Raw genomic sequence first — 112186 nt, forward strand, 5'->3', positions numbered from 1 at the left:
CGCGATGAAATCGGCGATGTGGCGGCTGCGCTGCGGTTCCTGTTCCGGCAGCGCCTCGCGCCAGCCGGATGCCAGCAGGCCCGGTTCCTGCGAATAGGCCGCGAACAGCCGGGCGATCACTTCGCGAGAGCGTTCCGCCGTGGCGATCTGTTCCGGGTGGTAATAGAGCCGCTGATACATGAATTTCTTCAGCCGCCGCTCCTCACCCGCCAGCGCGGGGGAGAAGGCAGCGAGTGCCCTGCCCGCTGCGCGGATATCGGCCACGGTCTCGATCCCGGCCAGATTGGCACGGGTCTGCTGCAGCAGGTCGTTCACCATCAGGCCGATCTGGGTGCGCACCAGCTCGCGCAATTGCCGGTCCCGCGGGGCGCCGGGGAAGCGCCGCTCCACCTCGCGCCACTGATCGGCCAGGAAATCCAGTTCCAGCAGATCGTCCAGCGTCAGGAACCCGGCGCGCAGGCCATCGTCGATATCGTGATTATCATAGGCGATATCGTCGGCCAGCGCGGCCACCTGCGCTTCCAACGAGGGCCAGGTCTGCAGATCGAGCGGATAGGCCGCGTCGATTTCCGCCATCGCCCAGCCGGGCGCGGTGATGGGGCCATTGTGCTTGGCCAGCCCTTCCAGCGTTTCCCAGGTAAGGTTCAGCCCCTCATGCCCGCAATAGGGGCTTTCCAGCCGCATCAGCGTGCGCAGGGACTGGGCATTGTGGTCGAACCCGCCATGGCGTTTCAATGCCGCATCCAGCGCATCCTCGCCCGCATGGCCGAAGGGCGGGTGGCCGATATCGTGAGCCAGGCACAGGGCCTCGGTCAGATCCTCGTCCAGGCCCAGCGCGCGGGCGATGACCCGGCCGATCTGGGCGACCTCCAGGCTGTGGGTCAGGCGAACCCGATAATGATCGCCATCGGGCGCGATGAACACCTGCGTCTTGTGGCGCAGGCGGCGGAAGGCGATCGAATGGATGATCCGGTCGCGGTCGCGCTGGAATTCGTTGCGGGGGCCCCGCGCACCGGCGCGTTCTTCCGCAAATTCACGCCCCCGCGAATCGAACGGGTCGCAGGCGTAGCTCGCGCGCTGAGGGGTGGTGCCGTGCATCTGCGCGCGGGTTAGGAAAGCAGCGGCCCGATGGCAAGCGGCGCCGCGCTTTACCTGAACCTTACCCCTCGCCCAGAATCCATTCCGCCGCTTTTTCCGCGTGGATCTTCAGGCTGTCATAGATCGGCAGAACATTGGCATCGATATCCACCACCATGTCCAGCTCGGTACAGGCGAGCACGATCGCGCGGGCCCCGGCCTGTTCCTTCACCGTGATCATGGTCTTGAGCTTGCGCTGGGCATCGCGCGTGACCTTGCCCAGCATCAACTCGTCATAAATGATCCGGTCGAGCTGTTCGACATAGTCCATGTCCGGTGGCAGCAGGTCCACCCCATGCGCGACAAGGCGCTTGCGATAGAAGCTCTCCGTCATCACGTTGCGAGTGCCGAACAGGGCGGCAGTGGTCACGCCATCGGCCTTCATCTTCTCGCCCACGCATTCGGCAATGTGGAAGATCGGGATGTCCACGGAAGCGGCCACTTCGTCATACACCTTGTGCATGGAATTGGCGCAGATCACCAAGGCGCCCGCACCGGCCTGTTCCAGCCGCTGCGCGGATGCCGTCACCACCTTTGCCGCTTCTTCCCAGCCCTGATCTTCCGTCACACGGTAGACGAGCGAGAAGTCCAGGCTCTCCAGTAACAGAGGCGCGCTGGCGGGTGCCGGCACGCGGGCCTGCACGTAACGATTGATCCGGTCATAATAGGTGCTGGTGGAAATCCAGCTCATCCCGCCGATTAGGCCGAGCTTGCGCACTAACGAATCCCTTGTTTGCGATACGCCCGAATAATTGCCGTCGATACAGGCGGCAACAGGGTTGGCTTATCCTTATGGGGATTGGTTAGCGCCAGCCTTTCGCGACAGGCCGAGTGCGATCAGAAATCCGTGGCTCCGCCATTATCGCCGATGCAGCGCTTCATGAAATTATAGGCATAGTCCTTGAACATGGCGCCGGATGTCTGCTGGATCTCGAAAGCGCCCGCTTTGCGGCCCCCGAATTCCACCGTGAAGGTCTTCCCGCCCTTCAGCGCGCTGAGCAGTTGCTTGCCCGCGCCCGCTTCGTCGTTCCAGCCCTGGATGCGATAGGTGATCCCGGCGACATATTCGCCGTGGTCGCTCGCAAAGGGCTTGCCCTTGTTGGGCGTGATGGAGATCGGCACATCCTGCCCTTCGCCCTCTTCCACCCATTCCGCCGGGATATTGGCCACCGTGATGTTCATGTTGGCGTCTTCTGCCCGGACGCTGATTTCCAGTTCCATCCCGTCATCGCGCGGCAAGTGGATGTAGCACACGCCGTTGCGTTCATTCGTGCCGACATCGATCGTGGCATTGATGGTCTCGGCAAAGGCCGGGGCAGCAGCTTGCACGGCAAGAGAGGCACCCGCGACAGCGAGGATCGGACGCACAGTCAGACGCATGGGCAGTTCCTTTCGGTCTCAGCAATAGGGATTGGAGGACACGCAGGCGGTGGTGTAGCCCTGCATGTAGTTGATATAGTTGTTCCAGTTGTGCTGGTTCTGGATGTTGGAAAGCGACTGCCAGCTGGCGCTCGAGGAAGACGAGCCGGACGAAGCGGCAGAGCTTGCCCAGGCTGAAACCGCGGCGTTGAAGCTCGCCCAGAAGTCGGTTTTTCGTGTTTCGGCCGCGCGGGCCATTTCCTGCGCGCGGCGGGCATTTTCCTGGCGAACCGGCTCCAGCTTCATCGAACGCCAGATCGCTTCGGCCATCGCGTCGCCGCGCCCGGCGGCATAGCCCATATAGCCCAGCGCCTTGTCCTGATCGACGCTGACCCCGTCGCCTTCCCAATAGGCCATGCCGACCCATTTGAGCGCCTCGACATGGCCCTGCCGCGCGGCATTCTCCATCAGGATGAAGCCATTGTGCCTGTCCGGCGTGTCGATCACTCCGGCATAGCCATAATAGAACCAGCCGCCGAGCAGCCATTCGGCATCGGCATTGGCTTCTTCCATCAGCCGGGCGACGGCTTCGAAGGCATCGTCGCCCTTGCCCGCCTTAGCCAGTTCGACGGCCTGTGCCAGTTGCACGTCAGTGGGGGCAGCCGGGTCGATGGCGGGCTTCGCGTTGCGGGCATTGGTGGCCATGCTGCCCATCTCTTCGATCTGGCCGCAGGCAGGCGCATCCCCCAGCGCGCAGGCCTTGTCATACAGGGCGACCGCGCGCTTCACGTTCACCTTGATGAGGCCGGACCCTTCGAAATAGAGCCGCGCCAGATTGGCGCAGGCGGCGGCATGGTCCAGATCGCACCCGTCGCGGAAAGACAGCGCCACTTCCCAGTCGGCAAAGCCGCTGCCCGGCGGATCGCGTTCGGCAAGCAGGCCCGCATCGTTGCAGGCCTCCGCGATCTTCGCGAGGCAGGCGCGGGTCAGCAGATTGCTGGCGCGCTTCACTTCTTCTGGATCGTCCGAATTCCCAAGGAACCGGGCATAGATCGCGCAGGCCAGTACCGTGTCGCCCTTTGCCTCAAGGCAGCCGGTGCGCCCGGCCGCAAAGGCCGCGTCCGCATCGCGCGACACGCCCACGCCGCTGGCAAGAGCCTCGGCATAGCCCGAGCAGCCCCAGCCCTGCTTGCGCTCGCACCCCGCGCGATAGAGCGCCACGGCCTCAGCCCGCGCGGTATCGTCGCCACTGTCGAAATAGAGCGCACCCGCCTTCATCCGGCAGGCTTCCTCATCCTTCGCGCCGCAGCCTGCGTCCCACAAAGCCGTCGCGCGTGCCCGGTCCTGCGGCGCGACATCGCCGCGATAGTAATGCAGCGCGGCGGAAGCACAGCTGGTAGTGTCCTTCAGCAGGCAGCCCTTCTCGGCCGTCTGCAGCGCCAGCAAGGGATTGGCGGGATAATTGGCCGCCCCCGCCTCGATTGCCTGCGCGGCCTTGCTGCAACCCGGCGCATGGCCCCGGTCACAGGCCATCAGCCAATAGCCCATGGCGGCGCGCGGTTCGATCAGCAGGTCCCCCTGCCCTTCGAACAGGGCATCGGCCAGGCGCTGGCACTGGGCCGCCTTACCCTTGCGGCAATCGCCCTCCCAATCGCGGGCAATGCCATAGAGCTTTACGGGATAGAGCTGCTTCCCGTCGAAGACATAGGCTTCCTTGTAGCCGTCCGAGGCCGAAGGAAACTTGCCGGCGCCCATGAGGAAGAGCGAACCCAGCAGCAGCGCAAACACAGGCAGAAACCGCATGAACACCCCCGTGGCGGATGGCGCGAAAATACGCGCCGCCCCGCCCGGGGCCTAATGACAAACCCTGTCAGGAACTGGTGCTGCTCCGCAAAACCGGCGGGTCAGAGCGCCTTGACGATCTCCTCGACCATCTTCTTGGCATCGCCCAGCAGCATCATGGTCTGGTCCATGTAGAACACGTCATTGTCCACGCCGGCGTAGCCCACGCCGCCCATGCTGCGCTTGATGAAGAAGATCGTCTTGGCCTTCTCCACATCGAACACCGGCATGCCGTAGATGGGGCTGCCCTTATCGCTCTTGGCCGCGGGGTTCACCACGTCATTGGCGCCGATGATGAAGGCGACGTCCGTCTGGGCGAATTCGCTGTTGATGTCCTCCAGCTCGAACACTTCGTCATAGGGAACGTTCGCCTCGGCCAGCAGCACGTTCATATGGCCGGGCATGCGGCCTGCCACCGGGTGGATGGCGTATTTCACCGTCACCCCATGTTCCTTCAGCAGGTCACCCATTTCGCGCAGCACGTGCTGGGCCTGTGCCACGGCCATGCCATAGCCGGGAATGATGATGACCTGCCCCGCTTCTTTGAGCAGGAAGGCTGCGTCTTCCGCGCTGCCGCGTTTCCACGGGCGATCCGTCTTGGCCGCCCCCGCATCGCCCCCGCCGCTTTCCGCGCCGAACCCGCCTGCGATCACGCTGATGAAGCTGCGGTTCATCGCCCGGCACATGATGTAACTGAGGATCGCGCCGGAGGAACCCACCAGCGCGCCGGTGACGATCATCGCGGTGTTATGCAGGGTGAAGCCCATCGCCGCAGCCGCCCAGCCCGAATAGGAGTTCAGCATGGAGACGACCACCGGCATGTCCGCCCCGCCGATGGGGATGATCAGCAGGAAGCCGATGGCGAAGCTCGCCGCCAGCAGCACCCAGAAGATCGGATGCTCGCCCGGTCCGGCATTGGCGGACATGGCAAAACCGGCCGTCATGGCCAGGATCGCCGCCAACGTGCCCAGATTGATCAGGTGCCGCCCCGGCAGCAGGATCGGCGAGCCGGACATATTGCCGTTCAGCTTGGCGAAGGCGATGACCGAGCCCGAGAAGGTGATCGCGCCAATCGCCGCGCCCAGCGCCATCTCGATCCGGCTAACGGTGAGGATATTGCCGTCTGCCCCGAGGATTCCGAAGGCATCGGGATTGAGGAAAGCCGCAACCGCCACCAGCACGGCCGCGAGGCCTACGAGGCTGTGGAAGGCGGCGACGAGCTGCGGCATCGCCGTCATGGCGATACGCCGCGCGATGACGAAGCCGGCAACACCCCCGATGGCGATAGCAGCAACGATCTCCGGCAGGCTGGCAATCTCATGCGTGACCAGCGTGGTCACCACCGCAATGAGCATACCCGCCATGCCATAGCGGTTCCCCGCCCGGCTGGTGGCGGGCGAACTCAGCCCCCGGAGGGCGAGAATGAAACACACGCCGGCGACGAGATAGGCCAGCGCCACCCAGGGGTTCACTGCATGCGTGACCGCTTCGGGCGGGAAAGCCTCGGCAGGAATCTCGATCGGGATTTCCAGAGGAGCGACCATCATTTGCGCTCCTTCTTCTTGTACATCGCCAGCATCCGCTCCGTCACCGCGAAGCCGCCGAAGATGTTCACGCTGGCAAGTACTACCGCGATCAGGCCCAGCCACTTGGCCCCCGCGCTGCCGCTCGCCGCAGCGGCGATCAGCGCACCGACGATGATGACCGAGGAAATGGCATTGGTCACCGCCATCAGCGGCGTGTGCAGCGCCGGAGTGACCGACCAGACCACGTAATAGCCCACGAAGCAGGCCAGAACGAAGATCGAGAGGATTGAAATGAAGTCCATCGTTGAGGTGGCTCCTTTACGATCCTCCCCCACCGGGGGAGGTGGCAGCCCGCAGGGCTGACGGTGGGGGTGCGGAATGGCAGGCCGCTAAGATCGCTTCGACCATGGCAGTGGGATCGCGAAACACTTCGACGGCAGGAATTCGAACCACTCGATACCCGCGGGCACGGAAGGCCGTGTCTCGCTTGAGGTCACTTTCCGGCTGGGTGCCCAGGTCGTGAGCAAGACCGTCAACTTCGATCACGGTTTTTGTCGCATCGCAGTAAAAATCTGCGACCAGATCTCCTATCGGATGCTGCTTGCGGAATTTCAGGCCGGTCGGTCTGCTCTTAAGCAATTGCCACAAGAGCACTTCGGGGAGCGTCATCTGCTTGCGCAAGCGCCTTGCGTTACGCAGTCCCGAAGGCGTGTGGTTGCGCACCAGCTAAACCCCCTCCACCGCGCTGCGCGCGGTCCCCCTCCCCCGATGGGGGAGGATCAAGAAGTGCCGCAACCTCACCCGACCTTCTGCGCGATCTCCACCGCGTTCCCTTCGGGATCGGTGTAATACATCACTTTCACGCCCAGCGGCGCGACCTCCGTGATGTCCAGCGCCGGGGTAAGGCCCTTGGCGGCCAGTGCCGCGCGGGTCGCCTCGATATCGGTGGTTGAAAGCGTGATCTGGGAAAAGCCCTGCACCGCCGCATGGCCCGGAGGGGCGGGCTTCTTCGGACCGGGCTGGGAATCCTTGATCTTCAGCAGTTCGATCCGCTCATTCCCGCTAACCAGCCAGCGCACCGGAATGCCGGGGCCGAAAGTGGTGTCCAGTTCCACCTTGAAGCCCAGCTTGTCGACATAAAAGGCGGTTTCCGCATCCATATCCGCAACCGAGATCGCCACCATCCAGTGGCCCAGTTCCGGCGCCTTTTCCGCCGCATGGGCGGGCACTGCCAAGGCCGAAGCCGCCATGGCCAGCGACGCGAAAATCACCTTCATCCCAAAAGCCTTTCATTCACTACTTTGCCGCCCTGCGTCAGCCGCACGGCATTGCCGATTTCCTCGTCGAGCACCGGCCTGCCCTGCTCCTTGTCCCAAAAGGCGGAGAGGAAGTTGAAGAGGTTGCGCGCATAGAGCGCGGAGGCGTCCGCCGGCAGATGGGCGGGCGTGTTGGAAAAGCCCATGATCTTCACCCCGTGCCGCTCGACCACCTGATCAGCCACGGAACCTTCGACATTGCCCCCCTGCGCCACGGCGAGATCGTAGATCACGCTGCCCGGCTTCATGCTGGCGATCTGGGCATCGCTGACCAGCCGCGGCGCTGCGCGGCCCGGGATCAGCGCGGTGGTGATGACGATGTCCTGCTTGGCGATATGGCTGGAAACCAGTTCGGCCTGTGCCTTCTGATATTCCTCGCTCATCTCCGTGGCATAGCCGCCCGCGCCTTCGCCTTCGATCCCGGCGACCTTGTCGACGAAGACCGGCTTGGCGCCGAGGCTTTCGATCTGTTCTTTCGTGGCGGAACGCACATCGGTGGCGGAAACCTGCGCGCCCAGGCGGCGCGCCGTGGCGATGGCCTGAAGTCCCGCAACGCCCACGCCCATCACGAATACGCGCGCAGCGGTAATCGTGCCCGCCGCCGTCATCATCATGGGGAAGGCGCGGCCATAGGTATCGGCAGCGGCGATCACCGCCTTGTAACCGGCAAGGTTGGACTGGCTGGAAAGCACGTCCATGCTCTGCGCGCGAGTGATGCGCGGCATGAATTCCATCGCCAGCGCCTCGATCCCGGCACTGGCGTAGGATTCCACCCGCGCCCGCTGCCCGAAGGGATCGAGCACGGCGGCCAGCCACACGCCCGGCTTCGCGCCCGCCAGCGCAGCAGGGTCAGGGCCCTGCACGCCCAGCACGATGTCGGCATCCTTCACCGCCTGCCCCTCTGGCAGCACTTCGGCCCCGGCTTCGACATAGGCCGCGTCGGAAATCGACGCAGAAACGCCCGCCCCGGCCTCGACCGAGAGCGTGGCGCCCAATGCAATGAATTTCTTGATCGTTTCGGGGGTGGCCGCGACGCGGGTTTCGCCAGCGGCTCGCTCCTTAAGAATTGCGATCCGCATGGCCCCCTCCCCCCTAGAACCTGATCAGCTTGCGATCAGGATTATGACCAGGGCCGTGATTGCGATCACCACCGGAGTGGAAAACTTCAGCAAGGTCAAAAAGCCTTCATAGGTCTTCTGTGCCGCCTGCATGTCGTTTGCCGAAGCCATGGATGTTCCCTCTGGAATTATGCTGTGACCACAAGGGCCGGATCTTGTCTCGGCAGAGGGTCTAGCGTCCAATGCGCCCGCGCTCAAGTGCCGCGCTGATCGACATCCCCCATGGCAATTGGGTCCGAAACGGAACGAGCCCAATTCCGTCGAATAGCCTTAATCAGGTCTTTACCCGGCGCGGCTACTTCGGTTTCCGTACCAGTTAGGGACAGTTGGGGAAAATGGCGGAGCCTGAACAGCGCCTCTTGATGCTTATCGACGACGAGCCTGCGCAGAGCAGGCTCATCTCGGCCCTTGCCGCGCGCGAGGGCTGGAGGACGCTCGTCGTCAAGGATTCGGAGACCGCGATCGCCACGCTCGGCACGCGCGAGGGCATGCAGCTTTCCGCCATCATCCTCGACCAATGGGTTCCTGGTGACGATGCCTGTTCGCTGATCGCCGAACTGAAGGACCGCCGCCCCGCCCTGCCGATCCTCATGCTCACGGCAAGCGCCTCGCCTCTGCTGGCGGTGGAGGCCATGCGCGCAGGGGCGACCGATTATCTGGTGAAGCCCGTCGCGCCCGACCGGCTGATGCTCGCCCTGCGCAGCGCGACCACGCGAGAGACGCCCAAGGACGAGTTGCAGCCGCTCACCGAGAAGATGCCCGCCTCGCTCGATTTCGATTCGATGATCGGCGCGGCCCCAACTTTCCGCGCGGCTCTGGCCAAGGCGGCCAAGGCGGCGCGCGGCCACGGCTTCGTGCTGATCGAGGGTGAAAGCGGCACCGGCAAGGAAATGCTGGTGCGCGCCATGCATGCGGCCAGCCCGCGCGCCAAGGCACCGTTCCGCATCGTGAATATCGGCGGCATTCCGGCCAATTCCATCGAATCCGTGTTGTTCGGCCATGAAAAGGGCGCCTTCCCCGGCGCCTTCGACCGCCAGATCGGCGCGCTGCAGCATTGCGACGGCGGCACTATCGTGCTGGACGAAGTGGACCGGCTTTCCTCCGCTTTGCAGGAACGACTGGCCGAGGCGATCACCGCCGGGTCGATCCGCCCGGTGGGCGCACGCCACAGTTTCCGCATCGACATCCGCCTGATCGCCGCAAGTAACTTCCCGCTGGCCGAACTGGTGGAGGCCGGCGCCTTCCGCCGCGATCTCTACGAGGCCTTGTCCGCGACCCGCATCGTCTTGCCGCCCCTGCGCGAGCGGGCGGGCGATATTCCGGGCCTAACCCGCTATTTCCTGGGCCGCATCGGCGAACAGCCAGGCCTGCGCCCGCTGGGCATCACCGACGGCGCGCTGGCGCTGCTGGCCGCCTATGACTGGCCGGGCAATGTTCGCCAGTTGCAGGCGGTGCTGTTCCGCGCGGCAGTGTTCTGCGACGGGGACGCCCTGACGTCGGAGGATTTCCCGCAGCTGCTCGAACTGATCGGCGAAGTGCGCGACATTCCGGACAAGCACGCGCATGAAAGCGCGGGCGTCCAGCTCTACACGGACGACGGCAATCTGCGCCCGCTGGAAGAGATCGAGGCCGACGTGATCCGCCTCGCCATCGGCCATTATCGCGGCCGCATGACCGAAGTGGCCCGCCGCCTGGGCATCGGGCGCTCCACTCTCTACCGCAAGCTCAGCGATCTGGGGATCGACAACGACGCGGCGTGATGCCGCGTCAGTCGCTCAGTTCGGCATCCTGCAGCGCATCGTAGAAGCTGCCCAAAGCCCGGTCCATCAGGACGAGATAGTCGCCGCGCGTGATCGGCACCTCTGCCTCCATCGGCTCGCCCTGAGAGTTTACCAGCGGCTGCGCTCCCTTGTCGGCCATGGGAAGGCAGCGCAGGGCCGTGCCCCAATCGAGCAATTCGGAATAGCCGAAATCCTGCGGTGATGCAGCCAGACCGCCGACTTCATAGGCCACCGCCAGCCGTTCCGCCGCCTGCCCCATCTGTGGGGTCGATGCAGATGCGGTGGACATATCCTCGTCCATCACACCGCAGCCCATTGTCGGAATATAACTGGCGGACAGCGTGTCGAACCGGGCGGCCATCGCCGCTGGCATGGAGCCATTATAGGAATCCTGCACGGTGAAGATCGCGGTGCGGGCAGTGTCCAATGCATTGGACAGCAAGACCGCAGCCTCCCCGCGCGTGATGGCCATGGCGGGCCGCACTTTGTTGTCGGCATAGGCCACGCCCACCAGCCCCCACCGTTCGAGCAGTGAAAGGACCGCGCGATATTCCGCATCGCGCCCCTTATCGAGGTCAGTGATCGTCCGCGCATCGTAGACCGGCCCGATGGCCAATTCCTGCGCGCAAACAGGCTGAGCCAACATGCAGGCCGCCATCGCCGCCGCCACAGAGAATTGCCGCACCTCTATCCCCTTTTTTGCAGGCTTTCGGGCTGGGCACCCAAATGCTGCACGCTTCCTGCAGCATTCCCCCCGCCATCGACAAGATGGGCAGGAGTGCCTAACCACCCCGCATGACAGCAAATTTCACAGGCATGACCGCGCTTGTAACCGGCGCGGCATCGGGGATCGGCGCGGCCTGCGCGCACTGGCTTGACGCGCAGGGGGTTGAGCGGCTGGTTCTGGTCGATCGCGACGCGGCAGGGCTCGACGCGCTGGAGCTTTCCTGCACAGCCGAACGCCATGCGGGCGACGTGTCCGATCCCGCCTTCTGGCAAGTGCTGGAACCGCGGATCGGCCGGCTGGACCACGCAGTGGTGAATGCCGGGATCGCGGCAGGCGCCCCCATTGCGGAAGAAAGCTTCGAGCAGTGGCGGCGCATCATGGCCGTCAATCTCGACGGCGCCTTCCTCACCCTGGCAACCGCGCTGCGCCTGATCGCCAAGGGCGAGAATGGCGGCAGCGTGGTGCTGCTTTCCTCCGTCACCGGGGTAAAGCCGATGGCCGGGACCGGCGCCTATGGTTCGAGCAAGGCCGCCCTTGCCCATCTGGCGAAGATCGCCGCGCTGGAGAATGCGGGCGCGGGCATCCGCGTCAATGCCATCGCTCCCGGCGGGGTCGATACGCCGATCTGGGACAGCGACGCCAATTTCCGCGCCATGGTCGCCGAGATCGGCCGCGACGCCGCCATCGCCGGTTTCGCCAGCGGTGCACCGCTCAAACGCTTCGCCACCCCTGACGAGATCGCCGCGACGATCGGCTTCCTCCTGTCAAAGGAGGCCGCGAACATCACGGGCGTGGTCCTGTCGAGCGACGGCGGACTGGCGCTGTAGGCGCAAGCGTCAGCCCGGCAGCGCGGAGAAATCGGTCAGCGCCGAATCGCGCATTCCGCGCCACACGTTCCTCGCCTGCACCGTTTCGGCAACATCGTGCACGCGCAGCAGGTGGATGCCCGCGTCCATGCCCTTGAGTGCCACGGTCAGCGATCCACCCAGCCGCTGATGGGCCGGTGCCTCATTTGAGAGCGCGCCGATCATCCGCTTGCGGCTCGCGCCGAGCAGCAGCGGCTGGCCGAGCGCGTGGAACAGAGGCAGGGCATTGAGCAGGGCAAGGTTCTCGGTCAGGCTCTTGCCAAAGCCGATCCCCGGATCGAGGACGATCAACTCGCGCGAAATGCCTGCGGCCATTGCCCGGTCGCGCGCATCGGCAAGCCAGTCGAACACGTCGAACACCACATTGGTGTATTTCCCGTCGACATGCAGGTCCTCGCCATTGCCCGGCGCATGCATCAGGATCACTGGCGCCTTGGAACTGGCTGCAAGGCCCAGGCTGCGCGGATCGTGGCGCAGGGCCGACACGTCATTGATGATATGCGCCCCCACATCCAGCGCGGCCTCCATCACTGCCGGGCGTCTTGTATCGATACTGATCGCACCGCCCATCAGCGACACGGCCTCGATTGCCGGGACAACGCGCTTGATCTCGTCCCCTTCCCAAACGGCAGCCGCGCCGGGGCGCGTGCTTTCCCCGCCAATGTCGATGATTGCCGCGCCGGCTTCAAGCATGGCCGCGGCGTGATCGCTGGCGACTGCCGGATCGTCGAGGAACTTGCCCCCGTCCGAGAAACTGTCAGGCGTGACGTTGAGGATGCCCATCACCTGCGGCTGTTCGAGCCGCACCACCCGTTCGCCGCACTGGATCGGCGAATGGACCTTGCGCAGGTTCTCCCACTGCACCGCGCCTTCCGCCTGCAGAGTGGCAGGCAGGGCTCCGAGTGCCTGCTCCATCCCGCGCGCGGTGGCCTGCTCGTTCGAGACCACCCGCCCACCATCGGTAACGATCAGCGAGAAGGCATGGGCATAGGCCAGGCTACCCGCCAGCCGGATCGCATCGCCTTCGACGCTCTGCGGAGAGGGCACCAGACCGGTGGGGCAGATGTAGAGCTTCTGGGTCATGGGCCGTGCCCTACCAGCCGCCCGCCATCAGGCCAATGCCACAATGGGACGAGCCGCCTTGCTGGTTCGCAGAGGCCGCTTGTGCATGTTGCAGTTTGATTACATAAGATCGCGATGACAACAGGCCAAAAGGCTCACCAGCCCGTCGCACGGATTCAGCAGAATGTTCTGGCCGTGTCCGAACGTCGGCTCCTCAACTGGATATGCGCGAGGCTGCCCGCGTGGGTTACGCCCGATATATTGACCGGGACCGGCGTTGTCGGGGCCTTCGCGATCTTTGCCGGATATGCCCTGAGCACCTTCGGCGTTTATTGGCTGTGGCTGGCGATCGCCGGTTACTTCATCCAGTGGTTCGGCGATTCACTCGACGGCAGCCTTGCCCGGTTCCGCAAGATCGAACGGCCGCGCTTCGGCTATTTCATCGATCACAGCTGCGACGGGTTGACCCTGCTGCTGATCCTCGCCGGCATCGGCCTCAGCCCCTATGTTTCCTTCAACGTCGCCATGGTGACGCTCGCAGGCTATCTCCTGCTGTCTATCCACGCCTTCCTTGCCACGCATGTGCTGGGCGAAATGCGCCTGTCCTATCTCGCGATGGGCCCCACGGAGCTTCGCTTCGTGTTGATCGGCACCACCTTCGTGATGATGGGCATGGGCTATGATCGGGACTGGTTCGCCAACGTATCGGGCTTTGACCTGACGTTTGGCGGGGCAGGCGCGCTGATGATCCTGCTGTTCGTGATCCAGACGCTGAAAACCGCGAAGCAACTGGCTGCGGAAGAGCGCCGGTAATCCGGCGCCCTTCCCGCGCGATCATCAGTCCTCAATAGTCAGCAGGTAGAGCTGGCGCAACGCGTCCAGCGGCTTCACTTCGCCCTGGTGTTCCATGTGCCAGAAGGTCCAGCCGTTGCAGCTGGGCGCGCCCTGCAAATTCTTGCCCACGCCGTGGATCGAGCCGGTTTCCGTACCCGAGATGACCGAGCCGTCTGCCCGCACCTGCGCGTGGAAGCGGCCCTTCTTGTCGAACAGGGCAGTGCCCGGCGCGATCAGCCCGGCTTCCACCAGCGCGCCGAAGGCTACGCGCGGCGCGTCCTTGCGGCTCTGCATCGTCTTCAAGGCGCTTTCATCGAGGGGCAGGGCCATCTCGATACGTTCCAGCGCGGCTTCACGATAAGTGCCTTCGCGCTCGCAGCCGATCCATTCGCGGCCAAGGCGCTTGGCGACCGCACCGGTGGTGCCCGTGCCGAAGAACGGGTCGAGCACGACGTCGCCCTTCTCCGTGGTGGCCAGCATCACGCGATAGAGCAGCGCTTCAGGCTTCTGGGTAGGGTGGACCTTTGACCCGGCCTTCTTCAGGCGTTCCTGCCCGCTGCAGATCGGGATCACCCAGTCACTGCGCATCTGAAGTTCGTCATTCAACGTCTTCATCGCGCGATAGTTGAAGTGATATTTCGCCTTCTCGCCCTGCGAGGCCCAGATCAGCGTCTCATGCGCATTGGTGAAACGCGTGCCCCGGAAATTGGGCATCGGGTTGGACTTGCGCCAGATGATGTCGTTCAGGATCCAGAAGCCCAGATCCTGCAGGATCGCGCCGACGCGGAAGATGTTGTGATAGGAACCGATCACCCACAGCGACCCGTCCGGCTTGAGCACGCGGCGCGCCTCGGTCAGCCAGTCGCGGGTGAAATCGTCATAGGCCTTGAAGCTGTCGAACCGGTCCCAATCGTCGGTCACCGCGTCAACATGGCTCCCGTCGGGACGATTGAGATCGCCCCCCAGCTGGAGGTTATAGGGCGGATCGGCGAAGACCATGTCCACGCTCGCCGCAGGCAGGCTACGCATGGCCTCGATGCAGTCGCCGGTCAGGATCGTGCTGAGCGGCAGTTCGGGCCTTGCGGCAATATCAGTCTTTCGCGCGGTAGTGCGCGGCCTTGTCAGGACTTGAACCATCAAAAAATACCCCTGTACTTGTCCACAAGGGTGAATCCTCGCGAGTCCCGCGTCAACCCACGAGTCGCTCGCCATGCGGCGAGCCGAGTCCATGCTCCGACGAGAACGAAAAGAGTCCCACACACCATGTTGAGTCCCGGCAGGCTGAGGGGACTCGATATGTAGGGGGTGTGGCCGCACGGACTCGAGTGCGGATTTTTTCATCCACCCTTGCGGTTTCGCCGCGCACGGGCACACTGCGCCCCTCGGGGATTTCCGACCGGACCGCCGGAGGGAGTGGGCTATGACATTGCAGGTAATCGGGGCCGGCCTCGGCCGCACGGGCACGTTTTCGCTGAAATTCGCGCTGGAACATCTGGGCTTCGGCCCCTGCTATCACATGTCGGAAGTGCTCGCCTCCGCGCGGCGCAGCGTGCCGCTCTGGCTCGATGCGGCACAAGGCAAGCCGGACTGGGATGCGATCTTCGACGGCTTCGTTTCGACCTGCGATTATCCCGGCTGCACCTATTGGCGCGAACTGGCGGCGCATTACCCGAAGGCGAAGATCATCCTCACCACCCGCGATGCCGATAGCTGGTTTGACTCAGTGAGCGCGACGATCTTCTCGGAGCCGCATCGCGCCACTTTCAGCGGCGGCCCGCTCGCCCCCTTCTTCGACGCAGCCGTTTATGCCGATTTCGGCGACCAGATCGGCGACAGGGCCTTCATGACCGACTATTTCCGCCGCTGGAACCAGCAGGTAATCGACGCCGTCCCGCCCGAACGGCTGCTGGTCTATTCCGCGCGCGAAGGCTGGGAACCGCTCTGCGCCTTTCTGGGCGCGCCCGTGCCGAACATGCCCTACCCCCGCGTGAACAGCCGCGAGGAACTGGCCCATGGGCGCGAGGAAGCTGGCCAACAGAGCGGCGAAAACCACTCCCCGCCCTCGCCCGAACAGCTGGAAGCCTTTGCCCGGTCCTACATCGACCAGCTCAAGGCGGAGGCCTTTGCGGGGTAGGAGTTGCGCGGCTCACTCTCAGGGAATGGTGCCCCCTTCACTCACCTCCGCCCGTCCTGAGCCTGTCGAAGGGCGCGCTAGACGGTAGTTCTTGGAAGAATGCCCAACGGGCCGCTTCACGCTTCGCTATGCCCCGGCTTAAATGCCAGCGCGCGCCCTTCGACAGGCTCAGGGCGAGCGGATGTTGGTAGAATCCGGAACCGGGATATCCGCAGGCCACGCACTTCGGGCACTTCCGCCCCTAGAACAGCTCCATCTGGGCCACCGGCGCGAAGCTCCTGCGGTGCAGCGGGCTTGGTCCATGGGCGCGCAAAGCGGCGAGATGTTCGGGCGTGCCGTAGCCCATGTTCTTCTCCCAGCCATAGTGCGGGTGCGCCTGTGCGGCTTCGCGCATCATGCGGTCGCGATATTCCTTGGCGATGATCGAGGCGGACGAGATCGCCGGCTCCAGCGCATCGCCGCCCACGATGGCGCGCGCGGGCCAGCGCCATTCCTCGCGCCTGCCGGCGGGCGTCATATTGCCGTCGATCAGCACCTGCACCGGTTCGGCATCGAGCACGCGGCAGAGATTGGCCACGGCGTGGCTCATCGCCAGCATGGTGGCCTGGAAGATATTGATCCGGTCGATCTCCTCCACCTCCACCACACCAATGCCCCAGGCACAGCGGGCGCGGATCTTGCCGTCCAGCACCGCGCGCTTGGCGGGGGACAACTTCTTGGAATCGTCCAGACCTTTGGGCCGGGGCTTGCACAGCACCACCGCAGCGGCCACAACCGGCCCGGCCAGCGGCCCGCGACCAGCCTCGTCCACACCGGCGAGAATGTTTTCCGCACCAAGCTCGGCACAAAAACGAGGATCGGGTGTTGAGCAGAGCATGAACAGGAATTTCCGGGCTTCTGCCCCGCTTCTTGCCCTTGCTGCGCTTGCCCTCGCAAGCTGTAACTCCGCCTATTCCGGGGATAGTTCGGCGCAATCCGTCGTAAATTCGACAGAGGACACGATCGGCCCCTTCGCCGTCACCCAGATGGGCGCCTTCAATGAGCCTTGGGCAATGGCGTTCGAGCCGGGCACCGGCAATCTGTTCATCACCGAGAAGAAGGGCGCGATCCAGTTCCTGACGCCCAGCGGCGCCATCGGCGAGGTGAGCGGCGCGCCGCAAGTGGCCTATGGCGGCCAGGGCGGGCTCGGCGATTTTGCCTTCGCGCCCGATTACACGACCAGTCACCGCATCTATCTGAGCTGGGCCGAACGCGCGGAAGAGCCCAATCCTGAGAACAAGCGCCGCGCCGTGGTCGGCATGGGCAAGCTCAACTGCTCCACCGATACGAAATGTGCGATTGAGGGGCTCAAGGTCATCTGGCGGCAGGAGCCTGCCATCGCCAGCTTCGGCCACTTCTCCCACCGCATCGCCTTCTCGCCTGACGGCAATCACCTGTTCGTCACCAGCGGAGAACGGATGCAGGGCGCCCCGGCGCAGGACCTGACGACCAATCTCGGCAAGGTCGTCCGCCTGCTGCCCGACGGCAGGCCAGCGCCCGGCAATCCCTATGCCTCCATGGGCGGCGTGTCCGCACAGATCTGGTCTTACGGCCACCGCAACCTGCTGGGCCTGAAGTTCGATGGCCAAGGCCGGCTGTGGGAGCTTGAGCACGGCCCGGCGGGCGGAGACGAACTGAACCTTGTCGAGCCCGGCAAGAATTACGGCTGGCCGCTGGTTTCGGAGGGTGACGATTATTCGGGCACTCCGATCCCCCGCAACGCCACTCGCCCCGATCTCGCCACTCCGGCGATCAGCTGGAACCCGGTTATCGCGCCGGGCGATTTCATCTTCTATTCGGGCGGCCTGTTCCCGCAATGGCGCGGAAATGCGCTGATCGCCGGGCTCAAGACCCAGGCGCTGGTGCGCGTGGCGATCGAAGGCGACAAGGCACGCGAGGTGGAGCGGATCAATCTCGGCATGCGTCTGCGCGATATCGTCCAGGGCCCGGATGGCGCCATCTGGGTGGTGGGCGATGGGCCGGGCGGCAAGCTGCTGAAGCTCACTCCGAAGGAATAGCGCGACGCGGGCAATGTGCCCGTTACCCCGCACCCTTTTGACGATAATCTCAACCAATGCACTTTTGATTGCGCCACACCGCGCTTGACCCTATCGCGCGCGGCCCATGGACGCTGCCGACTCTTCCCCCACCCTGATCCCGCTCGACGCGGTCGACCCCGCACTGGTCGAGGAATTGCTCGATCGTGCATTCGGGCCGGGCAGGTTCGGCCGTACCGCCTACAAGGTGCGCGAGGGGATGGACTGGCTTCCCGGCCTGAGCTTCGCCGCGCTGGACAGTGAAGGCCATCTGGTCGGCACGATCCAGACCTGGCCGGTCGCCCTCACCGATCCGGAAGGGCGCGCCCATCCGATGCTGATGGTCGGACCGGTCGCGGTCGTTCCCGAACGTCAGGGCGAAGGTTTCGGTCAGGCCCTGATGCTGGCGATGCTCGGCGCACTGGACGAGCGTGCGCCCCTGCCGCAGGTCCTGATCGGCGATGCCGACTATTACGGGCGCTTCTTCGGCTTCAGCGCCGCCCCCACCGGCGAGTGGAAAGTTCCCGGCCCTTACGAGCGCGACCGGCTGCTGGTGCGCGCGGCAAACCCTGCAGTGCTCCCCAGGGAAGGAACGCTCGGCCCTTGGCGGGGCTAGGCAGTTCTGGCAGGGCAAACTCATGAGCCCGCTATTCGACAGGCTTAAGACCATCTTCGATGAAGGCCATGGCATTCAGCTTCCCGGCCTGCGGACCGATGCGGCTTTTGCCCCGCCCGGCGAAGTGCGCCCGGCCGCAGTGATGATCGGTGTTACCGACCGGGCAGAACCGGGCGTGATCCTGACGCACCGCCCGCTAGGCATGCGCCAGCATGCCGGCCAGGTGGCGTTTCCCGGCGGCAAGCTCGATCCGGGCGAAGATGCGGTTGCGGCCGCTCTTCGCGAGACGCACGAGGAGCTTGGCATAAGTCCTTCCAATATCTCGATTATCGGGGCAACGGATCGCTTCATTACCGGCACCGGATATGACATTACACCGGTGATGGGCGTGCTGCCCCCCGACCTGCCGATCGTGCCCAATCCGCATGAGGTTTCCGACTGGTTCGAAGCGCCGCTGCACTTCGTGCTCGATCCGGCGAACCGGGTGCGCAAGCAGGCCGAATATCGCGGGCGCCTGCGCGAATATACAGAGATCGTGTGGGAGGGGCACCGCATCTGGGGCGTCACCGCTGCGATTATCGAGAACCTCTCGGAACGGCTCGCCTGGGAAGGACTCATTCGTGGCTGAATTCCTTCCCCCCGCTCATTGGACCCAGCGCGAAGACCTCGCCCGGATGGTGAGCGCGCTCGGCAATGGACCGGACGGCACCGCCCTTGCCCGCTGGGTCGGCGGCGCCGTGCGCGACAGCCTGCTGGGAGTTGAGCCCTTCGATATCGACGCAGCCACGCCTCTCAAGCCTCGCGACGTCATGGCGCGGCTGGAACGGGCCGGTATCCGCACTATCCCCACCGGGATCGATCACGGCACGGTCACGGCCCTGCTGACCGGAGGCAAGGTGGAGATCACCACCCTGCGCCGCGATGTTTCCACCGACGGGCGCCGGGCTACCGTGGAATATGCCAGCGAATGGCGCGACGATGCGGCACGACGGGATTTCACGATCAACGCGCTCTATGTCGATCCCCGCACACTGGAGATCTTCGACTATTTCGGCGGGATGGAAGACCTTGCCGCGCGGCGCGTGCGCTTCATCGGCGATGCCCGCCATCGCATCCGCGAGGATCACTTGCGCATCCTGCGCTATTACCGCTTCCAGGCCCGCTTCGGCTCCGGCCTCGATAGCGAGGCGGAGGAAGCCTGCGCGGAACTCGCCGCCACGCTCAAGGGCCTCAGCCGCGAGCGTGTGGCGATGGAACTGCTCAATCTGCTCGGCCTGCCCGATCCGACCGCGACATTGCTGCGGATGCATGCACGCGGCGTGCTGGGCGTTGTCCTGCCTGAGGCCACACACCATGCGATCGAAAGCCTGCCTGACCTGATCGCGGCGGAAAAGGCAGCGAACCTCTCCCCGCTGGCAATCCGCCGCATGGAGGCGCTGCTGCCGCCCCTCCCTGCGGTCGCGGAAGGCGTTGCGGCACGGCTGCGCCTGTCGAGGAACCAGCGCGAGCGCCTCTCCTGCGTCGCCGAACGCCAGGCCGATGATGGCGAGAACCCCCATGCCCTGGCCTATCGCTGCGGACTGGACTGCGCGGTGGACCGGCTGCTGCTCTGCGGGGCCGATCCCTCTTCACTGGCGGGCTGGAAAATTCCCGAACTGCCGCTCAAGGGCGGAGAAATCGTCCGGCGCGGAGTGAAGGCCGGGCCGGACGTGGCGCGCATCCTGCGGTCGGTCGAGGCGCGCTGGATCGCCGAAGGCTTCCCCGGCCGCGAGCGCGTGCTCGATTTGCTCGAGAGCGAACTACCCGCCTGAACGGGGGCCTTGGCCCTGCTTCAGCCCCACTTCATCCCGGACTTGCGACCTTTGGGCGTTGCCAATCCAGAGGATTGATGGATAAGACATCGATACATATTGCGAGCGGCGCTCGATATCCTTGGATATCAGTCCGACCCGTTTCGGTTGCGGCCATGGTTGCATCCCGAATCCACCCATCTGCGGTGTCGGTGGCTCGCTATCCGGTTCTTGCGTTCCATGCGCAGGGGTATTGCCCGGCTTGCGGGCGTTCGGTTCGGTTGAACTAAGACGGAGTAGGTTGATGAAATTCACGAAGTTGGTCGCGGCTTCCCTTCTTGCCGTGGCGAGCATCCCAGCGGCGGCGCAGAGCGATGTGGGCCTGGCCGTTGGGGCGACTGTCTACGGTTCGGACGCCGGCGAAGTGGGCAAGATCGTGGAAGTGGGTGACGGCTATGTCATCGTGGATACCGGCACGCATAAGGCAACCCTGCCCAATGAATCCTTCGGCAAGGGCGCCAAGGGCCCGCTGATCGGCCTCACCAAGGCCGGGCTCGACGAATTCGTGGCGAATGCCAATGCCGAAGCCGCCGCAAAGCTCGCCGAAGTGCTCAAGGCGGATGCCGGCATCGTGGGCGCGGCCGGCGGCGATCTCGGCAAGGTCAAGTCGATCGAGGCCGACGGCACGGTGGTGGTGACCTACAAGGGTGTCGACGCGGCTTTCCCGAAGGACCAGTTCTACGCCAACGAAGCAGGCCAGCTGGCCCTGCCCTACACAGCCGACCAGCTCGATCAGGCGCTTGCCCCGCAGTTCGAAGCGGCCGCGAAGGCCAAGGCCGCGCTTGATGCCGCGCTGACCGCGGGCAAGGCGGTCAAGACCTCCGACGGCGCCGAAGTCGGCAAGGTTCGCGAACTCGACGCCCAGGGCAATGTCGTGATCGACCGCACCGCCGGCCCGATCACCCTGCCGCGCAATCTCTTCACGGCCGATGCGGCGGGCAACCCCGCGCTGCTGATCGACAAGGCCGCGCTCGACGCCGCGACCGGCGGCTGACGCTTCAGCACATGACGACAGAAAAGGCCGGGTGCGAACAATCGCGCCCGGCCTTTTTCATTCAGCCAATCAGAACTTGTTATCGCGCGGGAAGCCTGTCGGCGGCAAACGCCCGGCAGCGCCGCGCGCCACTTTCCACATGCGGATGTCCTTCTCGGTACGAGTGCGCCCCGTATCGCCGCCCATGGTCCAGCTGAGGCCGTCCTCAAGCTTGAAGGTTACCGCATCGGACATGCCGCCATCGCGATAACGCTGCAGCTGCACACCCTGCCCGCGGCCCATTATGGGCACTTCCTGCAAGTGGAAGACGATAAGCTTGCGGTTCTCGCCCACCACGGCGACGTGATCGTCTTCCTCCGCGATGGGGCGCACGACGCTGAGCTTCACCTTATCCTTGACGTTTACCACCTGGCGGCCCTTGCGGGTCTCGGCCAGCAACTCGTCCATTTCTGCGGCGAAGCCCTTGCCGTTAGTGGCCGCGAGCAGCAGCTTGCCCTTGGGCTTGTAGGCCAGCGCCGAGACGATCGTGGCATCGGCTTCGATATCCACCATGGTGCGGATCGGCTCGCCGAAGCCGCGCGCGCCCGGCAGCTTGTCGGCACCCAGCGTGTAGAAGCGCCCATTGTCGGCGGCGATCAGCAGCTTGTCGGTCGTCTGGCAATGGAGCGCAAAGGCGGGCCCGTCACCTTCCTTGAACTTCCATTCCTGATCCAGCGGCACATGGCCCCTGGCCGCACGGATCCATCCCTTGGCCGAAAGGATCACCGTCACCGGCTCCTTCTCGATCATCGCGTCCATGCTGAATTCCACGGTCGGCGCGGCCTCGGCAATCGTGGTGCGGCGGCGGCCGAGCGCCGTGTCCTCGGCATAATCCTTGCGCAGGTTCCGGAGGTCGCGCTTTAGGCGCGTGCGCTGGCGGGCAGGCGAGGCGAGCAGTTCCTCCAGATCGGCACGCTCGGCCAGCAGGTCGTCGCGTTCCTGCCGCAGTTCCATTTCCTCCAGCTTGCGCAAGCTGCGCAGCCGCATGTTGAGGATCGCCTCGGCCTGCCGGTCGGTCAGGTTGAATTCGGCCATCATCACGGCCTTGGGCTCGTCCTCCGTCCGGATGATCTCGATGATCCGGTCCAGATTGAGGAAGGCGATGATATAGCCTTCGACCAGTTCCAGCCGCGCGGCGATCCGGTCCAGCCGGTGCTGCGCCCGGCGCTGGAGGATGTCGATCTGGCTGGCGATCCAGTTGCCCAGCAGTTCCTTAAGCCCCATCACCATCGGCGTGCGGGTGGCGTCCAGCACGTTGAGGTTGAGGCTGAAGCGGCTTTCCAGATCGGTCAGCTTGTAGAGCGATTCCTTGAGCAGCTCCGGATCGACATTGCGGCTCTTGGGCACCAGCACGATGCGGATCTGCTCGTCGCTCTCATCGCGGACGTCTTCCAGGATCGGCAGCTTGCGGTCGGCAATCAGCTGGGCGATCTGCTCGATCAGCTTGCCCTTTTGCACCATGTAGGGGATTTCGGAGATGACGAGCTGGTACTGCCCGCCGCCCAGCCGCTCGATCCCCGCATCGCGATCCGCCTCTTCCTTCGCCTCGGCCGCATGGAAGCGCCCGCGCACGCGGAAGGCGCCGCGCCCGGTCTCATAGGCATGGGAAATCGCCGCGGGGCTGTCCACGATCACGCCGCCGGTCGCGAAGTCAGGCCCGTGAAACAGCTCCATCAGCCGGGCATGTTCGACATGCGGATTGTCGACCAGTTCCAGCGTCGCGTCGATGATCTCGGCTACGTTGTGGCTGGGGATGGACGTTGCCATGCCCACGGCAATGCCGGTGGCGCCGTTCGCCAGCAGATTGGGGAAGAGACCCGGAAAGATTTCAGGCTCTTCCTCCTCATTATTGTAAGTCGGTATGAAGTTGACGGTGCCTTCGTCCAGCCCGTCCATCAACTGCATCGCCGTCTTGGTCAGGCGGGCTTCGGTGTAGCGATAGGCGGCGGCATTATCGCCGTCGATATTGCCGAAATTGCCCTGCCCCTCGACCAGCGGGTACCGCAGCGAGAAGTCCTGCGCGAGGCGAACCATCGCGTCATAGACGGCAACGTCGCCATGCGGGTGATATTTGCCGATCACGTCGCCAACCACGCGACTGGACTTCTTGAAGGCATTGGCCGGATCGAGCTTCAGCGCCCGCATCGCCCACAACAGGCGGCGGTGGACCGGCTTTAGCCCGTCGCGCAGATCGGGGAGCGAGCGGGCGGTAATGGTGGAGAGCGCATAAACGAGATAGCGCTCCGACAGGGCGGAATCGAACGGTGCATCGACGATCGCATCGAATGCGTCGTCGTCTTCGGTCGTGATGGCCATGGGACAGCCCTAACACCCCGAAGGCGGGCGCTCTAGCGAGCTTGTGCGGGAATCCACATTATCGACGGCAAATGTCGTCATTGCGAGCGGCAAGGCCGCGAAGCAATCCAAGGCCCGGCGCGCGACGTTCTGGATTGCCGCGTCGGCTTCGCCTCCTCGCAATGACCAATTCCCCTCAATACCCCTGCGCGTCCTTGCTTTCGCGGGGAATGCGCACGGTCAGCCCTTCGAGTTCCGGCTCCAGCACGATCTGGCAGGACAGGCGGCTGGTGCGTTCCACTGCCGCCGCAAGGTCGAGCATGTCTTCCTCGTCATCGCTGGCGGGCTTGAGGCGGGTGAACCATTCGGGATCGACGATCACGTGGCAGGTGGAACAGGCCATTTGCCCCTCGCACGTCCCCTCCAGCGGCATGCCAACGGCCTGCCCGGCCTCCAGCAGAGAAGTGCCCTCGGCGCCTTCGGTATCGACCCTGGTGCCATCGGTGGTGACGAACGTGACCTTGACCATTTCTATTCCTGCGCTGCGGCCGCCCGGTTGATCTTTGCGGCGGCTTCTTCGAGTTCTTCCATCGTCGTATAGCGCCCGAAGCCGATCCGGATCGAGCTTTTTGCCTGGGCATCCGCAAGGCCGAGCGCGCGCAGCACATGGCTGGGGCGGCCAGAACCGGAGGCACAGGCGGAGCCTGCCGAGAAACACACATCGCGCAAGTCCGACATCAGGCGGGCTACGTCCAGCCCGTCGCGGCGGAGATTGAGATTGCTCTTCCAGCGGGCATCCGCGCTCCCGTTCAGGGTCCAGCCTGCAAACAGTTCGCGCGCCCGGCTCCACAACAGTTCGACATGGGCGCCGTCCGCCCCCATCCGCGCCTTCGCCAGCTTCGCCGCCGCACCGAAACCGGCACAGAGCGCAGGACTGAGCGTGCCGGACCGCAAGCCCTGCTCCTGCCCGCCGCCGTGCATTTGCGGAACAAGTTCCACCCCGTCGCGCACCCAAAGCGCACCGACACCCTTGGGGCCGTAAAGCTTGTGGGAGGAAATCGCGATCAGATCGGCATTGGCAGGCGCGGCGAGCTTGCCAGCACCCTGCACCGCATCGCACAGCACCAGTGCGCCCGCCGCATGGGCAGCCTGCGCCAGAGCATTGACCGGCTGGATCGTGCCGATCTCATTATTGACCTGCATGAGCGCGAGGAGGCCCAGCCCCTGCGGCAAGGGGATATCGGTGCTTACCAACCCCTCGCGATCCACTGGGAGGATATGCACCGGATGGGTGCTCCGCATTGCCTCGGCGCAATCGAGCACCGCCGCATGTTCGATGGCGCTGACCGCAATCGCGCCGCCTCGCGAAGTGCCCTTGATTGCCAGATTGATCGCCTCGGTCGCGCCGGAAGTGAAGATCACGCGCCCGCCCGGCGGCAGCAGCGCCGCCACCTGGCCGCGCGCGACTTCCACTGCGGCAGCGGCCTGCCGGCCCATGCGGTGGGGGGAGTGCGGATTGCCGAAGCCCGTCGTGCCCGGCCCGCCCAGCCACGGGAGCATCTCGTCCCGCGCCTCTGGCGCGAGCGGCGTGGTCGCCTGATAGTCGAGATAGATCATGCAGGGTCCTTACCTCGTCATTGCGAGGAGGCGAAGCCGACGCGGCAATCCAGGCCCGGATATAACTGCCCTGGATTGCTTCGCCCTCCGGGCTCGCAATGACGAAGGAAATATCATCCAGCCGACCGCCCGGCGACAGCACGCCACTGGTCGATAAAGGCCAGAATATCCGCCTCGCTCGTCTCGCGCCCGATGCTCACGCGGATCACTTCGCCCGGATCGGCATAGCCCATGGCGGAAAGCACGTGACTGACCTTGAGGCTGCCGGAGGAACAAGCACTGCCTGCCGAAACCGCGAAGCCTGCCGCATCGAAGCGGATCAGCTGGGCGTTGGCCGAGGTCCCGGGCATGCGATAGGCGGCGATGGAAGGCACACGGGCAGTCTCGGCGCAGAGCAGTTCTCCGCCCGCCGCCGCAATCGCATCGTCCAGCAAGGCGCGCAGGCGCACCGCTTCATCCAGCCAGCCGCGATCCGCTTCCAGCGCCGCGACCATCGCCATGGCGCCGGGCAGATTCTCCGTCCCTCCGCGATAGCCCCGCTCCTGCCCGCCGGTTGGCTTGAGCAATGCCCAGTCGCGCACCAGCAGGGCGCCGATGCCGATAGGCCCGCCGAATTTGTGTGCCGAAAGCGCGATCAGATCCGCATCGGGCAAAGCCAGCTTGCCTACCCCTTGCGCGCAATCGGCCAGGAGCACCCCGCCCGCACTGCGCACCGCGTCCACCACGGCGTTGAGCGGCTGGAGCACGCCCGTCTCGCTATTGGCCTGCTGCACGGCGACCAGGCCGGGCAGAGCGCAATCGGCCGGGTTCACTAGGCCGAGCGCGTCCACCGGCAAGCGAACCGCATCGCCCGCATGGCGCAGCACGGATTCATGCTCCACTACGCTCACTGCCAGCAGCGGCGCCTGCGCCTGCTTGAGCGCAATGGCCAGTGCCTCGCTCGCGCCGGAAGTGAAGATCACTTCCCCATCCCAGCCCAGAGCCGCCTTCATTCGGGCGCGCGCATCCTCCAGCGCAGCGCGGGCCTTGCGTCCTTCCGCATGGGGGCTGGAGGGGTTGGCCCAGATGCCAAACCCCTCGCGCATGGCCTCCCCCGCCTCGGGCAAAAGGGGAGTGGTCGCAGCAAAATCGAGATAGATTCTTTGGGGCATCAAGGGCTTTTGCAGGCTTTCGGCGCTGGGCAATTGCGAAAATCGCACTCGACACTATATAGCCAGCAACTCACCGCGCGCCAGCCGCGCACTCACCCGTTATTTCGAGAGCCGACCATGCCTGCTGTCATTTTTCCCGGCCCCGAAGGCCGTCTTGAAGGTCGTTTCCAGCCCGCCCCGCGCCCGCGCGCGCCGGTGGCGATGATCCTGCACCCGCATGCCCAGGCAGGCGGGACGATGAACGACCGCATCACGCAGCGTCTCTACAAGACCTTCGTCGATCGCGGCTTTGCCACCCTGCGCTTCAATTTCCGCGGCGTGGGCCGCAGCCAGGGCAGCTTCGACAATGGCGTGGGCGAACTCAGCGACGCGGCCGCCGCGCTCGACTGGGTGCAGTCCATCCATCCCGAAGCGCAGACCACCTGGATCGGCGGCGTCAGCTTCGGCGCGCTTATCGGCATGCAGTTGCTGATGCGCCGCCCGGAGATTCGCGGCTTCATCTCGGTCGCTCCGCCGGCCAATATGTATGACTTCTCGTTCCTGGCCCCCTGCCCGGCCAGCGGTCTGATCGTTCAGGGCGCGGCCGACACGGTGGTGCAGCCGCAGGCGGTGCAGAAGCTGGTCGACAAGCTGCGCACGCAGAAGCACATCACCATCCATCACGAGGAAATCCCCCGCGCAAACCACTTCTTCGAACATGAGATCGAAGATCTGATGGGCTCGGTGGACAAATATCTCGACTTCCGCCTCTCGCCGGATTGTCCGATCCGCTAAGGCGCGCAAAACCAGCAAAATTGGGGGGCGGGTGCGCTTGGGCGTGCCCGCCCCTTCGTATTTCCGCTTAGCCGCCGATAGCCCCTTGCCGACTCTATCCCGCAATTGTAATGTTATAACATTATAGGCGGTCGCCCGCTTTCCTGAGCACCCAGAACATAATGGGCGGCCGAAACAAAGGAGAGCATGCAATGGCCTATGTCGACCGTCAGAGTGGCGCCAGCAAAGCCACTTCGATCGCCACGGTAGCGATCGTCCACGCGGCTCTCGGAGCCGTATTGATCTATGGGCTGGCGACGGAATTCGTGAAAGCACCGACAGATACACATCTGAAGGTAAACAAGTTCCCGCTTCCCAAGACCCCACCGCCCACAGAAACGCCCAGTGCGACGCCTTCCAGCACGATCACCACGGTTAACCCGCCGCTCGACACCAAACAGAACGACGAGGTGAAGGTCGAACCGCGCCCCTTCCCGACATCGTCCGAAGTGTTCGCCGATCCCACGCCCCACCCCACCATCGCGCCGACCGTTCCGGTAACCCCGACACCGCCGCCGCTCTTTACGCCGAAGAACCCCAGCCCCGCCAATGACCGTTCCGGCTGGGTGACGACGGCGGACTACCCGACGCGCGACCTGCGGCTGGGCCATACCGGCACCGCGAAATATCGCGTGGTCATCAGCAGTTCGGGCAAGGTGCAGAGCTGCGAGATCACCGGCACCAGCGGCTTTGCCGGGCTGGACGAGGCGACCTGCAAATATGTCTCACGCCGCGCCCGGTTCGATCCGGCCAGCAATTCCAATGGCGAGAAAGTGGTGGGAACCTGGTCCGGCTCGGTGAGCTGGCGGATTCCGGACTGAAGGCAGATTATTGAGCGAGCGTGTCGGCCTTCTGGGCCGGCGCCTCGCCGCTTTCGTCGGGGATCGTCCAGATCAGCACATTGCCGATCATCACGATGGCCAGCACCACCATCAGCGAAACCTGCTTGAGCGGCCCGCCTTTGCGCCACAGCACAAAAGCGCCGACCAGCATGGCGAGCGAGGCGAGCATGAGAATGGAAAGCACCGTGTCCATCCCCCTCCCCTAGCGAGCAAGTCCGGCGCTGAAAAGCACGCCATTTGACAGGGCTGGCGGTTCATTCCACACACCGCCCATGCAAAACCCGGTTCAGATGAAACTAACCCGCCGCCAGACCCTCGCCGGGCTTGGCGCGGGCATCTCCTCCCTCGCCCTTGCGGGCTGCATGGGCAAAGCAGGCCTCGCCGGCGCGCCCGCGCCGCAGGAATCCGCCACTGCGCTGCTTGACCGGATCGCGTGGGACCTGATCGAACTGGAACCCGGCACGGCCACCGGCCTTGGGATCGATACGGGCGAAAAGGCCTATCTGCGTTCGCGCATGGCCGACACGACGCCGGAAGGCATGGTCCATTATGCAGGCAATCTGCGCGACGGGCTCGCCAAGGTCCGCGCCTTCGACAAGGCGGGGCTGGACCCGGCGACGCTCACCAGCCTCGAAGTGGTCGAAAGCGCCTATGGCACGGCGCTGGAAGGCTTCGCCCTGCCCTATGGCGACGTAGCGACGGGCGGCTGGCGCAATGCGCCTTACGTGGTGATCCAGAATGTCGGCGCCTATCTCGACGTGCCGCGCTTCCTCGATTCCGACCATCCCGTGCGGGACAAGGCGGATGCCGAAGCCTATATCGCGCGGCTGGAAGCCTATCCGGCCATGCTGGACGGCGAGACGGCGCGGATGCAGGCAGCCACTCGCCTTGGGGTGATCCCGCCCGCCTTCCTGCTCGACAAGGCCATCGCACAGATGGAAAGCTCGCTCGCGGACGCCCGGCTGGGCAGCGGGCTGGTCTCTTCGCTCACCGCGCGCACGAAGGATATTCCCGGCGATTGGGAAAATGCCGCCAGCCGGATCGTGACCGGCAAGGTCGGCCCGGCACTGGAACGCCAGCTCGCCGAGTTGCGCCTCCAGCGGTATCAGGCCACTCAGGATGCCGGCATGTGGGCGCGGCCCAATGGCGAGGAATGGTATCGCTGGGCCCTGAAGGCCAGCACCACCACCACGCTGGGGCCGGACGAAATCCACGAGATGGGCCTGACCCAGCTGAGCGAAATCCACGGCCGGATGGACGCGATCCTCAAGGACATCGGCTATAAAGACGGGCCGGTGGGCCAGCGCATGCGCCAGCTGGCGGAAGACAAGCGCTTCCAGTTTCCCGAAGGCGATCCCGGCCGGGCCGAGATCATGGCCTTCATCCAGCAGCGCATCGACTGGATCAGGGCGCAGATGCCGCGTGCCTTCCGCACGCAGGTCCGTGCCAATCTGGAAGTGCGCCGCCTGCCCCTGTCGGAAGAACCGGGCGCGCCCACGGCCTATGGCGGTGCGGGCTCCATCGACGGGGCGATCCCGGGCAAGATGTGGATCAACCTGCTGACCACCGATCTGCACCGGCAATATACCCTGCCCACGCTGGTCCATCACGAAACCATCCCCGGCCATGTCTGGCAGGGCGAATATGCCAACCAGATGCCGCTGATCCGTTCCCGTCTGGCGTTCAATGCCTATTCGGAAGGCTGGGCGCTCTATGCCGAGCAACTGGCGGACGAGCTGGGTGCCTATGCCGATCATCCCGCATGGCGGCTGGGCTATCTGCAGGATCAGGCCTTCCGCGCCTGCCGCCTGGTGGTCGATACGGGCCTGCACCACAAGCGCTGGACGCGCGAGGAGGGCGTCGCCTTCTTCGTGGAGCGCAATGGCGACAATCCCAAGGAAGTGGCGAGCGAGGTCGATCGCTATTGCAGCTGGCCGGGCCAGGCATGCGGCTACAAGGTCGGCCACACCGAGATCGTGCGCCAGCGCGGCCTGGCGCAAGCAGCGCTGGGCAGCCGCTTCGACCTGCGGGACTTCGACGATGCCGTGGTCAAGGGCGGCAATGTCCCGCTCGATGTGCTGGCGAAGAACGTCGCCCGCTATGTCGCTGGGGCGAAGGGGTAAGTCTCGATCGGTTCGCGCAGAGAGCGCAAAGGCCGCTGAGGGGGCGTGCCCAACCCAACCTTCGTCATCCCGGACTTGTTCCGGGATCCCGCTTCTCCTTCACGCCAGACAGCTGGACCCCGGAATAAATCCGGGGTGACAGTTGGGTGAAGTGGCGCATTTGGCGTTTTCACTTGACTTCACGAACCGTTTCGGTTATATGCCCCGCACCTTGCTGCGATAGCAAGTCGCAAGGTTCAATCCGGAGGGCGGCATGTCGACTGCTCATCCTCCCTTGTTCGCTTCGAACAACGCGGCCGGTGCGGGTGCGTGCCTTGGGGGCGTTACCCCTTGGCAAAGCCTCTTGCGCCAGATGCGGTTACCGGATGCGCGGCTTCACCGGCTCCCTCACGATCCCGGCCCTACGTGGGCAGGCTTTCCCGGGATGTTCGCGATGAACCACGAATGGCGCGGGATTATCACCCGCAAGGAAAGGATGCCCGGCTGCGAGCCCGCGGGCGCCTTTCCCGGCCGGTTTCCGATTGGGCAGAGCCAGGCGCACGGTGGAAGTGCCCGGCCTTTCGCTATCCTCTGCCCGCCTCCTGCACGCGCCAATCCTGACGCCGTGCCGGCCGCGCGATTGGCTTTCCAACACTGGCGTAAAGGTCCGGGTTCGCCGCCGGATGGATATTTGCACCCACTCGCCCACACCCGCCCATCCTGAGCTTGTCGAAGGACACGTGGAACATTTGCCCCATTGCAATGGTTGAGAGCACCCAGCCCAAAACTCGGCGCGTGTCCTTCGACAAGCTCAGGATGAACGGAGGTTAGAAGGTTGGGCTGGATAGTGCCCGCAAGGTTCTCACCCCACCCCCTCACCAACTCCCATTTGCCTCCCGCGCCGAAACGTGAAAAAGGCCCAGCCGAGAAAAGGAGAGTTCCATGCCCGGTCTGCGTCCCGAAATCGATCCCGACGGTTTGCTTGAATTCTCGGTGGTGTTCACCGACCGTTCGCTCAATCACATGAGCCAGGCCTTCCAGGGCGTGATGCGCGATATTCACGAGACCCTGTGCGAGGTCTATCACGCCAAGCGCGCCGTCGTGGTGCCGGGCGGCGGCACTTACGGGATGGAAGCGGTCGCCCGCCAGTTCGCTACCGGCCAGAAGGCGATGGTGATCCGCAACGGGTTCTTCTCCTATCGCTGGACGCAGATCTTCGAGGCAGGCTCGATCCCGGCCGAGGAAATCGTGCTCAAGGCCCGTCGCACCGGCAATGGCGGGGCAGATGCGCCCTTCGCTCCGGTGCCGATCGAGGAAGCAGTCGCCGCGATCAAGGCGGAAAAGCCCGCCGTACTGTTCGCGCCCCATGTGGAAACCGCATCGGGTATCATCCTGCCGGAAGATTATATCGCCGCGCTGGCCGATGCGGTCCATTCGGTGGGCGGGCTGTTCGTGCTCGATTGCATCGCCTCCGGCTGCGCATGGGTGGATATGGAAGCCACCGGCGTGGACGTGCTGATCTCTGCCCCGCAAAAGGGCTGGTCCGCCCCGCCCTCGGCCGGCCTGGTGATGATGCGCGATGCCGCGCTGGAACGCTGCCGCGAAACGAAGTCCACCAGCTTCGCCGCCGATCTCGGCAAGTGGAACACGATCATGGAAGCCTATCTCAACGGCGGCCATGCCTATCACGCCACCATGCCGACCGACGCGCTGCGCGTGTTCCGCGATGCCATGCTGGAAACCAGGAAGATCGGCTTCGACAAGCTCTGCGCCGCTCAGTGGGAACAGGGCAACAAGGTGCGCGAGATGTTCGCCGCGCGCGGCATCAAGTCCGTGGCGGCCGAAGGCTTCGGCGCGCCGGGCGTGGTGGTGTGCTACACCGACGATCCGGAACTTCAGACCGGCAAGAAATTCGCTGCCCTCGGCCTGCAGATCGCGGCGGGCGTGCCGCTGATGGTGGATGAAGGCCCAGACTACAAGAGCTTCCGCATCGGCCTGTTCGGGCTCGACAAGCTGAAAGATGTGCCGGCCAGCCTCGCCCGTCTGGAAGCTGCCTTCGATCAGGTTTTTCCGTCCTGAAACAAGGGGTTCACGGCGCCCTGATCCTCGTGCGAAGGGCGCCGAAACCTGTGGAAAATCGCGCTTTTCCGCACCTCCTTTAACGGGGTGTTAGGGATACTCCGCTAGTCGCGGGGAATGGGCAGGAAACACGCGACAGATCAGCGTGCGAAGGTGGAGGCGGGCTTTTCGGAGCGCCGTAGTCCGGCATTTCGCGTTACGCCGAACCAGGCGTGGGTCATCGTGCTCCTCGGCACCCTGCTGACCGCGCTGGTGGATTACGCCACCGGCAGGGATATCTGGGTCGGCCCGCTTTACATGACCTTTATCGGCATTGCCGCCTGGTCGATCGGCTGGCGGCAGGCGCTGGCGGTATTCGGCTTTTGCGTCATCGCCAGCGGCTGGGTGAACAGCGACGACCTGTATCCCTATCATGGGCAATTGACGGTTCTGGACGTCCTGCTGCGGATCCCTCCGGTGCTGGCGATCATCGCCCTCCTCACCCATGCGCGCCACACCTGCGAAGTCGAATGGCGGCTTGCCCGCACCGATCCGCTGACCGGCGCGCTGAACCGCAAGGCCTTTTTCGAAATGGCCGGCACGATCGAGGAAACCACCGGCTGGCACGTGCTGGCCTATGCCGATCTCGACGGGCTGAAGGCCCTGAACGACCTTCACGGCCATGCGCGCGGCGATGCCAGCCTCAAGGCCTTTTCCGAACATGTGCGGCGCGCGATCCGCAAGGACGACATCTTCGCCCGCATCGGCGGGGACGAGTTCCTGGTCTACATGGCCGTGCGCGATGCACAGGCCGGCCTGACCGTGGCAAACCGCCTGCATGTGGCGATGAACACCGCGACCAACGAATTTGCCGACGGGTTGCGCTGCAGCGTTGGCGCGCTGATCCTGGCACCCGGACGCCGCTCCATCGACCGCGAGCTGCGCCTGGCGGACGAGTTGATGTATGAGGCGAAGCAGAGCGGCGCTGCACTGACCGTCGCCACGGCCCGCCTGCGCGGCGAGGAATTCGCTTCCGAAGGGCGCTGGATGTCCACCCCGGCCATGGCACAGGCAGTGGCTACGGCAGGCCAGGAATTCAGGCAGGCACCACGTACGGAAAGCGGGGCGAACCCGTCATCGGAAAAGCCCGGCCCGCTGCCGCCCCGCAAGGCGGCCTGACCGATCCTCTTCTGCCCAAGGGCGCCCCCATGAGGCGCCCCGCCCTGGGCTTCATTCCTTGCCGAACAGACCCTTGGCCATGCCGGCAATATCGTCGAGCGGATTGCCGTCGCCATCCCGGTCGATGATGTTGGCGAACTCCATCAGCGAGCCTTCGCCGCCGATCTGTTCCACGATCTGCTTCAGAGTGCCGGTAGGCAGCCCGGTCTTGGCTGCGGCGGCTTCCACCGTATCGCCTTCCAGCTGGTGCGCGTGGCCCAGCGCGGCAATCGCCTTTTCCGCCATTGCCGGGTCAATGCCCACTTTCGCGGCCAGATTGGCCACGTCATCGGGCGAACCCGCAATGCTCTTGAGGATGGAATCGAATACGCTCATGCCATGTACTCCCTGAGCTGGCCGATCGAACTGGCTCACTTCCAAGGACATGATGCGCCCCTTGCACGCCGGTGCAAGTCAAAATTCTTCCGGTTGCAAAAGTGCCGGAAATGAACGGGATAGGGACCGGAATCAGAAAAGGGGGCCCTTGCGGCACCCCCTTTTCCTCCTCTCCAACTCGTGTGCGGAGCTGGCCGCGCCTTAAGCTACCGGCGCCGCCTGCTTCACGCTCTCGTCGACATGGTCTGCAAATTGCTCGAAATTGTCAACAAAGAGCTGGACGAGCTTCGCAGCAGTCGCGTCATACTCGTCCTTGTCCGCCCAGGTGGAACGCGGATCGAGGATCGAAGTATCGACCCCCGGCACGGCCACCGGCACATCGAAGCCGAAGTTGGGATCCTTGCGGAACTCGGCATTGTTCAGCGAACCGTCGAGCGCGGCATTCAGCAGCGCGCGGGTTTCCTTGATCGGCATGCGCTTGCCCACGCCATACTTGCCGCCCGTCCAGCCGGTGTTGACCAGCCAGCAGGACACGCCGCCCTTGGAGATGCGTTCCTTGAGCAGATTGCCGTAGACGCTGGGGTGGCGGGGCATGAAGGGCGCGCCGAAGCAGGTCGAGAAGGTCGCTTCCGGTTCGGTCACGCCGATTTCCGTGCCGGCCACCTTGGCGGTGTAACCCGACAGGAAGTGATACATGGCCTGATCCGGCGTGAGGCGCGAGATCGGGGGCAGCACGCCGAAGGCATCGGCAGTGAGCATGATCACGTTCGAGGGGACCGGGCCGAGATTTTCTTCCGAAGCGTTCGGAATGAAATCGATCGGATAGGCACCGCGGCTGTTTTCGGCGAGCGAGTTGTCGTCGAAATCCAGTTCGCGCGTCGCCTCGTCCATCACCACGTTTTCGAGCACGGTGCCGAACATGCGGCTGGTGGCGTAGATTTCCGGCTCGGCTTCTTCAGACAGGCGGATCATCTTGGCGTAGCAGCCGCCTTCGAAGTTGAAGACCGCCGTGTCCGACCAGCCATGCTCGTCATCGCCGATCAGCGTGCGGCTGGCATCGGCCGACAGGGTGGTCTTGCCGGTACCCGACAGGCCGAAGAACACGGCCGTCTTGCCGTCCGCGCCGATATTGGCGGAACAGTGCATCGGCATCACGCCTTTGACCGGCAGCAGGAAGTTGAGAATGCCGAACACGCTCTTCTTCATTTCGCCGGCATATTTGGTGCCGCCGATGAGGATCAGCTTTTCCGACAGGTTGACCGCAATCACCGTCTCGCTGCGGCAGCCGTGGCGCACCGGATCGGCAACGAAGCTGGGCAGGTCGATGATGGTGTATTCGGGCACGAAGCCGTCGAGGTCTTCCGCCGTCGGGCGCACCAGCAGGGTGCGGATGAACAGATTGTGCCAGGCCAGTTCGTTGATCACGCGCACATTCACGCGGTGATCGATCTGCGAACCGCCGAACAGGTCGGCCACATAGAGCTGGTTCTTTTCCGCCAGCGCCTTGAAGAAATCTTCCTTCAGCGCAGCGAAGTGTTCGGGGCTCATTTCGACATTGGTCTTGCCCCACCACACGGTGTGCTCGGTCACCCCGTCGCGGACGATGAACTTGTCCTTCGCCGAGCGGCCGGTGTGCTGGCCGGTTTCGACAACCAGCGGGCCATGGGCGGCAATGCGGCCTTCGCCGTTGCGCACGGCATGCTCCACCAGCGGAGCCGTACCAAGGTTCGCGTGGATCGTCGCGGACGTTGCAATACCCTGACGGTCGAGGGGGAAGGAAAGCGATGCAGTCAAGTTCGTCTCCAGACTTGGGGGGCCAGCAAATTCTGGGCCATCATGCGGAAAGTTCCGCCAACCGGAATCGGGTTGCGCATAGTCGCACAAGCACCCTTCGTCAAACCGCCACAAATAGGCCGAAAATATTGATTTAGCACAGGGTTTTACCGCACCTGCGTTGCAACAGGAATCGGTTGAAGCGTTGTCTATCTGCCGCGAAAACGTTAATCCCTGCCTTCAGATTCAGCAGGACAGCGCACCTTATGGCCCATCAGCCCGGCTCCAGCACCGCCAGCCCGGCCTCCCCCGTGGGCGAACCGCAGCAGGTGATCGCGCTGGTGGACGACGATCGCAACATCCTCGCCAGTGTTTCCATCGCGCTCCAGTCCGAAGGTTTCGCTACTCGCGTCTATACCGATGGCACGGCCGCGTTGAAGGCGCTGACGGAAAATCCGCCCGACCTTGCCGTGTTCGACATCAAGATGCCGCGCATGGACGGGATGGAATTGCTGCGCCGCCTGCGCGAGACTTCCACTCTCCCCGTGATCTTCCTGACCAGCAAGGATGACGAGCAGGATGAGGCAGCCGGCCTTGCCATGGGGGCCGACGATTACATCGCCAAGCCGTTCAGCCAGAAGCTGCTGATCGCCCGCATCCGCGCGATCCTGCGCCGCAGCGCCATTGCCCCGCAGACCAATGGCGAGCATGAGGACGCCGCGCCCGGCGGGGAGGAAATGCTGCGCGGCCGGCTGAGCATGGACCCCGCGCGACACAAGGTGCACTGGGATGGCAAGGACGTGTCCCTGACCGTGACCGAATTCCTCATTCTGGAAGCGCTGGCCGCCCGGCCGGGCGTCATCAAGAGCCGCAACCAATTGATGGACGCGGCCTATCCCGACGATGTCTTCGTGGACGATCGCACGGTGGACAGCCACATCAAGCGCATGCGGCGCAAGTTCCGTTCGGTCGATCCCGAATTCTCCTCCATCGAAACGCTGTACGGCGCAGGCTACAGTTTCTCCGATGGCTGAAAACGGCGAGCCCAGAAGGATTCCGCGCCGCTTCGAACGGCCGATCTTCACCCCCCGCGCATCGCTGACGATCCGCATCCTGACCTTCAACATCATTGCCCTGTCGATCCTGGCGGGCAGCTTCTTCTATCTCGACAATTTCCGGCGCCAGCTGATCGAGGAACGGTTTCGCCTTGCCCGCAGCGAGGCGCAGATCACGGCGGAGGCACTGCTGGGCGTGCGGCCCAATTTGCTCGATCCGCTGATGGTGCAGATCGGCGAGGAGCAGAAGCTGCGCCTGCGCCTCTATCGCCCGGACGGGAGCCTGGCGAAGGACAGCTTCGCCCTGGCCGAGCCTTCCTTCACCTTCGTCGATCCCGACCGCGAGCCCTGGTACCAGCACGCGGCCCGCTGGCTGGACCGGGGAATGGACGCGATCCTGGGGGCGGAGCCGGTGCCCGCCTATGCCGAGCCGCGCAATACTAACGCGAATTCCTGGCCGGAACTCTCCCGCGCGCGGGAACTGAGGCAGACGCAGGTATTCCTGCGCTATGCGCCCGACCGGACCCCGGTGATATCCGCCGCCGCGCCAGTGGGCCGCGACGGCACCATGCTGCTGACCACCCGCAACGCCATCGACATCACCAAGCGCGTGCGCGACGCGCGGCAGACGCTGGCGATCATCGTGGCGGCGGCGGTTCTGATCTCGATTCAGCTCTCGCTCTATCTGGCGCGGATTATCGTACGCCCGCTGCGCGTGCTGGTGCGCGCCGCGGTGCGAGTGCGGCTGGGGCGCGACCGCGAGGTGGTGGTGCCCCGCCTGCCCGAGCGGCGCGACGAGATCGGCATGCTTGCCCGCGCCATTTCCGACATGAGTTCCGCCCTGCGCCACCGGATCGACGCCGTGGAGAGCTTCGCGGCCGATGTGGCCCACGAACTCAAGAACCCGCTGGCCTCGCTGCGTAGCGCGCTGGAGGCCCTATCGAAGGTCGAGGACCCGGCCCTGCGGCGCCAGTTAACCGGCATCGCCATGCACGATGTCCAGCGGATCGACCGACTGGTAAGCGAGATTTCCGACGCCAGCAGGATCGATGCGGAACTTTCCCGTGCCACCTTCGAACCGGTCGATCTCTATGCCCTGATCTCCAATGCCGTGGGCGCGCGCGAACATCGGGCGGAAACCGAAGACCGCACGATCAAGCTCAAGCGCAAGGGCCGTGGGCCCTTCGTGGTCCTTGGCGTGCCCGCCCGGCTGGAGCGGGTGGTGGAGAACCTGCTGGACAACGCCGTCTCCTTCTCGCCGCCCAATGGCGAGATCACCGTGGAACTGCGCGCGCATGACGAACTGGTGGAAGTGACTATCCGCGACCAGGGCCCGGGCATTCCGGAAAGCGAGCGCGACAAAGTGTTCGAACGCTTCCATTCCGTGCGTCCGGAAGCCGAGGGCTTCGGCGGCCATAGCGGGCTTGGCCTGGCCATCGCCCGCACCATCGTGGAGGCGCATGACGGCACGCTGACGCTGGGCGAGCCCCCGGCGGGCAAGACCGGCGCCTGCTTCATCATCATCCTGCCAGCGATAGAGCCGAGATGAGCGCGCTGATCCATCAGGCGGGCTGCGTTGCCATCGAAGGCCGGGCGGTGCTGATCGAAGGGCAGCCGGGCAGCGGCAAGACCAGCCTCGCCCTCGCCCTGATCGACCGGGGCGCCGGGCTGGTGGGCGATGACGGAGTAACGCTGGAAGTGCGTAACGGACGGTTGTGGGCCTCGCCCCCGCCCAACATCGCGGGCAAGCTGGAAATCCGCAATGTCGGCATCGTCGATCTGCCGGTAGCGGAAGGCCCGGTGGCGCTGGTGCTGCGGCTCGACCCCATGGCCCCGCGCCATGTCGAACAGGCGGACCAGCTGGAGCTGGCGGGCATTGCCCTGCCCCTGATCCGCCTGTGGCCCGACAGCCCCGCCCTGCCCCTGCGTGCCGAATGGGCACTGAAGCTGCATGGACTGAGCTGATCGCTTGTTACGAGCGGAGCGATTGCGGACACTTGCGGTCTGCGACAATATGACGGCGGATGATAAGTCACCACCACAGAATGCAAGGAGCCTAGGGGGCATGACGCTATTACGAGGCTTCGCCATCACAGTCGTATCGGCCGTCGCAATCTCGCCCTTGGCGGTGTCTGCACAGGGGGAGGGTCAGGTGCTTCTCCAGCCCCTCGGTGAATGGGAAGCGCAGCGCCTGGACGATCGCTGCGTGATGCGACGGGCATTCGGAAACCCGGAAAGGCCCACAATTCTGGAACTCCGCCGGATCGACCCGTGGGATGGTGGCTTTCACGCAGCCATCACCAGCGGAGAGTTCGAATTCTCGCGGGTACCATTTAAAGTTGCTTGGCTGCCTGGAGGGCGCGAAAGCCTGATCGACGTACCGACATATGCGAATGACACCTCCGGACGCGAGTGGGTCGAATTTCAGCACGGGCTATGGGACGGCAAGCTCGACACTCTCAAGGGGGCGGCTCTGACAACATATTTCAGGGACGATGGACCCGCTCGCTTTCAGCAGAGCGTCGGGACGTATCAAATCACTGGCGCGTTCGGCAAAACCATCACCCTGCAGACCGGGCCGATGGCCAGTGTCGTCTCAGGTACGAAACTGTGCATGGAACAGATGCTGGCAGCGCGGGGGGTCGATCCACGCGACATGTCGCGAGACAATAGTCGCGTGGTGGCACGCCATGTCCCGTCAAAACAACGCATTGGGAAATTCCTGCCAGAAGCGATCGCCACCCGAGCGCGACCGTCGCTGGTCGTGTTCCTGCTCTATCTCAACGCCAACGCTCAGCCAACCTCATGTCGCCTCTCATCGGTGCCTTTCGATGAGAGGTTGGAAGCCGGAGGATGCGACCTGCTAATGAAGTACGCGAGCTTCGATTTCAAAGCGGGCGAGCAAGCCAGACAGACCTTCTATAACGTCAGCATAGAATATCGTTGACGATAGGTGTTCAGCTGATGCCTGCGCTGCCCCGCGCCATCAAGCCAGCCCCCCATCCGGCACAAAAGCGCGCGGAGCCTTCCCTTTCGCGCCGGACGGGGGCAAACCGCGCCGGATGACCGCCGAGCCTGCCCAATCCGCAGCTGATTCCCGCCAGCGCATCCTGCTCGTCACCGGCATGCTCGGTGCCGGCAAGACCACTGCCCTGCGCGAGCTGGAGGATCTGGGCTGGGAAGCGATCGACAATTTCCCCATCCGCCTGCTCGACCGGCTGATCGGCGCGGATGACGATTTGCGCGACGGGATCAAGGCCCCGCTGGCGATCGGCTTCGATTCCCGCACGCGCGGCTTCGATCCGGCCGACATCATCGAACGGGTGAAGCATCTTTCCGCGCGGGACGATCTGATCGTCACCACCATGTTCCTCGATTGCTCGGCCCAGGAACTGGAGCGCCGCTATAACGAAACCCGCCGCCGCCATCCGCTGGCGAGCGGCATTCCCGCCATGGACGGCATTGCGGCGGAGCGCGAACTCCTCGGCCCGCTGAGGCGCTGGGCGGATGTGGTGATGAACACCACGGCCTTTTCCACCAACCAGCTGCAGCAGGCGATCCGCGAGCAGTTCGGCATCCATACGGGCGAGGCGATGACGGTGACCGTCAGCAGCTTCGGCTTCTCGCGCGGCGTGCCGGTGGCCGATCTCGTCTTCGACATGCGCTATCTCGATAATCCGCACTGGGTGGCGGATCTGCGCGAGCTGACCGGGCTGGATGCCGCCGTGGGCGCGCATATCCGGAAGGACACTGCCTTCGAGAGCAGTTTCGCGAAGATTCGCGACCTGCTGCTGGAACTGCTGCCGCGCTATGCCGCGCAGGGCAAAAGCTACGTCAATATTGCCTTCGGCTGCACCGGAGGGCGGCACCGCTCCGTCTTCACGGCCGAGGAAATCGCGAAAACCTTGCGCGAAGCGGGATTTTCGCCCACTGTTCGCCACCGGAATCTCGGGTCACGCGCTGCCGAATTGATCGAAGGGCCGCATCAGCCGTGAACCCGAATGCACCTTCACGCCTGTTGGCGCCGATGGTACCCGTGCAACCCCTCGCGGCCGCATCGTTTGAAAGCTGTTTTCCTGCATGATCGGAATGATTCTTGTCACCCACGGCCGTCTGGCCGAGGAATTCGTGAAAGCGATGGAACATGTCGTCGGCCGCCAGGAAGCGGTCGAAACGGTGTGCATCGGCCCGAAGGATGACGTGGAAGCCCGCCGCGCCGAGATCGCCGAAGCGATCAAGAAGGTCGATAGCGGCCAGGGCGCGGTGATCCTAACCGACCTGTTCGGCGGCACTCCCTCCAATCTGGCGATTTCGCTGATGGAGGAAGGCAAGGTTGAGGTCGTCGCGGGAATCAACCTGCCCATGCTGATCCGGCTGGCCGGCGCGCGCGACAAGATGTCGATCATGGACGCCGTGGCGGCGGCCCGCGATGCCGGGCGCAATTACATCACGATCGCGTCCGAATTCCTTGGCCAGGACGCCTGACTCCGCACATAAACGACACGTTACCTTGGGAGGGGTGCACGGATGGATACAGCACGTAGAAGCGTGGAAATCATCAATCAGCGCGGCCTGCATGCACGGGCCAGCGCGAAATTCGTCGCCGCCGTCGCCAATCTGCCGGGCGGCGCGACAGTCACCGTCGCCAAGGACGGGATGGAAGCCGCGGGCGGTTCCATCCTCGGCCTGATGATGCTGGGTGCGGCCAAGGGCGATACAATCGAGGTCTGTGTGAAGGGCGACGACGCCGAAGCCCTGCTGACCAAGCTGGTCGGGCTCGTGATGGACGGCTTCGGCGAAGACTGATCGGCGCAAACCGCGCGGGCCGAGCTTGTCGAAGTCCGCGCGCCGACCTAAGCGGGCACTATGCGCCGCCAGATCACCGGTTTTTCCAACCCCACGGTCAAATATCTCCGCTCGCTGCGGGAGAAGAAGCACCGCAAGCGGGAAGGCAAGTTCCTCGCCGAGGGACTGCGCCTGCTCACCGATGCGCGCGAATCCGGCCGCGTGCCCGAAATGCTCGTCATGTCGACCGAGCGGGACGATCACCCCCTGCTCGCCGCGCTGGAACTGGCGGTGGACCATGCGGGCGGCGAGATCGTGGAATGCACGCCGGAAATTCTCGCCAAGATCACCGGCAAGGAAAACCCGCAGGCCGTGGCAGGCGTGTTCGCGGAATTCGACACATCGCTTGCCCATCTAGACCGGCATTCGGCGAAGATCTGGCTGGTGGCGCAGGCCCTGCGCGATCCGGGCAATCTGGGCACCATGCTGCGCACGGGCGATGCGGTGGGCGCGGGCGGGCTGATCCTGATCGACGATTGCGCCGACCCATTCTCGGTGGAAGCCGTGCGCGCCAGCATGGGCGCGATCTTCACGCAGGACGTTGCGCAAGCCAACTGGGCGGAGTTCATCGACTGGCTGCGCGAAGGAGACGGCCAGTTGGTCGCCGCTTCCTTGCGCGATGCCCAGCCCTATCGCGGCGCGGCCTATGCCGCGCCCTGCTTCCTGATGGTGGGCAATGAATCACGCGGCCTACCGGAAGAATACGAACTCGCCTGCGACCTCAGGGTCACCATGCCGATGCGCGGGCGGGCGGACAGCCTGAACGCCGCAGTGGCGGGCGCAGTGCTGGCCTATGAAGCCCTGGCCGCGCTCGATCCCTGACGCATTGCTGACGGCTCCATTCAGCCCGCTGTCAGCGCATCTCGTCCACAAGAGGACATGCGCCACGCAGTCTCTCTCCTGGCCCTGATTCTCCCGGCCCTCCCCCTCTCGGCCTGCGTGGCGCAAACCGCCCCTGCGCATGAACTGACCGGCAGCAACTGGCGCGTGATCGCCATCGACGGCGAAGCCGCCGCCGCGCCGGACAAGGCCCGCTTTTCCTTCGAAAGCGGCCGCCTGTCGGCCAATCTCGGCTGCAATTCGATGAGCGGCCCGTGGCGCATCGAAAAGACCCGCCTGATCGCCGGGCCGCTGATGCAGACGAAGATGTTCTGCGCCGGCCCCGTGGGCGAACAGGAGATGGCCGCCAGCGCGCTCTTGGTCGCCGGCCCCGCCGTGGAGCAGGATGGCAAGCGGCTCACCCTGCGCTCGAGCGGGCACAGTGTCGTACTTGAACGGATCGGGAGTCCGCAAGACGAGCACTGACATCTGCCGGACCGCTTCTGCCGCATGGACAGAGTCATCCGGGGAACCTATTGCCGCCAAAAGCGCTGTGAACGGAGCGCCGCGATCCGGCCCGCCCGCAGCCCGTTACAAGACTGGATATTGGGGAGAATTGAGCATGTTCCACCGCAAACCCGCCGCTTTCGGCCCTGCTGCCGCGATCGCCGCGCTGGCCCTGCTCACGATCCCTGCCGCAGCTGTCGGCCCCGAAATGTCCGCCCCGGGCTGGATCGTGGACCAATCCGCTTCGAAGCTGGGCTATGAAGGCGTCGGCAATAGCGAGAGCTTCGAGGGCAGCTTCGGCAAGTGGAGCGCGGAGATCAATTTCGACCCCGCCCATCTCGACCAGTCCATCGCCAAGGTGACCATCGACACCGGCAGCGCGAGCAGCGGCGATCCCTCGCGCGACGATCCCCTGCGCGAAGGCGAATGGTTCAATATCGGCGCCTTCCCCAACGCCACCTTCGCCACCAGTGGCATTACCTCGACCGGGCCGAATGCCTATGTGGCCGACGGTACGCTGACCATCCGCGGCATCAGCAAGCCGGTGAAGCTGCCCTTCACCCTGACCATCGAAGGCGACACGGCCAAGATGAAGGGCGAGGCCAAAATCGATCGCAAGGAATGGGGCCTTGGCGAAGGTTCCTGGCAGGACAAATCGGTCGACCCGAACGTGACCGTGAAAGTGGACATCACCGCCAAGCGCGCGGGCTGAGCCTTCCCTTCGTCATTGCGAGCGAGGGAAAGTTGCGCGGCCATCCGGGGCGCCAGATGCAAACGCCCCGGATCGTTTCGCTCGCGATGACGGCGACAGGCGGGTCAGTCTCCCGCCACGAAGGCGCTGATCGCCCAGCCCTCGTCGCGCTCTTCCACGATCAGGCGGTAATCCACCAGCGCGCGCAGTCTGTCCCACGCGATATAGCCTGACCCGCCCTCGCTATCGTCGACCTTGGCGAAGGGGCTCTGCTCGTCCGTGCTTTCCTGCAGTTCGACCATGTTCCAGTCGATGGTCTTCAGCACTTTCGCATCCGCGCGCGGCTCGGCCAGCAAAGGCACGCCCTGTCCGCGCACCAGCAGCAGCATGTAACTGTCCCGCTCGCCATAATCCTGCGCGAAATACCAGGGCATGGTGAAGCCGCCCTGCCGATTGACCGCGCAACCCAGCGGCAGGAGGTGCTCCAGCGCTTCCCACAGCCGGTAATCGGGATCGTCGAGCCGCCGGCGAAGCTCGGCCCTGCCCGCGCCTCCGCCGAAATCGAGCACCACGTCCGGAGCGGCCAGTGCCGCAAGCGCATCGGCATCGCGCTTCACCACCGCATCGGCCAGCCTGAGCCGGAATTCCTCCGCCGCACCGATCCCGCCGCACTGGTCCTGCGGGGCATAGGCCCCTTTCTGGCGGGGCGTAATCAACGAGGTGAGCAAAGTTTGCGCCGCATCCGACCCGGCCTGTGCGCTCTGCGCCGCTTTCGGCGCTGCCTCCGCCTTTTCGGACTTGCCGCAGGCGGCGAGCAGGCCGGTCAGGAGCAGCAGGGCGGCGGGGCGCAGCATTCCGGGCATTCGCGTCATTCCTCCTGTATGGCGGCCTCCCCGGCCTCCACAATGTCCGTGCCTTCCGCATCGGCCGCGACATAGCGAGGAGCCGCTTCGACCAGCGGCACGTCCTCGATCTCGCGCTTGCCGATCTCCACGCCCTTGTCCTTGAGACGGCGACCGGCGGACAAGACATTGCGCTCAAAGCTTCCCACAAACTTGTTGTAATTGCTTACCGCGCTGTCCAGACCTGACCCAACCCGCTTGAGATGCTCGGCTGCCACAGCCAGCCGGTCATAGAGTTCCGTGCCCATCCGGCCGATTTCCATAGCCTCGCGCGCCAGAGCGTCCTGCCGCCAGACCTGTGCCACCGTGCGCGCAATCGCCACCAGATTGGTGGGAGTTGCCAGCAGCACCTTGTTGCGAAAGGCGAAGTCCCACAATTCGGGGTCCTGCTCCAATGCGGCGGCCACGAAATGCTCGCCCGGCACGAACATCACCACGTAATCGGGCGCATCCTCGAACTGGCTCTGATAGCTCTTGGCACCGAGTTGCTGGACGTGGTTCTTCATGGCCCGCGCATGGGCGGCCAGCGCCAAATCGCGCCCTTCCTCCGTATCCGCCTCGAACGCCTCCTGATAGGCATTGAGCGAGACCTTGGCGTCGATCACCAGCTTCTTCTGGCCCGGCACATTCACGATCGCATCCGGCCGCAAGCGCCCGTCTTCCGTATTCACCGAATGCTCGGTGACGAAATCGGTGTGTTCGGAAAGGCCGCATTGCTCCAGCACATTGCGCAATTGCTGCTCGCCCCAGCGCCCGCGTGCCTTGGGGGCATTGCGCAGCGAATTGCCGAGCCGGGCAGCTTCTTGCCGCACCTGTTCCTGCCCTTCGCGCATCGACTGGATCAGTCCGGTAAGCTGGCCGAACGCGTCCACGCGCTTCGCTTCCAGCGTGGCGACCTGCTCCTCGTAACTCTTGAGCTTCTGGCCCACGGGTTCGAGCAAGGCGCGTATCTTCTGCTCGCCATTTTCCTCCGACTGGCGGAAACGCTCTTCCGCGCGCCTCAGGAACGCTTCCTGGGCCTCGCCCAGCACCTTGCTGCCGGCGTTCTGGAACTCCTTGAGCATATCCTCGCGCGCCTGGAGCAGCAGACGCTTCTGCTCTTCAAAGCCAGCCTCCCGCGCCTTGAGCACAGTGAGTTCCTCGCGCGCCCGGTCAAGCTGGCCCGCCAGCGTGTCAGCACGTGCCGCCCGCTCGCTCATCGTCGCGAGTTCCGGCGCCATCCGGGCGAGCTTTTCCGAAAGCTCCCGCCCTGCCGCTTCCGCTGCATCGAGCCGCCTCTTCAGTTCCGCTGCGGGTCGACCGCCGAAGAACCAGCCCAGACCCAGCCCGAAGGCAAGAGCCACAAGTGCAGCAATAACAAGGAACAGCGCGTCCATCCGACCAGCCTGAAATGAGAACGAAATGGGAACTTACCCAAGCCTGTCTGATGGCACAAGGCCCCCACCGCAACGATCCACCGCCGATTGCCACGAGAAGGCAAGAATCCGTCCCAAGAATCACCCTTGAGGATTCGCACAGGAAAATTGTATGAGCCGCTTACAAATTTCAGAATCACGAAATCTTCGTGAGTGCGAAATGGCGGATGGCCGGGCTCGCGCCTTGCCAGACGTACCCGGAAGTTCGAACTGCCCTTAAGACAACAAGGACGAGAAGCGATGCCTACTGATATCGAAATCGCACGCCAGGCCACGCTGGCCCCGATCACCGAAGTCGCCAAGAAGGCCGGCGTTCCCGATGAGGCGCTGATCCCTTACGGCAAGTACAAGGCCAAGATCGACCGTGACCTGCTGCCCCCCGCGCTGGCTCCGGGCAAGCTGATCCTCGTTACCGCCATCAACCCGACCCCGGCCGGCGAAGGCAAGACCACCACTTCGGTCGGTCTGTCGGACGCCCTGCACCGCATCGGCAAGAAGACCCTGCTCTGCCTGCGCGAACCCTCGCTGGGTCCGTGCTTCGGCGTGAAGGGTGGCGGCGCCGGCGGCGGCAAGAGCCAGGTCATGCCGATGGATGAAATCAACCTGCACTTCACGGGTGACTTCCACGCCATCACTTCGGCCCACAACCTGCTGTCGGCCATGATCGACAACCACATCTACTGGGGCAACGAACAGAACATCGACCTGCGCCGCGTGACCTGGCGCCGCGTTCTGGACATGAACGATCGCGCCCTGCGCCAGATCGTCGGCCCGCTGGGCGGCGTTTCGAACGGCTATCCGCGCGAAACCGGCTTCGACATCACCGTCGCTTCCGAAATCATGGCCATCCTGTGCCTCGCTTCGGACCTCAAGGACCTGCAGAAGCGCCTGGGCGACATCATCATCGGCTATCGCCGCGACAAGACCCCGGTCTTCTGCCGCGACGTGAAGGCCGACAGCTCGATGACCGTTCTGCTCAAGGACGCCATCCTGCCGAACCTGGTGCAGACGCTGGAAAACAACCCGGCCTTCCTGCACGGCGGCCCCTTCGCCAACATCGCCCATGGCTGTAACTCGGTGATCGCCACCAAGACCGCGCTGGTCATGGCCGATTACGTGGTGACCGAAGCCGGCTTCGGTGCCGACCTCGGCGCCGAGAAGTTCATGGACATCAAGTGCCGCCTCGCCGGCCTGAAGCCCGATGCCGTGGTGCTGGTCGCCACCGTGCGCGCGCTCAAGATGAATGGCGGCGTTTCCAAGGCCGACCTGACCAAGGGCGAGAACGTGGAAGCCGTGCGCAAGGGTTCGGTGAACCTGAAGCGTCACATCGAAAACGTGAAGAAGTTCGGCATCACGCCGACCATCGCGATCAACCACTTCTACCTCGATACCGATGCCGAACTGGCCGTGATCAAGGAAATGGCTGAAAGCTTCGGCGCCGAAGCCGTGATCTGCAAGCACTGGGCCGATGGTGGCGCGGGTGCGGAAGAACTGGCACACATCGTTGCTGCCAAGGCCGATGCCGGTGCGCCGGACTGGGCCCCGCTCTATCCCGACGAAATGCCGCTGGCCGAGAAGATCGAAACGGTCTGCAAGGAAATCTACCGCGCAGAAACCGTCACGATGTCGCCTGCGGTGAAGAGCCAGCTCAAGCAGTGGGAAGAAATGGGCTACGGCAACTTCCCCGTCTGCATGGCGAAGACGCAGTACAGCTTCTCGACCGATCCGACGCAGCTGGGCGCGCCCGAAGGCTTCGACGTAACGATCCGCGAAGTGCGCATTTCGGCCGGTGCCGGCTTCATTGTCGCCATTGCCGGCGACATCATGACCATGCCGGGCCTGCCCAAGGTTCCCTCGGCCGAGGCGATCTACCTCGACGAGAACGGCCAGATCGAAGGCCTGTTCTAAGCAACAGGTCCAGACGGACAAAGGAAAGGCCGCCCCTCACCGGGCGGCCTTTTCGTTTGGGCGTCGTCAGCGCCGGACTATGAAAGCGCGGGCCGCTTTTCCAGCAGAGCCGCAAGGCGGCGGATCGCCCAGGCGATGCGCTCGTAAGTGCTGGTGATCGCCAATATCTGGCTGCGTTCTTCCGGTGTGTGATGATGCGAGGCAGCGAGATAGGCCTTGCGCATCGCCTCCATCCGCTCCCCGCAATCGCGCGTCTTTTCCTCGATCAGGGGGAAGTCCGCCGGGTTGCTCGTCTTCATTGCATCGTCCGCCAGATCGAGCAGGGCATCGAGTTCTGCCAGAATGCGCGCGCGCATGTCATGCAGATGCGGATCGAGCACATGGGCGGCCTGCCACAATTCGAAACAGGCTTCGTCGAGCGTGTGGAGCAGATGTTGGCGCTTCTGCTGGCCCAGCAGCCATTCGGTATCCTCGCCCGACATTTCGCGCGCCATGAGATCGACCTGCACCCGCTCGATCACGCCGGAGACGAGATCGAAGGCTTCGCGATATTCCTCGGGGCTCGGTCCTTCCTCGTCCTCTCCCCGCAAGGCCGCGCCATAGGCAGGCAGGCGCTCGAACAGGCGCAATTGCTCCATCTCCGCCAGCAGCAGCACCGTATGCGGGCTCTCCGCACCGTCATTGTGGAGGTATTTCGGTTGCCCCAGTTCCTCGGCCGGGAGCGGCGGCGACAGGCGGGCGCACAGGTGGAGGTAAGGTCCTGCCAGCAGATTGAGCAGCAGCGGCGCCAACGCGTTCACGGCAATGGCGATACCCACTGCCAATGTGCCGGAATCCGCCCCACTCACGGCTCCCAGCCATGCAAGCCCTGCCCCACCCGCGAGCAGGCGGTCAGCCCCATAGGCGATGAGGAACAGCGAGACCGAAACGGCATTGTAGAGAATCTCAGCCAGCACCACCTGCCGCGCCTGGCCGTGGAAATTGAAGCCGGTGAACCAGGTGATGAGGCTCGACCCGGCATGGGCGCCGAACACCAGCATCAGCGTCTCGTCCGCACCGAAGATGCCCTGCTTGGCCATGGCGACGGCAATCAGCATGATCGCCATGTGCGACTGGGCGACGAAGGTCAGCACCAGTCCGAACAGGAAGGCCAGCGGCAGCGAGGCCTGAATGAATGTGATCGCGTCGGAGAACAGGCCCTGCTCGGTCAGCAGCAGGGCCGCCTGGCTCATCATCCTGAGGCCGAAGAGCATCAGGGCAAGACCGAAGATGGCCGACGCTCCTTTCAGCAGCGGCTTCGGCCGTTCGAAGGCGATGGCCGCGCCGGACAGGGCGAGCACGAACAGGGCCAGCAGGTGGATCGGAAAGACCGCCGCGATCACCACCAGTGTGCAGCCCAGATTCGACCACAGGGCCACGGGCAGTGCCCGGCGCGGCTCCAGCACCCCGGCATGGACGAAGCTGGCCATGATGAACGAGGTGGTCCGCCCGCTCTGCGACACGAAGCCCAGCGCCGTGCCCGCCGCCATGGCGGAAAGCGGCCGCCGCGTAACTCGCGTGATCGCCCCGCGCAGGCGGGACCCGGCAATCGCGCCCAGATTGCGCGTGACCATCTTGATACCGAAGAACAGGATGCCCAAGCCCGCGAGCGAGTTCATGAACAATTCGATCGCGCTCATCGGGCCCCCTGGCAATTACTGCGAGAGGCTTTCTTGCCGCGATGTGTGACGGTTGCGTGACCGTTACGTGAGCATAGACCGGATATGACAAGGGCCGCCCGTGAGGAGGCGCCCCTTTCGCTGTGACTCAATCCTCGCGATAGAGCGGCGGAAGGTTCCACATCCCCGCGTAATACAGCTCCAGACCAACGTCGTGATCCTCACAAAAGGCCCACTGATCGACCGTACGCATAGCAGCCTTGGCATGGGTCCGGATATCCCACCGAAACGGCAAGGCCTGCTGCATTGACGCCTCATCGGGAAAAAGCAGGTTAAACTGGCCTTTGAGACCCGGCTCGTTTCCCCAGTAGCTGCCGAAATAGACCTTGGGCGGTCTGGTACGAGGCACAAGCGAGATCACGATCTCGCTGAGGCGAGACTTGAGCATTTTGCCGAGCTGGTAAAAGGCCCTTTCTTCCCACGAGTGGACGAAAATAAAAGTCGTCTCCGACTGATATCCGGTTGTGAGGCCATACCGGGCGAACACGACATTCAACGCGCTTCGGATCGCGCCGGTTAACACCCAACCATCGTCCCAGTTCCCCCTGTCGTCCGAAATGCCGAGCGCGGCAAAATCGCGCGTGCGGCGCATCATCACCGTCAGAGCAGGGCAAGCGCGATGACCGCCCCCTGGGGCCGCCCGCCCACAGATCGAGTGTTGCGCGGTCTGGAAGCGCCAAGCAACCACGTCCAGACCGAAACCGGCGAGCATGGCGGAGACTTCGGCATGTGCCGGGGAACCCGGCGCGATGTCCGAATTCAGCCAATAAAGCCGCAAGTCCTCGTCCGGTGACAGCGGCTCGTGCCGCCAAGCTGGCGGCGGACGCAAACTCAGGCCGCCTTGCGCAGCTTTTCGAGTTTCTTGAGCGCCATCGAGCGCTTCAGGCGGCTGAGATGATCGATGAACAGGATGCCTTCGAGATGGTCCATCTCATGCTGGATGCAGGTCGCCAGCAGGCCCTCCATCGCTTCCTCATGCACGGTGCCGTCTACATCCTGATAGCGCACGCGGCAGGTGGCCGGGCGATCCACATCGGCGTAGATTTCCGGCACCGAGAGGCAGCCTTCCTGATAGGTCGAGAATTCGTCCGCCGGATCGAGGATTTCCGGATTGATGAAGACTCGCGGTTCCTTCTTGGTCGGCTGGTGCGTATGCGCCTCGCCGCCATGATGATGGCACACTTCCGGCTCGGCATCCGGATCGTCGGGCTGGAGATCGATCACCACCACGCGCAGGGGCACGCCCACCTGGATCGCGGCGAGGCCGATGCCGGGCGCATCGTACATCGTCTCGAACATGTCGGCGACGAGCGTCTTGAGCTCGTCATCGAAGGTCTCGACACGCGAGGAAATGGTCTTCAGCCGGGGGTCCGGCACTTCAAGGATTTCACGGATAGCCATAGGGCGCAGATAATCGCGCCTTTGGCCGGGCGCAAGAAGCGGCGCGCGGCGAATTTTCGATCAGACCGTGCAGAGCGCCACCGCGCTCAGCCAACCGGTCGCCTTGCGCGCAGCGCCTGGGCGAGCGTTCCCTCGTCCAGATAATCCAGTTCCCCGCCCACCGGCAGGCCATGAGCAAGCTGGGTGATGCGCACCGGGAAACCTTCAAGCCGCTCCGCGATGTAATGGGCGGTGGTCTGGCCTTCCAGCGTGGCGTTCATGGCCAGCACCACCTCGTCGATCCCGCCTGCCTCGACCCGCGCAATCAGCTTGCCGATGGTCAGGTCCTCCGGCCGCACGCCGTCCAGCGCGGAAAGCCGCCCGCCCAGCACGTGATATTTGCCGGTGAACAGCCGCGCCCGGTCAAGCGCCCACAGGTCAGCCACATCCTCCACCACGCAGAGTTGGCGCGCATCGCGGCGCGGATCGGCGCAGATGCCGCAAGGGTTCTGCGTGTCGACATTGCCGCAGGTGTCGCATTCCACCAGTGTCTCGCGCACGGCACCCAGTGCCTCAAGCAGTTGCACCAGTGCAGTTTCGCGCCGTTTGACCAGCCACAGCACGGCCCGCCGCGCGGAACGCGGGCCAAGCCCCGGCAGGCGTGCCAGGGCAGCGCTGAGTGCCTCGATCTCTTGCGATGCCATGGCCCCGGAGATAGGGCTTGCCGCTCTCGATAGGAAGGCCACGAACGCCCGCTATGCGCATCATTTTCATGGGAACGCCGGACTTTGCCGTCCCTGCCCTCCAGGCGCTGCATGACGCAGGGCACCAGATCGTTGCCGCCTATACCCAGCCTCCGCGCCCCGGCGGAAGGCGCGGCAAGGAACTGACGCCCACGCCGGTCCACAAGGCCGCCGAAGCGCTGGGCATTGAAGTGCGCCATCCCGTGACGCTGAAAGACGCGCAAGCGCAGGCGGACTTTGCCGCGCTGGACGCCGATGTGGCGGTGGTGGCCGCCTATGGCCTGATCCTGCCGCAAGCGGTGCTGGACATGCCGAAGCATGGCTGCCTCAACATCCATGCCTCGCTCCTCCCGCGCTGGCGCGGAGCCGCGCCGGTGCAGCGAGCGATCCTCGCCGGGGATGAGGAAACCGGCGTCACGATCATGCAGATGGCTGCCGGGCTGGATACCGGGGCGATGCTGGCGAAGGTCGCTACGCCGGTCGATCGCAAGACCACGGGCGAACTGACTTCCGAACTCGCGACGAGCGGCGCGCGGTTGATGGTGGACGTGCTGGCCAATCTATCCGCCTTCCCGCCCGAGGAGCAGGACGATGCCCTCGCCACCTACGCCGCCAAGATCGACAAGGCCGAGGCGCGGATCGATTTTGCGCAGGGTGCCTTGCAGGTGGACCGGCAGGTTCGCGCCTTCGCCCCGGCGCCGGGTGCGTGGTTCGAGGTGAATGGGGAGCGGGTGAAGGTGCTGCGCGCCGACATTCAATCCCGTCAGGAAGACCTATCGGTCTCTTTTCCGACCGAGCCGGGCCTTGTTCTGGACGACCAGCTGGCCATTGGCTGCGGTGATGGCGCCATTCGCCCCATCACCGTCCAGCGCGCGGGCAAGCCTGTGATGGACTTTACAGATCTGCTGCGCGGCTTCCCTATCCCGGCCGGGACGAGACTGGCATGAGCACAGTGTATGGCCTTCGACAGGCTCAGGCTGAGCGGATGTTGGCACGTGGCAGACATGCGTCTGAACCTGTTTCCCCAAGCGCGCTCAGCCTGAGCCTGTCGAAGGCCACTGGCCAAGGCCAGCCCGGATGACCCGCTACGCTCTCACCATCGAATTCGACGGGACGCCCTTCATGGGCCTGCAGCGGCAGGCGCATGGGCCCAGCGTTCAGCAGACGGTGGAAGAGGCGGTGCATGCCGTGACGGGAGAGACGGCCATCCTCCATTCCTCCGGCCGCACCGACGCAGGCGTGCACGCGCTCGCCATGCGCAGCCATGTGGACATAGAGAAACCCTTCACGCCCTTCCGCCTGATGGAAGCGCTCAACGCGCGGATGCGCCCTGCCCCGGTGGCCGTGATCGGCTGCGAAGTGGTGCCGGATGACTGGCATGCCCGCTTTTCCTGCATCGGCCGCTCCTACCTCTACCGCATCGTCAATCGCCGCGCGCCGCTGACGCTGGAGAAGAACCGCGCCTGGCATGTCAGTCGCCCGCTGGATGCCGAAGCAATGCACCGCGCCGCGCAGCATCTGGTCGGCAGGCATGATTTCACCACGTTCCGCTCGGTCCATTGCCAGGCGAAAGACCCGGTGAAGACACTCGACCGGCTGGCCGTGCGCCGCGAGGGCGATCTGGTGCTGATCGAGGCGGCCGCGCGCAGTTTCCTGCATCATCAGGTCCGTTCGATGGTAGGCACGCTGGCGCTGGTAGGCCTGGGCCAGTGGAGCGAGGATCAGGTGGCCGAAGCCCTGGCCGCGCGGGAGCGCAAGGCGCTGGGCCTCAATGCCCCGCCGGACGGCCTCTATTTCGTGCGCGCCTTCTATCCCGGCGAGGACTGAGCCTGCCCGCTAGGGCGATGGCGAGGGTGACGGCGAACTTCTTGGCGGGCTGCTGCCCGGCGTCACTGTCAGTCCGTTATTGTTGAGCCGCACATCCACCGGTGTGCCGCCCACTTGCGTGGAAAGCACAGCCTCGCCCTGCTGCACCCGCAAATTCGTGCCATCCGTGCCGATGGGAATATCGGCGGCATCCGGCACGTCGAGCGGCTGGATCGGGCCGGACGGATCGGGCTGCGGCGTCGCCTTGCGCTTTGCAGGCACCACCTTCGGGCCGAGCGCCTGGCTCATGAAGTCCTTCCAGATGCGCGCAGGCAGCCCGCCGCCATGAATACCGGCGAGCGGGGTGTTGTCGTCATTGCCGACCCACACGCCCACCACCAGATCGCCGGCATAGCCCACGAACAGCGCGTCGCGATTGTCCTGGCTGGTGCCGGTCTTGCCAAAATTGGCCACGTTCAGCATGGCCGCACGGCCGGTGCCGCGATTGACCGCAGCGCGCAGCATCTCCTCGATCCCCTCATGCTCGCGCGAGGAAAGGCTTTGCTGCGAATTCCACAGCCAGTCGAACCAGCCGGGCTCTTCAGCCTTCACCGCACGCGGCTTTACCGGAAAGGCATTACCCGCCACGCCGGCATAGGCGGAGGTCAGTTCCAGCAAGGTCATGCTGGAGGTCCCCAGCGCCAGACTGGGATCACCCTCTGCCAGCGGCGAGGTGACGCCGAAATCGCGTGCCGTCTCGATCACTTTCTCGCCGCCCACTTGCCCGAACAGACGCACGGCGGCGACATTGCTGGAACGCGCGAAGGCGTCTTTCAGCGTGATGCTGTCCGAATAGTTCCCGCTGGCATTGGCCGGGCGATAAGAACCGGTCTCGAAGGCCGAATTGTCGATCGTATCGTCAGGCGACATGCCATCGCGCAAGGCGGCGAGATAGACGAACAGCTTGAAAGTTGAACCCGGCTGGCGCCGCGCCTGAGTGGCGCGGTTGAAGGGGGAATCCTCGTAATCCTTGCCCCCGATCATGGCGACCACTTCGCCATTGGGCCGCATCGCCACCAGCGCCACCTGCGCCTTGCCCAGCCCCGCCCGGCTCACGGCACGGCGCGCGGCAGCCTGCAGCCGGGAATCGAGCGTGGTGGTGATCGTCTGCCCACCATAGCCAGCCTCGGTGAGCTTGCGCGCCTCGGGCAGCGCCCAGTCGGCGAAATAGGTGCCGGTCGGCAGATCATCGCCCCCGTCGCGCACATCGAGGCGCGGGGAACGCATGGCCTTGGCCTCTGCCTGCGTGAGATACCCTGCCTCCACCATGGTCTGGAGGACCACGCGCATGCGTTCTTCGGCGAGCTTGTAGTTCTTGGTCGGCGCATAGCGCGAGGGCGCCTGCAGCAGCCCGGCCAGCATGGCGGCCTGTTCGGGCTTCAGCTTTTCCGGCTGGCGGTGGAAATAGTGCAACGAGGCTGCGCGCAACCCGTACACATTGTCGCCAAAATAGGCGTTGGAGAGATAGCGCTCCAGGATTTCGTCCTTGGTCAGCCACGCCTCCAGCCAGAAGGCGATCAGGGCCTCGCGCGCCTTGCGGGTCAGGTTCTGCTCGGGCGTCAGGAACGTGAACTTGGCGAGCTGCTGAGTGATCGTGCTGCCGCCCTGCGTGCGGCCGGTGGTCAGATTGCCCCACGCCGCGCGAGCGATACCGCGCGGATCGACGCCCCAATGATTGTAGAAACGCCGATCCTCAATGGCGATGAAGGCCTGCGGCACGTGAGGCGGCAGGTCCGCCACCTTGACCGGCTTGTCCACCACCGCGCCATTGCGGGCAATGGGGGTGCCATCCGCCGCCAGCAGGGTGAGTTCGGGTGGCGCGATGGGCTGGAGCGACTTGGACAAAGGCGCCGTCACCATCAGCCAGCCGATCGTCAGCAGGAACAGGATGAAGAAGGCCGCGATGCCGCGCCTGATCCACCACCAGCGCGTGCGGGGCGCCTTTTGGAGAACGGCCCCGCCTTCGAGCGGCACCCCGCCCACGCCCAGCGCGCCGGGTGCGAAATCGTCGTCATCCCCATCCAGCCCGTAGAGCGGGGAATGCGGCATGTCCTCGTAATAGATATGCTGCACCGGACGCGGCTCGCGCGACCAGGGCCAGCGCCACCAGCGCCGCTTCACGCCCGGCTTACGGGAAAGCAGTTCCATCGGGCTGCTGTATTAACGAAACAACACAGCCTTGGCGAGCGGATTTGCACGAATGCCCTCAGCCGGCTGCGGCGGGCAGGCTTACGCCTTGCCCACCACGCTTTCCGGCAGATCGACGCCAAAGACGCGCTGGTAATATTCTGCCACCAGCATCCGTTCCGCCTCGTCGCACTTGTTGAGGAAGCTCAGGCGGAAGGCGAAGCCGACATCGTTGAAGATCGCGGCATTCTGCGCCCAGGTGATGACGGTGCGCGGGCTCATCACGGTGGAGATGTCGCCATTGATGAAGCCCTGGCGGGTCAGCCCGGCCACGCGGATCATCCTGGCGATCACGTCCTTGTCCATGTCCGGGTTCTTGGCCGAGACGATGTCCAGCTCTGTGCCTTCCGGCAGGTAGTTCAGCGCCACCACGATGTTCCAGCGGTCCATCTGGCCTTGGTTGATCGCCTGCGTGCCGTGATAGAGGCCGCTCGTATCGCCAAGGCCCACGGTGTTGGCCGTAGCAAACAGGCGGAAATAGGGGTTCGGGCGGATCACGCGGTTCTGGTCAAGCAGCGTCAGCTTGCCTTCGGTTTCCAGCACGCGCTGGATCACGAACATTACGTCGGGCCGGCCGGCGTCATATTCGTCGAACACCAGCGCCACGGGGTGCTGAAGTGCCCAGGGCAGCAGACCTTCGCGAAATTCGGTAACCTGCAATCCATCGCGCAGCACGATCGCGTCACGCCCGATCAGGTCGATACGGCTGATATGCGCGTCAAGGTTGATGCGGATGCACGGCCAGTTGAGGCGAGCCGCAACCTGTTCGATGTGAGTCGACTTGCCGGTGCCGTGATAGCCCTGCACCATCACGCGGCGGTTATAGGCAAAGCCCGCCAGGATCGCGAGAGTGGTATCCGGATCGAACACATAGGTGTCGTCACGATCGGGCACGCGCTCATCCGCCTCGCTGAAGGCGGGGCAGGTCATGTCCGTATCGATCCCGAAGACTTCGCGCACGCTGATGACCGTATCGGGTTCGGCGAGGCGGGTGGTTCCGGTGGGCTCTGAGTGCTTGTTCGTCATCTCGTTCATCGCGCCGGATCGACTAGACGGGCGCGCGCGCCGCTGCAACAAGCAATCCCCGCAAATGGCCAGATTCGGCCTTACGGGAGAGTGCATTCATGAAGATTTTCGGATTTCCCCTCTCGCCCTTCGTCCGCAAGGTGCTGGTGGCCACCAAGGAAAAGGGAATCGACGCGGAACTGATCCCGTCCAATCCCAACCAGCCCGATGAGGCGTTCCTGCAGGCCAGCCCCTTCCGCAAGATTCCCGCGATTCAGGACGGCGATTTCCGCCTGGCCGATTCGACCGCGATCGTCGCCTATCTGGACGCCAAATATCCCGACGCTCCGCTGCTCCCCGCCGAGCCGCAGACGCGCGGCAAGGCCGTGTGGTTCGACGAAGTGGCCGATACGATCCTGATCCCGGCGGGCGCGCCCATCGTGGTCAACCGGTTCCTCTATCCCAAGATCTTCGGCAAGGAAGGCGACGAGGCCGCAGCCGTGGCAGCGGAAGAAGCGATCCTGAAGCCGCTCGACTATCTGGAAGGCGTGCTGGGTAATGGCGGCTGGCTGGCCGGCGAATTTTCCGTGGGCGACATTGCAGTCGCATCTTCGGTCAAGACGCTGGGCTACACCGGCTGGCACCTCGACAATTCGCGCCATCCCGCGCTGGTCGACTGGTATGACCGCGTGAGCGCCCGCCACGCCTGGCAGGCTGCGGCCGAGCAGGAAGCAGCGGTATTCGCCTCGCTGGGCGGCTGATCCGCTTTATCCTTCGTCATTGCGAGCGAAGCGACACAATCCAGGGCCTTGCGCGCAACGCTCTGGATTGCGTCGCCACCTTCGGCACCTCGCAATGACGAATGGCCGAGTGAGAACGATCTACTGAGCGGGCGCCCCGATTTTCGGCGGCAGGGAGAACAACGCGACATAGCGTTTAGCCAGTTCCCTATCGCCTTCCACGACCAGCCCGGCTTCCGCCTCAAGCACTTCCATCGGTATTTTCGGATAAAGCAGCGCGGCCACCGCCATGGCATCCGGCGCGCGTAAAATCGCCTGTGCAGCGGAAGGGTCGGCACGGCGGATCGGCAATTGGCCGTCCTTCAATTCGGCGAGGAAAGTCTCCCCCGCTACATCGAAGCCGACTACGGCGTCGAACGCCTTCGCCCCTTCCCTGTCCAGCATCGTCCGCATCGAGATCATCAGCGACACGGCGGAAAGCGGCAGCATGGGATCGTGCAGCACCGATCGCGCAGCCCAGCGGCCCAGTTCCTGGATCGCGGGCTCGATCGTGTAACCCCATTCGGTCAGTTCGTAGATCTGGGCCGAAGCCGGTGGCGGCAGCTGGCGCTTTTCCAGCACCCCCGCCATCTCCAGCCCGGCCAGCCGCTCCGTCAGTACCTTGGCGCTGATACCGGGCAGAACCCGGCGCAAATCCGAAAAGCGTCGCCCGCCCAGCAGCAATTCCCGCACGATCAGCAGCGACCAGCGTTCACCCACCACTTCCATGGCGAAAGCAGTGCCGCACGCATCGCCATACCACCTGCCGTGGCCCTCGTGCGACGAATTGGTTTCCTTTAGTGACTTCATAGTTGCTTTTAGTAACTCATCAGGTGATGCTTGCGCAACAATGATTCGCCAAAGGGGAGAAGTGCAGTCATGAGCAAGATGATTTTCGTGAACCTGCCGGTGACGGACCTGCAAAGGTCGATGGCGTTCTATGAAGCGCTGGGCTTTGCCAACAACCCGCAGTTCACTGATGAGAACGCCGCCTGCATGGTCTGGTCCGAGGCGATCTTCGTCATGCTCCTCAGCCATGGCCACTGGCGCAAGTTCACTCAGCGCCCCTTCCCCGCCGCAGGCGCAAGCGAAGTGATGCTGGCCGTCAATCTCGACAGCACGGACGAAGTGAACCGCCTGGTTGACCTCTCCGGCGCGCAGGGCGGCACGGCCGACGTCAATCCGAAACAGGACCATGGCTTCATGGTCTCCCGCAGTTTTGCCGACCCTGACGGCCATGTGTGGGAGGCCTTCTGGATGGATCCGGCGGCGATGGGCGGCGGCGAGAGCTGAGCCATTACTTTGGGGGAGGACATGCAATGACTGCAAGACAGATGACCATGGCGGGCTGGGTGCTGACCGGGCTGTTCGCCCTGTTCATGCTCGGGGCGTCCATCGCGCCCAAGCTGCTGGGGATGGACGTGGCGGCCCAGATGCTGGCCGATCTTGGCTGGCCGCCGGGCTACGTGCTGCTGATCGGCGGGTTCGAACTCGCCTTCGTGCTGCTTTACCTCATCCCCCGCACCAGCGTGCTGGGCGCGGTACTGATTACGGCGCTGATCGGCGGAGCGATGGCCACCCATATGCGCGTGGGCAGCCCGCTGTTCAGCCACACGCTGTTCGGCATCTACCTCAGCCTGTTCATGTGGGGCGGGCTGTGGCTGCGCCTGCCGGAACTGCGCGCCTTGTTCCCCTTCGCTTCAAGGAAGGCCTGAACCATGAACGATTGCCCTACCCTGACCGCGTTCGACTGGGTTCCCGATTTCGCCCGCGGACTTGTGCGCGATCTGCGCGTGCGTTGGGCGCTGGAGGAAATCGGGCGCCCTTACGAAACGCAGCTTTACGGCGCGATGGCACCTCGTCCGGACGATTATCTGGCCTGGCAGCCATTCGACCAGGTTCCCGCCTTCGCGGATAAAGGCCTGAAATTCTTCGAAAGCGGCGCGATCCTGCTTTATCTCGGCGAACAGGACGAGCGCTTGCTGCCCGCTGCGCCGCAGGCCCGCTGGAACGCCATTTCCTGGCTTTTCGCCGCGCTCAACAGTGTCGAGCCCCACATCGGCAGACTGGTAAGCTACGACGTGTTCCACGCTGACAAGGACTGGGCAAAGGAAGCGCGCCAGCCCTGCGCCGCACTGGTCGAACGCAAGCTGATGCGGGTTTCGGACGCGCTGGGCGACAAGGACTGGCTGGCCGGCACCTTCTCCGTGGCGGACATCGCAATGGCGACTGTGTTCAGCAATCTGCGTCACACCGGGATGATCGACACTTATCCCAAACTGGCCCGCTATCTGGAACGAGCCTTCGCCCGGCCTGCCTATGCGCGCGCGCTGGACGCCCAGCTTGCGGATTTTTCCGACACACCCCCGCAAATGCAAGGAGCCTGAGCCATGCATATCGAAGGTTTCGTGATCCCGGTGCCCGACGCGAAGAAGCAAGCCTATCTCGAAATGGCCGAATGGTTCGATGCGGCCATGATGGAGCTTGGCGCGCTCCAGATTGTCGAAGCTTGGGAAAAGGACGTGCCCGACGGCAAGCGCACCGATTTCCGCAAGGCCGTGCAGGCAGAGGCGGGCGAGAAGGTCGTGTTCTCCTGGATTGTCTGGCCGGACAAGCAGACCGCCGAAGCCGCCCACGAGCGAATCCATGAAGACGAGAAGTTCAAGGCGTTGACCGACGTGCCGTTCGACGGCCGCCGCATGATCTTCGGATCGTTCGAGCCGCTACTGAGCCTGGGGAACGGAGCATGAGCGGCGGCCCGATCTGGTATGAGCTGATGACGCCGGATGCCTCCGCCGTCGCTCCGTTCTACAACGCCATCACCGGCTGGACCATTCCGGCAAGCGGCAATTCCATGCCCAACGGCGCGGAATACCGCATGATCGGCCGGCCCGATGGCGGCAACGCAGGCGGCTTGCTGACCCTGTCCCCCGCGATGATCGAAGGCGGAGCGCGGCCCATGTGGCTGCCCTACTTCCATAGCGCAGACATGGACGCAGCGCTGGCAAAGGCCGCGGAAATGGGCGCGCAGCTGTGGATGGATCAGACAGTGCCCGGCACCGGCCGCATGGCCATGCTGGCCGATCCGCAGGGCGCCCCCTTCTACATCATGGACCCGACCCCGCCGCCGGGCATGCCGGATGCGAAAAGCGATGTGTTCGATGCAGCAAAGCCCGGCCATTGCCGCTGGATGCAGCTCGACACTACCGACGCGCCCGCTGCCAATTCCTTCTACACGACCCTGTTCGACTGGAAGACGGACCAGACCATGCCGATGGGCCCGGCGGGCGATTATCGCTTCATCGAATTCGAGGGCGTTCAGATCGGCGCCTTCAATCCGATGATCGCCGAAGGGGCCACCCCTGCCTGGCTGCTGTTCTTCGGCGTGGAGGATATCGACGACGCCAGGGCAGCAGCACAGGCACAGGGTGGCGCGGTGACGCAGGACATCCATCAAGTCCCTTCGGGCGACTTCATCTTCATGGCCCGCGACCCGGCAGGAACGGCAGTCGCCTTTGTCGGCCCGCGCAAGGGAGAGCAGTGATGAGCAAGCAAGCCTATGTCTGCCTGTGGTTCGACCATACGGCGGAAGATGCCGCGCGTTTCTATGCCGAGACGATGCCCGGCGGCTGCCTTGGCAAAGTTCACCGCGCCTCGGTGGACAATCCCTCCACCAAAGCGGGCGACGTGCTGATGGTGGAATTCACTGTGGGCGGCATTCCCTGCCTCGGCCTCAATGGCGGCCCCGCCTTCCGGCAATCCGAAGCCTTTTCCTTCCAGATTCCCACGGACACCCAGGAAGAGACCGACCGTTTGTGGAACGCCATCACTGCCAACGGCGGTTCTGAAAGCATGTGCGGCTGGTGCAAGGACAAGTGGGGCGTATCGTGGCAGATCACCCCGCGCGTGCTGATGGACGCATTGTCTCACCCTGACGAAGCCGCCCGTGTGCGCGCCTTTCAGGCCATGATGAACATGAAGAAGATCGACATCGCGGCCATAGAGGCCGCCATAAAAGGCTGACAATCATGCTCGCACTCTATGGCCACCCTTTCTCTTCCTACACCTGGAAGGGGCTGATCCCGCTTTATGCCACCGGGGCCGAATTCGAATTCCGCGAAGTGGGGCCGGACAATCCGGACCACAGCGATTTCGTCGCCCGCTCGCACCCTGCGGGCAAGTTCCCGGTGCTGGTGGACGGCAATGCCACGGTGATCGAGGCGACGGCCATCGTGGAGCATCTGGCGCTGAAGTTTCCCGGCTCCGGCCTGATCCCCGCCGACCCGGCGGAAGCGGCCACCGCCCGCATGCTCGACCGGGTGTTCGACAATTACGTGATGGGCAATGGCCAGCGCGTGGTCAGCGCCTATCTCGCGAACATGGAGGCGCCCGATCCGGCGGAGGTCGAGGCGGGCAAGCAGGGCCTGCGCCGCGCCTATCGCTGGCTCGAACGATGGCTGGAGGGGAACGCCCTGCCCGCCCATGTCTCGCTGGTCAGCTGCGCTGCCGCGCCGTCGCTGTTCTATGGCGACTGGATCGAGCCGATCCCGGCCGACGCGCCGCGCCTTGCGGCCCTGCGTGCCGAATTGCTCGCCCTGCCGGAAGTCAGCCGCTGCGTGGAGGATGCCCGACCCTTCCGCCCATGGTTCCCGCCCGGCGCGCCCGACCGCGACTGACCGAAACCGAGAGAGGAAACCCCAACATGTCCAACGAACTCAAGGTCACCTGCTTCATCGCCGCCCCACCCGCGAAGGTGTGGGACGTGCTTGCCAACCGCATGGAGGAATGGTGGTGCCCCAAGCCGTGGCGCGTGGAGATCGACCAGCAGGATCGCCGCGCTGGCGGGCGCTGCGCCATGACCATGTATGGCCCCAATGGCGAAGTCATGCCCAATGAAGGCATTTTCCTCGCCTGGGACGAAGGCCGCCGCTTCGTCAGCACCGATGCCTTCACTGGCGAGGATTTCGATCCCGCAGGCCCCTTCATGGTCGGCTTCTGGGAAATCGAGCCCGAAGGCGACGGCACGCGCTACACCGCCCGCGCCAAGCATTGGAGCGAGGAAGCGCGCAAGAACCACGAGGAAATGGGCTTCATTCCGGGCTGGACCGCGGTGGCCGAGCAATTGAAGGAACTGTGCGAACAGGCTTGACTTTTTGCCATTTGTTCCATATATGTTCCAATGCTGCGGCGGGAGATTCGGGCATGGCTGACTTCACCTTTTTCACTAACCCCATGTCGCGCGGGCAGATGGCCCGCTGGGCCCTGCATGAGGCTGGGGCGAGCTATGACGAAGTGATAGTGGAGTGGAACGCCAAGCCCGCCGAACTGCTCGCGGTAAACCCGCTCGGCAAGGTTCCGACCGTGATCCATCACACGCCGAATGGGGACCGGGTGATTTCCGAGGCTGCCGCAATCTGCGCCTATCTCGCTGCCGGGGACCTTGCGCCCCGGGAAGAAGAGCGCGCGGATTATTTTCGCTGGCTGTTCTTCGTGGCTGGTCCGATCGAACAGGGCGTTACTGCACGCCATTACGGCTACGAACCGAAAGAGGCGCGCGAGCGTATCTCGGTTGGCTGGGGCGATATCGACGCAGCACTCGCGATGCTGGAAGGCCATCTAGCCACATGCGATTTCGTCTGCGGCAAGCGTTTCACCATGGCGGATGTCTACGTCGGCAGTCAGGTCGAGTGGGGCATGATGTTCGGGACTTTCCCGGAAAGGCCTGCCTTCACTGCCTATGTCGAACGGTTCCGCGCGCGTGACGCTTATAAGGCGGCAAAGGCAATCGACTACGCCCAGATTGCCGAACGACAGGCGCAGGGCTGACCCTTGTGCTCCCCCTCCTCTGAAGAGGAGGGAGGCAGAGGGCGTGGACAAATTTCAGCGTAAGCTTCCATAACTGCTTTTCAGAATTTTGGCCGAGAAGCTGTCGTTCCGAATACGATGACATTGCGGACATTTGGCGGCACGCTAGTCTACAAACATGGTCAAGCTAGTTCACCGCGTCCGTCAAATGATAGATAGAGAGTGGGCCCGGGTAGGCTGGGCTGGAATGCCGACGTTTCAGCACCAACTTATCGCATCGGCTCCCTTGGTGGCAGGTCTGGCCCTGGCAACTCTCGCGGAGCGTTATTCTTACCCGGCGGGCGCAATCATCGTCGTGGCAGGCATCTTACTCTACATCGCAATCATTACCTGGATACATCTACGTCGCATGGCTGGGGTGGGCTCATTCTCGACCGCGCGATCGGAGCGCTTCCTCAAGAGGGCGCGGCGACAAAGGGACAAGGCCTCGACAAAGTCCCCTTCGCCCGATGAGCCCACAAAGGGCAGTTGACCACCCCAAGGCTGCCAAATGCCGCCATTCCGAATACGACTACATTGCGGATGTTTTCAGGATCGTCATGCTGAACTTGTTTCAGCATCCATCCATCCTCACGAACCGCCGTGCGATCCGGAGAAATGGATCCTGAAACAAGTTCAGGATGACGGGTTAGGATGGTCCGCTTCCCACAACACTCCCGCCCAAAGCGGACTTTCCGGACACGACGCATCGCGGACATCCCCTACCTCCGCTCGTCCTGAGCTTGTCGAAGGACACGCGCCAGCGCTTGCCCAACAAGTGGATACGGGGCTGACGGTTTCCCGTGTCCTTCGACAAGCTCAGGACGAGCGGGCGTGGTGGCTGGGATAAGGATTCTACTCACCTACCTTCGTCATTCCCGCGAAGGCGGCAATCCAGATCAACGGTTGCCACTGGATTCCCGCCTTCGCGGGAACGACGAATTGGGGACTGGCAGTTCCCCACCCCGCTCCTGTCATTCAGGCCGCAGGCTGTACTCCCAGATATCAGACGCTCAATTCAGGTCCGAATTTGTCCACGCCGCCTAGACAAGCAGCGTCACGCCAGAGCGCTCGACTTCCTCAATATTTGATAGGCTTCCACCACCCTGCCCAGCCGCGCTTCCTGGCTACGATCGCCGCCATTGCGATCCGGGTGATATTTCCGCACCAGTTGTGAGTAACGCTTGCGCAGGTCCGCGCGGTCCGTATCCGGCTCCAGCCCCATCACGCCCAGCGCCTCGCGTTCGCGCGGAGTGAAGCGGGCCTTTGCCTGATCTTCGGCATGGCGCCCGGCGGCGCGGCGGCGAATATCCGCCGCTCGCATACCGATGGCTTCCAGCGGATCGTCGAAATCGGCCCAGCGCGGCACGGCGCCCACGCCGCCATCGGGTTGAAAGGCGCGGCTTTCCCGCCGCCAGCCGGCTACGGGGTGCTGCGCTTCAAGGATTTCCTCGGCGCTCATTCCCTCGAACCAGTCATAGCCGGAATTGAATTCGCGAACATGGTCCAGGCAGAACCAGCGCCATTGGCCAGGCCCGTCGAAACCCGAGGGGCGCGATCCCGGCGCACGGAATTCACCTGAGTCATCGCAACCCGGCGCCTCGCATTGGCGCCCCTGTGCTTCGTACCGCCCTTTGAATCTGTCGTGCTTCGTATCCTTCACATCTTTAGGATGGGCATTCATGGCCTATAAGGGAACCCCCTTTCACAGATGAAATCCAGCACAGGAGAATTCATGGCCGGCCCGCTTCAGCGCGAAATGGAACACCTGTTGGAGGCAGCATTCAGCCCGCTCCGACTGGAAGTCATCAACGATTCCGCCCGTCATCACGGCCACGCGGGCGACGACGGCAGCGGCGAATCTCACTTCACGGTGGTGATCGAAAGCGCGGCCTTCAGCGGCAAATCCCGCGTAGAATGCCAGCGCATGGTTAACCGCGCATTGGGTGACATTCCGGGCGAACGCGTCCATGCCCTGGCAATCAAGGCCAGCGCACCAGAGGACGCTTCATGAATGTGATCGACACCATCACGCCGATCTCCCACGATCTGGGCGATTTCGAGGTCCGCCGCGTGCTCCCCGCCAAGGAACGGCGCATGGTGGGGCCCTTCATCTTCGTCGACCAGTTCGGCCCCGCGCAGCTGGACATCGGCCGGGCAATGGATGTGCGGCCACACCCGCATATCAACCTCGCCACGGTCACCTGGCTGTTCGACGGCGAATATGCCGGCGCGATCGAACATCGCGACAGCCTGGGCAGCCATTCGATCATCCGGCCGGGGCAAGTGAACCTGATGACCGCCGGCAGCGGCATCGTCCATTCCGAGCGCAGCCCTGTGTCGGAGCGCGAGGCCGGCCCTCGCCTCTATGGCATGCAGACCTGGCTCGCCCTGCCCGATGGCAGGGAGGAGATTGCTCCTTCCTTCGAAGCGGTCAGCGAATTGCCGCTGATCGAAGACCAGTGCGTTACTGCCCGCGTCATCATGGGCGAGTTGTGGGGCGAGAGGGCGCCCACCACCACCTATGCCGAAACCATCTATGCCGAGATCCTCCTCGGCCCCAGTGGCGCGATCCCGATCGAGGCCGATGCGGATGAGCGCGCGGTGATGCTGGTGGGCGGCGAGGCCACTCTGGATGGCAAGCCGCTCAAGCTCTACGAACTGGCCGTGCTGCGCCCCGGCGCGGAAATGGTGCTCGATTCCCGCTCCGGCGGGCGGGTGATGCTGCTGGGCGGGGAAGCCTTCAGCACGAAGCGTCACGTGTGGTGGAACTTCGTAAGTTCCCGCCGCGAACGGATCGAGCAGGCAAAGCAGGACTGGAAGGAAGGCCGCTTCCCCAAGGTTCCGGGCGACGAGGTGGAATTCATCCCCCTGCCCGAACAGCCCCTGACGCGCAGCGAGTGAGACAGTGGCGGGGGAGGAACTGCAGGCCGTCGTTCTCGCTTCCGGCATCGAGCTTGCCATGTGGGACAGCGGCCCGCGCGATGCCCCGGCCCTGATCTTCCTCCACGGCTTTCCCGAAAGCCACCGCAGCTGGCGCCACCAGATCCGCCATTTCAACACGCGCTATCGCTGCATCGCGCCCGATCAGCGCGGTTATGGCGGATCGTCAAAACCGCAGGATGTGGCGAGCTATTCCGCGGACAAGCTGATCGGAGACATCTTCCAGCTGGCCGATGCGCTGGGCGTGGAGCGTTTCACGATCGTGGGCCATGATTGGGGCGGTGCGATCAGCTGGCCAATTGCCATGATCGGTCAGGCAAGTGGCCGGGTGAGCCGCGCGGTAATTGCCAATGCGCCCCATGCGGCCCTGTTCCAGCGCCTGCTCTACACCGATCCGGTCCAGCGCCGGGCGAGCCAGTATATGCGAGCCTTCCGCGATCCGGCGAATGACGCTCTGGTGCGCGAGCATGGGCTTGGCGCCCTGCTGCTCAAGGCCTTGCGCTGGCAACCCTCTGCTGCGCTTGAGCCGGAGGAGCGCGACTTCATGCTCGCCGGCTGGCAGGATCGCGATGCCTGTTTCGGCATGCTCAACTGGTATCGCGCCTCGGCCATCGAGGTTCCGGACGAGAACGCGCCTTATGCCCTGCCCGAAGGCTGGGCCCCGCCGCCTATGCCCAAGCTCATCATTCCCACGCTGGTGATCTGGGCGATGGACGATCTCGCCCTGCCGCCCGGCAATCTCGACGGGCTTGAAGACCTTGCCGAGAACCTCACTATCGAGCGCATTTCCGGATGCGGCCATTTCGTGCAATGGGAACGTCCGGCTGCAGTGATCGCGGCGATGGAGGGTTTCCTTGGCCGAACAGAAAATACCGCCACTGCCTAACTCGCTGCTGCGCAATCCGGTCGATGGCGAGGTCCGGGTCAGCTTTCTCGAGCTGTTCTTCGACCTCGTCTATGTCTTCGCCATCACGCAGATTTCCCATTTCCTGCTCGCCCATCACGGCGTGGCGGCTGTGGTCGAGGCGCTGGTGATCTTCGCGGCGATCTGGTGGGCTTGGGTCTACACGACATGGGCCGCGAACTGGCTCGATCCCGAACGGGTGCAGGTGCGCATCGCCCTGTTGCTCACCATGCTGGCCAGCCTGGTAATGGCCGTTTCCATTCCCAAGGCCTTTGCCGAACACGGCCTGATCTTCGCCTGCGCCTATCTGACCATCCAGATCGGGCGGTCCGCCTTCGTGGCCATCGTCATGCGCCGCAACAGCCACGAAGCGGCGCGAACGATGCAGCGGATCGTGCTCTACTTCGTGCTGAGTGGATGCCTCTGGGTCGCAGGCGCTCTGTCGCAGCACACGAAAGTCCGCCTGGCCTGCTGGCTGGTGGCACTGGCCATCGAATATTCGGGGCCGAGCACCGGATACCGCCTTCCCTTCGGCGGCAGCGTCATGCCCAGCGACTGGCGCATTTCCGGCGGCCACATGGCGGAACGCTGCGCCCTGTTCATCATCATCGCGCTGGGCGAAGGGATCATCGTGACCGGCGCGACCTTTGCCGGCAATGCCCTCACTTTCCTCAACAGCTCTGCCTTCCTCGCCGCCTTCACCGGCTCTGTCCTGATGTGGTGGATCTATTTCGATGTCGGGGCGAAGCGCGGCGCCGAACTGATCGAGCATCACCACGAGCCCGGACGGATCGCCCGCAGCGCCTACACCTATCTGCACATGCCCATCGTGCTGGGCATCATCGGCACTGCCGTAGCCGACGAATTGCTGCTGGCTCACCCACATGGCCACACCGGCCCGGCCCTGGTCCTTTCGCTATGCGGCGGCGGGGCGATCTACATTCTGGGCGTGGGCCTGTTCAAACGCTTCGCCAATCCGTTCCGCAACTTCCCCATGTCGCACCGCTTCGGCCTGATCGCCCTTGCCGGGCTGGCCCTGCTGGGAATGCTGCTGGAACCGCCAGCCCTGATCTTCGGATGGCTGTCCGTGGCGATCTTTGCCTCGGTGGTCATCTGGGAATGGACCAGCTTCCACGGTGGCTGGGTGGAACGGTTTGGCTACCGCCTCGGGCCTGTTGGCCGCTATCTCCGGCGTGCCGCCGTCCGGGCCGAGGCCAATCGGGAAGAACGTTTCGGCGGCAAGCCGGACTAATCCTTCCCGAACCACTCCACCCATGCACCATGCGGGTGGGCCTGCGACAGCAGCGTCCATTCCTGGCCACTGCCGGGCCAGTACTTCACGTTCAACTCATGAGCAAAGGTCTTGCGGTTGGTTTCCAGCCGCACCCATGCAAGTGGGCGTCCGGCCGTTGCGTTACCGCCAGCCTCTTCCATAGCCGCCGTGATCGCGGCGCGGGTTTCTTGCGGCAGATATTGCCACATGACCGAGTGATAGAGCACGCGTGTAACGCCCTCCTGTTGCGGCCGGGCGAGCATGTCCGCCACGAAATCGCCTGCGTCCATCCTCACCAGATCGGGCTTCCTGTGCCCCGCCAGCGCAATCGCCGCATCGATCCGCGCCATCCGCTCGGTCGCGTCGGGCCAGACGTAGGATTTGAGCCGCAACGCCTCTGCCGGATCGGACAGGTCTATCGGCGCAATATCGGACCCGCGAATGGCCACGATCTCGATCGCACCCGCAGGCGGCGGGGGCCCGCGCCATTCGGGCTTCAGCTGCATGGGCGAGCCTTCCGGCCCCACCGTCACCCCGCCCAGATCGAAATGATAGCGTTCCATCATTGTGTTGACGCCCGCGCTCGATCCGATCTCGTTCAGTTCCAATTTCGGGCCAAGCCTTTGCGCCAGCCACAGCAGCCCGGCCATCAGGCTGTTGGCGCGCCCAGCCTCGTTAGTCTGCGGCGGCCCGTCCAGCCACGGGGCGAGCCGCGCATCGAACTTCTCCACCAGCGCGCAGACGATCCGGTCGATCTCGGCCTGATCGGTCAGTTCGCCCGCATAGACCGGCCCAAGTTCCGGCGCGTCGCCCGTGAGATAGAGATTGTGGATGCCGCCCGCGATCCGCAGCGGCAGCGCGTCCTCCAGCGACAGGCCGGGCCAGTCATTCATCCGGCGGGCGACTTCGGTATCGGTGCGGAGCACGGCCCGCTCCGCCGCGATCACGCGTCCGGTGCAGGGCGCTTGGGCGCGGGTGGCGTGGTCTGCCTGCCATTGCAGCGCCTGTTCGACGCTCGCGATCTCCATGACCGCATTTTCCGCCGAGCCCGCTTCCGCCATTTCCATTGCCCTTTCCGCGCTGTGTCCCTAAGGCCCGCGCCATGTCGAAACCGCTTACCTTTGCCGTTCCCAAGGGCCGCATCCTGGAGGAAGCACTGCCCGTGATGGCACGCGCCGGCGTCGTGCCCGAAGCCGCGTTCAACGACAAGGACAACCGTGCGCTCAGCTTCGCCTGCGAAGCCACTGACATGCGGATCATCCGCGTGCGTGCGTTCGATGTCGCCACTTTCGTCGCCCATGGCGCGGCCCAGGCGGGCATTGTCGGTTCCGATGTGGTCGAGGAATTCGACTATCCCGATCTCTACGCGCCGGTCGATCTCGACATCGGCCATTGCCGCCTTTCGGTGGCCGAACCGGTGGATTCCGGGCTGGAGCCGCTGGGCAAGGTCAGCCACCTGCGAGTGGCCACCAAATATCCCAACCTCACCAGTCGTTTCTTCGAACGGCAGGGCATTCAGGCCGAATGCGTGAAGCTGAACGGCGCGATGGAACTCGCCCCCAGCCTTGGCCTGTCCCAGCGCATCGTGGACCTTGTTTCCACCGGTCGAACGCTGAAGGAAAACGGGCTGGTGGAAACCACCACCATCCTGCCTGTCTCTGCCCGCCTGATCGTCAATCGCGCCGCCTTGAAGACCGATCCCCGCCTTGGCGAGCTGGTCGAGGCGTTCCGCGCCGTGGCCGAGGGGCGCCGCTGATGCTCCGCCTCAAGACCTCCGATCCCGATTTCGAGCGGAAATTCACCCGCATCGTGGCCGACCGGCGCGAAAGCGGCGGCGACGTGGCGCAATCGGTGGCGACCATCCTCAACGAGGTCCGCGCGCGCGGGGACGAGGCGCTGGCGGAATATACCCAGCGGTTCGACGCTTTCTCGCTGCCGGAAGGCGAATGGCGGATCGCACCGGAAACCTGCAAGGCCGCGTTTGACGCGCTGGACAGCGATCTGCGCGAGGCGCTGGAACTCGCCGCGTCGCGCATCCGCGCCTATCACGAAGCGCAGCTGCCGCAGGATCGCGACTATACTGACGCGGCCGGCGTGCGGCTCGGCGCGAAGTGGTTCCCCGTCGATGCCGCCGGGCTCTATGTGCCGGGCGGGCGCGCATCCTACCCTTCTTCCCTGCTGATGAACGCCATTCCGGCCAAAGTCGCCGGAGTTCAGCGGCTGGTGGTCTGCACCCCCACGCCCAAGGGCGAGATCAACGAACTGGTACTCGCCGCCGCGCATCTTGCCGGTGTGGACGAAATCTGGCCGGTGGGCGGCGCACAGGCCATTGGCGCGCTGGCCTATGGCACCAAGCGGATCAAGCCGGTGGACGTCGTTACCGGGCCGGGCAATGCCTGGGTCGCGGAAGCCAAGCGCCAGCTTTATGGCGTTGTCGGGATCGACATGGTGGCTGGCCCCTCCGAAATCCTCGTGATCGCGGATGGCAAGAACGATCCTGACTGGATCGCGGCCGACCTGCTGAGCCAGGCCGAGCACGATCCCGCCGCGCAATCGATCCTGATTACCGACGATCCGGACTTCGCCGATCAGGTGGCGGACCGCGTCGACGTGCAGAGCGCCATGCTCTCCACAAAGAAGACCGCGCAGGCCAGCTGGGCCGCGCATGGCCTGATCGTGGAAGTGGCCGACCTTGCCGAGGCCCCCCGCCTCGCCAATGCGCTCGCCGCGGAACATATCGAACTGGCGGTGGACGATCCCGAAAGCCTGTTCGCTGGCATTCGCCATGCGGGCAGCGTGTTCCTTGGCCGGATGACCCCGGAAGCGGTGGGCGATTATGTCGCCGGGCCGAACCACGTGCTGCCCACCGGGCGGCGCGCGCGCTTTTCCTCCGGCCTTTCGGTGCTGGACTTCATGAAGCGCACCAGCTTCATCTCGCTGGACGATGCCGCCTTGGCGAAGATTGGCCCCGCAGCCGTGCGGCTGGCCCAGATGGAAGGGCTGCCTGCCCATGCCAAATCCGTGGAATTGAGACTGAAATGAGTGGCCGTTCCCAAGCCCGTTCCGCTGCGCGTCTGGCCGCCGTCCAGGCGCTGTACCAGCGCGAGATGGAAGACATCGCCCTGCCCCGCCTGCTGGACGAGTTCCACCAGCACCGGCTCGGCCGTGCGCAGGATGACGACGAGGAAGAACTGGCCGACGCCGAAGTCGCCTTCTTCGACGATATCGTCTCGGGCGTGATCGCCCGCCAGGAAGAGATCGACGCACTGGTCGAATCCCGCCTCGCCGATGGCTGGAAGCTCGACCGGCTGGACAAGACAATGCTGCAGATTCTGCGCGCCGGTGCTTACGAGCTGCTTGCCCGGCAGGACGTGCCGCTGGGCAGCGCGATCAGCGAATATGTCGATGTCGCCCACGCCTTCTTCGACGCTCGCGAGGCGAAATTCGTCAATGGAGTGCTTGATGGCGTGGCGAAGGCCGTGCGGAGCTAGAAGACTTCCCGCTGGCCACTCATCCGCTTTCGGTGAAACCGTTTTGCGAACGGCATCGTAGCAAGAGGGTGGCAGCGGACATGGAAAACTCGTGATGCTGAACCGGGTTCGGCATCCATCCTTCCCCATAGGCTACCGTTCGATCCGGCGAAATGGATCCTGGAAGCGGAGCTGTGCTTGCGCAAACAAGTTCAGGATGACAGCCGCGCAAACGTCCGCGAAGCTATCGCCCGGAAGGGCAGCTTCCAGGCAGCTCGATTGGCGTTCCGAACGGCGAGTGTGGGGTGGGAAGCTGCCAGTCCCCAATTCGTCATTCCCGCGAAGGCGGGAACCCAGCGGCAACCGTTGATCTGGATTCCCGCCTTCGCGGGAATGACGAAGGTAAGTGAGTAAAAGCCCAATCCCACTCACCACAACCGCTCATCCTGAGCCTGTCGAAGGACACGCGGCGGCACTTGCCCCGCCAACGGGATGTGGGTGTGGGTTTCCCGTGTCCTTCGACAAGCTCGAGACGAGCGGAGATTGGGGATGTCCGCAATGTTGCCGGGTCCGAAAAGTCCGCTTCCAGCCCAATTTCGCAATCAGCCGCCGAATTAATCCTCCCCGCCCAGCACCTTGTCCAGATAGGCCGCCAGACGCACGCCTGATTGTTCGAGCCGTTGTTCCATGGCAGGCGTCCATTGCCAGGCATATTGCCATGAGAGGCTGACGGGGGATTCCCGCGTAGCTTCGCCCAACTCGCCGCCCTTGGGCGGGTAGATGCGATCGCGCAGCGCAATGCTCTCGTCGATCCACACCGCCGGATCGCTGTTCCACCAGCCCGTTACTTCGGACGGCGTCATATGGCGCTCCAGCCGGTCGGCATATTCGCTGTAGCTGAGCTGGCGCTTGAGGATCAGCCCCTCGTCCCAAACCCAGTGCAGGTTCTGCGGCTCGTCGAACCATAGGACGTTGAACCAGTTGCCGCCGCGGTCTGTGTCGTTCCCCGCATGGAGCGGCTGATGCAGGTCCGCCACGATATGGACAATGAAGCGCAGTGCGCGCTGCCTGTCTTCACGGCTGGAACTGCGATCGCGCAGCACGGCGGCAAAGCGCTCCAGCGCGGTTGCGGCATCGCCCTCTGCCGGATGGACCAGTTCGGCAGCATGCTTGCCTTCGGGCAGGGTCACATAATGCCAGGGGGATGCTTCGCTCTGCCAGAAAGGATCGGGGTTGGACCGCTCGTCATCCGGCCAGGTCGATGCATCGGCCAGCGTTTCGGCGCCCATAATTCCGGCGATTTCCGCGCGGGTCTTCCCGCTGATGTTGCGCTCTGCAATCTCGGCGCTTACCCGATGGCCTATCGGCCCCCATGCAAAGGCGGGCGAAGCCGCCGCAAGCCCGGCGGTCGACACGGCGACGGACAGGACGAGTTTGGCAAGACGCATCATGGCTGGGGCATTTCCTCGAAAACGGGCAGACAGGCTGCCTAGCTTCTCCGCTGCCCGGGTGGCAACCGCATGACGCGGGAACTGGCCTTTATCGAACGATTGCGCGCACTAGCCACGCATCCTGCCGCGCGTGGCCTGGATGACGATTGCGCGGTGCTGCCGTTTGGCACCGAGACGCTGATCCTCACGCATGACATGCTGGTGGAGGGCATCCATTACCTGCCCGGCGCCGACATGGCCGATGTGGCATGGAAGCTGGTCGCCACGAACCTCTCCGATCTCGCCTCGAAAGGCGCTGAGCCGTTGGGGGTGTTGCTGGGCCACATGCTCGGCCCGGGAGACGGAGACTTCCTGCGCGGGCTGGAGGACGTCCTCCGCCATTATGGCGTGCCGCTGCTGGGCGGAGATACGACCTCGGGCCGTTCGCCGCGCGCGGATGGGCTGACGGCGCTTGGCAGGGCGAGTTGCCTTCCCGTTCCCTCACGCTCCGGCGCGCAGCCGGGGGATGCAGTCTATCTCACCGGCCCGGTGGGCGCCGCGATGATGGGCTTCGAGGCTCTGCGTGACAGCACCGGAGAAGACAGCACCGCCTATAGTCGCCCTATGGCCCGCCTTGCCGAGGGGCAGGCACTTGCCCCGCTTGTCACGGCGATGATGGACGTGTCGGACGGGCTCCTGCTCGACGCCTGCCGCATGGCTCGTGCCAGCAGCGTCACAATATCTCTGGCAAGCGCCTCTGTGCCCCTTGGGTGCCCTTCTGGCCGCGTTCTGGACGCCTTGCGCTGGGGCGACGATTACGAATTGCTGTTCACCGCTCCGGAAGGCACTCGCTTGCCCGTCACGGCCTATCAGGTCGGCACAATATTGCTGCCGGAAGGCGCCCCCCTGCTACTGGACGGGACTGCGCTCAGCGAGGAAGACGAACTGGGCTACCAGCACGGCTGAAACGGTGTTGCCTGCCTGAGACGCGAAGCAATCCAGGGCACGCATAATTGCGCCCTGGATTGCTGCAGGGCTTCCCCCCCCCCTCGCCATCGCGAAATCCGGATTCAGTGCGCCGAAACGTCCACGCCCTGACGGCGCAGCACATCCTTCATCGCGTGATAGGCTTCCTTCTGGCGGTGGTTCGGAATGCCGGGATAAAGGTGATGGATCAGGTGATATTCCATCGCCATCGACGCCCAGTAACCCAGCTTCGCCTTGAAGATCTTGGTGTTCTTGTAACGGCCGCGTTCCTGCGGGTGATGCGGCGCCCAGCTAAGCCAGTAACGGATCCACGAAAGGCCGACCTGACGCGGCAGCCACCACAGCAGCGCGACTTCGATTGCGTAGCCGCTCCATGCCATGCCGAAGAAGGTTCCCAGCATAACCAACTGAAGAATGGTGGTTTGCATGGCCGCCTTGCGCGAAGCAGGCGTATCCATGTCCACCATCATCTTCTTGTAGCGCATCACCGAGCCTTCGACGCCCGGCTGGCGGTTCCACCAAGTCTTGAGAATGGCCTTCCACCAGTTCGGCGCGCCGTCCGTATAATCCGGATCGAGCTGCGGATCGTTGGTGTATTTGTGATGCTCCATATGGGTGAGCCGCGCCACGCCGAAGCCCAGTGCGATCGGGATCGTGGAAAGATGCCCGGTCAGTTCGTTGACCCAGTAATATTTGTGCCCGCGCGGATAGATATTGGAATGCATCGCCTCGTGGCTCGGAATGAAGCCATAGGCCGCGCAGAAGGTGGAGAAGACGAAGCCCAGCGTCAGGCCGACCGGGCCGAGATAGCCCAGCACCGCCAGCGGGAAGAGGCTGACCCAGATCGCAAAGCAGGTGACGGTCAGCGCGGCATAGACCCAGGTCGCCCCGCCATGGAATTGCATGGCAATCGCCCGCTCTTCCTTCATCAGCTCGCGGCGCAGGTGCTTGTCGAGCGTATCGTCGCCCGCAAGGCCGATTACCGGGCCATCCTCAGCCGGGATAATGCCGGGAACCTCGATCGAGTTACGCCCGATCAAATCGGTTTCGATCGCGTCCGTTTCGATCACCTCGACCTCGATCAGGCCGCCTTCCTTCACCGGTCCGTCAGTCACAGCCAGCGCCCCTTGATATTAGCGTAGAGCCCCCATGCCCCACCGAAGAGCAGCCCGAAGCCGATCCGGCTCATGCCGAAGGGCCCGTCGATGCCCCAGACGGCCATGAGCTGCGCCGTGAGCGGCGCGATGAAACCGATGCCGAACAGAAACGGCATCACGGCGAACAGCTTACGGATGGCTTCAGTCATGACATTAACCTCGCATAAACCATTGGAAGGCGCAAGATTCCATGGTTCGTGCGATAAACTTGTCACGTATTCACACCTAGGACAGCCCACCACGCCCCCAAAGGATGGAGGGCAAACAACCTAAGGAGAAATGCGGGTTTTAGGGCTTGCGCGCCCTATAATGGCCCTATAGCCATCTGCATTGGCGTGAGCGCCTCAAAATAAAAGAAGGAGCCACGCGATCCGCAATTCTTTGCAGAGGGGGAGAGGCTCACGTGAACCTCGTCACTATTTCCATCATATTGGGGCTGCTTGCCATCGTGTATGGCTTCGTAACCAGCCGCCAGGTGCTCGGCGCAAGTGCCGGCAATGAAAAGATGCAGGAAATTGCCGCGGCAATTCAAGAAGGTGCACAAGCCTATCTGAAGCGGCAATATACGACCATCGCCATCGTAGGCGTGGTGGTCGCGATCATCATCTTCGCTACGCTGGGGGCGATTTCTGCCACCGGCTTCGTGATCGGCGCGATCCTGTCGGGCGTGGCCGGGTTCATCGGAATGAACATCTCCGTCCGCTCCAACGTCCGCACCGCAGCAGCAGCCCAGCAGGGCCTGCAAAACGGGCTGACCTTGGCCTTCCGTGCGGGCGCGATCACCGGCCTTCTGGTGGCTGGCCTCGCCCTCCTCGCGATTGCGGTGTTCTACTGGTATCTCACTGACATTGCCGGCTTCACGGTAGGCGGTGAGGACCGCACGGTGGTGGACGGCCTTGTCGCCCTCGCCTTCGGTGCATCGCTGATCTCGATCTTCGCGCGCCTTGGCGGCGGGATCTTCACCAAGGCCGCCGACGTCGGCGCCGACCTCGTCGGCAAGGTCGAGGCGGGCATCCCGGAAGACGATCCACGCAACCCGGCGGTGATCGCGGACAATGTGGGCGACAATGTGGGCGATTGCGCCGGCATGGCGGCCGACCTGTTCGAGACCTACGTCGTCACCGTGGGCGCGACCATGGTGCTGACCGCCCTGCTCCTCAAGAGCGTGGGCGACCTGCTGCCGAACCTGATGGCCCTGCCGCTGCTGATCGGCGGCGTCTGCATCGTCACCTCGATCATCGGCACCTATTTCGTTCGCCTCGGCGGTTCGAACAACGTCATGGGCGCGATGTACAAGGGCTTCCTCGTCTCGGCAGTCCTGGCGATACCGGCAATCTGGTTCGCCACCAGCACCGCGCTGGGCGGGATGGAGAATGTGCTTCCGGGCACCGACTTCAACGGCCGCGCGCTGTTCTATTGCTCGCTGCTGGGCCTGGTCATCACCGGGCTGATCATCTGGATCACCGAATATTACACCGGCACCAATTTCCGCCCGGTGCGCTCTATCGCCAAGGCTTCGGAAACCGGCCATGGCACCAATGTGATCCAGGGCCTCGCGATCAGCCTTGAAGCGACTGCCCTGCCCACCATCGTCATCGTGGCGGGCATCATCATCGCCTATCAGCTCGCAGGCCTGATCGGCATTGCCTATGCCGCCACTGCCATGCTCGCCCTGGCAGGCATGGTCGTGGCGCTCGACGCTTATGGACCCGTTACCGACAATGCCGGTGGCATTGCCGAAATGGCGGGTCTGGACGACAGCGTGCGCGAGAAGACCGACCTGCTCGATGCCGTGGGCAACACCACCAAGGCCGTGACCAAGGGCTATGCCATCGGTTCGGCAGGCCTTGCGGCTCTGGTGCTGTTTGCCGCCTATACCACTGACCTCAAGGAGTTCTTCCCGACACTGGAAGTCGATTTCAGCCTTGAGAACCCCTATGTCATCGTCGGCCTGCTGCTGGGGGCGCTGCTGCCCTATCTGTTCGGCGCGATGGGCATGACGGCAGTGGGCCGCGCAGCGGGCGACGTTGTGAAGGACGTGCGCGACCAGTTCGCCAGCGATCCGGGCATCATGGCCGGGACCAGCCGCCCGAACTATGCCCGCACCGTCGATCTCGTCACCAAGGCGGCGATCAAGGAAATGATCATTCCTTCACTGCTGCCGGTGCTGGCGCCAATCGTGGTCTATTTCGTCATCACTTTGGTGGCGGGTCAACAGAACGGCTTTGCCGCACTGGGCGCCCTGCTACTCGGCGTGATCGTGGGCGGGCTGTTCGTGGCCCTCTCCATGACCTCGGGCGGCGGCGCGTGGGACAACGCGAAGAAATACATCGAAGACGGCAATCACGGCGGCAAGGGCAGCGAAGCCCACAAGGCTGCTGTGACGGGCGACACGGTGGGCGATCCCTACAAGGACACTGCCGGTCCGGCCGTGAACCCGATGATCAAGATCACCAACATCGTAGCCCTGCTGCTGCTGGCGGTCCTCGCCGCCTAACGCACAGCCTGTTAAGTGAATGACGACCCCGTCCGGAGCGATCCGGGCGGGGTCTTTGTTTTCAGGGTATAACCCCTCTTGCCGGACGCCGCGCTTAACGCTTCTTTCGGTTTCGCGGGCTAGAGCCCGGCCATGCGGCGCTGCGAGCCGTGACACGAGGGTTAACGTGGCAAGCAGGCCGCTTCACATGCCGGATAGTGCTGCGTCGGACGACGCCAGTGGCACACGTGCACCCGTGATCCGGGCCGAGGCGATGGACTGGCGCGAAATGGCCAGCGTCGATGCCGTGCTGCGCTGGGACGCGCTGGCGCAATGGGCGTCAAGCCCCAATCCGTTCCTTGAAAGCTGGTACCTGCTGCCGGCGCTGGAAGGCCTCGACCAGCGTGGCCTGGTCCGGCTGCTCTGCGTGGAGGTGGATGGCACGCTCGCGGGCCTGCTGCCGGTGCTGCGCGAGAGCCGCTATTACCGCCACCGCCTGCCCCAATGGGCGACCTGGATACACGGCAATTGCTTTCTGGGCGTGCCGCTGGTCGCGCGCGGGATGGAACGCCCCTTCTGGCGCGCTCTGTTCGACTGGGCGGACAGGAATGCCGAGGGGGCGCTGTTCCTCCACCTGCCGCAACTCCCGCTCGAAGGTGCGATGCACGACGCACTGCTAGCCGTGCTGGCCGAACAGGGCCGTCACGCCGCCCTCGTCCACCGCGAGGAACGCGCCTTGCTGCAATCCGATCTCGCACCGGAGACTTATCTGGACGCGTCGATGACGGGCAAGAAGCGCAAGGAACTGCGCCGCCAGTATAATCGCCTGGCCGAACTCGGCTCCCTGCGCTTCGAACGCCGCGTCGATGCTCATGCCGTGGAGAAATGGACCGAGGCGTTCCTTGCGCTGGAAGCCTCCGGCTGGAAGGGCAAATCCGGCCATGCCCTTGCCCGGGACGGAGCGACGATGCGCCTCTTCCGCGAGGCCTTGCTCGGCGCCGCATGGCGCGGCCGGCTGGAAAGGCTGACCCTTTCACTCGATGGCGAGCCCATCGCCATGCTGGCCAATTTCCTCACCCCGCCCGGCGCGTTTTCCTACAAGACTGCCTTCGACGAACGCTTCGCCCGCTTCTCGCCCGGTGTCCTTCTCCAGCGCGAAAATCTCGACCTGCTGGAGCGCGAGGACATCGACTGGTGCGACAGTTGCGCGAGCGCCGACCATCCGATGATCGACCATATCTGGCGCGAACGGCGGGCCATCGGGCGGATCAACATCGGCATTGGCGGCCCGTTGCGGCGAGCTCTGTTCCGCGCGATCGCCTTTGCCGAGACACGCAAATTCTCCGGAGAGCTTGCATGAAGCCCGACACTCCCCTGCCCAACTGCGCCTCCCCGCTCGGCGCGGGTCAGGTCTTTCCCGGCGAGGCGCGTGCGGCCTTCGCGGCCTCCTATCCGGAAATACCCCACAAACTGCGCCACAATCTGCCGGACAACCCGCTGCTTGCCCTCGATGCGCTGGCCGCACTGGGCGAGAGCCTGCCGGAAAGCTCCGTCGAATATAATCGCGGCGACCTGCCCATCGGGATCGAGGACAAGCCCGGCGCTACCGGCCTCACCATCGGCGACACGATCCGCCGCATTCACGAGACGAACAGCTGGGCCGTGCTCAAGAACATCGAGCAGAACCCCGCCTATGCCGAATTGCTCGGCGCCCTGCTGGCGGAACTGAAGCCGTCCATCGAGGCGAAGACGGGCAGGATGATGAAGACGCAGGGCTTTATCTTCGTCTCCTCCCCCAACGCGGTGACGCCCTATCATTTCGATCCCGAACACAACATCCTGATGCAGCTGGTGGGCACCAAGACAATGGTGCAATTCCCCGCGGGCAACGCCGATTACGCGCCGGATCAAGTGCATGAAAACTATCACACTGGCGGGGCGCGCGAACTCAGATGGGCGGATGCGCTGGCAGCCGGCGGCATGGAGTTCCACCTGGAGCCCAGCGAGGCCATGTTCGTGCCCGTAATGGCGCCGCATTGGGTCAAGGTCGGCCCCACGCCCTCCATCTCCCTGTCGATCACCTGGCGCTCGGAATGGAGCTATGAGGAGGCGGACGCCCGCGCCTTCAACAGCCTGCTGCGCCGGATCGGCCTGAAGCCGCATGCACCTGGCCGGTGGCCGCGCCGCAACACCGCCAAGGCAATCTGCTGGCGGCTCTATCGCAAATTATTGAAGGCGCGTTGACCTTCGCTGGGTCGCCGCGCATACGTTTTAAATGGCAACCAACGTCAATCCCACGCCCGAAGCCCTCGTTGCCGATCTCGTCCTGCTGCTGGATCTCGAACCGCGCGGCGGCGATGACCGTTTCCTGGGTCGGCGCAAGAAAGGCGGCGTCGGCCGCGTATTCGGCGGGCAGGCAATCGCCCAGGCCCTTGGCGCGGCGGAACGGACAGTGGACGACAATCGTCACTGCCATTCGCTCCATTGCTATTTCCTGCGCGGCGGGAACGAGGAATACCCGATCGACTACCAAGTGATGCGGGATTTCGATGGCGGCAGCTTCTCCAACCGCCGCGTGGTGGCGAGCCAGCAGGGCCAGCCGATCCTGAACCTGACGGCGTCCTTCCAGGTCTCGCAGAAGGGGCTGGAGCACCAGTATCACCAGATGCCGGATGTTCCCGCGCCGGAAGACCTCAAATCCGACATGCAGCTGCGCCGCGAAATGGCCGAGTTGGTGCCCAACATGTATCGCGACCGGCTGCTGCAACCCTGGCCGATCGACACCCGCCCGGTCGAACCGCGCGACTGGATGTTCCCGCAGAAGAACGATCCGCTCAGCCATGTCTGGTTCCGCACCGTGGCCGAACTGCCCGACGATCCGCGCGTCCACCGCGCCGTGCTCGCCTATGCCAGCGACATGCATCTGCTGGCCACCAGCACTCGCCCGCACGGCGTGAACTGGTATCGCGGCGAAGTGAAAGCGGCGAGCCTCGATCACGCCATCTGGTTCCACGAACCCTTCCGGGCGGACGAATGGCTGCTCCATGTGACCGACAGCCCCTGGGCCGGCGGATCGCGCGGTTTCACGCGCGGGCAGATCTTCAGCCGCGACGGCCGCCTCGTGGCCAGCACGGCGCAGGAAGGCATGATCCGGCCCGTGGAGCACGAACCCAGGCCCTGAATAAGGCAGGTCGGTCCGGACTGAACCGGGCGGCTTTCCGGCCTTCCGATCCGAACGACACCCTGCCCGCATCCATCCGGCCGATGACACTCGCGCTCTGAAAAGGGCGGCGCGCAAGTGTCACCCTTGGACGCGAGGAAATGCCTGTTTTCGTTTGAAGCGCACATTGCCCGTGCAGCCCGGATTCGCGCCATTTTACAGGGCTGCGGGATGGCCTGACTGTAACCTTCCGTTCCGGGTTTTCGTGCAGGCCAGGCCAACTCTCCCAAATGGCGGAGATAGGCGTTTTCGGGATCGATGGCTGGGCGAATGCAAGGCTGATCATCGCACAGGATAAACCCCATCCGGGGGCGTGTAGGAAAGTGTTGTCCGCCCCGAATGGCATGGCTTTCGCACAGTGCACTGGACGAGCCATTCGCTCGGCCCTTGCTATATTCTTGCAAATATAGCATGCCATATCCCAACGAATATAGCCCTTCGCCTCGCGGTGGAGGGCGTTTTGTCATGAGGGAAAATCGAAAATGAAATTACGCCTGCTGGCCTCGGCCTGCCTGATCTCCTGCCTGCCTGCCGTTGCACATGCGGAAGAAACTGCTGCAGATATGGCCGACAACACCTTCACTCTTGGCCAGATTCTGGTCACCAGCAAGAAGCCGGAAGGCATCGCGGTGACCGGTGAGACCATGACGGCAGAGGCCATCGAAGCCTTCAACCGCAATCATTTGGACGATGCGGCCAACCTCATGCCGGGCGTTTCCGCATCGAACAGCGGCGGCTCGCGCAACGAACGCCTGATCTATGTCCGCGGCTTCGACCGGTTCCAGGTGCCGCTCTCCATCGACGGCATCCGCGTCTATCTGCCGGCCGACAACCGGCTGGATTACGGCCGCTTCCTGACGCCGGACGTGGCCGAGATCCAGGTAGCCAAGGGCTATGCCTCGGTGCTCGACGGACCGGGCGCGATGGGCGGCGCGATCAATCTGGTGACCCGCAAGCCGACCAAGGAACTGGAAGTGGAGGCACGCGGCACGCTGGAGCTTGACCGGGATGCCGATTACGCTGGCTACAGCGCCTTCGCCCTGCTCGGCACAAAGCAGGACCAGTGGTATGCGCAGGCCAGCTACGCCCGCACTTTCCGCGATCATTGGGACCTGCCGGAAGACTTCACCCCAACCGCCACGGAAGATGGCGGCGAGCGCGATTTCAGCCGCACCGAAGACTGGCGCGTGAATGCCAAGATCGGCTTCACCCCCAACGCGACCGACGAATATTCGATCAGCTACACGAGGCAGGAAGGTTCGAAGAACGCGCCGCTGCATGTCTCGGATTCGCTGAACAGCCAGCGCTACTGGAGCTGGCCCTACTGGAATATCGAGAGCTTCTATTTCCTCTCCACCACGGCCCTCGGCGACGATCTGACGCTCAAGACGAAGCTCTACCACAACAGCTTCGGCAACCTCCTGCGCGGGTTCGACAATCGCAACCAGAACAGCCAGACCTCCACCGCGGGCAAAGTGTTCAACAGCTGGTACGAGGACAAGGCCTATGGCGGCACCGTCCAGCTCGATTACGCCACCGATGGCAACCGGCTGGGCCTCGCCTTCCATTACCGGCGCGACGAGCATGTCGAATATTCGCAATATTTCCCCACCGCCTATATCGAACCGCCGCAGGCCGACGACGAGGACACGTTCAGCATCGCGATCGAGGATCGCCTGCAACTGAGCCCCTCGCTCAGCGTGACCGGCGGCTTCAGCTATGACTGGCGCAAGCTCTATACGGCCGAGGAATTCACGCTGAACGGCACCCGTGATGGCGGCACCCTGTTCAGCTACGAACTGGCCGATGCCGATGCGTGGAATGCGCAGGGGCGGATCGACTGGACGCCCGATGCGGATACCGCATTGCATCTTTCGCTCAGCTCGCGCACCCGTTTCCCGACCATTTTCGAGCGCTTCAGCTCACGCTTCGGCGGGGCGACCTCCAATCCGGACCTGAAGAGCGAACGCGCCACCAATCTGGAACTGGGCGGATCGAAGAGCTTCGGCGCGGTGAAGCTGGAAGGCGCGGCCTTCTATTCCTGGCTGGACGACGCCATCGTCTCGTTCCCCTTCGTCTACCAGACCTGCGACAATGCCACTCCTCCGGTATGCTCCAACAACGCCGTCAGCCAGAGCCGCAATGTCGGCAAGGGCGAGTATTACGGGGCAGAACTGGCCATCAGCGCACAGGCGAGCGACACGCTGAGCCTTGGCGCCAACTATACCTGGACCCAGCGCGACTTCACCGATCCTTCGATCTCTGCCTTCGAGGCCACCGGCGTTCCCACGCACAAGGCCTTCGCCTGGCTGGAATGGCAGCCGCTCGACGGGCTGAGCATCCTGCCCTCGCTGGAACTGGCGTCCGACCGTTGGACAGTGAACACGGCCGGCACGCTCTATTACAAGACCGGCGCCTATGTTCAGGCCAATCTCCGCGTCGATTATGAAGTGATTGACGGGGTGACCCTGGGCGCCGGGGTGCGCAACCTGTTCGACGACAATTACACGCTGGTGGACGGTTTCCCGGAACCGGGCCGCAGCTTCTTCCTCACGGCTCGCGCGAGCTATTGAGAAATTTTCTGACCTCCATGTCACATTGAGGGGTGGCTGCATCGTCACATCGCTGTCTCCAACGAAGAAAGGAAACAGCGATGAGCAGCCGCCCCCAACCTTTTGCCGCCGCGCCCAAGGTAATGCAGGATTACCTGGAGTTCTCGACCCGCGTGGTGGAAAGCAGCAGACTTGAGCACAACCTGCTCGAACTCGTGAAAATCCGCGCATCCCAGATCAATGGCTGCGCCAATTGCCTGAACATGCACACCTCCGATGCCCGCAAGGCGGGGGAGACGGACCAGCGCCTCCATCTGATCGCTGCGTGGTGGGACGCCCCGTGCTACACGGATCGCGAACGCGCCGCCTTTGCCTGGACGGATCACATCACCCTGGTCGCCGAACGGCGCGCGCCGGATGAGGTCTATGCTGAACTCGACGCCCATTTCGACAAGGAAGAACAGGTGCAGCTGACCATGGCGATCATTGTCATGAACGGCTGGAACCGGCTGGCGGTCGGCTTCGACATGTTCGACACGAAACGAGGCTGGTGACCATGGAGCCGCAGCACAGCCCGGCCGCCTTCGAGCAGCATCGGGCGATGCTGCTGCGCGTCGCCTATCGCATGCTCGGCTCCATGGCCGATGCGGAGGATGTGGTGCAGGACGCCTGGCTGCGCTGGGCGCGGGCAGAAAGGGAAGCGGTGGAAGTGCCCGCCGCGTTCCTGCGCCGCGTGGTCACGCGTCTGTGCCTGGACCAGCTCAAATCCGCCCGTGCCCGGCGCGAGGACTATGCCGGGCCATGGCTGCCCGAACCCGTGCTGGAGGAGGAGGGACCGGAGGATGACGTTACCCTGCCCCTGATGCTCGCGCTCGAACGGCTCTCCCCGCTCGAACGCGCGGCCTTCCTGCTGCACGACGTATTCGGGGAGAGCTTCGAGAGCATTGCCGGGTCGCTCGGCCGCGATGCCGCCGCATGCCGCCAGCTCGCCACGCGGGCGCGGCGCAATGTGCAGGCGGAACGGGCGCGCTTCCCCGTCCAGCGCGACGAAGGCCGGCGGATCGCGGAGGCCTTCTTCGCCGCATCGCGCAGCGGGGACACGGCAGCACTCAGCAGCCTGCTGGCCGATCAGGTGAGCTTCTACGCCGATGGCGGCGGCAAGCGGCCCGCCGTGGCGCGTGTGCTGCGCGGGCGCGACGTCGTCTCGCGCGCGCTGGCTGCCATCGCTCGTCTGACGAGCCTGGGTTTTACCGGCCAAGCCCCGGCAAAGGTGATCCAATATGGCTTCATCAACGGCTTGCCCGGTTTCGTCACCCAGGAAAGCGACGGAGAAATCCAGACCACTGCCCTGCTGCTGGACAGCGGACGCATCCAGGCCATCTATGTCATGCGCAATCCCGATAAGCTGCAGGGCCTGAAGGCCCGGCTGCACTGATTATCCGGGCCGGGAAACCCCGGCCTCGGTCACAACCGCATCCATCGGGATGTCGTAAGCCTGCGGGTGGATCGTGCGGATCGCCTGCGCCGTATAGCCCACGCCGAACAGGCGCGGCTTGTGCGGGAGGAGCGAGGCCAGAGTCCGGTCGAAGAAGCCACCGCCATAGCCCAGGCGGTAACATTGCGGATCATAGCCCACGACCGGGGCGATCGCGATATCGGGCACCACTTCCGCGCCATCTGCGGGAATGGGGATGTTCCACACGCCCCGTTCCAGCCGGTCGCCCGATTGCCACTGGCGGAACACCAGCGGGTGCGCCTTCTTGACCACTACCGGCAGGGCCGTGATCGCGCCCTTCTCCCGCAGCCGGGCCAGCATCGGCTTGAGGTCCGGCTCGCCCCGGAACGGCCAATAGGCGCTGACTACCAGACCGGCCGGATCGCCGATCAATTCCTCCAGACGGGCGGCTACGCGCTCGCCCAGTTCGGCGCGTTCGGCTGCCGGGATCGCCATGCGCAGGGCAATCAGCCGCTCCCGCTCGGCCTTGCGCCAGCCTTTGAGATCGCCCGGCCCGTCCAGCCCGGCATAGGCCGGATCGACCTCGCTCAGCGAACAGGGAGCGGAGGCAAATTCACGCTCTTCCTCATCGGCCATCCTGAACCTCCCTCACCCGCTGGGGTGATAGAAATCGTAGATCGTCTGCGCCACGGCGGCGCTGACGCCGGGTGCCCGCTGCAGATCTTCCAGCGAAGCCGCCCGCACCTTGCTGGCGGTTCCGAAGTGCAGCAGCAAGGCGCGTTTTCTTGCCGGGCCGATACCGGGGATTTCATCCAGCGGCGAAGCAGTGATCGCGCGGCTGCGCTTGGCCCGGTGCGCGCCGATGACATAGCGGTGAACCTCGTCGCGCAGGCGCTGGAGATAGAACAGCAGCGGCGAGTTCACTGGCAGCATCTTCTCCCGCCCATCGGGGAAGTGGAACACTTCGCGCCCTTCCCGCCCGTGATGCGGCCCCTTGGCGATGGCGATCAGGGGCACGTCCTCGATCCCCAGTTCCTCCAGCGCATCCTTCACTGCGTTCATCTGGCCCTTGCCGCCATCGATCAGCACGAGGTCGGGCCAGCTATCCCCGTCGCGATCCGGGTCTTCCTCCTGCGCACGCGCGAAGCGACGGGTCATCACTTCGCGCATCATGCCGTAATCGTCATCGGTCTGCGCGGACTTGATGTTGAACTTGCGATACTGGTTCTTGATGAAGCCTTCCGGCCCGGCCACCACCATTGCGCCCACGGCCTTGGTGCCCTGGATATGGCTGTTATCATAGACTTCGATCCGCTCGGGCGGCTCAGGCAGTTCAAGAAAATCGGCCATTTCGCGCAGGATCTTGGCAGTGGTGCTGCTCTCCGCCATGCGCCGGTCCAGCGCCTCCACGGCGTTGCGCGATGCCTGTTCGATCAGCCGCCGCCGGTCGCCGCGCTGGGGAATGGAAATTTCCACCCTATGCCCGCTGGCGCTTGCCAGAGCCTCGGCCAGCAGTTCCCCGCTTTCCATCTCGCGGTCCACCAGCACGAGGCGCGGGGGTGGCACTTCCTCGTAGAACTGGGCGATCACGCCCGCCAGAATGGCATCTTCCTCCACCCCATCGGTATGGGCGGGTAAGAAGGCCCGGTGGCCCCAGTTCTGGCCGCCGCGAATAAAGAAGGCCTGCACTGCCACATGCCCGCCCTTCACTGCCATGGCGAAGACATCGGCCTCGGCAATGCCGGCGGCATTGATCGCCTGGCTGCCCTGAATGGCAGTGGCAGCGCGCAACCGGTCCCGCAACATCGCCGCGCGTTCGAAGTCCAGCGCCTCTGCTGAGGCTTCCATCTGCTGCTGGATTTCCTGCTGCACGGCAGTGGAGCGGCCCCCGAGGAAATCCTTGGCCTGCCGCACCAATTCGCCATAGCCCGCTTCATCGATCCGGCCCACGCAGGGCGCCGAGCAGCGCTTGATCTGATAGAGCAGGCAAGGCCGGTCCCGCCGGGCAAAAAAGCTGTCTGTGCAGGACCTTAGCAGGAAGAGCTTCTGGAGTGCATTAATCGTGGAATTGACCGAACCCGCGCTGGCGAAGGGGCCGTAATAGTTCCCCTTGGCCTTGCGCGCGCCGCGATGCTTGGTGATGCGGGGGTAATCGTGATCCGCGCGCAGCAGGATGAAGGGGAAGCTCTTATCGTCGCGCAGCAGCACATTATAGGCGGGGCGGAAGCGCTTGATCAGCTGGGTTTCCAGCAGCAGCGCCTCAGCCTCGCTATTGGTGGTGACGATTTCCATGCTGCGCGTCTGGCTGACCATGCGCCGCAGCCGGTTGGTGAGCCGCTCCACCTGCGTGTAATTGGCAACGCGGTTCTTCAGCGCGCGCGCCTTGCCGACATAGAGCACGTCGCCCCGCGCATCGAGCATGCGGTAGACGCCCGGCTTGGGCTTAAGCACCTTCACTGTCGCGCGGATGGCGGCCACGCCCGCTTCGATATCCGGCTGGGCGGAACGCACCGTATAGGCCGCCCGCTCCTCATTGAAGCGTTCGGCCCCTCGGGGATCGTGGGGAGTTCCGGCGGGGGTTTTGCTCATGCTGGCCAGATAGGAAAATCGGCGGAAAAGGGAACCTCCGATGCCCGGAAAGGCACCGAAGTTGACAAGGTTGACACTGTACTGGGAGAAAACTCGCCCCCTGCCCCATGGCCGCCCGAACAGGCGGAAAGAGGGGATGCGAGGGACGGCCCAGAAGGCGTGCGGCAGGTCATGACCGGCTTATGGCAAGCAGGCGGCGTGTAGGAAAATGAAAAGCAGAGGGGCCGCGCGCCACATGGCGACGGCCCCTCTGCTTTTTCAATCTGCCTTGGGGGATGACCATTGCAGATTAGCTCGTCATTGCGAGGGCCACAGGCCCGAAGCAATCCAGGGTTCGACGCGCTTCGCCCTGGATTGCTTCGCTACGCTCGCAATGACGAGCCATATCAAGCGGAACAGGATCTCGCTCTAACCCGCCATCCGCATCAGAACATCTTGCGGAATTCCAGCGAGAAGGTCCGCCCGTTCGCGTCCATATAGGCGCGCTGATAACGCAGCGGCACATCGCCATTGGAGTCCGTGACAGTGCGATAGCTGTCGAACACATTATCCACGCCGAAGGAGATGCGGCTGCCCTTCAGGAAGGGCACGGCTTCCACCAGCTTGGCCTGCTGGCCCAGATCGGCGAACATGCGCAGGTCCAGTTTGGCAAGGCTGCCGAATTCCAGATCGGTGCTGCCCGACAGGCCAGTGCCGTCGATCCGGCTGGGGCCGGAATAGCTGGCGGTGTAGCGCATGCCGATACCGCGATAGAACAACCCGCCCACCAACTGGGCCGAATGGCGCACCACGCCGCTGCCGGACAGGGCATCGCCGTCCAGCAGGTTCAGCAACGGCAGGTTCTCCGCGATCTGCACCTCGTTCTCGAGTTCCAGCGTGTAATTGAGGTTCATGAACCAGCGGCCACGGCCGTCGCCGCCACCGGGGCCGCCGCCGCCCGGTCCGCGGAAGCCGCCACCGGGGCCGCCCGGCCCGCCACGTCCACCAGCACCGACACCACCACCGGCACCGCCCGGAGGCGGGCCACCCGGGGGAGGACCGGCGAAGGCAGCACCTTGGCCACCACCCTGGCCGGCTCCCTGGGCATTGCCCTGCCCACCCTGCGGCGGACCGTCACTGCTGCAGACGCGCTGCTTGAACTGGGCATATTTCTCGGGGTCGAGCTTCCCGTCGGCACCGCGCAGATTGGCCTGGACCGGCTCGGGCAGCGCGGCGAGATCGGGCACTTCGTCATTGCCGGTGGCGCAGAAACGCTGGCGCATTTCCGCAAAGCGCGCCGGATCGAACCCACCCTGAGGGCCATCGCTGCTGCAGATGCGCTGCTTGGCCTGGTTGAGCTTTTCCTGATCGATCGTGCCGTCCGGCTTGAGCAGGTTCGCCTTCATCGGCTCGGGCATCAGGGCGATGTCCGGCGTCGCGCCATCGGCACAAAGCTGCTGGCGGAACTGGGCGAAGCGCTCGGGATTGAAGCCGCCACCGGGGCCGCCGAAGCCGCCCTGCGGCCCGCTCGCCCCCGCAGCCGGAGCAGCACCCTGCCCATTCCCTTGCCCACTGGCCTGCCCGCCGCCAGTGGCATTGCGGATCATGGCGAAGGGGCTGTTGGCATTGCCCGCACTGGCATTCGCTTTGCCGAACGGGCCGGACAAATTGAGGCCGAAGCGCAGGCGCGAAGACTTCTGGCTGTCGAACGTGACCGGGCGCTGGTCGATCGAGATCAACTGGCCGGTAATGGCATCGCGCTGCACCCGATCGGCAAAGGCCGCCTCGATGGCCGGGGTCAGCAGCGGGAATGAGGCACTGACGTCCGACGAATTATTGCGGTTATATTCCACCGAAATGCTGGAATTACTGAGGAACGGCAGCTGCCAGAACGCGCCGATGCGTACGTCGCGCTGCTTTTCCTTGGTCAGGTTGGGATTGCCGCCGCTGATGACCGTGGCCAGCACCGTCTCCCCGCGCGAAAGATCGTAGGTCGGGACGTTCAGCGTCACCACTTCGGGGCTGTTGAGCTGGCTGAGACCGGGGGCCGCATCGCGCGTGATGTAGCTCGCCTGGATGTTCAGCGTGTCGGTGATCCCCCAGTTGATGCCGGCCGTCCAGTCGGTAAGCGTGCCGAAATCGGAGAGATGATCGACGCCGGCGGTGAAGTTCAGGCTGATGTCGCCCACCGCCCCGAGGAAATCGTCGTCGCGGCTGGTGATCGGCACACCGAGGTTGAAGCCCGCGGAAAGGTCGCCGCGCGTCAGGCTGCTTTCCACGCCCGGATTGCGCGTATCCTCGCTCTGCACCCGGTTCCACTTATAGCCCGCATCCAGAGTGAGCGTGACATCGCCCGCCGGAAGCATCAGCGGCGAGCCCATCACGGTGACGAGCGAGCTGGCGGAATCGGTCAGCGTCTTGGCCGTGTCGAAGCCGGAGCTGACCGTGGAAGGCAGCACGCCGTTATAAGCCAGCGAGCCATCGGCCACTGCATCTTCCAGCACGGAGGAATCGGCATAGCGGTCGATCTCGGTCGTGCTGCGAGCGCGGCTGGCATCGACCGTGCCGGTCAGCTGCCAATCGCCCAGCGGCGCGTTGAGCGTGCTGCCGAAAGACACCGTCTCGGTCCGGCTGCGGCGGGCGAGCGGATCGTCCTCGCCATAGGTGCGCAGCAGGCTGTTGCTCGCATCGTCCGGATCGGTCAGCGTCACGGTATTGAGGCCCGACAGGCTGAGGCTGCGGCTGCGTTCATAGGTGCCGTTGACCGAGAGCGAGCTACCCGCATCGCCCAGCCGGGTAGTGACGTTGCCGGTCAGTTCCAGGTCGGAACTGTCGCCCACCAGGCTGCGGTAATTCGCCGGATCGGGATCGGTGGCAAGGCCGGGCACGACTGACTGGGCCACGCCGCGCTCCGCTTCGGTCAGCAGGCTGGTGTCGTTCCATTCGGCATTGATGTTGAAACGGCTCGGCCCGGCTATCTGGAGATAGGTTGCCTCCACCTGCTTGGTGGAAGTGCCGCCTGCGCCCGGTTGGCTATATTCGCCTTCCAGTTCGCGGCTGGAATAATTGTTCTTCAGGATGAAGTTGATCAGGCGCTGATCGGCGGAGAAGCCGTATTTCTGGGCCACTTCCTCCGGCAGGATCTCCACCTTCTGGATCGCCTCGGGCGGGAAGGAGCGCATTTCGCGGAAGCTGGAAACGCGCATGCCGTTGACAAGGAACACCGGCGGACCGGAGGAACGCCCGCGGCCGGAACCGGTCTGAGGCGCCAGAGCCGCGACGAGGTCCGCAATCGAACTGGCGCCATAGGCGGCGATATCCGTCTCGCTCAGCACCTGGATCGGCGGCTGTGCGACCTGCACCGAACCGCGGATATTCTGGGCGGTAACGACGATCTCGTTTTCCGTGTCGAGACTGTCATCGGCAGGGTCGACCGGCTCTTGCGACGTGGCGGCAGGCTCCTGCTGGGCATAGGCAGGGATAGCCGAAGTCACGGCAAGGCTGGAAATAGCCGACAGCAATAGGGCGCGGTTCAGGGTCATCGTTGACTTTGTCTTTTTTCAGGGATGGTGGGCGTCTAATGCGGGGGTAACGCACGACCCTCAAGCCGCGTTTCGTAACAAAAGGTCGCAATTCGATTAAGGCCGGATTTACGCCGATGAACGCTCATCGTCGGCACGGGCTTTCCTTTTTCGGCTCCGGGGGCTATTGGGCGCGCCAGATCGAAAATCTCACCCGGAAACAGAACACATATGGCTAAAGAAGAACTCCTCGAAATGCGCGGCAAGGTAGTGGAATTGCTGCCTAACGCGATGTTCCGGGTCGAGCTCGAAAACGGCCATGAAATTCTGGGCCATACCGCCGGCAAGATGCGCAAGAACCGCATTCGCGTCCTCGTGGGCGATGAAGTGCTGGTCGAGCTGACGCCCTACGATCTTACCAAGGGCCGCATCACCTATCGCTTCATGCCCGGCCGGGGCGGCCCCGGTCCGCAATAAGGCCGGCGCGTGACCGCGCCCCTCGGCTCTCCGCAGCTGATCCTCGCTTCCGCCAGCCCGCGCCGGCGCGAATTGCTTGCGCGGCTGGGCATCGTGCCCGCCGCGATCCGCGCTTCGGACATTGACGAGACCCCGCATCGGGCGGAACTGCCCCGCGCCTATGCCCTGCGCATGGCGCGTGAGAAGGCGCTCGCCTCGCATGAGGGCCTTGCAGAGGGCGATCCGTCCTTCATCCTCTCGGGCGACACGGTGGTTGCTTGCGGGCGCCGCATCCTGCCCAAGGCGGAAGACGAGGCGACCGCGCGCAGCTGCCTGCGCCTGCTTTCCGGCCGCCGCCACCGCGTGCTCTCCGCAGTCGCGCTCCTGTCGCCCTCAGGCGCCTTGCAGGACCGGCTGAGCGAGACGATCGTGCGCTTCAAGCGTCTCTCCGACCAGGAGATCGAGGCCTATATCGCCGGGGGCGAGTGGCACGGCAAGGCCGGCGGTTACGCAATCCAGGGCGCGGCCGAGGGCCTGATCACATGGATCAGCGGCAGCCATTCCGGCGTAATGGGCCTGCCCCTGTTCGAAACGCGCGCCCTGCTCAAATCGGCAGGCTTCTCCCTTGGCTGAATGGCTGGTCGAGGAAGGGATCGGCGAGAACCGCGCGATCCTGATCGAAGGCGATGCCATTGCCGCCGCCCGGATCGACTGGCCCGGATCGCTTGCCGCCGGGCAGATCGAAGACGCCCGGCTGATCGCCCGCCAGGCCGGCAGCGCGCGCGGCACGGCCCGCTTTGCCGGCGGCGAGGAAGCGCTGGTGGACCGCCTGCCCAAAAGTGCCAGCGAAGGCGCGACAATCCGGCTGGAAGTCACGCGCGCCTCCATCGGCGAGGCAGGACGCACCAAGCTCGCCCAGGCCCGACCGACCGAGGAATGCCCCCGCCCTGCCCCAAGCCTTGCCGAAGCGCTGGAGCGGGAAGGCCATTCCGCCCGCATCGTTCGCCGCTTCCCCATCGAAGGATGGGACGATCTGCTGGACGAGGCATTCTCCCGCGAGATCGCCTTTCCCGGCGGCTCGCTGCTGCTCAGCCCGACTCCGGCGATGACGCTGATCGACGTGGACGGCACTCTCCCGCCCGCCCGCCTCGCCCTTGCCGCAGTGCCCGCCATCGGCGCCGCCCTGCGCAGGCTCGACATCGGCGGATCGGTCGGCGTGGATTTTCCCACGCTGGTCGCCAAGGCCGAGCGGCGCGCAGTGGACGAGGCGCTCGGCAAGGCTCTCACGGACTGGCCGCATGAACGCACCGCCATGAACGGCTTCGGCTTCATCCAGCTCGTCGCGCGGCTCGCCCGCCCGTCGATCCTGCAGCGCGCCGCCAGCAGCCGCACCGGCATGGCCGCGCGCCGCCTGCTGCGCCGGGCCGAAGGCATCACGCAGCCCGGCGCCCTGTTGCTCACCTGCCACCCCGCCATCCGCGCAAAGCTCAAGGACGAATGGCTGGCCGAGCTTGCCCGCCGCACCGGGCGCGAAATCCGTGTGGAAAGCGATCCCGCCCTTGCGCTGGAGGCAGGCTTCGCGCAGGCCGTGCCGCTATGACCGACGCCGTAAAAGCCAAGCCTTGCCCGATCTGCCGCAAGCCGCAGGTCAAGCAATTCGCCCCCTTCTGCTCGGCCCGCTGCCGCGACCGCGATCTCGCCCGCTGGCTGAATGACGGCTACGCCCTGCCCGGCCCGCCCGCAGACCCGGAAGATATCGCCCGGGAGGAATGAATTTCAAAAAAGGGGGATTCTTGCTCTTGCCAAGCAGCGCTCCCTTCGCCATAGGCCCCGTCTCCAAGCCGCTCGCCGGTCATTCCAATGACTGTCGCCGCAGCGATGCCCGGGTAGCTCAGTTGGTAGAGCACATGACTGAAAATCATGGTGTCGGCGGTTCGATTCCGTCCCCGGGCACCATCTGCCTGTTCGCAGATGGTCGCCAACATCCAGGCAAATCGCAGAAATCCGGGATAAATCGCATCTGACCTGGCCGTCAGTGTTCGCGCCTGTTCGCCAGCAGCAGCCCCCAAGTGGGGGCCGATTTTGGGGGCCGGTCAATCGAGCGAGAATCGAGAGGCCCCCAGATGGCATTTACGGATATTGCCGTTCGAAATGCGAAGCCCCGCGAGAAGCGATAGAATATCCGATCCGAAATCTTGGAAGCGTACTGACCGTCCCGAAACCAGGCGCAGGGCCGCTTCCCTGGTCCCACAGAGCCTGACAAACTGCGGTGAGCAATCGGCGATCTCCACCATCGCCGGCCTGACCGATCATGAGGACCGGTTCCTCCTTCACTTTGACCTCGTGTAACGCACCTCTGTTACGTTAATTAACTGCCTCGAAGGCAGCGAGCCTGCCAAACAGGCCGGATAGACCCAAGGAGAGTATAATGATTCCAAAATTCGCGTGCGCGCTGCTGGGGGCGTCTCTGCTCGCATCCTGCAACCAGGCCCCGCCGGCCGTGCCGATCAAGGATTTGATGGCGAAGCAGGTCCAGCCGACCGCGGAAATCTACTGGGGCGCGGTTCAATATATCAGCGACGAAACCGGCAACCACGAGGTCCTGCCGCAGACCGATGCGGATTGGGAAAAGGCCCGCAAGGCTGCCGAGGAAATCGGAAAGTTCGGTCAACTGCTTCAGACCGATGCCTATACCGAAGGGCGCGGCGAGGACTGGAAGCAGTTCGCTCAAGGCCTGGTCGAGGTGTCGAAGCAGGCCGAGCAAGCCGCGGTCGAGAAGAACGTCGACAAGGTCTTCGAAGTCGGCGGCACTGTCTACAGCGTGTGTAGCGCCTGCCATCAGGTCTATCCGCCCGCGGTCCCTGCTGAGAGCACAGGGGCTGGAGAAGGGGCGTGAACCCGCTTGCGGTGAAACTCACCTCGCGCGTGCAAGGCCTGTTGCTTGCCGCCGCGATGCTGTTCTGGTCCGCCGCAGTTTATGCCCATGACGTTGCCGAGGGCGACAAGGCCTTCGTGCAGGGCACGGACGGACCGGCTTTCATCCCGTTTCTGTATCTGGGGGCCAAGCATATGGTCACCGGATACGACCACATCCTGTTCCTGATCGGGGTAGTATTCTTCCTCTACCGCCTGAAGGACGTGATCCTCTACGTCTCGATGTTCACCATCGGCCATTCGACGACCCTCATGCTGGGTACCTATTTCGGCTGGGGCGCGAACTCTTACATCGTCGATGCGATCATCGGCCTGTCGGTGGTCTACAAGGGCTTCGAGAATATCGGCGGCTTCAGGAAGCTCGGCATTGCGATCAACACGAAGTTCGCCGTGCTGGCCTTCGGCCTGTGCCACGGCATGGGTCTTTCGACAAAGCTGCAGGACCTGGCGATGTCCAAGAACGGATTGCTGACCAACCTGATCGGCTTCAACATCGGGGTCGAGGTCGGGCAGGTGATCGTGCTGTTCCTGGTCGTCTCGCTCCTCAACCTGTGGCGCGGAACCGCCAGCTTCAAGCGCGGCGCTTTCTCGGCGAATATCGCCCTGATCGCCGCCGGCTTCCTGCTTACCGCTTACCAGCTTCAAGGATATTTTTCATCATGAGCGACATTGTGAACGAACCGCTGCCGGCTGCTCCTACCAAACGCGGGATCCTTGTTGGCAGTGCAATTGCCGTGGTCGGCGCGGCCGCGATCGTCGTCCTGGCGGTGCTGCCCGCGCAATACGGCATCGATCCGACCGGCTTCGGCAAGGCAACCGGCCTGCTCCAGATTTCGGAGCCCCCGAACAAGTATCTCGAGAAGGGCCTCAAGCGCAAAGGCGTGTTCACCCGCAGCGACACCGCCCCGGCGCCGGAGCCCGGCGCGAGCGATCACTGGACGTTCGAACTCGGACCCTTCGAGGGCATCGAGCTCAAATATGTAATCGACCAGGGCAAGCCGATCACCTTCTTCTGGCAGGCCACGGGCCCGCTGGACTACGATATGCACGCCCACCCGTTCGATGGCGGGACCGATCTGACGGAGAGCTATGCGATCGAGCAGGCCGATCATCTCGGCGGCCGCTATGTCGCTCCGTTCACAGGAATCCATGGCTGGTATTGGCAGAACCGCTCGCTCGAGCGCGTAACGCTGACCCTCGACGCTTCGGGCAACATCACCGGCTCGAAACTGTTCGGCCCCTTCGGCGAGCAGGATCGCGAGCTGACCCCGCAGGCCAAGTAGCAGCGAGTGCCGATACGCGCGTTTGCACCGCGCGTATCGGCATGTTTCAAGCCGCCAGACCAGCCCCATCCCGGCTGGTGCGACAACGCCGAGCATCTGGGTCAGCGGCCCCTTGTAGGGCAAGCACAGGGCCGCCTCGCCTCACCCGGCAGAAACTGGCGAGTTCCTTCGAGCTTTCGACGGCGATCGGAAGCATCGGCAAGAGGCTCACTCCGATCCCCTGTCCTTGTGATGCCCGGCGCATTTCTTCAGGCACAAAGAAAAAAACCCCCGGCTTTCACCGGGGGCTTTCGTTCGATCAGCCGCCGAGACCTTCCCGGCTGACTTCTATAGTGGCCTGCGCCGTGAGATTGCCGACCCGTTCAACGACGGCGCCCTTGTGGTCCGCATCTTCGACCACGAGCTTGACCCACAGCGTGTCGCCGTCCCTGTAGTAGGCCGTCCGATTGGCGGCACGCAGTGCTGCAAGGCTGCTTTCCTGCGTGCCGCCTACGGTGGCAGCGAAGCCGGGAAGTTCGAAAATCACGTAGGAACCCTGGTCCATTTCCCGCAGGGAGAGGGACAGCGTGTCCCGGGCCGTCTCGACCCGCAGCTCGGCACCGCTGCCAAGCGTGGTTTCGCCGATATATTCGACGCGCTTGCCATTGCGCTGGAGAATGATCGGATTGGTGATGGGACCGGTCTGGAACCCGTTGAAATCGCCCGCGATGTTGAGGCGGCCAATGTCCCCCTTGCAGATTGCGGCATTCCAGCTGGACTTTACCGAGCAGGTGCTCTCGTCAGAAGCGATGCCGTTGTCGATGACAATATAGGCACCGGGAGCCCCGGTGACCGAACCGTCAAGGTCACGGAACGCGGCGCTCTTGTAGGCAGCGCTGCGCCCGTAATCCGACGCCCAGCGGCGCTGGATCGGAGGGAAGCTGACCGGCTTCGCGTTGACGAATTTCAGGCCCTTGACCGAGTTCTCGGTGCTCATGCCGAAGCTGGTGAACAGCAGGTAGGAAAGAGCGCCCGCATCGCGCAGGTCGTTGGCGACGTAATTCACGAAGGTGGTATTCTCCACCTCGTGGTGGAAATCGTAATATTCGTAGCCGCGGATCGGGAAGTCGGCGGATGCCGCCGGCAAGCTGCGGCCGTAGGCCACTTCCTCCGGCGTGGTGGGATTGCCGATATTATCGCTCTCGCCCACGAACAGCGAGTTCTCGACCCGTGACGTATAGGGCGCAATACCGGGCATGGCGACCGCATGAGTGAAGCCGATCGCATTATCGGCCAGCTTCAGGTTGGTGTAGAGGTGGTACTCGCCCCGCCCCCAGATGGCGCCGTTGCGGTTCTTGTAACCGGTGAAATTGTCGAAGGTCGACACCACCACTCCGCTGCTCGTATCGGCAGGATCGGCGTAGCTGATGAGATTGGGGCCAGCGATGCCGAACTTGCCATCCGGGCCGGGGCCGCGATCGAGCATGAAACCATCGAAATTGGAGTGGGCGGTATTGCCGCTGAACTCGCGCACCTTGGTCCGTCCGGGCCAGGTCTTCTTGCTGATCTCCGTGCCTTCGAACTGCCCGGTCGGATGCTGCGGAAAGGCCATCCAGAAACCGATCTGGTCGGAGCCCGCTGCCACATTGTCGCGATAGGTATTGTCGGGATTGGTAATCCAGAAAGTGGAGACGGTATTATCCGAAGGGATCAGTACATGCTTGGAAGCCTGACCGGCCGTGTTCTGGTGAGGCAGGGTAAGGTTGGTCGGCTCGCACGGCAGGGTCGGATGACATTTGGTCTGGATGCCCAGATTGCGGACGAACTGGTTACCCGTTTCGATCCCGTCTTCCATGAAGAAGCAGTGCCCCACGGTGTTGAAGGTCACGTTGTTTTCAATCTGCAAATTATTGGTGCCGTGCACTGTCACGCAGCGGCTGAAAGTGTCGTGAATCGCGGAGTTGCGGATATACTGCCCCTCGCCTTCGCCGATGAGGTGCCAGTGGATCGGATAGCGGGCCAGATGCATGTGCTGGCCCATGCGATTGAGTTCGACGCCCGAGACATACATCTTGGACCCGGCCATCGCCATGATATGGCCGCCGAAGTAGGATTTTTCCGCGTCGTCGGACGCCTGAATGCGGATGTTGCGGGTCAGCAGACCGACCTCGCCACGCTCGTCCACGCCGAAGGTGATCTCACCGAAATGCATGTATTCCAGCGGCTTATCGAGAGTCAGCGAATTGCCCTTGATCGCCGTGATGTGGCGCCTCTCTGCCTGCCGGGGATTGAAGTCGGTTGAGGCAAGGACGATCTCGTCACCTACCCGCCAGCTGCCGGCATTCAGCACTTCGATCTTGTTGCTGCCGGCCTTCGCCGTCTTGGCCAGCTTGGTCCAGCTGTTTTCCCGGTCGCCATGGAGATCCAGCGTACCGCTCAGGATCATGATCCCGCGATCGCCCATCGTGTTGATGTTTTCGTTGGGGACATTGTCGGTCAGGGTGATGGTGGCCTTGCGCGTATGGGGCCTCGCTTCGGTGCCGATCTCCAGTTCGCCACCCGGCATGTAGATCCACTCGGTCTTGAGCTCGAGATCGCGATCGTTGGAAAAGCGAAGCTTGCCGCTCACCGTCAGGCTGCGCAACGCGGGCGGGCTGACATCGAGGAGAACGTCCATGTCGCGGGCGATCGTGACGGCATCGCCTTCCCCCGGCACCTTTCCGTCCGGCCAAGACGCAGGATCGGACCAACGCAGCGATCTGACGGTCTTGGGAGCAGCTTCCACTTCCATGGCGGCATGGTCGTGCTTCTCCTGGGCAGCAGCGCCAGAGCCAGTGCCGAGCAGGAGCGATACGGGTAGAAGTAAGAAAACTTGGAGCAGGCGAGACTGCTTGGCCATCACGTTATCCCCTCAATCGGAACTTTACGTCCCTCTTTTTGCATTCGGCAAAAAGCATGCACCGGATGGCCTGATTTGCCAAGACTTCTCTTCGCTACAGCGGGATTCCGAGTGACTCCATCTGACGCAGAGGAAGAACAAGATTCTGAAAACAATCGGAAAGACTCATCGGCAACAAGGCAGGTTTCGCTATTCCTCGGCAAAGTCGGGTCTTTGGTCGTCACAAGACAGGGCCACATTTGCGGCCAGTTGACGCTTTGGAAACCGCCCGCCGCAGATCAGGTGGGAAACAAGGAGTTTCGCAGCCGAACTGCAATCAGCTTCCGCACATCATTCCATGAACAAAAACCACGAAGATGCCGGAGCGGATGTAATTAATACAGCGGCGCCTGAAACACTCCTCATGTCGGCTTGGCGAATCAGTCAAAGCTCTGCAAACTCTTGCCAAATACAAAAACGGGACCCGCAGTCCCGCTTGAGGGGATCATCATCATGCGCATGCGGCTTCGCCTGCTTCTTCCTGCCGTGCTTCTTCCCGTTTCGCTTCTGCTCGGCACAGGGGCTGAAGTCAGCGCACAGGAAACGCATGACCATATGGACATGCCCTCCCCGGCGCCTTCCTCTGCGGTCAAGCAGTCGCGCTGGTCCGATCCTGCATCGTGGCCGGACGGAAAGGTGCCAGGCGATGGCGACGCGGTGCGGATCGGCCGGGACCGGGAAATCATCCTCGACGTCAGCCCGCCCGCGCTGCGCAGCCTGACGATCGACGGCAAGCTCAGCTTCGCGGACGATCGTGACCTCGAACTGAAAAGCGAATGGATCCTGCTGGCCGGCGGCGAACTGGAAGTCGGCACCGAGGCCGTGCCCTTCACTCGCAAGGCAACGATCACCCTCACCGACAAGGTCCCCAACGAAGACATCAACACCATGGGCGACCGGGGCATCATGATGATGGCCGGTACCCTGAACCTGCATGGCGACCGCACGCACACCTGGACCAAGCTGGCGAAGACGGCAAAGGCCGGCAGCAGCAGGATCGAAGTGCTGGATGCAAGCGGGTGGCGCAAGGGCGATGAAATCGTCCTGGCCTCAACCGATTTCGATCCCAAGCAGGCGGAGCGGCGAACCGTCACTGCCATAAAAGGCAACGCGATCACGCTCGATAAGCCACTGGAATACATGCACTTCGGCGAAATCACCTATGGCGTGGACGAGCGTGGCGAGGTCGGCCTGCTGACCCGTAACATCCGCATCCAGGCATCCGACGACGCCGCAAGCTCCTATTTCGGGGGGCATATCATGGCGATGGCCGGGTCGAAGATGTATGTCTCCGGCGTCGAGCTCAATCGCATGGGCCAACACCTCAATCTGGCCCGCTATCCGATCCACTGGCACATCATCGGCGAAGGCCAGGGCCAGTACATCCGCAACTCGGCGATCCACGACACCTACAGCCGCTGCGTGACGGTGCATGGCACCAACAACCTGCGGATTGAAAACAACGTGACCTTCAACACCGTGGGCCACTGCTTCTTCCTGGAAGACGCGGTGGAGACGGGGAACCAGTTCGTCCACAATCTGGGCATCCAAACCAAGTGTCATCCCACCCTGCCCTGTGTCCCGACCAATCTCGGACCGGGCGGAACGACATCGGGACCGGCAGGCCAGCGCTCCAAGGAAGTGCTGATCCCGTCCGACAACACAGCCTCGACCTTCTGGATCACCAATCCGGACAATATCTACCGGGACAATGTCGCCGCAGGGTCCGAGCAGACCGGTTTCTGGTTCGCCTTGCCGGAACATCCGACCGGCGCGCATGAAGGCAAGGAGGGCACCGAAAAGATCTGGCCCCGCCGAACAGCCATGCGGGAGTTTTCCGGCAACACCGCCCATTCGAATTTCGACGGCTTCATGTTCGATCGCGGCCCGAAGCCCGATGGGACGTTCAGCGTGGGTGGCAGCAACTACCATTTCGCCTTTACCGATCCGAACGACCCGACCAGCCCGCCGAAGGGTTCGGTTTTCGAGAATTTCACTGCCTACAAGAACCGTCACGGTGCAGTCTGGGGCCGCGGCGAGCTCCACCTGTTCAAGAATCTGAAAGTGGCCGACAATGCGATCGGCTTCACTCATGCGGCCTCCGCGGTCGGTCGCGCTGCCTATACGTCGAAGGTGGTCGACTCGCTGTTCGTGGGTGAGAGCGACAATATCGGCACCCCGCGCACGCCGCAGGAAGTGGCCTATGGCCGCAGCATGCCGAACGACATCCCGGATTACCCGATCCGCGGCTATGAATATTACGACCTGCGCCACGACGTGGAAAATACCACTTTCGTGAACTTCAAACCGAACGAGACGCGCAGTGCAGGGGCACTCTCCTACCTGATGTATACCAGCTTCGGCATGAGCTCGGAGAACGCCATCGAAGGCGCGAAATTCATCAACTCCAGACCGGTCGATTTCCCGCCGGTCGTGCGGAAATGGTCCTCCGATTTCGGGCGTGGGAATGCCTGGAGAGGCGCCGCGATCCATGACAAGGACGGCTCGGTCGGCGGCATCGCCAATTCCTACATCGTGATCGACAACGGTATCGCATCGGACGAGGAAGCCTGCCAGATCAGGCCGGACTGGGGCGCGGCGGTGTGCCGGGGTGATTTCGGCCACTTCAGCGTGGGCGGCAATTTCGGCTTCGGCAGCGGCCCGGTTGCCGATCCGGTCATGCTCAGCCGCAATGGCAGGCGGTGGGAATATACCGGCCAGACGACGATCCGCAGCGGCGCCGAAGTAAGAGTGGAGACGGGCAAGAAGGACTTGTCCCTCTCCCTGTCCGAAATGGACGATGGCTCATGGGTCATCTTCGAGCTTCCTGGCTTCAGCAACACTGTCGGCGGCGTGCAGAAAGCCAGCCTGGCCGCACTGAAGGAGGCGAGTGAGACCTCCTATTACGGCGAGAACGGCACCCTGTGGGTCAAGCTGGTTGTCGACAATGCGGCCGGTAAGACGGTTACGGTTGGCACCCCCGGTGCCGGCGTGAGCACTGTCGGCCCAGGCCCCGGTGGTGCTTTTGCCGCAGGGGCTCGCCTGGACGTCAGCAGGTAAGTGCAGCGGCTTGCCAAGTCTGGCCCTTGGACGCAGCATCCGGACAGATAGAAGAACTGGGGAGAGCGACAGATGAAACCGAAAGTCCCGCTGGAAGACCGGGTCGAGATCGAGGAATTGATGGCCCGCTATTGCTGGGCGCTCGATACCGGGGATTTCGATGGATATGCCGCCACCTTTGCCGAGGATGGCTGGCTGGCCCACTGGCCGCAGGGCAAATGCGTGGGGCGGGACGGATTGAAGCGGGCCACGGATTCGCTGTGGTACGACCGGCCTAATCACTATCTCGGCCGCCAACACCGTTTCAGCGCCGTACTGATGAGCCCGGAAGGCGAGCATGGTGTGCGGATCAAGGCCTTCTGGTCGATCCTGCAGCACGATGTCGTCACCCATGAGAACCGGGTGTTCGGGATGGGCACATGGGATACTCTGGCCGCCAGGGAAGCGGACGGCGAATGGCGCTTCAAGAGCGTCGACGTCGATCTGTGGATCAACGGACAGGTGCCATGGGTAGGCGAAGATCGTGCGTGGGGCACGCCGCCTGTCAGGGCTGCGGAATAGACGCGTTCACATGGGAGGGAAGCACTGCCCCCTCTCCTCGTCAGTCCAGCGGCACAGGATAGGTGCCGTGCCCTTCGAAGGCGAGGCCATCGCGCAGGCGGAGCACATCGACCCGTTCCGGCCCGCCGGGGTGTCGGAACACGATCAGCAGGCTGTCGATCCCGGCCTGAATGCCGGTCAGCTCGAATTGCAGGCCGGGCCGCTCGGCAAGGGCGGCGGTCCAGTAATCGCGCAGGGCGTCCTTGCCCCGGATCACGCCGCCGCTTTCCGGCACTATTCGTGCGGCGAGCGGAGAAGTGAACACGACATCGTCGTGAAACAGCTCCAGCACTGCATCGACATCATGCGCGTTCCAGGCGGCGGTCCAGCGCCGGGCGAATTCTGCGGGATCATCAAGGCCACTCATGGAGGCAGCCTAACCGATCCTTTTCGTGGGCGGTAGTGACTCCCGCTCCGGATTGGCTAGGGAGTTTGCCTATGACAAAAATCGCGGTCATCGGTGCCGGGGCCATGGGTTCCGGCGTGGCCCGCCGCCTTCATGACAATGGCTGCATTGTCCCCACCCTGCTGGACGGACGCAGCGCTGCCACGCGCGAAAGGGCCGCGGCTGCGGGAATGACCGAGGCGACGCTGGACGAGATCGCCAGCGCCGATCTGATCCTGTCGATCGTGCCGCCTGCCCAGGCCGAAGCCGTGGTGGAAACCCTCGCCCCTGTCTTCGCGCAGGCCAATGCGCCGCTGTTCTGCGATGCCAATGCGCTCAGTCCAGAGACCAAGCACCGCATGGCCGCACGAGTGAATGAACTGGGCGGGCAGATGGTCGATGGTGCGATCATCGGTTTCCCCCCGGCGGAGAATTATGACGGGCCGCGCCTCTATGTCTGCGGCGACGGGGCAGATCAGGTAGCCGCCACGATCAATCCCTTCGGCCTCGATACGCGGGTGCTGGATGGGCCGCTTGGCGCCGCCTCCGCGCTCAAGATGTGCTATGGCGGGATCAACAAGGGCGTGATGGGCCTTGTCACCGCCATGCTGCTGGCCGCCCAGCGCCACGGCGCGGATGAGGATTTGCTCAAGGAAATGGGCATCAGCATGGAATGGCTGATGGGCCGCCAGCGCGGCGCCATCCCCACCATGTATCCGCGCGCCTATCGCTGGGATGCGGAGATGCACGAGATCGCCGGTTTTCTCGCTCCGGACGATGCGCCAGCCGCGGCCATCTGGCACGGGCTCGGCGATTTCTTCACCGACCGCGCCCGCGCCTATGAGGCAGGCGAGGAGCTTGAAGGGATCAAGGCGCTCCTCGCCCGGTAGAGATCAGAGGATGCCCAGCGATTCGAACATCGCCAGCATCTCTTCCACCTTGTCGTCCCGATCCGCATTGCGCAGCGGCAGGACATTGCCGACGAGGTTTTCCTGCGGCGTCGGTACCTTGGCGAAGTTCTCCATCGTCTCGTCGAGATAGGCAGCGAGCGGCATGAAGCCCGCGCGCGTTTCCTGCCCCGGCGTCAGGCCTGTCTGCACGGCGGGCGGTGCGATCTCGATCACTTCCACCTTGCCCTTCAGCCTGTGGCGCAGCGAAACGGTGTAGGAATGCACCGCCGCCTTGCTGGCGCTGTATGCCGGGGTCGAAGGCAGCGGGATGAAAGCAAGGCCGGACGATACGGTGCAGATCGCCGCATTCTCCTTGCCTTCCAGCTGCGGGAGCAGCCCTTCCACCACGCGGATCGTGCCCATCAGATTGGTGTCGATGATGCGCGCCGCCGTATCGATATCGCCGCCACTGCCCAATTCGTGATGGGTCATAATCCCGGCGGAATGGATCAGCATGTTGAGCTGCGGATAATCGCGCCCCAGCACCTCCAGCGCGGCCGCCACCGATGCAGGATCAGCCACGTCCAGTTCCAGCGCATGCATGTTGGCGCGGCCTTCGATCGTCTCGGCCAGCGCCGATGCGCGGCGCCCGGCGACGATCACACTGTTGCCCAGATCGTGGAACTTCCATGCCAGCCCCTGCCCGATACCCGAGCCGCCGCCGGTGACGAGAATGGTGTTTCCGGTGAGTTTCATGAGTAGCCTCCTTTGGTCTTGCCTTGAGGACGGAAGCTACGCCGAAACTCTCTATTTGAAAGAAGGCACCAAAAAGATTTATACTTACCCAAAAGAGAGCGTAAGGATTCCGGCGGATGAGCGAGCAGTCAGCACAGATGGAAGAAGCCGAGATCGATCCCGCGCTGGAACGGCTGGTGCATGACATGATCGGCCGGGTGGCCGACAAATGGACGCTGCTGATCCTCGAAATCCTGGAGGATAATGGCGAACTGCGCTTCACCGAGATCGGCCGAAAGGTAGAGGGGATCAGCCAGAAAATGCTGACCCAGACCCTGCGCCAGATGGAGCGGGACGGGCTGGTGAAGCGGACTGTCCACCCGGTGATCCCACCCAAGGTGGAATACCGGCTGACCGAACTTGGCCACTCGCTCAGCTATGCCTTTTGCGGCGTCTGGACATGGGCCGAAGCGAATATCGGCAAGGTGGAAGCGGCGCGCGCCGAATTCGACGCGCGCGTGTAAGGCGTCCAGCCCTCTGGATCAGCGCGCCTTGTAGTAACCCGCGCGCGTGTTGCTCCATACTGCCTGGACAAGACCGGCCAGCGCCAGCAACCCGCCCCACAGCACCCATTGCTTGTCATTCGCCATGAAGCTGTCGAGGAAGGCGATGTTGAGCCCCTGCAGGATCCACACGCTTCCCATCGCCATCATCAGCAGGCCCATGATCGTGGCGATAGCCCGCCCAGCACCATTGAAAAGTTCAGCCATGATGATCCCTTCTCCCCATTTGTCGTTTATGCTGCGGCCGGCGTGAAACTGAGCGCGACCCCGTTCATGCAATAGCGCAATCCGGTGGGCTGCGGCCCATCGTTGAAGACATGGCCGAGATGGCCACCGCAGGTCTTGCAGAGCACTTCGGTCCGCACCATGCCGAGCTTGTGGTCGGCACGTTCGATGATCGCTCCCGGCAATACGTCCCAGAAGCTCGGCCAGCCGGTGTGGCTGTCATATTTCTTTTCCGAGGCGAAGAGCGCAGTGGCGCAACCGGCGCAGGCGAAAGTGCCCTTGCGGTGCTCCTTCAACAGCGCGCTGGTATAGGGTCTCTCCGTCGCGCCTTCGCGCAGGACCCGATAGGCCTCCGCGCTCAGCATTGCGCGCCACTGGGCCTCGCTATGCGTCACGGGGAAGTTGCCTGGCGGAGGCTCCTCCGCTCCTTCCGACAGAGCGAAGCGGGCGGCGATCATGGCCGCGATCACGCCCACACTCGCCATGCCGATCAACTCGCGGCGCGTCATTGCGGAATACCGGGCAGAAGCATGTACCGGGCCCTCTCGCGGGAAAACCGATATGTGCCTCAGCCCGGCAGGCCTGTCCACTTGCCCCGACGGGCAATCAGAAATCCGCCGCCAGTTCCAGACCCAGCACGCGGCCCTTGGAAATGGGCGAGAACGTGCCCGCAGCCGGATGCGGATCGAAGGGGCGGTTATTGCCGTCCGAATAGGCGCCGCCAGCAAAGCCCAGCTGCGTGTCGCCGCCGAACTGGACCTCGTCCAGCAGGTTGCGGCCATAGAGCGTCAGGGTAAGCCCGGAATCCGCCAGCTTCAGCGCCAGGCTCGCATCGAGCCGGTCCGACGCCGAATTATAGCCCCAATTATTGTCGGTATAGGCATAGGCGGAACGGTGCTGGAAGAAAGCGTTGGCCACCAGCATGCCGAGGCCGCCCAGGCCCACTTCATAGCGCGCACTGCCGCCCCAGGTCCATTTGGGCGCGCGCGGCAGGGCAAGGTCGAGGTCCGCCGCGTCGATCACATTGTCCGAATTGAGATCGAAGAAGATGCGGCGATATTCGGCATCGGTGTAGCCGACATTGGCGGACAGGGTCAGGCCGGTGGCGGGTGCCAGCTGAGCCTCTACCTCGCCGCCGCGAATGCGAGCGTCAGCGGTGTTGTAGACCGACTGGGCGAGGCCGGAGGTCAGGCTCGGCACGTTCACTTCGCGCTGCAACCCGCCGATGTCGGTCCAGAACACCGCCGCGTTGACGCGGGCAACACCGTTGGCAGCCTGCCACTTGGCCCCTGCCTCATAGCTGTCGACCTTTTCCTCGTCGAAGGCGGGCGAACCGAGTTCGGCCGCGACCTGCTCGAAGGCGGCAGGCTGGGTGATGCGCAGATTGTAGCCGCCCGAACGGAAACCGCGGGTCCAGCTGGCGAAAAGAGTGCTCTCTTCCGAAGGCTTGTAAGCCAGCGCCACGCGGGGCGAGAGGCCGTCCCACGCGCGCTTGTCGGTAAAGCCGTTATTCTCGCCCGCCACGCGCTGGCCGCCGGTGGGGCAGGTCGCGTCGATGGCCGAACAGGCGTCGCGCGGGCGGACATAGGTGATCGCCGCGCTCTTTTCCTCGCGCGACCAGCGCAGGCCAGCCGTGAGCGTCAGCGCCGGGGTCAGAGCGTAATCGGCCTGGCCGTAAAGCCCGTAGACGTCATGGCCCTGCCTGCCGCCGCCATAGGACTTGACCGCCTGGCCCAGCCCGGTGAGGTCGCGCACTTCGTCGTAGCCGACGTCCTGATGGAAGATATAGGCGCCACTCGTCAGCGAAAGCGCGCCGTAATCGGCAGCGTAATAGAGTTCGTTGGACCATTGTTCCTGACTGGTGCCGGTATCCGAATGGAACAGGTGCACTGGCGAGGAATCGATGTCGTTGCGAGTGGAAAGATCATATTTCCGCCAACCGAAGATGTTGGTCAGCTTGCCCCGGCCCAGCTCATACTCGCCGCGCAGAGTGACAGAGCCGCCCTCGCTCCGGTAGAAGCCCGGCTCGTCCAGCGAGACGTCGAAACTGTCGCGCGGATGCTGGCCATTATTGTGGCCGACCGCGCCCTGCCCCGAACTCTTGGTCCACTCGCCTTTCAGGGTCAGCGTCAGGCGCTCGGCCGGGCGCAGGGCAAGGCCGCCGCGCAGCACGGTGGTCTCTTCCTCGCCCAGATCGCCGCCATCGTAGAGGTTCTTGAAATAGCCGCCGTCACTGGTGTGCAGCGCACCCAGCCGGATGGCGATCTGGTCCGAAAGCGGGCCCGACACGACCACGCGCGCGGTGATCAGCGGATCGCCCCGCCCTTCATCCACCGGGCCTTCCACGGCCATGCGCAGATGGCCTTCCCATTCCCAGCTGGGATCGGCAGTGGTGACCAGCACCGCGCCGCCCGTGGTGTTGCGCCCAAAGGCCACGCCCTGCGGCCCGCGCAGCACGTCCACCTGTTCCACATCCAGCATGTCGAACACGCTGCCCGCATTGATGCCGCTATAGACGCCGTCGACGAACAGGCCGACCGCCGGGTCAATCGAGGGAATGGAGCTGTTGATGCCCAACCCGCGAATGGCGAAATTGGCTACGCCCTTGAAGGTCCCGATCGGGTCGAGCGAGACATTCGGGCTGGCATAGCTCAGCGTCGAAAGGTCCTGCACCTTGCGGTCATCCAGCGCGGCCTTGTCGATGGCGACCACGCTACCTGCGTAGTCGAGCTGGTCGGCCCCCGGCTCCTTGGCGGAAACGATGATGACGCTCTCGCCCTGCTTCGGCGCAGCGGCTTCTTCAGCGGCCGCCGGGGCGGCAAAGCTCAGGCAAACCGCAAGGGCGGAGAGGGAAAGGGCACCAGTGATGCGCGGCTGCGACATTGTTGTTTTCTCCCACGCATCCGGCCTCAACCCCGGCCGGGCGTTTCGCGCGCCCCTCTGGCGGCAAGCCATCGGCCTGTCAATTGACGCTACGGAAACCTAGGTTTTTAAAGGAAAACTCGCTCAACTGGCGGCAGTGCCACTGCGCCCGGCTGTTCGCCCCAATGGGCCATGTTGAACACCGCGCCGGAACGGCGGACCTTGGCCACGCGGCGCAGGTCGATATCGGCAAAGGCCCATTGCGAAGCATCGACATCGCCCGCCACCACCACGCCATCGTCGGGAAAGCCGAGATCGGGCGGGCCATAGACTGCCGCCGCGCCGTGGTTTTCGTCCACCGCCGGGGACCATTGCGCCATGCCTACGGTGGGGGCCTGGACAGTATAGCACTGACCTTCCAGCGCCCGCGCCATCGCGCCGATCTTCACGCGGTTGAAGCCCGCCATGCTGTCGGTGCAGCTCGGCACCAAGATCAGTTCCGCCCCAGCCTCCACCAAGGCGCGGCCCAGCAGCGGGAATTCGCTGTCATAGCAGATCAGCACGCCGATCCGGCCCAGTTCAGTCTCGAACAGGCGCAAGGGGCCGCCGGAATGGACGCCCCAATGTTCCCGTTCGAACCGGGTCATCACCAGCTTTTCCTGCACGCCCACAGCGCCCGACGGCGTGAACAGCCGCGCGGCATTGCGGTAATAGCCATCGCGCAGCACCGGAATACTGGCGGCAAGGATATGGAGCCCGAACTCACGCGCCAGTTCCATGTGCAGCGCATCCACATGTGGCGCCATGGAAGCGACGAAACGCAGCGAGCCTTCCAGATCGCCCATCGTCTCCGCATCGAGCGAGGCGAGTTCCATCGAACCATATTCGGGAAACACCGCCAGCTTCGATCCGCGCCGCGCGGCATAGCTCACCCAGCCGGTGATCTTGCTGACGTAGGAATCCCAGCGATCGTGGCGTTCGATGGGATATTGGGCTGCTGCGACCGTGAAGCTCAAATGCTGCGCATCCAATATTGCATGGGCTTGAGGCTTTCGCTTTCCTCCCCATGCTCCTTCCACGCAAGATGGGTGATGAAATCTTCCACCGGGGAATAGCCGCGTTTGCGCCAGAACGGATCGAGGGCACTGTAACCCGTTGGCCGCGCGGGATGATCCGCGGGGCGCACCACTGCCGCGAAGCAGGCCCGGTCTGCCCCCGCCGCCTTCGCCGCCGCCTCGCGATGGTCGAAAAAGGCGTGGCCGATGCCGTGGCCGCGATAGTCGGGCAACAGCACGCTTTCCGCGAAATAGAACAGCTTCGAAGTATCGATGCCCTTGTCCTCGAACACCTGTCGGAACTCGGGCTTCTGCGCCCACATGGGCGAAGCCGTGGCAGCACCGATCACTCGATCGCCATCGAAGGCGGCGACCAGCACCGCATCGGGCGCGGCGGCGAATTCCTTGAGGTATTCCGCCTCGTAAGCCTCGTCCCCGTCGTAGAGATAGGGATAGGCGGCGAAGACGGCGATCCGCAGCGCGGCAAGGTCCTTGAGGTGAGCGGCGAGCTCCTCGCCCGCCAGCGGACGGACGGAAACGCTCATCCGCCGACCTGCCGGACCCAGTCTTCCAGATTGTAATAGACTGTGACCCGCGCGATCAGACCGTCCGCAATCTCGAAGAATGCCCCGGCAGGCAGGACATATTTTTGGCCTGCCGCCTCGGGCAGGCCTTCATCGGTGGTCAGATATTCGCCATGCACGATGAACTCAGCCGCGGCGCGCATGCCTTCGTCATTGGCCATGATCGCAATGTCGGTCAGTTTCTCGGCATAGCAGCGGTCCATATGGGCCAGAAACGCGCGGAAGGCATCCTTGCCGGACTGGCGGGCACCCTGATTGATGTCATGCGCCACGTCTTCGGCCAGACAGGCAAGCATCCCCTCGCCATCGCCGGAATTGAAGGCGGCATAATAGGTTTCGACCAGCTTCAGTGCCTTTGCGCGCGCCATGAAATTCTCCCTGCAGGTTCCCGGGTGAGCTTCCCGCGCCGTTAGGCAATCGCGGGGGATCGGACAATTGCTTTTCGGCGCGGTGAGCGTATAGGGAACCGATCGCCCCGGCCAGGCAGTCCGAACCGACTCGCTAGCGCCGGGGCTTGCTATTTTTCCGAGGAAAACGATGACCCGTCGCCGCCAGATCTACGAAGGCAAGGCCAAGATCCTTTACGAAGGCCCCGAGCCCGGCACGCTGATCCAGTACTTCAAGGACGATGCCACCGCATTCAACGCGGAGAAGCGCGGCACGATCAACGGCAAGGGTGTGATCAACAATCGCATCAGCGAGCATGTGTTCACGCGCCTCTCGCACATCGGCATTCCCACCCATTTCATCCGCCGCCTGAACATGCGCGAGCAACTGGTGCGGCAGGTGGAAATCATCCCCATCGAAGTGGTCGTGCGCAATGTCGCCGCCGGTTCGATCTGCAAGCGTCTGGGCATGGAAGAGGGCGAACCGCTGCCCCACACGCTGATCGAATATTACTTCAAGGACGATGCGCTGGGCGACCCGATGGTAGCCGAAGAACACATCGCCTGCTTCAACTGGGCCAGCAATGAGGAGATGCAGGACATCTCCGCCATGGCGATCCGGGTGAACGATTTCATGTGCGGCATGTTCGCCGCGATCAACATCCGCCTGATCGACTTCAAGCTCGAATTCGGCCGCATCTGGGACGGCGATTACAGCCGCGTGATCCTGGCCGACGAGATCAGCCCCGATGGCTGCCGCCTGTGGGACATGGCCACCGGCGAAAAGCTGGACAAGGACCGCTTCCGCCGCGACCTCGGCGGCGAGGAAGAAGCCTATCAGGAAGTGGCCCGCCGCCTTGGCCTGATGCAAGACGACGGCGCCCCCGGCGAAGTGCTCGACCTCTCCGCCCACCGCAAGCTGCGCGGCAAGACGGAAAAGCCGAAGAAGTAACACAAAGCCCCCTCCCGATCCGGAGGGGGTTTTTGTTTGGCGAATTGTCAGCCTGCAAACTCGACGCGAGAGGCCGCTGACAGAGCCTCCTCAGTCGTCACCCTGAACTTGTTTCAGGGTCCATTTCTCCTGCTCAAGCTGATGCCTGTGGGGAAAGATGGATGCTGAACCAAGTTCAGCATGACGATAGCGGATAGCCAAGGGATGATGGCATCGTGCGTCTGCAAACGATCCGATCGCCTTTTGTTTGCCCCCACCCTTTCACGCATCATTCAGCGATGTGACTTCACATCCGCGTTCCCCCTGCTACGCAGGGAGCCAGACAGGCCAAGGCGGCTGCCCGCCATGGCCGGAAAATAAGCTGGCTTTGCCCCGGCCTTGACGGGGGCAACGGGAGTGTGATGCGTTCAGTTCTTACGGCAATCGCCGCCCTATCCTTAACCACTGCCCTTCCCGCCTATGCCAACCCGGCTCTCGAAGCCGCGCAGCAGGCCGCTGCTGCTGCGGAACAGGGCAGTCAGGCAAAGCCCCTCTGGGCGTTCGAGGAAAGCGATCTTCCGCTCGACACGGCCTATCGCTTCGGCGTGCTGCCCAATGGCATGCGCTATATCATCCGCCATAACGCCACCCCGGCCGGCACGGGAGAGGTGCGGTTGGTGGTCGATGCCGGATCGCTGGCCGAGAACGATAACGAACTGGGCTATGCCCATTTCATCGAGCACATGGCCTTCAACGGCTCCACCAACGTGCCCGGCAACGAGATGTACAAGCTGCTGGAGCGCGAGGGGCTGGCCTTCGGCGCCGATACCAATGCCTCCACCAATTACGACGTCACGCTCTACAAGCTGGACCTGCCGCGCAGCGATCCGGCCCTGCTGGGCACGGCCCTGATGCTGATGCGCGAGACCGCTAGCGAAGTGACCTTCGATCAGGACGCGATCGACCATGAAAAGGGCGTGATCCTCTCTGAAAAGCGCGTGCGCGATACTTTCGCCCTGCGCAATCTGGTGGACCGGCTGGACTTCCAATATCCCGACGCCCGTTTCGTGAAGCGGCTGCCCATCGGCACCGCCGAGACGATCGAAGCCGCGACCAGCGCCAGCCTGCGCGCACTCTATTCGCGGATCTACACGCCGCAGAATTCGGCCATCGTGGTGGTAGGCGATTTCGACCCCGATCTTGTCGAACGCGAGATCA

The 112186-nt window shown here is 64.0% G+C and carries 112 protein-coding genes and 1 tRNA gene (2 of these 113 only partly in view); 66 read left to right on the forward strand and 47 right to left on the reverse strand.

Features of this window, described 5'->3' with window-relative positions; genetic code table 11:
- The 10 genes from WFP36_RS10235 to WFP36_RS10280 all read right to left on the reverse strand — a co-directional run.
- Positions 1–1098, reverse strand: partial view of a deoxyguanosinetriphosphate triphosphohydrolase gene (locus WFP36_RS10235; protein WP_336980208.1) — the 5' portion only. 78 nt of this gene lie to the left of the window's left edge; the window shows 1098 of its 1176 coding nt (coding positions 1–1098); the start codon lies at positions 1096–1098; its stop codon lies beyond the left edge, outside the window.
- A 61-nt stretch (positions 1099–1159) separates the two neighbouring features.
- Positions 1160–1855, reverse strand: coding sequence for an aspartate/glutamate racemase family protein (locus WFP36_RS10240; RefSeq protein WP_336980210.1), 696 nt, complete (start codon positions 1853–1855; stop codon positions 1160–1162).
- A gap of 119 nt (positions 1856–1974) precedes the next feature.
- A complete protein-coding gene (locus WFP36_RS10245) occupies positions 1975–2517 on the reverse strand; it encodes a hypothetical protein (RefSeq protein ID WP_336980212.1) in 543 nt (180 codons plus the stop codon).
- 18 nt (positions 2518–2535) lie between these two features.
- On the reverse strand, positions 2536–4299 hold the full coding sequence (locus WFP36_RS10250) for a tetratricopeptide repeat protein (RefSeq protein ID WP_336980213.1): 1764 nt from the start codon (positions 4297–4299) through the stop codon (positions 2536–2538).
- Positions 4300–4400: 101 nt separating this feature from the next.
- Positions 4401–5885 carry an NAD(P)(+) transhydrogenase (Re/Si-specific) subunit beta gene (locus WFP36_RS10255; protein WP_419716629.1) on the reverse strand — a complete coding sequence of 495 codons (1485 nt, stop codon included), beginning with the start codon at positions 5883–5885 and terminating at the stop codon, positions 4401–4403.
- The gene (locus WFP36_RS10260; protein WP_054529405.1) at positions 5882–6166 is read right to left on the reverse strand and encodes an NAD(P) transhydrogenase subunit alpha part 2; all 285 of its coding nucleotides are present in this window, start codon (positions 6164–6166) and stop codon (positions 5882–5884) included. Before WFP36_RS10260 ends, WFP36_RS10255 begins: the two co-directional genes overlap by 4 nt.
- A 16-nt stretch (positions 6167–6182) precedes the next feature.
- Positions 6183–6545: an endonuclease domain-containing protein gene (locus WFP36_RS10265; RefSeq protein WP_336980217.1), complete on the reverse strand. Its 363-nt coding sequence runs from the start codon at positions 6543–6545 to the stop codon at positions 6183–6185.
- A gap of 116 nt (positions 6546–6661) precedes the next feature.
- On the reverse strand, positions 6662–7141 hold the full coding sequence (locus WFP36_RS10270; protein WP_336980219.1) for a VOC family protein: 480 nt from the start codon (positions 7139–7141) through the stop codon (positions 6662–6664).
- Positions 7138–8259 carry an NAD(P) transhydrogenase subunit alpha gene (locus tag WFP36_RS10275; protein ID WP_336980221.1) on the reverse strand — a complete coding sequence of 374 codons (1122 nt, stop codon included), beginning with the start codon at positions 8257–8259 and terminating at the stop codon, positions 7138–7140. Before WFP36_RS10275 ends, WFP36_RS10270 begins: the two co-directional genes overlap by 4 nt.
- Positions 8260–8283: 24 nt before the next feature.
- The gene (locus tag WFP36_RS10280) at positions 8284–8409 is read right to left on the reverse strand and encodes an aa3-type cytochrome c oxidase subunit IV (protein WP_336980223.1); all 126 of its coding nucleotides are present in this window, start codon (positions 8407–8409) and stop codon (positions 8284–8286) included.
- 224 nt (positions 8410–8633) lie between these two features.
- On the opposite strand from WFP36_RS10280, the gene WFP36_RS10285 reads away from it, so the two are divergent.
- On the forward strand, positions 8634–10058 hold the full coding sequence (locus WFP36_RS10285; protein WP_336980225.1) for a sigma-54-dependent transcriptional regulator: 1425 nt from the start codon (positions 8634–8636) through the stop codon (positions 10056–10058).
- 7 nt (positions 10059–10065) lie between these two features.
- Here WFP36_RS10285 and WFP36_RS10290 read toward each other — a convergent pair whose 3' ends face one another.
- Positions 10066–10764, reverse strand: a complete 699-nt coding sequence (locus WFP36_RS10290; RefSeq protein ID WP_336980226.1) for a hypothetical protein — start codon at positions 10762–10764, stop codon at positions 10066–10068.
- A 110-nt stretch (positions 10765–10874) separates the two neighbouring features.
- On the opposite strand from WFP36_RS10290, the gene WFP36_RS10295 reads away from it, so the two are divergent.
- A complete protein-coding gene (locus tag WFP36_RS10295; RefSeq protein WP_336980227.1) occupies positions 10875–11633 on the forward strand; it encodes an SDR family NAD(P)-dependent oxidoreductase in 759 nt (252 codons plus the stop codon).
- 9 nt (positions 11634–11642) lie between these two features.
- Here the strand turns inward: WFP36_RS10295 and folP are convergent, their stop codons facing one another.
- Positions 11643–12755: a dihydropteroate synthase gene (folP, locus tag WFP36_RS10300; RefSeq protein WP_336980229.1), complete on the reverse strand. Its 1113-nt coding sequence runs from the start codon at positions 12753–12755 to the stop codon at positions 11643–11645.
- 114 nt (positions 12756–12869) lie between these two features.
- Here folP and WFP36_RS10305 point away from each other — a divergent pair, with 114 nt between their 5' ends.
- Complete coding sequence (locus WFP36_RS10305; RefSeq protein ID WP_336980230.1) at positions 12870–13547, forward strand: CDP-alcohol phosphatidyltransferase family protein; 678 nt, start codon at positions 12870–12872, stop codon at positions 13545–13547.
- Between the two features lie 24 nt (positions 13548–13571).
- Here the strand turns inward: WFP36_RS10305 and WFP36_RS10310 are convergent, their stop codons facing one another.
- Positions 13572–14705: a site-specific DNA-methyltransferase gene (locus WFP36_RS10310; protein ID WP_336980232.1), complete on the reverse strand. Its 1134-nt coding sequence runs from the start codon at positions 14703–14705 to the stop codon at positions 13572–13574.
- A gap of 283 nt (positions 14706–14988) precedes the next feature.
- On the opposite strand from WFP36_RS10310, the gene WFP36_RS10315 reads away from it, so the two are divergent.
- Positions 14989–15702 (forward strand): sulfotransferase family protein, encoded by a 714-nt coding sequence (locus tag WFP36_RS10315; protein ID WP_336980234.1) that lies wholly within the window; start codon positions 14989–14991, stop codon positions 15700–15702.
- 241 nt (positions 15703–15943) lie between these two features.
- Here the strand turns inward: WFP36_RS10315 and WFP36_RS10320 are convergent, their stop codons facing one another.
- On the reverse strand, positions 15944–16579 hold the full coding sequence (locus tag WFP36_RS10320; protein WP_336980236.1) for a ribonuclease HII: 636 nt from the start codon (positions 16577–16579) through the stop codon (positions 15944–15946).
- Here WFP36_RS10320 and WFP36_RS10325 point away from each other — a divergent pair.
- The 5 genes from WFP36_RS10325 to WFP36_RS10345 all read left to right on the forward strand — a co-directional run bounded on the left by WFP36_RS10325 (position 16578) and on the right by WFP36_RS10345 (position 21237).
- Entirely contained in the window at positions 16578–17759 is a 1182-nt protein-coding gene (locus WFP36_RS10325) for a PQQ-dependent sugar dehydrogenase (RefSeq protein WP_336980238.1), read from the forward strand. The two genes, WFP36_RS10320 and WFP36_RS10325, sit on opposite strands and share 2 nt — an antisense overlap.
- 106 nt (positions 17760–17865) lie before the next feature.
- Entirely contained in the window at positions 17866–18393 is a 528-nt protein-coding gene (locus tag WFP36_RS10330; protein ID WP_336980240.1) for a GNAT family N-acetyltransferase, read from the forward strand.
- Between the two features lie 22 nt (positions 18394–18415).
- Positions 18416–19021 (forward strand): CoA pyrophosphatase, encoded by a 606-nt coding sequence (locus WFP36_RS10335; protein ID WP_336980241.1) that lies wholly within the window; start codon positions 18416–18418, stop codon positions 19019–19021.
- Positions 19014–20204, forward strand: a complete 1191-nt coding sequence (locus tag WFP36_RS10340; RefSeq protein ID WP_336980243.1) for a CCA tRNA nucleotidyltransferase — start codon at positions 19014–19016, stop codon at positions 20202–20204. Before WFP36_RS10335 ends, WFP36_RS10340 begins: the two co-directional genes overlap by 8 nt.
- A gap of 283 nt (positions 20205–20487) precedes the next feature.
- Complete coding sequence (locus WFP36_RS10345) at positions 20488–21237, forward strand: hypothetical protein (protein ID WP_336980245.1); 750 nt, start codon at positions 20488–20490, stop codon at positions 21235–21237.
- A gap of 69 nt (positions 21238–21306) precedes the next feature.
- Here WFP36_RS10345 and parC read toward each other — a convergent pair whose 3' ends face one another.
- The 4 genes from parC to WFP36_RS10365 form a co-directional block, all read right to left on the reverse strand.
- Positions 21307–23592 carry a DNA topoisomerase IV subunit A gene (gene parC / locus WFP36_RS10350; RefSeq protein WP_336980247.1) on the reverse strand — a complete coding sequence of 762 codons (2286 nt, stop codon included), beginning with the start codon at positions 23590–23592 and terminating at the stop codon, positions 21307–21309.
- Positions 23593–23767: 175 nt separating this feature from the next.
- Positions 23768–24100 (reverse strand): 2Fe-2S iron-sulfur cluster-binding protein, encoded by a 333-nt coding sequence (locus WFP36_RS10355; protein ID WP_336980248.1) that lies wholly within the window; start codon positions 24098–24100, stop codon positions 23768–23770.
- Positions 24101–24102: 2 nt separating this feature from the next.
- Complete coding sequence (locus WFP36_RS10360) at positions 24103–25188, reverse strand: cysteine desulfurase family protein (RefSeq protein ID WP_336980250.1); 1086 nt, start codon at positions 25186–25188, stop codon at positions 24103–24105.
- A 113-nt stretch (positions 25189–25301) separates the two neighbouring features.
- Positions 25302–26339, reverse strand: coding sequence for a cysteine desulfurase family protein (locus tag WFP36_RS10365; protein ID WP_336980252.1), 1038 nt, complete (start codon positions 26337–26339; stop codon positions 25302–25304).
- A 117-nt stretch (positions 26340–26456) separates the two neighbouring features.
- Here WFP36_RS10365 and WFP36_RS10370 point away from each other — a divergent pair, with 117 nt between their 5' ends.
- A complete protein-coding gene (locus tag WFP36_RS10370) occupies positions 26457–27113 on the forward strand; it encodes an alpha/beta hydrolase (RefSeq protein ID WP_054529385.1) in 657 nt (218 codons plus the stop codon).
- 191 nt (positions 27114–27304) lie between these two features.
- Positions 27305–27973, forward strand: a complete 669-nt coding sequence (locus WFP36_RS10375; protein WP_336980254.1) for an energy transducer TonB — start codon at positions 27305–27307, stop codon at positions 27971–27973.
- A 7-nt stretch (positions 27974–27980) separates the two neighbouring features.
- Here the strand turns inward: WFP36_RS10375 and WFP36_RS10380 are convergent, their stop codons facing one another.
- The gene (locus WFP36_RS10380; RefSeq protein WP_336980256.1) at positions 27981–28187 is read right to left on the reverse strand and encodes a hypothetical protein; all 207 of its coding nucleotides are present in this window, start codon (positions 28185–28187) and stop codon (positions 27981–27983) included.
- A gap of 79 nt (positions 28188–28266) precedes the next feature.
- Here WFP36_RS10380 and WFP36_RS10385 point away from each other — a divergent pair, with 79 nt between their 5' ends.
- The 3 genes from WFP36_RS10385 (at position 28267) to WFP36_RS10395 (ending at position 33333) form a co-directional block, all read left to right on the forward strand.
- Positions 28267–30117, forward strand: a complete 1851-nt coding sequence (locus WFP36_RS10385; RefSeq protein ID WP_336980258.1) for a DUF885 domain-containing protein — start codon at positions 28267–28269, stop codon at positions 30115–30117.
- 921 nt (positions 30118–31038) lie between these two features.
- Positions 31039–32175 carry an aminotransferase class V-fold PLP-dependent enzyme gene (locus WFP36_RS10390; protein ID WP_336980260.1) on the forward strand — a complete coding sequence of 379 codons (1137 nt, stop codon included), beginning with the start codon at positions 31039–31041 and terminating at the stop codon, positions 32173–32175.
- A gap of 117 nt (positions 32176–32292) precedes the next feature.
- Positions 32293–33333: a GGDEF domain-containing protein gene (locus tag WFP36_RS10395; RefSeq protein ID WP_336980262.1), complete on the forward strand. Its 1041-nt coding sequence runs from the start codon at positions 32293–32295 to the stop codon at positions 33331–33333.
- 51 nt (positions 33334–33384) lie between these two features.
- On the opposite strand, the gene WFP36_RS10400 is transcribed toward WFP36_RS10395, so the two are convergent.
- Both WFP36_RS10400 and WFP36_RS10405 read right to left on the reverse strand, forming a co-directional pair.
- Positions 33385–33708, reverse strand: coding sequence for a hypothetical protein (locus WFP36_RS10400; protein WP_336980264.1), 324 nt, complete (start codon positions 33706–33708; stop codon positions 33385–33387).
- A 201-nt stretch (positions 33709–33909) separates the two neighbouring features.
- Positions 33910–35502, reverse strand: a complete 1593-nt coding sequence (locus WFP36_RS10405) for a phosphoenolpyruvate carboxykinase (protein ID WP_336980266.1) — start codon at positions 35500–35502, stop codon at positions 33910–33912.
- 245 nt (positions 35503–35747) lie between these two features.
- On the opposite strand from WFP36_RS10405, the gene WFP36_RS10410 reads away from it, so the two are divergent.
- From WFP36_RS10410 to WFP36_RS10455, 10 genes are all read left to right on the forward strand, one after another.
- Positions 35748–36515 carry a response regulator transcription factor gene (locus WFP36_RS10410; RefSeq protein WP_336980267.1) on the forward strand — a complete coding sequence of 256 codons (768 nt, stop codon included), beginning with the start codon at positions 35748–35750 and terminating at the stop codon, positions 36513–36515.
- A complete protein-coding gene (locus WFP36_RS10415) occupies positions 36508–38085 on the forward strand; it encodes a stimulus-sensing domain-containing protein (protein WP_336980270.1) in 1578 nt (525 codons plus the stop codon). The genes WFP36_RS10410 and WFP36_RS10415 overlap by 8 nt, the downstream gene beginning before the upstream one ends.
- Positions 38082–38501: an HPr kinase/phosphorylase gene (locus tag WFP36_RS10420; protein WP_336980272.1), complete on the forward strand. Its 420-nt coding sequence runs from the start codon at positions 38082–38084 to the stop codon at positions 38499–38501. The genes WFP36_RS10415 and WFP36_RS10420 overlap by 4 nt, the downstream gene beginning before the upstream one ends.
- 100 nt (positions 38502–38601) lie before the next feature.
- The gene (locus WFP36_RS10425) at positions 38602–39483 is read left to right on the forward strand and encodes a hypothetical protein (protein ID WP_336980274.1); all 882 of its coding nucleotides are present in this window, start codon (positions 38602–38604) and stop codon (positions 39481–39483) included.
- Between the two features lie 115 nt (positions 39484–39598).
- On the forward strand, positions 39599–40531 hold the full coding sequence (gene rapZ, locus WFP36_RS10430) for an RNase adapter RapZ (RefSeq protein WP_336980276.1): 933 nt from the start codon (positions 39599–39601) through the stop codon (positions 40529–40531).
- Positions 40532–40616: 85 nt separating this feature from the next.
- A complete protein-coding gene (locus tag WFP36_RS10435; RefSeq protein ID WP_054529374.1) occupies positions 40617–41021 on the forward strand; it encodes a PTS sugar transporter subunit IIA in 405 nt (134 codons plus the stop codon).
- A 42-nt stretch (positions 41022–41063) separates the two neighbouring features.
- Complete coding sequence (locus WFP36_RS10440; RefSeq protein WP_336980277.1) at positions 41064–41342, forward strand: HPr family phosphocarrier protein; 279 nt, start codon at positions 41064–41066, stop codon at positions 41340–41342.
- 60 nt (positions 41343–41402) lie between these two features.
- The gene (locus WFP36_RS10445) at positions 41403–42203 is read left to right on the forward strand and encodes a TrmH family RNA methyltransferase (RefSeq protein WP_336980278.1); all 801 of its coding nucleotides are present in this window, start codon (positions 41403–41405) and stop codon (positions 42201–42203) included.
- A 117-nt stretch (positions 42204–42320) separates the two neighbouring features.
- The gene (locus tag WFP36_RS10450; RefSeq protein WP_336980279.1) at positions 42321–42686 is read left to right on the forward strand and encodes an META domain-containing protein; all 366 of its coding nucleotides are present in this window, start codon (positions 42321–42323) and stop codon (positions 42684–42686) included.
- A gap of 136 nt (positions 42687–42822) precedes the next feature.
- Positions 42823–43419, forward strand: a complete 597-nt coding sequence (locus WFP36_RS10455) for a YceI family protein (protein WP_336980280.1) — start codon at positions 42823–42825, stop codon at positions 43417–43419.
- 104 nt (positions 43420–43523) lie between these two features.
- On the opposite strand, the gene WFP36_RS10460 is transcribed toward WFP36_RS10455, so the two are convergent.
- Both WFP36_RS10460 and WFP36_RS10465 read right to left on the reverse strand, forming a co-directional pair.
- Positions 43524–44261 carry a hypothetical protein gene (locus WFP36_RS10460; protein WP_336980281.1) on the reverse strand — a complete coding sequence of 246 codons (738 nt, stop codon included), beginning with the start codon at positions 44259–44261 and terminating at the stop codon, positions 43524–43526.
- A 5-nt stretch (positions 44262–44266) separates the two neighbouring features.
- Positions 44267–45676 carry a DNA recombination protein RmuC gene (locus WFP36_RS10465; RefSeq protein ID WP_336980283.1) on the reverse strand — a complete coding sequence of 470 codons (1410 nt, stop codon included), beginning with the start codon at positions 45674–45676 and terminating at the stop codon, positions 44267–44269.
- A gap of 279 nt (positions 45677–45955) precedes the next feature.
- On the opposite strand from WFP36_RS10465, the gene WFP36_RS10470 reads away from it, so the two are divergent.
- Entirely contained in the window at positions 45956–47623 is a 1668-nt protein-coding gene (locus tag WFP36_RS10470; RefSeq protein ID WP_054529367.1) for a formate--tetrahydrofolate ligase, read from the forward strand.
- 77 nt (positions 47624–47700) lie between these two features.
- On the opposite strand, the gene WFP36_RS10475 is transcribed toward WFP36_RS10470, so the two are convergent.
- The 4 genes from WFP36_RS10475 to recR form a co-directional block, all read right to left on the reverse strand.
- Positions 47701–49302: a Na/Pi symporter gene (locus WFP36_RS10475; protein WP_336980285.1), complete on the reverse strand. Its 1602-nt coding sequence runs from the start codon at positions 49300–49302 to the stop codon at positions 47701–47703.
- A gap of 127 nt (positions 49303–49429) precedes the next feature.
- Positions 49430–50170: a hypothetical protein gene (locus tag WFP36_RS10480; RefSeq protein WP_336980286.1), complete on the reverse strand. Its 741-nt coding sequence runs from the start codon at positions 50168–50170 to the stop codon at positions 49430–49432.
- A 2-nt stretch (positions 50171–50172) separates the two neighbouring features.
- Positions 50173–50742 carry a peptide deformylase gene (gene def / locus WFP36_RS10485; protein WP_336980288.1) on the reverse strand — a complete coding sequence of 190 codons (570 nt, stop codon included), beginning with the start codon at positions 50740–50742 and terminating at the stop codon, positions 50173–50175.
- 86 nt (positions 50743–50828) lie between these two features.
- Complete coding sequence (gene recR / locus WFP36_RS10490) at positions 50829–51425, reverse strand: recombination mediator RecR (RefSeq protein ID WP_336980289.1); 597 nt, start codon at positions 51423–51425, stop codon at positions 50829–50831.
- 53 nt (positions 51426–51478) lie between these two features.
- Here recR and fmt point away from each other — a divergent pair, with 53 nt between their 5' ends.
- Positions 51479–52411, forward strand: coding sequence for a methionyl-tRNA formyltransferase (gene fmt / locus WFP36_RS10495; RefSeq protein ID WP_336980291.1), 933 nt, complete (start codon positions 51479–51481; stop codon positions 52409–52411).
- 130 nt (positions 52412–52541) lie between these two features.
- Positions 52542–53291 (forward strand): tRNA pseudouridine(38-40) synthase TruA, encoded by a 750-nt coding sequence (gene truA, locus WFP36_RS10500; RefSeq protein WP_336980293.1) that lies wholly within the window; start codon positions 52542–52544, stop codon positions 53289–53291.
- A 9-nt stretch (positions 53292–53300) separates the two neighbouring features.
- On the opposite strand, the gene WFP36_RS10505 is transcribed toward truA, so the two are convergent.
- Both WFP36_RS10505 and cobS read right to left on the reverse strand, forming a co-directional pair.
- Entirely contained in the window at positions 53301–55478 is a 2178-nt protein-coding gene (locus WFP36_RS10505) for a transglycosylase domain-containing protein (protein WP_336980294.1), read from the reverse strand.
- Positions 55479–55559: 81 nt separating this feature from the next.
- Entirely contained in the window at positions 55560–56552 is a 993-nt protein-coding gene (gene cobS / locus WFP36_RS10510; protein ID WP_336980296.1) for a cobaltochelatase subunit CobS, read from the reverse strand.
- A gap of 89 nt (positions 56553–56641) precedes the next feature.
- Between cobS and WFP36_RS10515 the strand changes: the two genes are divergently transcribed.
- Positions 56642–57283, forward strand: coding sequence for a glutathione S-transferase family protein (locus WFP36_RS10515; RefSeq protein ID WP_336980297.1), 642 nt, complete (start codon positions 56642–56644; stop codon positions 57281–57283).
- Positions 57284–57403: 120 nt separating this feature from the next.
- Here WFP36_RS10515 and WFP36_RS10520 read toward each other — a convergent pair whose 3' ends face one another.
- Complete coding sequence (locus WFP36_RS10520; RefSeq protein WP_336980298.1) at positions 57404–58111, reverse strand: winged helix-turn-helix transcriptional regulator; 708 nt, start codon at positions 58109–58111, stop codon at positions 57404–57406.
- A gap of 69 nt (positions 58112–58180) precedes the next feature.
- Here WFP36_RS10520 and WFP36_RS10525 point away from each other — a divergent pair, with 69 nt between their 5' ends.
- Genes WFP36_RS10525 through WFP36_RS10565 form a run of 9 tightly spaced genes read left to right on the forward strand, consistent with a single transcriptional unit; the run spans position 58181 to position 63127 of the window.
- Positions 58181–58594 carry a VOC family protein gene (locus WFP36_RS10525; RefSeq protein WP_336980300.1) on the forward strand — a complete coding sequence of 138 codons (414 nt, stop codon included), beginning with the start codon at positions 58181–58183 and terminating at the stop codon, positions 58592–58594.
- A 26-nt stretch (positions 58595–58620) separates the two neighbouring features.
- Positions 58621–59016, forward strand: a complete 396-nt coding sequence (locus tag WFP36_RS10530) for a DoxX family protein (RefSeq protein ID WP_336980301.1) — start codon at positions 58621–58623, stop codon at positions 59014–59016.
- A 3-nt stretch (positions 59017–59019) separates the two neighbouring features.
- Positions 59020–59688: a glutathione S-transferase family protein gene (locus WFP36_RS10535; protein ID WP_336980302.1), complete on the forward strand. Its 669-nt coding sequence runs from the start codon at positions 59020–59022 to the stop codon at positions 59686–59688.
- 3 nt (positions 59689–59691) lie between these two features.
- The gene (locus tag WFP36_RS10540) at positions 59692–60051 is read left to right on the forward strand and encodes a DUF1428 domain-containing protein (protein WP_336980304.1); all 360 of its coding nucleotides are present in this window, start codon (positions 59692–59694) and stop codon (positions 60049–60051) included.
- Complete coding sequence (locus WFP36_RS10545; RefSeq protein ID WP_336980305.1) at positions 60048–60845, forward strand: VOC family protein; 798 nt, start codon at positions 60048–60050, stop codon at positions 60843–60845. The genes WFP36_RS10540 and WFP36_RS10545 overlap by 4 nt, the downstream gene beginning before the upstream one ends.
- A complete protein-coding gene (locus WFP36_RS10550) occupies positions 60845–61324 on the forward strand; it encodes a VOC family protein (RefSeq protein WP_336980307.1) in 480 nt (159 codons plus the stop codon). The genes WFP36_RS10545 and WFP36_RS10550 overlap by 1 nt, the downstream gene beginning before the upstream one ends.
- Before the next feature lie 5 nt (positions 61325–61329).
- A complete protein-coding gene (locus WFP36_RS10555) occupies positions 61330–61977 on the forward strand; it encodes a glutathione S-transferase family protein (protein ID WP_336980309.1) in 648 nt (215 codons plus the stop codon).
- A 26-nt stretch (positions 61978–62003) separates the two neighbouring features.
- On the forward strand, positions 62004–62450 hold the full coding sequence (locus tag WFP36_RS10560; protein ID WP_336980311.1) for an SRPBCC domain-containing protein: 447 nt from the start codon (positions 62004–62006) through the stop codon (positions 62448–62450).
- A 53-nt stretch (positions 62451–62503) separates the two neighbouring features.
- Positions 62504–63127 (forward strand): glutathione S-transferase family protein, encoded by a 624-nt coding sequence (locus WFP36_RS10565; RefSeq protein WP_336980313.1) that lies wholly within the window; start codon positions 62504–62506, stop codon positions 63125–63127.
- Between the two features lie 1075 nt (positions 63128–64202).
- On the opposite strand, the gene WFP36_RS10570 is transcribed toward WFP36_RS10565, so the two are convergent.
- Entirely contained in the window at positions 64203–64829 is a 627-nt protein-coding gene (locus WFP36_RS10570) for a J domain-containing protein (RefSeq protein WP_336980315.1), read from the reverse strand.
- 51 nt (positions 64830–64880) lie between these two features.
- Between WFP36_RS10570 and WFP36_RS10575 the strand changes: the two genes are divergently transcribed.
- Genes WFP36_RS10575 through WFP36_RS10590 form a run of 4 tightly spaced genes read left to right on the forward strand, consistent with a single transcriptional unit; the run spans position 64881 to position 68244 of the window.
- Positions 64881–65159 (forward strand): BolA family protein, encoded by a 279-nt coding sequence (locus WFP36_RS10575; protein WP_336980317.1) that lies wholly within the window; start codon positions 64881–64883, stop codon positions 65157–65159.
- Positions 65156–66049: a pirin family protein gene (locus tag WFP36_RS10580; protein ID WP_336980319.1), complete on the forward strand. Its 894-nt coding sequence runs from the start codon at positions 65156–65158 to the stop codon at positions 66047–66049. The genes WFP36_RS10575 and WFP36_RS10580 overlap by 4 nt, the downstream gene beginning before the upstream one ends.
- Before the next feature lie 58 nt (positions 66050–66107).
- Entirely contained in the window at positions 66108–66974 is an 867-nt protein-coding gene (locus tag WFP36_RS10585) for an alpha/beta fold hydrolase (RefSeq protein WP_419716632.1), read from the forward strand.
- Positions 66943–68244 (forward strand): low temperature requirement protein A, encoded by a 1302-nt coding sequence (locus WFP36_RS10590; RefSeq protein ID WP_336980323.1) that lies wholly within the window; start codon positions 66943–66945, stop codon positions 68242–68244. Before WFP36_RS10585 ends, WFP36_RS10590 begins: the two co-directional genes overlap by 32 nt.
- Here the strand turns inward: WFP36_RS10590 and WFP36_RS10595 are convergent.
- Positions 68241–69293, reverse strand: a complete 1053-nt coding sequence (locus WFP36_RS10595) for a DUF2332 domain-containing protein (RefSeq protein WP_336980325.1) — start codon at positions 69291–69293, stop codon at positions 68241–68243. The genes WFP36_RS10590 and WFP36_RS10595 overlap by 4 nt on opposite strands.
- Before the next feature lie 74 nt (positions 69294–69367).
- Here WFP36_RS10595 and hisG point away from each other — a divergent pair, with 74 nt between their 5' ends.
- The 3 genes from hisG to nusB are packed head-to-tail and all read left to right on the forward strand — an operon-like array spanning position 69368 to position 71756.
- Entirely contained in the window at positions 69368–70021 is a 654-nt protein-coding gene (hisG, locus tag WFP36_RS10600; protein ID WP_336980327.1) for an ATP phosphoribosyltransferase, read from the forward strand.
- Entirely contained in the window at positions 70021–71307 is a 1287-nt protein-coding gene (gene hisD / locus WFP36_RS10605; protein ID WP_336980328.1) for a histidinol dehydrogenase, read from the forward strand. Before hisG ends, hisD begins: the two co-directional genes overlap by 1 nt.
- On the forward strand, positions 71304–71756 hold the full coding sequence (gene nusB, locus WFP36_RS10610; protein WP_336980330.1) for a transcription antitermination factor NusB: 453 nt from the start codon (positions 71304–71306) through the stop codon (positions 71754–71756). Before hisD ends, nusB begins: the two co-directional genes overlap by 4 nt.
- A gap of 593 nt (positions 71757–72349) precedes the next feature.
- Here nusB and WFP36_RS10615 read toward each other — a convergent pair.
- A complete protein-coding gene (locus WFP36_RS10615) occupies positions 72350–73186 on the reverse strand; it encodes a S1/P1 nuclease (protein WP_336980332.1) in 837 nt (278 codons plus the stop codon).
- A gap of 69 nt (positions 73187–73255) precedes the next feature.
- Here WFP36_RS10615 and thiL point away from each other — a divergent pair, with 69 nt between their 5' ends.
- Positions 73256–74131, forward strand: a complete 876-nt coding sequence (gene thiL / locus WFP36_RS10620) for a thiamine-phosphate kinase (RefSeq protein WP_336980334.1) — start codon at positions 73256–73258, stop codon at positions 74129–74131.
- A gap of 104 nt (positions 74132–74235) precedes the next feature.
- Here thiL and WFP36_RS10625 read toward each other — a convergent pair whose 3' ends face one another.
- Both WFP36_RS10625 and WFP36_RS10630 read right to left on the reverse strand, forming a co-directional pair.
- A complete protein-coding gene (locus tag WFP36_RS10625) occupies positions 74236–75267 on the reverse strand; it encodes a fatty acid desaturase (protein ID WP_336980336.1) in 1032 nt (343 codons plus the stop codon).
- Positions 75264–75458: a hypothetical protein gene (locus WFP36_RS10630; protein WP_336980338.1), complete on the reverse strand. Its 195-nt coding sequence runs from the start codon at positions 75456–75458 to the stop codon at positions 75264–75266. Before WFP36_RS10630 ends, WFP36_RS10625 begins: the two co-directional genes overlap by 4 nt.
- A 254-nt stretch (positions 75459–75712) precedes the next feature.
- On the opposite strand from WFP36_RS10630, the gene WFP36_RS10635 reads away from it, so the two are divergent.
- The 7 genes from WFP36_RS10635 to WFP36_RS10665 all read left to right on the forward strand — a co-directional run bounded on the left by WFP36_RS10635 (position 75713) and on the right by WFP36_RS10665 (position 84992).
- The gene (locus WFP36_RS10635) at positions 75713–77806 is read left to right on the forward strand and encodes a sodium-translocating pyrophosphatase (protein ID WP_336980340.1); all 2094 of its coding nucleotides are present in this window, start codon (positions 75713–75715) and stop codon (positions 77804–77806) included.
- A 187-nt stretch (positions 77807–77993) separates the two neighbouring features.
- Positions 77994–79145: a GNAT family N-acetyltransferase gene (locus WFP36_RS10640; RefSeq protein ID WP_336980342.1), complete on the forward strand. Its 1152-nt coding sequence runs from the start codon at positions 77994–77996 to the stop codon at positions 79143–79145.
- Positions 79142–80029, forward strand: a complete 888-nt coding sequence (locus WFP36_RS10645) for a transcriptional regulator (protein WP_336980344.1) — start codon at positions 79142–79144, stop codon at positions 80027–80029. Before WFP36_RS10640 ends, WFP36_RS10645 begins: the two co-directional genes overlap by 4 nt.
- A gap of 31 nt (positions 80030–80060) precedes the next feature.
- Positions 80061–80966, forward strand: coding sequence for an acyl-CoA thioesterase (locus WFP36_RS10650; protein ID WP_336980346.1), 906 nt, complete (start codon positions 80061–80063; stop codon positions 80964–80966).
- Between the two features lie 521 nt (positions 80967–81487).
- A complete protein-coding gene (locus WFP36_RS10655; protein ID WP_336980347.1) occupies positions 81488–83578 on the forward strand; it encodes a TonB-dependent receptor plug domain-containing protein in 2091 nt (696 codons plus the stop codon).
- 80 nt (positions 83579–83658) lie between these two features.
- A complete protein-coding gene (locus tag WFP36_RS10660; RefSeq protein WP_336980348.1) occupies positions 83659–84111 on the forward strand; it encodes a carboxymuconolactone decarboxylase family protein in 453 nt (150 codons plus the stop codon).
- 2 nt (positions 84112–84113) lie between these two features.
- Positions 84114–84992 carry a sigma-70 family RNA polymerase sigma factor gene (locus WFP36_RS10665; protein ID WP_336980350.1) on the forward strand — a complete coding sequence of 293 codons (879 nt, stop codon included), beginning with the start codon at positions 84114–84116 and terminating at the stop codon, positions 84990–84992.
- On the opposite strand, the gene WFP36_RS10670 is transcribed toward WFP36_RS10665, so the two are convergent.
- From WFP36_RS10670 to WFP36_RS10680, 3 genes are all read right to left on the reverse strand, one after another.
- On the reverse strand, positions 84993–85649 hold the full coding sequence (locus tag WFP36_RS10670) for a 5-formyltetrahydrofolate cyclo-ligase (RefSeq protein ID WP_336980351.1): 657 nt from the start codon (positions 85647–85649) through the stop codon (positions 84993–84995).
- 12 nt (positions 85650–85661) lie between these two features.
- On the reverse strand, positions 85662–87602 hold the full coding sequence (gene uvrC / locus WFP36_RS10675) for an excinuclease ABC subunit UvrC (protein WP_336980353.1): 1941 nt from the start codon (positions 87600–87602) through the stop codon (positions 85662–85664).
- Between the two features lie 425 nt (positions 87603–88027).
- Positions 88028–91123, reverse strand: a complete 3096-nt coding sequence (locus tag WFP36_RS10680; RefSeq protein ID WP_336980355.1) for a TonB-dependent receptor plug domain-containing protein — start codon at positions 91121–91123, stop codon at positions 88028–88030.
- A 210-nt stretch (positions 91124–91333) separates the two neighbouring features.
- Between WFP36_RS10680 and infA the strand changes: the two genes are divergently transcribed.
- The 8 genes from infA to WFP36_RS10720 all read left to right on the forward strand — a co-directional run bounded on the left by infA (position 91334) and on the right by WFP36_RS10720 (position 95775).
- Positions 91334–91579 carry a translation initiation factor IF-1 gene (gene infA / locus WFP36_RS10685; protein ID WP_021689091.1) on the forward strand — a complete coding sequence of 82 codons (246 nt, stop codon included), beginning with the start codon at positions 91334–91336 and terminating at the stop codon, positions 91577–91579.
- A gap of 9 nt (positions 91580–91588) precedes the next feature.
- Complete coding sequence (locus WFP36_RS10690) at positions 91589–92191, forward strand: Maf family protein (RefSeq protein WP_336980363.1); 603 nt, start codon at positions 91589–91591, stop codon at positions 92189–92191.
- Entirely contained in the window at positions 92184–93158 is a 975-nt protein-coding gene (locus WFP36_RS10695) for a ribonuclease E/G family protein (RefSeq protein ID WP_336980365.1), read from the forward strand. The genes WFP36_RS10690 and WFP36_RS10695 overlap by 8 nt, the downstream gene beginning before the upstream one ends.
- Entirely contained in the window at positions 93155–93331 is a 177-nt protein-coding gene (locus WFP36_RS10700; protein WP_336980367.1) for a DNA gyrase inhibitor YacG, read from the forward strand. Before WFP36_RS10695 ends, WFP36_RS10700 begins: the two co-directional genes overlap by 4 nt.
- A 107-nt stretch (positions 93332–93438) precedes the next feature.
- Positions 93439–93514, forward strand: a tRNA-Phe gene (locus WFP36_RS10705).
- Between the two features lie 472 nt (positions 93515–93986).
- Complete coding sequence (locus tag WFP36_RS10710; RefSeq protein WP_336980369.1) at positions 93987–94454, forward strand: hypothetical protein; 468 nt, start codon at positions 93987–93989, stop codon at positions 94452–94454.
- Complete coding sequence (locus WFP36_RS10715; protein WP_336980370.1) at positions 94451–95155, forward strand: HupE/UreJ family protein; 705 nt, start codon at positions 94451–94453, stop codon at positions 95153–95155. The genes WFP36_RS10710 and WFP36_RS10715 overlap by 4 nt, the downstream gene beginning before the upstream one ends.
- Positions 95152–95775, forward strand: a complete 624-nt coding sequence (locus WFP36_RS10720; protein ID WP_336980372.1) for a hypothetical protein — start codon at positions 95152–95154, stop codon at positions 95773–95775. Before WFP36_RS10715 ends, WFP36_RS10720 begins: the two co-directional genes overlap by 4 nt.
- 298 nt (positions 95776–96073) lie before the next feature.
- Here the strand turns inward: WFP36_RS10720 and WFP36_RS10725 are convergent, their stop codons facing one another.
- Positions 96074–98653, reverse strand: a complete 2580-nt coding sequence (locus WFP36_RS10725) for a G8 domain-containing protein (protein ID WP_336980374.1) — start codon at positions 98651–98653, stop codon at positions 96074–96076.
- A 492-nt stretch (positions 98654–99145) separates the two neighbouring features.
- Here WFP36_RS10725 and WFP36_RS10730 point away from each other — a divergent pair, with 492 nt between their 5' ends.
- Together WFP36_RS10730 and WFP36_RS10735 are read left to right on the forward strand one after the other, a co-directional pair.
- Positions 99146–101752 carry a G8 domain-containing protein gene (locus WFP36_RS10730; protein WP_336980376.1) on the forward strand — a complete coding sequence of 869 codons (2607 nt, stop codon included), beginning with the start codon at positions 99146–99148 and terminating at the stop codon, positions 101750–101752.
- 72 nt (positions 101753–101824) lie between these two features.
- A complete protein-coding gene (locus WFP36_RS10735) occupies positions 101825–102313 on the forward strand; it encodes a nuclear transport factor 2 family protein (RefSeq protein WP_336980378.1) in 489 nt (162 codons plus the stop codon).
- A gap of 40 nt (positions 102314–102353) precedes the next feature.
- Here WFP36_RS10735 and WFP36_RS10740 read toward each other — a convergent pair whose 3' ends face one another.
- Positions 102354–102719, reverse strand: coding sequence for a nuclear transport factor 2 family protein (locus WFP36_RS10740; protein ID WP_336980380.1), 366 nt, complete (start codon positions 102717–102719; stop codon positions 102354–102356).
- 71 nt (positions 102720–102790) lie between these two features.
- Here WFP36_RS10740 and WFP36_RS10745 point away from each other — a divergent pair, with 71 nt between their 5' ends.
- Positions 102791–103627, forward strand: coding sequence for an NAD(P)-dependent oxidoreductase (locus WFP36_RS10745; protein WP_336980382.1), 837 nt, complete (start codon positions 102791–102793; stop codon positions 103625–103627).
- Between the two features lie 3 nt (positions 103628–103630).
- Here the strand turns inward: WFP36_RS10745 and WFP36_RS10750 are convergent, their stop codons facing one another.
- The gene (locus WFP36_RS10750) at positions 103631–104383 is read right to left on the reverse strand and encodes an SDR family oxidoreductase (RefSeq protein ID WP_336980384.1); all 753 of its coding nucleotides are present in this window, start codon (positions 104381–104383) and stop codon (positions 103631–103633) included.
- A 116-nt stretch (positions 104384–104499) separates the two neighbouring features.
- On the opposite strand from WFP36_RS10750, the gene WFP36_RS10755 reads away from it, so the two are divergent.
- A complete protein-coding gene (locus WFP36_RS10755) occupies positions 104500–104886 on the forward strand; it encodes a winged helix-turn-helix transcriptional regulator (protein ID WP_336980386.1) in 387 nt (128 codons plus the stop codon).
- A gap of 18 nt (positions 104887–104904) precedes the next feature.
- Here WFP36_RS10755 and WFP36_RS10760 read toward each other — a convergent pair whose 3' ends face one another.
- From WFP36_RS10760 to WFP36_RS10785, 6 genes are all read right to left on the reverse strand, one after another.
- Positions 104905–105132: a hypothetical protein gene (locus tag WFP36_RS10760; protein ID WP_336980388.1), complete on the reverse strand. Its 228-nt coding sequence runs from the start codon at positions 105130–105132 to the stop codon at positions 104905–104907.
- Positions 105133–105158: 26 nt separating this feature from the next.
- Positions 105159–105659: a peptide-methionine (R)-S-oxide reductase MsrB gene (gene msrB, locus WFP36_RS10765; protein ID WP_336980390.1), complete on the reverse strand. Its 501-nt coding sequence runs from the start codon at positions 105657–105659 to the stop codon at positions 105159–105161.
- Positions 105660–105756: 97 nt separating this feature from the next.
- Positions 105757–108033 carry a TonB-dependent receptor gene (locus WFP36_RS10770; protein ID WP_336980392.1) on the reverse strand — a complete coding sequence of 759 codons (2277 nt, stop codon included), beginning with the start codon at positions 108031–108033 and terminating at the stop codon, positions 105757–105759.
- A 107-nt stretch (positions 108034–108140) separates the two neighbouring features.
- Positions 108141–109028: a carbon-nitrogen hydrolase family protein gene (locus WFP36_RS10775; RefSeq protein ID WP_336980394.1), complete on the reverse strand. Its 888-nt coding sequence runs from the start codon at positions 109026–109028 to the stop codon at positions 108141–108143.
- Positions 109025–109612 carry a GNAT family N-acetyltransferase gene (locus WFP36_RS10780; RefSeq protein WP_336980396.1) on the reverse strand — a complete coding sequence of 196 codons (588 nt, stop codon included), beginning with the start codon at positions 109610–109612 and terminating at the stop codon, positions 109025–109027. Before WFP36_RS10780 ends, WFP36_RS10775 begins: the two co-directional genes overlap by 4 nt.
- Positions 109609–110019 carry a ketosteroid isomerase-related protein gene (locus WFP36_RS10785; protein WP_336980398.1) on the reverse strand — a complete coding sequence of 137 codons (411 nt, stop codon included), beginning with the start codon at positions 110017–110019 and terminating at the stop codon, positions 109609–109611. The genes WFP36_RS10780 and WFP36_RS10785 overlap by 4 nt, the downstream gene beginning before the upstream one ends.
- Before the next feature lie 169 nt (positions 110020–110188).
- Here WFP36_RS10785 and purC point away from each other — a divergent pair, with 169 nt between their 5' ends.
- Both purC and WFP36_RS10795 read left to right on the forward strand, forming a co-directional pair.
- Positions 110189–110989: a phosphoribosylaminoimidazolesuccinocarboxamide synthase gene (gene purC / locus WFP36_RS10790; RefSeq protein ID WP_336980399.1), complete on the forward strand. Its 801-nt coding sequence runs from the start codon at positions 110189–110191 to the stop codon at positions 110987–110989.
- Between the two features lie 401 nt (positions 110990–111390).
- Positions 111391–112186 carry the 5' portion of a M16 family metallopeptidase gene (locus WFP36_RS10795; RefSeq protein WP_336980400.1) on the forward strand. 2093 nt of this gene lie beyond the right edge of the window, so the window shows 796 of its 2889 coding nt (coding positions 1–796); its start codon is at positions 111391–111393; the stop codon falls past the right edge of the window.

This window comes from Fulverythrobacter fulvus (genome assembly GCF_037154085.1).
GTDB lineage: Bacteria > Pseudomonadota > Alphaproteobacteria > Sphingomonadales > Sphingomonadaceae > Andeanibacterium > Andeanibacterium fulvum.

Coding starts and splice junctions, on each gene's coding strand:
- WFP36_RS10245 (WP_336980212.1), bottom strand. CDS start 2,517: ATGCGTCTGACTGTGCGTCCGATCCTCGCTGTCGCGGGTGCCTCTCTT.
- WFP36_RS10250 (WP_336980213.1), bottom strand. CDS start 4,299: ATGCGGTTTCTGCCTGTGTTTGCGCTGCTGCTGGGTTCGCTCTTCCTC.
- WFP36_RS10255 (WP_419716629.1), bottom strand. CDS start 5,885: ATGATGGTCGCTCCTCTGGAAATCCCGATCGAGATTCCTGCCGAGGCT.
- WFP36_RS10260 (WP_054529405.1), bottom strand. CDS start 6,166: ATGGACTTCATTTCAATCCTCTCGATCTTCGTTCTGGCCTGCTTCGTG.
- WFP36_RS10270 (WP_336980219.1), bottom strand. CDS start 7,141: ATGAAGGTGATTTTCGCGTCGCTGGCCATGGCGGCTTCGGCCTTGGCA.
- WFP36_RS10275 (WP_336980221.1), bottom strand. CDS start 8,259: ATGCGGATCGCAATTCTTAAGGAGCGAGCCGCTGGCGAAACCCGCGTC.
- WFP36_RS10280 (WP_336980223.1), bottom strand. CDS start 8,409: ATGGCTTCGGCAAACGACATGCAGGCGGCACAGAAGACCTATGAAGGC.
- WFP36_RS10285 (WP_336980225.1), top strand. CDS start 8,634: ATGGCGGAGCCTGAACAGCGCCTCTTGATGCTTATCGACGACGAGCCT.
- WFP36_RS10295 (WP_336980227.1), top strand. CDS start 10,875: ATGACAGCAAATTTCACAGGCATGACCGCGCTTGTAACCGGCGCGGCA.
- folP (WP_336980229.1), bottom strand. CDS start 12,755: ATGACCCAGAAGCTCTACATCTGCCCCACCGGTCTGGTGCCCTCTCCG.
- WFP36_RS10305 (WP_336980230.1), top strand. CDS start 12,870: ATGACAACAGGCCAAAAGGCTCACCAGCCCGTCGCACGGATTCAGCAG.
- WFP36_RS10310 (WP_336980232.1), bottom strand. CDS start 14,705: ATGGTTCAAGTCCTGACAAGGCCGCGCACTACCGCGCGAAAGACTGAT.
- WFP36_RS10315 (WP_336980234.1), top strand. CDS start 14,989: ATGACATTGCAGGTAATCGGGGCCGGCCTCGGCCGCACGGGCACGTTT.
- WFP36_RS10325 (WP_336980238.1), top strand. CDS start 16,578: ATGAACAGGAATTTCCGGGCTTCTGCCCCGCTTCTTGCCCTTGCTGCG.
- WFP36_RS10320 (WP_336980236.1), bottom strand. CDS start 16,579: ATGCTCTGCTCAACACCCGATCCTCGTTTTTGTGCCGAGCTTGGTGCG.
- WFP36_RS10330 (WP_336980240.1), top strand. CDS start 17,866: ATGGACGCTGCCGACTCTTCCCCCACCCTGATCCCGCTCGACGCGGTC.
- WFP36_RS10335 (WP_336980241.1), top strand. CDS start 18,416: ATGAGCCCGCTATTCGACAGGCTTAAGACCATCTTCGATGAAGGCCAT.
- WFP36_RS10345 (WP_336980245.1), top strand. CDS start 20,488: ATGAAATTCACGAAGTTGGTCGCGGCTTCCCTTCTTGCCGTGGCGAGC.
- parC (WP_336980247.1), bottom strand. CDS start 23,592: ATGGCCATCACGACCGAAGACGACGACGCATTCGATGCGATCGTCGAT.
- WFP36_RS10355 (WP_336980248.1), bottom strand. CDS start 24,100: ATGGTCAAGGTCACGTTCGTCACCACCGATGGCACCAGGGTCGATACC.
- WFP36_RS10360 (WP_336980250.1), bottom strand. CDS start 25,188: ATGATCTATCTCGACTATCAGGCGACCACGCCGCTCGCGCCAGAGGCG.
- WFP36_RS10365 (WP_336980252.1), bottom strand. CDS start 26,339: ATGCCCCAAAGAATCTATCTCGATTTTGCTGCGACCACTCCCCTTTTG.
- WFP36_RS10370 (WP_054529385.1), top strand. CDS start 26,457: ATGCCTGCTGTCATTTTTCCCGGCCCCGAAGGCCGTCTTGAAGGTCGT.
- WFP36_RS10375 (WP_336980254.1), top strand. CDS start 27,305: ATGGCCTATGTCGACCGTCAGAGTGGCGCCAGCAAAGCCACTTCGATC.
- WFP36_RS10380 (WP_336980256.1), bottom strand. CDS start 28,187: ATGGACACGGTGCTTTCCATTCTCATGCTCGCCTCGCTCGCCATGCTG.
- WFP36_RS10385 (WP_336980258.1), top strand. CDS start 28,267: ATGCAAAACCCGGTTCAGATGAAACTAACCCGCCGCCAGACCCTCGCC.
- WFP36_RS10390 (WP_336980260.1), top strand. CDS start 31,039: ATGCCCGGTCTGCGTCCCGAAATCGATCCCGACGGTTTGCTTGAATTC.
- WFP36_RS10395 (WP_336980262.1), top strand. CDS start 32,293: ATGGGCAGGAAACACGCGACAGATCAGCGTGCGAAGGTGGAGGCGGGC.
- WFP36_RS10400 (WP_336980264.1), bottom strand. CDS start 33,708: ATGAGCGTATTCGATTCCATCCTCAAGAGCATTGCGGGTTCGCCCGAT.
- WFP36_RS10410 (WP_336980267.1), top strand. CDS start 35,748: ATGGCCCATCAGCCCGGCTCCAGCACCGCCAGCCCGGCCTCCCCCGTG.
- WFP36_RS10415 (WP_336980270.1), top strand. CDS start 36,508: ATGGCTGAAAACGGCGAGCCCAGAAGGATTCCGCGCCGCTTCGAACGG.
- WFP36_RS10420 (WP_336980272.1), top strand. CDS start 38,082: ATGAGCGCGCTGATCCATCAGGCGGGCTGCGTTGCCATCGAAGGCCGG.
- WFP36_RS10425 (WP_336980274.1), top strand. CDS start 38,602: ATGACGCTATTACGAGGCTTCGCCATCACAGTCGTATCGGCCGTCGCA.
- rapZ (WP_336980276.1), top strand. CDS start 39,599: ATGACCGCCGAGCCTGCCCAATCCGCAGCTGATTCCCGCCAGCGCATC.
- WFP36_RS10435 (WP_054529374.1), top strand. CDS start 40,617: ATGATCGGAATGATTCTTGTCACCCACGGCCGTCTGGCCGAGGAATTC.
- WFP36_RS10440 (WP_336980277.1), top strand. CDS start 41,064: ATGGATACAGCACGTAGAAGCGTGGAAATCATCAATCAGCGCGGCCTG.
- WFP36_RS10445 (WP_336980278.1), top strand. CDS start 41,403: ATGCGCCGCCAGATCACCGGTTTTTCCAACCCCACGGTCAAATATCTC.
- WFP36_RS10455 (WP_336980280.1), top strand. CDS start 42,823: ATGTTCCACCGCAAACCCGCCGCTTTCGGCCCTGCTGCCGCGATCGCC.
- WFP36_RS10460 (WP_336980281.1), bottom strand. CDS start 44,261: ATGCCCGGAATGCTGCGCCCCGCCGCCCTGCTGCTCCTGACCGGCCTG.
- WFP36_RS10465 (WP_336980283.1), bottom strand. CDS start 45,676: ATGGACGCGCTGTTCCTTGTTATTGCTGCACTTGTGGCTCTTGCCTTC.
- WFP36_RS10470 (WP_054529367.1), top strand. CDS start 45,956: ATGCCTACTGATATCGAAATCGCACGCCAGGCCACGCTGGCCCCGATC.
- WFP36_RS10475 (WP_336980285.1), bottom strand. CDS start 49,302: ATGAGCGCGATCGAATTGTTCATGAACTCGCTCGCGGGCTTGGGCATC.
- def (WP_336980288.1), bottom strand. CDS start 50,742: ATGGCTATCCGTGAAATCCTTGAAGTGCCGGACCCCCGGCTGAAGACC.
- recR (WP_336980289.1), bottom strand. CDS start 51,425: ATGGCATCGCAAGAGATCGAGGCACTCAGCGCTGCCCTGGCACGCCTG.
- fmt (WP_336980291.1), top strand. CDS start 51,479: ATGCGCATCATTTTCATGGGAACGCCGGACTTTGCCGTCCCTGCCCTC.
- truA (WP_336980293.1), top strand. CDS start 52,542: ATGACCCGCTACGCTCTCACCATCGAATTCGACGGGACGCCCTTCATG.
- WFP36_RS10505 (WP_336980294.1), bottom strand. CDS start 55,478: ATGGAACTGCTTTCCCGTAAGCCGGGCGTGAAGCGGCGCTGGTGGCGC.
- cobS (WP_336980296.1), bottom strand. CDS start 56,552: ATGAACGAGATGACGAACAAGCACTCAGAGCCCACCGGAACCACCCGC.
- WFP36_RS10515 (WP_336980297.1), top strand. CDS start 56,642: ATGAAGATTTTCGGATTTCCCCTCTCGCCCTTCGTCCGCAAGGTGCTG.
- WFP36_RS10520 (WP_336980298.1), bottom strand. CDS start 58,111: ATGAAGTCACTAAAGGAAACCAATTCGTCGCACGAGGGCCACGGCAGG.
- WFP36_RS10525 (WP_336980300.1), top strand. CDS start 58,181: ATGAGCAAGATGATTTTCGTGAACCTGCCGGTGACGGACCTGCAAAGG.
- WFP36_RS10530 (WP_336980301.1), top strand. CDS start 58,621: ATGACTGCAAGACAGATGACCATGGCGGGCTGGGTGCTGACCGGGCTG.
- WFP36_RS10535 (WP_336980302.1), top strand. CDS start 59,020: ATGAACGATTGCCCTACCCTGACCGCGTTCGACTGGGTTCCCGATTTC.
- WFP36_RS10540 (WP_336980304.1), top strand. CDS start 59,692: ATGCATATCGAAGGTTTCGTGATCCCGGTGCCCGACGCGAAGAAGCAA.
- WFP36_RS10545 (WP_336980305.1), top strand. CDS start 60,048: ATGAGCGGCGGCCCGATCTGGTATGAGCTGATGACGCCGGATGCCTCC.
- WFP36_RS10550 (WP_336980307.1), top strand. CDS start 60,845: ATGAGCAAGCAAGCCTATGTCTGCCTGTGGTTCGACCATACGGCGGAA.
- WFP36_RS10555 (WP_336980309.1), top strand. CDS start 61,330: ATGCTCGCACTCTATGGCCACCCTTTCTCTTCCTACACCTGGAAGGGG.
- WFP36_RS10560 (WP_336980311.1), top strand. CDS start 62,004: ATGTCCAACGAACTCAAGGTCACCTGCTTCATCGCCGCCCCACCCGCG.
- WFP36_RS10565 (WP_336980313.1), top strand. CDS start 62,504: ATGGCTGACTTCACCTTTTTCACTAACCCCATGTCGCGCGGGCAGATG.
- WFP36_RS10570 (WP_336980315.1), bottom strand. CDS start 64,829: ATGAATGCCCATCCTAAAGATGTGAAGGATACGAAGCACGACAGATTC.
- WFP36_RS10575 (WP_336980317.1), top strand. CDS start 64,881: ATGGCCGGCCCGCTTCAGCGCGAAATGGAACACCTGTTGGAGGCAGCA.
- WFP36_RS10580 (WP_336980319.1), top strand. CDS start 65,156: ATGAATGTGATCGACACCATCACGCCGATCTCCCACGATCTGGGCGAT.
- WFP36_RS10585 (WP_419716632.1), top strand. CDS start 66,108: ATGTGGGACAGCGGCCCGCGCGATGCCCCGGCCCTGATCTTCCTCCAC.
- WFP36_RS10595 (WP_336980325.1), bottom strand. CDS start 69,293: ATGGAGATCGCGAGCGTCGAACAGGCGCTGCAATGGCAGGCAGACCAC.
- hisG (WP_336980327.1), top strand. CDS start 69,368: ATGTCGAAACCGCTTACCTTTGCCGTTCCCAAGGGCCGCATCCTGGAG.
- hisD (WP_336980328.1), top strand. CDS start 70,021: ATGCTCCGCCTCAAGACCTCCGATCCCGATTTCGAGCGGAAATTCACC.
- nusB (WP_336980330.1), top strand. CDS start 71,304: ATGAGTGGCCGTTCCCAAGCCCGTTCCGCTGCGCGTCTGGCCGCCGTC.
- WFP36_RS10615 (WP_336980332.1), bottom strand. CDS start 73,186: ATGATGCGTCTTGCCAAACTCGTCCTGTCCGTCGCCGTGTCGACCGCC.
- thiL (WP_336980334.1), top strand. CDS start 73,256: ATGACGCGGGAACTGGCCTTTATCGAACGATTGCGCGCACTAGCCACG.
- WFP36_RS10630 (WP_336980338.1), bottom strand. CDS start 75,458: ATGACTGAAGCCATCCGTAAGCTGTTCGCCGTGATGCCGTTTCTGTTC.
- WFP36_RS10640 (WP_336980342.1), top strand. CDS start 77,994: ATGCCGGATAGTGCTGCGTCGGACGACGCCAGTGGCACACGTGCACCC.
- WFP36_RS10645 (WP_336980344.1), top strand. CDS start 79,142: ATGAAGCCCGACACTCCCCTGCCCAACTGCGCCTCCCCGCTCGGCGCG.
- WFP36_RS10650 (WP_336980346.1), top strand. CDS start 80,061: ATGGCAACCAACGTCAATCCCACGCCCGAAGCCCTCGTTGCCGATCTC.
- WFP36_RS10655 (WP_336980347.1), top strand. CDS start 81,488: ATGAAATTACGCCTGCTGGCCTCGGCCTGCCTGATCTCCTGCCTGCCT.
- WFP36_RS10660 (WP_336980348.1), top strand. CDS start 83,659: ATGAGCAGCCGCCCCCAACCTTTTGCCGCCGCGCCCAAGGTAATGCAG.
- WFP36_RS10665 (WP_336980350.1), top strand. CDS start 84,114: ATGGAGCCGCAGCACAGCCCGGCCGCCTTCGAGCAGCATCGGGCGATG.
- WFP36_RS10670 (WP_336980351.1), bottom strand. CDS start 85,649: ATGGCCGATGAGGAAGAGCGTGAATTTGCCTCCGCTCCCTGTTCGCTG.
- uvrC (WP_336980353.1), bottom strand. CDS start 87,602: ATGAGCAAAACCCCCGCCGGAACTCCCCACGATCCCCGAGGGGCCGAA.
- WFP36_RS10680 (WP_336980355.1), bottom strand. CDS start 91,123: ATGACCCTGAACCGCGCCCTATTGCTGTCGGCTATTTCCAGCCTTGCC.
- infA (WP_021689091.1), top strand. CDS start 91,334: ATGGCTAAAGAAGAACTCCTCGAAATGCGCGGCAAGGTAGTGGAATTG.
- WFP36_RS10700 (WP_336980367.1), top strand. CDS start 93,155: ATGACCGACGCCGTAAAAGCCAAGCCTTGCCCGATCTGCCGCAAGCCG.
- WFP36_RS10710 (WP_336980369.1), top strand. CDS start 93,987: ATGATTCCAAAATTCGCGTGCGCGCTGCTGGGGGCGTCTCTGCTCGCA.
- WFP36_RS10720 (WP_336980372.1), top strand. CDS start 95,152: ATGAGCGACATTGTGAACGAACCGCTGCCGGCTGCTCCTACCAAACGC.
- WFP36_RS10725 (WP_336980374.1), bottom strand. CDS start 98,653: ATGGCCAAGCAGTCTCGCCTGCTCCAAGTTTTCTTACTTCTACCCGTA.
- WFP36_RS10730 (WP_336980376.1), top strand. CDS start 99,146: ATGCGCATGCGGCTTCGCCTGCTTCTTCCTGCCGTGCTTCTTCCCGTT.
- WFP36_RS10735 (WP_336980378.1), top strand. CDS start 101,825: ATGAAACCGAAAGTCCCGCTGGAAGACCGGGTCGAGATCGAGGAATTG.
- WFP36_RS10740 (WP_336980380.1), bottom strand. CDS start 102,719: ATGAGTGGCCTTGATGATCCCGCAGAATTCGCCCGGCGCTGGACCGCC.
- WFP36_RS10745 (WP_336980382.1), top strand. CDS start 102,791: ATGACAAAAATCGCGGTCATCGGTGCCGGGGCCATGGGTTCCGGCGTG.
- WFP36_RS10750 (WP_336980384.1), bottom strand. CDS start 104,383: ATGAAACTCACCGGAAACACCATTCTCGTCACCGGCGGCGGCTCGGGT.
- WFP36_RS10755 (WP_336980386.1), top strand. CDS start 104,500: ATGAGCGAGCAGTCAGCACAGATGGAAGAAGCCGAGATCGATCCCGCG.
- WFP36_RS10760 (WP_336980388.1), bottom strand. CDS start 105,132: ATGGCTGAACTTTTCAATGGTGCTGGGCGGGCTATCGCCACGATCATG.
- msrB (WP_336980390.1), bottom strand. CDS start 105,659: ATGACGCGCCGCGAGTTGATCGGCATGGCGAGTGTGGGCGTGATCGCG.
- WFP36_RS10770 (WP_336980392.1), bottom strand. CDS start 108,033: ATGTCGCAGCCGCGCATCACTGGTGCCCTTTCCCTCTCCGCCCTTGCG.
- WFP36_RS10780 (WP_336980396.1), bottom strand. CDS start 109,612: ATGAGCGTTTCCGTCCGTCCGCTGGCGGGCGAGGAGCTCGCCGCTCAC.
- WFP36_RS10785 (WP_336980398.1), bottom strand. CDS start 110,019: ATGGCGCGCGCAAAGGCACTGAAGCTGGTCGAAACCTATTATGCCGCC.
- purC (WP_336980399.1), top strand. CDS start 110,189: ATGACCCGTCGCCGCCAGATCTACGAAGGCAAGGCCAAGATCCTTTAC.